Annotated in this window: 110 protein-coding genes and 1 pseudogene (1 of these 111 cut by a window edge); 54 read left to right on the forward strand and 57 right to left on the reverse strand. The window is 71.9% G+C overall.

Translation table 11 applies throughout. The annotated features are described in order from the left end of the window. Positions 1-128 precede the first annotated feature (128 nt). Complete coding sequence (locus tag AB0A95_RS17040; protein ID WP_357556678.1) at positions 129-1697, reverse strand: MFS transporter; 1569 nt, start codon at positions 1695-1697, stop codon at positions 129-131. Positions 1698-1778: 81 nt separating this feature from the next. After that, complete coding sequence (locus AB0A95_RS17045; protein WP_357556679.1) at positions 1779-2450, reverse strand: transcriptional regulator; 672 nt, start codon at positions 2448-2450, stop codon at positions 1779-1781. A gap of 190 nt (positions 2451-2640) precedes the next feature. On the opposite strand from AB0A95_RS17045, the gene AB0A95_RS17050 reads away from it, so the two are divergent. Both AB0A95_RS17050 and AB0A95_RS17055 read left to right on the forward strand, forming a co-directional pair. After that, positions 2641-3498, forward strand: coding sequence for an SPFH domain-containing protein (locus AB0A95_RS17050; protein WP_357556680.1), 858 nt, complete (start codon positions 2641-2643; stop codon positions 3496-3498). A 128-nt stretch (positions 3499-3626) separates the two neighbouring features. Continuing rightward, positions 3627-4133 (forward strand): DUF5980 family protein, encoded by a 507-nt coding sequence (locus AB0A95_RS17055; RefSeq protein ID WP_357556681.1) that lies wholly within the window; start codon positions 3627-3629, stop codon positions 4131-4133. Here AB0A95_RS17055 and AB0A95_RS17060 read toward each other — a convergent pair. After that, a complete protein-coding gene (locus tag AB0A95_RS17060) occupies positions 4087-4359 on the reverse strand; it encodes a hypothetical protein (RefSeq protein ID WP_357556682.1) in 273 nt (90 codons plus the stop codon). The genes AB0A95_RS17055 and AB0A95_RS17060 overlap by 47 nt on opposite strands. A 23-nt stretch (positions 4360-4382) precedes the next feature. Between AB0A95_RS17060 and AB0A95_RS17065 the strand changes: the two genes are divergently transcribed. Next, positions 4383-4670, forward strand: coding sequence for a hypothetical protein (locus AB0A95_RS17065; RefSeq protein ID WP_357556683.1), 288 nt, complete (start codon positions 4383-4385; stop codon positions 4668-4670). A 93-nt stretch (positions 4671-4763) separates the two neighbouring features. On the opposite strand, the gene AB0A95_RS17070 is transcribed toward AB0A95_RS17065, so the two are convergent. From AB0A95_RS17070 to AB0A95_RS17080, 3 genes are all read right to left on the reverse strand, one after another. Then, positions 4764-5930: an alcohol dehydrogenase catalytic domain-containing protein gene (locus AB0A95_RS17070; protein WP_357556684.1), complete on the reverse strand. Its 1167-nt coding sequence runs from the start codon at positions 5928-5930 to the stop codon at positions 4764-4766. Further along, entirely contained in the window at positions 5927-7381 is a 1455-nt protein-coding gene (locus AB0A95_RS17075; RefSeq protein ID WP_357556685.1) for an aldehyde dehydrogenase family protein, read from the reverse strand. The genes AB0A95_RS17070 and AB0A95_RS17075 overlap by 4 nt, the downstream gene beginning before the upstream one ends. A 104-nt stretch (positions 7382-7485) precedes the next feature. Further along, the gene (locus AB0A95_RS17080; protein ID WP_357556686.1) at positions 7486-8142 is read right to left on the reverse strand and encodes a TetR/AcrR family transcriptional regulator C-terminal domain-containing protein; all 657 of its coding nucleotides are present in this window, start codon (positions 8140-8142) and stop codon (positions 7486-7488) included. A gap of 97 nt (positions 8143-8239) precedes the next feature. On the opposite strand from AB0A95_RS17080, the gene AB0A95_RS17085 reads away from it, so the two are divergent. Continuing rightward, on the forward strand, positions 8240-9412 hold the full coding sequence (locus tag AB0A95_RS17085) for an acyl-CoA dehydrogenase family protein (RefSeq protein WP_357556687.1): 1173 nt from the start codon (positions 8240-8242) through the stop codon (positions 9410-9412). Positions 9413-9500: 88 nt separating this feature from the next. After that, positions 9501-10016: a peptidoglycan-binding domain-containing protein gene (locus AB0A95_RS17090; protein WP_357556688.1), complete on the forward strand. Its 516-nt coding sequence runs from the start codon at positions 9501-9503 to the stop codon at positions 10014-10016. Between the two features lie 33 nt (positions 10017-10049). Here the strand turns inward: AB0A95_RS17090 and AB0A95_RS17095 are convergent, their stop codons facing one another. Continuing rightward, positions 10050-11087 (reverse strand): aminotransferase class V-fold PLP-dependent enzyme, encoded by a 1038-nt coding sequence (locus AB0A95_RS17095; RefSeq protein ID WP_357556689.1) that lies wholly within the window; start codon positions 11085-11087, stop codon positions 10050-10052. A gap of 146 nt (positions 11088-11233) precedes the next feature. Between AB0A95_RS17095 and AB0A95_RS17100 the strand changes: the two genes are divergently transcribed. Further along, positions 11234-14500, forward strand: a complete 3267-nt coding sequence (locus AB0A95_RS17100; RefSeq protein WP_357556690.1) for a COR domain-containing protein — start codon at positions 11234-11236, stop codon at positions 14498-14500. A 115-nt stretch (positions 14501-14615) separates the two neighbouring features. After that, entirely contained in the window at positions 14616-15488 is an 873-nt protein-coding gene (locus AB0A95_RS17105) for a DUF4231 domain-containing protein (RefSeq protein WP_357556691.1), read from the forward strand. Positions 15489-15522: 34 nt separating this feature from the next. Here AB0A95_RS17105 and AB0A95_RS17110 read toward each other — a convergent pair whose 3' ends face one another. Next, positions 15523-17349: an alpha-galactosidase gene (locus AB0A95_RS17110; RefSeq protein WP_357556692.1), complete on the reverse strand. Its 1827-nt coding sequence runs from the start codon at positions 17347-17349 to the stop codon at positions 15523-15525. Between the two features lie 81 nt (positions 17350-17430). Here AB0A95_RS17110 and AB0A95_RS17115 point away from each other — a divergent pair, with 81 nt between their 5' ends. Together AB0A95_RS17115 and AB0A95_RS17120 are read left to right on the forward strand one after the other, a co-directional pair. Continuing rightward, complete coding sequence (locus AB0A95_RS17115) at positions 17431-17841, forward strand: hypothetical protein (RefSeq protein ID WP_357556693.1); 411 nt, start codon at positions 17431-17433, stop codon at positions 17839-17841. A 98-nt stretch (positions 17842-17939) separates the two neighbouring features. Next, on the forward strand, positions 17940-21461 hold the full coding sequence (locus tag AB0A95_RS17120) for a WD40 repeat domain-containing protein (protein WP_357556694.1): 3522 nt from the start codon (positions 17940-17942) through the stop codon (positions 21459-21461). Here the strand turns inward: AB0A95_RS17120 and AB0A95_RS17125 are convergent. The 6 genes and pseudogenes from AB0A95_RS17125 to AB0A95_RS17150 form a co-directional block, all read right to left on the reverse strand. Continuing rightward, a complete protein-coding gene (locus AB0A95_RS17125) occupies positions 21456-21755 on the reverse strand; it encodes an NIPSNAP family containing protein (protein WP_357556695.1) in 300 nt (99 codons plus the stop codon). The two genes, AB0A95_RS17120 and AB0A95_RS17125, sit on opposite strands and share 6 nt — an antisense overlap. Before the next feature lie 165 nt (positions 21756-21920). Then, entirely contained in the window at positions 21921-22094 is a 174-nt protein-coding gene (locus AB0A95_RS17130) for a hypothetical protein (protein WP_357556696.1), read from the reverse strand. Further along, positions 22091-22312: a flavin reductase gene (locus AB0A95_RS17135; RefSeq protein ID WP_357556697.1), complete on the reverse strand. Its 222-nt coding sequence runs from the start codon at positions 22310-22312 to the stop codon at positions 22091-22093. Before AB0A95_RS17135 ends, AB0A95_RS17130 begins: the two co-directional genes overlap by 4 nt. 332 nt (positions 22313-22644) lie before the next feature. Then, entirely contained in the window at positions 22645-23856 is a 1212-nt protein-coding gene (locus AB0A95_RS17140) for a transcriptional regulator (RefSeq protein ID WP_357556698.1), read from the reverse strand. Between the two features lie 403 nt (positions 23857-24259). Next, positions 24260-24467: pseudogene (locus AB0A95_RS17145) on the reverse strand (TilS substrate-binding domain-containing protein); the annotation flags it as partial. 9 nt (positions 24468-24476) lie between these two features. After that, positions 24477-25856 carry a cation:dicarboxylase symporter family transporter gene (locus tag AB0A95_RS17150; protein WP_357556699.1) on the reverse strand — a complete coding sequence of 460 codons (1380 nt, stop codon included), beginning with the start codon at positions 25854-25856 and terminating at the stop codon, positions 24477-24479. Positions 25857-25953: 97 nt separating this feature from the next. Here AB0A95_RS17150 and AB0A95_RS17155 point away from each other — a divergent pair, with 97 nt between their 5' ends. From AB0A95_RS17155 to abc-f, 3 genes are all read left to right on the forward strand, one after another. Further along, positions 25954-27537, forward strand: a complete 1584-nt coding sequence (locus AB0A95_RS17155; protein WP_357556700.1) for a sensor histidine kinase — start codon at positions 25954-25956, stop codon at positions 27535-27537. After that, a complete protein-coding gene (locus AB0A95_RS17160) occupies positions 27537-28232 on the forward strand; it encodes a response regulator (protein WP_357556701.1) in 696 nt (231 codons plus the stop codon). The genes AB0A95_RS17155 and AB0A95_RS17160 overlap by 1 nt, the downstream gene beginning before the upstream one ends. 345 nt (positions 28233-28577) lie before the next feature. Beyond that, a complete protein-coding gene (abc-f, locus tag AB0A95_RS17165; protein ID WP_357556702.1) occupies positions 28578-30215 on the forward strand; it encodes a ribosomal protection-like ABC-F family protein in 1638 nt (545 codons plus the stop codon). A gap of 52 nt (positions 30216-30267) precedes the next feature. Here abc-f and dnaE read toward each other — a convergent pair whose 3' ends face one another. Next, a complete protein-coding gene (gene dnaE, locus AB0A95_RS17170) occupies positions 30268-33798 on the reverse strand; it encodes a DNA polymerase III subunit alpha (protein ID WP_357556703.1) in 3531 nt (1176 codons plus the stop codon). 145 nt (positions 33799-33943) lie between these two features. Here dnaE and AB0A95_RS17175 point away from each other — a divergent pair, with 145 nt between their 5' ends. The 3 genes from AB0A95_RS17175 to AB0A95_RS17185 all read left to right on the forward strand — a co-directional run bounded on the left by AB0A95_RS17175 (position 33944) and on the right by AB0A95_RS17185 (position 35778). Beyond that, a complete protein-coding gene (locus AB0A95_RS17175; protein WP_357556704.1) occupies positions 33944-34564 on the forward strand; it encodes an L-threonylcarbamoyladenylate synthase in 621 nt (206 codons plus the stop codon). 90 nt (positions 34565-34654) lie between these two features. Beyond that, complete coding sequence (locus AB0A95_RS17180; RefSeq protein ID WP_357556705.1) at positions 34655-35194, forward strand: RNA polymerase sigma factor; 540 nt, start codon at positions 34655-34657, stop codon at positions 35192-35194. Positions 35195-35214: 20 nt separating this feature from the next. Further along, a complete protein-coding gene (locus AB0A95_RS17185; RefSeq protein WP_357556706.1) occupies positions 35215-35778 on the forward strand; it encodes a hypothetical protein in 564 nt (187 codons plus the stop codon). Positions 35779-35781: 3 nt separating this feature from the next. Here AB0A95_RS17185 and AB0A95_RS17190 read toward each other — a convergent pair whose 3' ends face one another. Continuing rightward, the gene (locus tag AB0A95_RS17190) at positions 35782-37365 is read right to left on the reverse strand and encodes a protein kinase (RefSeq protein ID WP_357556707.1); all 1584 of its coding nucleotides are present in this window, start codon (positions 37363-37365) and stop codon (positions 35782-35784) included. A 110-nt stretch (positions 37366-37475) separates the two neighbouring features. Here AB0A95_RS17190 and AB0A95_RS17195 point away from each other — a divergent pair, with 110 nt between their 5' ends. From AB0A95_RS17195 to AB0A95_RS17225, 7 genes are all read left to right on the forward strand, one after another. After that, positions 37476-38075 carry a hypothetical protein gene (locus AB0A95_RS17195; RefSeq protein ID WP_357556708.1) on the forward strand — a complete coding sequence of 200 codons (600 nt, stop codon included), beginning with the start codon at positions 37476-37478 and terminating at the stop codon, positions 38073-38075. 129 nt (positions 38076-38204) lie between these two features. Then, positions 38205-38546 carry a PadR family transcriptional regulator gene (locus AB0A95_RS17200; protein WP_196922246.1) on the forward strand — a complete coding sequence of 114 codons (342 nt, stop codon included), beginning with the start codon at positions 38205-38207 and terminating at the stop codon, positions 38544-38546. Beyond that, on the forward strand, positions 38543-39490 hold the full coding sequence (locus tag AB0A95_RS17205) for a permease prefix domain 1-containing protein (protein ID WP_357556709.1): 948 nt from the start codon (positions 38543-38545) through the stop codon (positions 39488-39490). The genes AB0A95_RS17200 and AB0A95_RS17205 overlap by 4 nt, the downstream gene beginning before the upstream one ends. Before the next feature lie 121 nt (positions 39491-39611). Next, entirely contained in the window at positions 39612-40946 is a 1335-nt protein-coding gene (locus tag AB0A95_RS17210; protein ID WP_357556710.1) for a sensor histidine kinase, read from the forward strand. Beyond that, positions 40943-41656: a response regulator transcription factor gene (locus tag AB0A95_RS17215; protein ID WP_357556711.1), complete on the forward strand. Its 714-nt coding sequence runs from the start codon at positions 40943-40945 to the stop codon at positions 41654-41656. The genes AB0A95_RS17210 and AB0A95_RS17215 overlap by 4 nt, the downstream gene beginning before the upstream one ends. Before the next feature lie 80 nt (positions 41657-41736). After that, positions 41737-42630, forward strand: a complete 894-nt coding sequence (locus AB0A95_RS17220; protein ID WP_357556712.1) for an ATP-binding cassette domain-containing protein — start codon at positions 41737-41739, stop codon at positions 42628-42630. Continuing rightward, positions 42627-43688 (forward strand): ABC transporter permease, encoded by a 1062-nt coding sequence (locus tag AB0A95_RS17225; RefSeq protein WP_357556713.1) that lies wholly within the window; start codon positions 42627-42629, stop codon positions 43686-43688. The genes AB0A95_RS17220 and AB0A95_RS17225 overlap by 4 nt, the downstream gene beginning before the upstream one ends. 60 nt (positions 43689-43748) lie before the next feature. Here AB0A95_RS17225 and AB0A95_RS17230 read toward each other — a convergent pair whose 3' ends face one another. Next, a complete protein-coding gene (locus AB0A95_RS17230; RefSeq protein ID WP_357556714.1) occupies positions 43749-44369 on the reverse strand; it encodes a DUF402 domain-containing protein in 621 nt (206 codons plus the stop codon). Between the two features lie 642 nt (positions 44370-45011). Next, a complete protein-coding gene (locus AB0A95_RS17235) occupies positions 45012-45788 on the reverse strand; it encodes a GntR family transcriptional regulator (protein WP_357556715.1) in 777 nt (258 codons plus the stop codon). 560 nt (positions 45789-46348) lie between these two features. On the opposite strand from AB0A95_RS17235, the gene AB0A95_RS17240 reads away from it, so the two are divergent. Continuing rightward, complete coding sequence (locus AB0A95_RS17240) at positions 46349-46570, forward strand: hypothetical protein (RefSeq protein WP_357556796.1); 222 nt, start codon at positions 46349-46351, stop codon at positions 46568-46570. 89 nt (positions 46571-46659) lie between these two features. Here AB0A95_RS17240 and AB0A95_RS17245 read toward each other — a convergent pair whose 3' ends face one another. The 7 genes from AB0A95_RS17245 to pgsA form a co-directional block, all read right to left on the reverse strand. After that, a complete protein-coding gene (locus tag AB0A95_RS17245) occupies positions 46660-47412 on the reverse strand; it encodes a YebC/PmpR family DNA-binding transcriptional regulator (RefSeq protein ID WP_357556716.1) in 753 nt (250 codons plus the stop codon). A 265-nt stretch (positions 47413-47677) separates the two neighbouring features. Further along, positions 47678-48280 carry a pyridoxal 5'-phosphate synthase glutaminase subunit PdxT gene (gene pdxT, locus AB0A95_RS17250; protein ID WP_357556717.1) on the reverse strand — a complete coding sequence of 201 codons (603 nt, stop codon included), beginning with the start codon at positions 48278-48280 and terminating at the stop codon, positions 47678-47680. Between the two features lie 2 nt (positions 48281-48282). Next, complete coding sequence (gene pdxS, locus AB0A95_RS17255) at positions 48283-49200, reverse strand: pyridoxal 5'-phosphate synthase lyase subunit PdxS (protein ID WP_357556718.1); 918 nt, start codon at positions 49198-49200, stop codon at positions 48283-48285. 138 nt (positions 49201-49338) lie between these two features. Continuing rightward, entirely contained in the window at positions 49339-49833 is a 495-nt protein-coding gene (locus AB0A95_RS17260; RefSeq protein WP_357556719.1) for a hypothetical protein, read from the reverse strand. A 93-nt stretch (positions 49834-49926) separates the two neighbouring features. Continuing rightward, complete coding sequence (locus AB0A95_RS17265) at positions 49927-51087, reverse strand: glycosyltransferase family 4 protein (RefSeq protein WP_357556720.1); 1161 nt, start codon at positions 51085-51087, stop codon at positions 49927-49929. Between the two features lie 58 nt (positions 51088-51145). After that, positions 51146-52078: a phosphatidylinositol mannoside acyltransferase gene (locus AB0A95_RS17270; protein ID WP_357556721.1), complete on the reverse strand. Its 933-nt coding sequence runs from the start codon at positions 52076-52078 to the stop codon at positions 51146-51148. Between the two features lie 46 nt (positions 52079-52124). After that, entirely contained in the window at positions 52125-52754 is a 630-nt protein-coding gene (pgsA, locus tag AB0A95_RS17275) for a phosphatidylinositol phosphate synthase (protein WP_357556722.1), read from the reverse strand. A gap of 249 nt (positions 52755-53003) precedes the next feature. On the opposite strand from pgsA, the gene AB0A95_RS17280 reads away from it, so the two are divergent. Next, entirely contained in the window at positions 53004-55160 is a 2157-nt protein-coding gene (locus tag AB0A95_RS17280; RefSeq protein ID WP_357556723.1) for an elongation factor G-like protein EF-G2, read from the forward strand. A gap of 348 nt (positions 55161-55508) precedes the next feature. On the opposite strand, the gene AB0A95_RS17285 is transcribed toward AB0A95_RS17280, so the two are convergent. Next, the gene (locus AB0A95_RS17285) at positions 55509-56567 is read right to left on the reverse strand and encodes an aldo/keto reductase (RefSeq protein WP_357556724.1); all 1059 of its coding nucleotides are present in this window, start codon (positions 56565-56567) and stop codon (positions 55509-55511) included. 98 nt (positions 56568-56665) lie between these two features. Here AB0A95_RS17285 and AB0A95_RS17290 point away from each other — a divergent pair, with 98 nt between their 5' ends. Continuing rightward, complete coding sequence (locus AB0A95_RS17290; protein WP_357556725.1) at positions 56666-57148, forward strand: hypothetical protein; 483 nt, start codon at positions 56666-56668, stop codon at positions 57146-57148. Positions 57149-57178: 30 nt separating this feature from the next. Here the strand turns inward: AB0A95_RS17290 and AB0A95_RS17295 are convergent, their stop codons facing one another. After that, positions 57179-57691, reverse strand: a complete 513-nt coding sequence (locus AB0A95_RS17295; protein WP_357556797.1) for an HIT domain-containing protein — start codon at positions 57689-57691, stop codon at positions 57179-57181. A 177-nt stretch (positions 57692-57868) separates the two neighbouring features. On the opposite strand from AB0A95_RS17295, the gene AB0A95_RS17300 reads away from it, so the two are divergent. Continuing rightward, the gene (locus tag AB0A95_RS17300; RefSeq protein WP_357556726.1) at positions 57869-58597 is read left to right on the forward strand and encodes a D-Ala-D-Ala carboxypeptidase family metallohydrolase; all 729 of its coding nucleotides are present in this window, start codon (positions 57869-57871) and stop codon (positions 58595-58597) included. A gap of 65 nt (positions 58598-58662) precedes the next feature. Here AB0A95_RS17300 and thrS read toward each other — a convergent pair whose 3' ends face one another. Further along, positions 58663-60672, reverse strand: coding sequence for a threonine--tRNA ligase (gene thrS, locus AB0A95_RS17305; RefSeq protein ID WP_357556727.1), 2010 nt, complete (start codon positions 60670-60672; stop codon positions 58663-58665). 189 nt (positions 60673-60861) lie between these two features. Between thrS and AB0A95_RS17310 the strand changes: the two genes are divergently transcribed. Next, positions 60862-61785, forward strand: coding sequence for a DUF1775 domain-containing protein (locus AB0A95_RS17310; protein WP_357556728.1), 924 nt, complete (start codon positions 60862-60864; stop codon positions 61783-61785). A gap of 286 nt (positions 61786-62071) precedes the next feature. Here the strand turns inward: AB0A95_RS17310 and AB0A95_RS17315 are convergent, their stop codons facing one another. Continuing rightward, complete coding sequence (locus AB0A95_RS17315) at positions 62072-62992, reverse strand: ADP-ribosylglycohydrolase family protein (protein WP_357556729.1); 921 nt, start codon at positions 62990-62992, stop codon at positions 62072-62074. A gap of 73 nt (positions 62993-63065) precedes the next feature. Between AB0A95_RS17315 and AB0A95_RS17320 the strand changes: the two genes are divergently transcribed. Together AB0A95_RS17320 and AB0A95_RS17325 are read left to right on the forward strand one after the other, a co-directional pair. Beyond that, positions 63066-63755 (forward strand): response regulator transcription factor, encoded by a 690-nt coding sequence (locus tag AB0A95_RS17320; protein ID WP_030489108.1) that lies wholly within the window; start codon positions 63066-63068, stop codon positions 63753-63755. A gap of 29 nt (positions 63756-63784) precedes the next feature. Beyond that, positions 63785-65188, forward strand: coding sequence for a HAMP domain-containing sensor histidine kinase (locus AB0A95_RS17325; protein WP_357556730.1), 1404 nt, complete (start codon positions 63785-63787; stop codon positions 65186-65188). 264 nt (positions 65189-65452) lie between these two features. Here the strand turns inward: AB0A95_RS17325 and AB0A95_RS17330 are convergent, their stop codons facing one another. Both AB0A95_RS17330 and AB0A95_RS17335 read right to left on the reverse strand, forming a co-directional pair. Further along, on the reverse strand, positions 65453-66475 hold the full coding sequence (locus AB0A95_RS17330) for an adenosine deaminase (RefSeq protein WP_357556731.1): 1023 nt from the start codon (positions 66473-66475) through the stop codon (positions 65453-65455). Continuing rightward, positions 66472-67266 carry a trans-aconitate 2-methyltransferase gene (locus AB0A95_RS17335; protein WP_357556732.1) on the reverse strand — a complete coding sequence of 265 codons (795 nt, stop codon included), beginning with the start codon at positions 67264-67266 and terminating at the stop codon, positions 66472-66474. Before AB0A95_RS17335 ends, AB0A95_RS17330 begins: the two co-directional genes overlap by 4 nt. 82 nt (positions 67267-67348) lie before the next feature. On the opposite strand from AB0A95_RS17335, the gene AB0A95_RS17340 reads away from it, so the two are divergent. Together AB0A95_RS17340 and AB0A95_RS17345 are read left to right on the forward strand one after the other, a co-directional pair. After that, on the forward strand, positions 67349-68332 hold the full coding sequence (locus AB0A95_RS17340; RefSeq protein ID WP_357556733.1) for an aldo/keto reductase: 984 nt from the start codon (positions 67349-67351) through the stop codon (positions 68330-68332). Between the two features lie 82 nt (positions 68333-68414). Beyond that, complete coding sequence (locus AB0A95_RS17345) at positions 68415-68609, forward strand: hypothetical protein (RefSeq protein ID WP_357556734.1); 195 nt, start codon at positions 68415-68417, stop codon at positions 68607-68609. Between the two features lie 170 nt (positions 68610-68779). Here AB0A95_RS17345 and AB0A95_RS17350 read toward each other — a convergent pair whose 3' ends face one another. The 7 genes from AB0A95_RS17350 to AB0A95_RS17380 all read right to left on the reverse strand — a co-directional run bounded on the left by AB0A95_RS17350 (position 68780) and on the right by AB0A95_RS17380 (position 73178). Then, entirely contained in the window at positions 68780-68983 is a 204-nt protein-coding gene (locus AB0A95_RS17350) for a cold-shock protein (protein ID WP_030338233.1), read from the reverse strand. 288 nt (positions 68984-69271) lie between these two features. Then, a complete protein-coding gene (locus AB0A95_RS17355; protein ID WP_184184286.1) occupies positions 69272-69544 on the reverse strand; it encodes a DUF4235 domain-containing protein in 273 nt (90 codons plus the stop codon). Further along, positions 69541-69915, reverse strand: a complete 375-nt coding sequence (locus tag AB0A95_RS17360) for a DUF3618 domain-containing protein (protein ID WP_357556735.1) — start codon at positions 69913-69915, stop codon at positions 69541-69543. Before AB0A95_RS17360 ends, AB0A95_RS17355 begins: the two co-directional genes overlap by 4 nt. Beyond that, positions 69912-70346 (reverse strand): phage holin family protein, encoded by a 435-nt coding sequence (locus AB0A95_RS17365; protein WP_357556736.1) that lies wholly within the window; start codon positions 70344-70346, stop codon positions 69912-69914. Before AB0A95_RS17365 ends, AB0A95_RS17360 begins: the two co-directional genes overlap by 4 nt. Before the next feature lie 313 nt (positions 70347-70659). Further along, entirely contained in the window at positions 70660-71847 is a 1188-nt protein-coding gene (locus AB0A95_RS17370; RefSeq protein ID WP_357556737.1) for a mechanosensitive ion channel family protein, read from the reverse strand. An 83-nt stretch (positions 71848-71930) separates the two neighbouring features. Then, positions 71931-72752, reverse strand: coding sequence for a DUF1206 domain-containing protein (locus AB0A95_RS17375; RefSeq protein WP_357556738.1), 822 nt, complete (start codon positions 72750-72752; stop codon positions 71931-71933). Between the two features lie 60 nt (positions 72753-72812). Beyond that, positions 72813-73178 (reverse strand): hypothetical protein, encoded by a 366-nt coding sequence (locus tag AB0A95_RS17380; RefSeq protein ID WP_357556739.1) that lies wholly within the window; start codon positions 73176-73178, stop codon positions 72813-72815. 96 nt (positions 73179-73274) lie between these two features. On the opposite strand from AB0A95_RS17380, the gene AB0A95_RS17385 reads away from it, so the two are divergent. Both AB0A95_RS17385 and AB0A95_RS17390 read left to right on the forward strand, forming a co-directional pair. Continuing rightward, positions 73275-74501 (forward strand): cysteine desulfurase-like protein, encoded by a 1227-nt coding sequence (locus tag AB0A95_RS17385; RefSeq protein WP_357556740.1) that lies wholly within the window; start codon positions 73275-73277, stop codon positions 74499-74501. Next, positions 74498-74785 carry a GNAT family N-acetyltransferase gene (locus tag AB0A95_RS17390; RefSeq protein ID WP_357556741.1) on the forward strand — a complete coding sequence of 96 codons (288 nt, stop codon included), beginning with the start codon at positions 74498-74500 and terminating at the stop codon, positions 74783-74785. The genes AB0A95_RS17385 and AB0A95_RS17390 overlap by 4 nt, the downstream gene beginning before the upstream one ends. A 10-nt stretch (positions 74786-74795) precedes the next feature. Here AB0A95_RS17390 and AB0A95_RS17395 read toward each other — a convergent pair whose 3' ends face one another. Together AB0A95_RS17395 and AB0A95_RS17400 are read right to left on the reverse strand one after the other, a co-directional pair. After that, on the reverse strand, positions 74796-76286 hold the full coding sequence (locus AB0A95_RS17395; protein WP_357556742.1) for a glycoside hydrolase family 3 N-terminal domain-containing protein: 1491 nt from the start codon (positions 76284-76286) through the stop codon (positions 74796-74798). Then, positions 76283-76423, reverse strand: coding sequence for a hypothetical protein (locus AB0A95_RS17400; RefSeq protein WP_357556743.1), 141 nt, complete (start codon positions 76421-76423; stop codon positions 76283-76285). Before AB0A95_RS17400 ends, AB0A95_RS17395 begins: the two co-directional genes overlap by 4 nt. Positions 76424-76503: 80 nt before the next feature. Between AB0A95_RS17400 and AB0A95_RS17405 the strand changes: the two genes are divergently transcribed. The 4 genes from AB0A95_RS17405 to AB0A95_RS17420 all read left to right on the forward strand — a co-directional run bounded on the left by AB0A95_RS17405 (position 76504) and on the right by AB0A95_RS17420 (position 79946). Further along, complete coding sequence (locus AB0A95_RS17405) at positions 76504-76629, forward strand: hypothetical protein (protein WP_255421242.1); 126 nt, start codon at positions 76504-76506, stop codon at positions 76627-76629. A gap of 88 nt (positions 76630-76717) precedes the next feature. Next, positions 76718-77668: a TIGR03557 family F420-dependent LLM class oxidoreductase gene (locus tag AB0A95_RS17410; RefSeq protein WP_357556744.1), complete on the forward strand. Its 951-nt coding sequence runs from the start codon at positions 76718-76720 to the stop codon at positions 77666-77668. A 74-nt stretch (positions 77669-77742) separates the two neighbouring features. Beyond that, on the forward strand, positions 77743-79374 hold the full coding sequence (locus tag AB0A95_RS17415) for a RecQ family ATP-dependent DNA helicase (RefSeq protein ID WP_357556745.1): 1632 nt from the start codon (positions 77743-77745) through the stop codon (positions 79372-79374). Positions 79375-79442: 68 nt separating this feature from the next. Further along, positions 79443-79946, forward strand: coding sequence for a hypothetical protein (locus AB0A95_RS17420; protein ID WP_357556746.1), 504 nt, complete (start codon positions 79443-79445; stop codon positions 79944-79946). 90 nt (positions 79947-80036) lie between these two features. Here AB0A95_RS17420 and AB0A95_RS17425 read toward each other — a convergent pair whose 3' ends face one another. Beyond that, on the reverse strand, positions 80037-81611 hold the full coding sequence (locus tag AB0A95_RS17425; protein ID WP_357556747.1) for an MFS transporter: 1575 nt from the start codon (positions 81609-81611) through the stop codon (positions 80037-80039). An 82-nt stretch (positions 81612-81693) separates the two neighbouring features. Between AB0A95_RS17425 and AB0A95_RS17430 the strand changes: the two genes are divergently transcribed. Beyond that, on the forward strand, positions 81694-82458 hold the full coding sequence (locus AB0A95_RS17430; protein WP_357556748.1) for a TetR/AcrR family transcriptional regulator: 765 nt from the start codon (positions 81694-81696) through the stop codon (positions 82456-82458). Between the two features lie 12 nt (positions 82459-82470). Here AB0A95_RS17430 and AB0A95_RS17435 read toward each other — a convergent pair whose 3' ends face one another. Genes AB0A95_RS17435 through AB0A95_RS17470 form a run of 8 tightly spaced genes read right to left on the reverse strand, consistent with a single transcriptional unit; the run spans position 82471 to position 91041 of the window. Next, on the reverse strand, positions 82471-83454 hold the full coding sequence (locus AB0A95_RS17435; RefSeq protein WP_357556749.1) for a DNA topoisomerase IB: 984 nt from the start codon (positions 83452-83454) through the stop codon (positions 82471-82473). Next, a complete protein-coding gene (locus AB0A95_RS17440) occupies positions 83438-84391 on the reverse strand; it encodes a glycosyltransferase family 9 protein (protein WP_357556750.1) in 954 nt (317 codons plus the stop codon). Before AB0A95_RS17440 ends, AB0A95_RS17435 begins: the two co-directional genes overlap by 17 nt. Next, positions 84388-85089: an SDR family oxidoreductase gene (locus AB0A95_RS17445; RefSeq protein WP_357556751.1), complete on the reverse strand. Its 702-nt coding sequence runs from the start codon at positions 85087-85089 to the stop codon at positions 84388-84390. The genes AB0A95_RS17440 and AB0A95_RS17445 overlap by 4 nt, the downstream gene beginning before the upstream one ends. After that, complete coding sequence (locus AB0A95_RS17450; RefSeq protein ID WP_357556752.1) at positions 85086-86507, reverse strand: PfkB family carbohydrate kinase; 1422 nt, start codon at positions 86505-86507, stop codon at positions 85086-85088. The genes AB0A95_RS17445 and AB0A95_RS17450 overlap by 4 nt, the downstream gene beginning before the upstream one ends. Before the next feature lie 16 nt (positions 86508-86523). Next, positions 86524-87195 carry an SIS domain-containing protein gene (locus AB0A95_RS17455; protein WP_357556798.1) on the reverse strand — a complete coding sequence of 224 codons (672 nt, stop codon included), beginning with the start codon at positions 87193-87195 and terminating at the stop codon, positions 86524-86526. Beyond that, positions 87192-88409, reverse strand: a complete 1218-nt coding sequence (locus AB0A95_RS17460; protein ID WP_357556753.1) for a glycosyltransferase — start codon at positions 88407-88409, stop codon at positions 87192-87194. The genes AB0A95_RS17455 and AB0A95_RS17460 overlap by 4 nt, the downstream gene beginning before the upstream one ends. Then, positions 88394-89368, reverse strand: a complete 975-nt coding sequence (locus tag AB0A95_RS17465; RefSeq protein ID WP_357556754.1) for a glycosyltransferase — start codon at positions 89366-89368, stop codon at positions 88394-88396. The genes AB0A95_RS17460 and AB0A95_RS17465 overlap by 16 nt, the downstream gene beginning before the upstream one ends. Further along, positions 89365-91041, reverse strand: coding sequence for an HAD-IIIA family hydrolase (locus AB0A95_RS17470; RefSeq protein WP_357556755.1), 1677 nt, complete (start codon positions 91039-91041; stop codon positions 89365-89367). Before AB0A95_RS17470 ends, AB0A95_RS17465 begins: the two co-directional genes overlap by 4 nt. Before the next feature lie 172 nt (positions 91042-91213). On the opposite strand from AB0A95_RS17470, the gene AB0A95_RS17475 reads away from it, so the two are divergent. From AB0A95_RS17475 to AB0A95_RS17490, 4 genes are all read left to right on the forward strand, one after another. Continuing rightward, positions 91214-91642, forward strand: a complete 429-nt coding sequence (locus AB0A95_RS17475; RefSeq protein ID WP_357556756.1) for an SRPBCC family protein — start codon at positions 91214-91216, stop codon at positions 91640-91642. Beyond that, a complete protein-coding gene (locus AB0A95_RS17480) occupies positions 91639-91848 on the forward strand; it encodes an SDR family NAD(P)-dependent oxidoreductase (protein ID WP_357556757.1) in 210 nt (69 codons plus the stop codon). The genes AB0A95_RS17475 and AB0A95_RS17480 overlap by 4 nt, the downstream gene beginning before the upstream one ends. A 69-nt stretch (positions 91849-91917) precedes the next feature. Continuing rightward, positions 91918-92160, forward strand: coding sequence for a hypothetical protein (locus tag AB0A95_RS17485; RefSeq protein WP_357556758.1), 243 nt, complete (start codon positions 91918-91920; stop codon positions 92158-92160). Between the two features lie 227 nt (positions 92161-92387). Beyond that, the gene (locus AB0A95_RS17490) at positions 92388-93155 is read left to right on the forward strand and encodes a polyprenol monophosphomannose synthase (RefSeq protein WP_357556759.1); all 768 of its coding nucleotides are present in this window, start codon (positions 92388-92390) and stop codon (positions 93153-93155) included. 119 nt (positions 93156-93274) lie between these two features. On the opposite strand, the gene AB0A95_RS17495 is transcribed toward AB0A95_RS17490, so the two are convergent. Continuing rightward, positions 93275-94882: an NAD(P)/FAD-dependent oxidoreductase gene (locus tag AB0A95_RS17495; protein ID WP_357556760.1), complete on the reverse strand. Its 1608-nt coding sequence runs from the start codon at positions 94880-94882 to the stop codon at positions 93275-93277. A 72-nt stretch (positions 94883-94954) separates the two neighbouring features. Here AB0A95_RS17495 and AB0A95_RS17500 point away from each other — a divergent pair, with 72 nt between their 5' ends. Beyond that, entirely contained in the window at positions 94955-96388 is a 1434-nt protein-coding gene (locus AB0A95_RS17500) for an aldehyde dehydrogenase family protein (RefSeq protein ID WP_357556761.1), read from the forward strand. A 70-nt stretch (positions 96389-96458) separates the two neighbouring features. Here the strand turns inward: AB0A95_RS17500 and AB0A95_RS17505 are convergent, their stop codons facing one another. After that, the gene (locus AB0A95_RS17505; protein ID WP_184184216.1) at positions 96459-96860 is read right to left on the reverse strand and encodes a ChaB family protein; all 402 of its coding nucleotides are present in this window, start codon (positions 96858-96860) and stop codon (positions 96459-96461) included. Between the two features lie 176 nt (positions 96861-97036). Between AB0A95_RS17505 and AB0A95_RS17510 the strand changes: the two genes are divergently transcribed. The 4 genes from AB0A95_RS17510 (at position 97037) to AB0A95_RS17525 (ending at position 99423) form a co-directional block, all read left to right on the forward strand. Further along, positions 97037-98026, forward strand: a complete 990-nt coding sequence (locus tag AB0A95_RS17510) for a YihY/virulence factor BrkB family protein (RefSeq protein WP_357556762.1) — start codon at positions 97037-97039, stop codon at positions 98024-98026. A 101-nt stretch (positions 98027-98127) separates the two neighbouring features. After that, positions 98128-98544 carry a DUF2795 domain-containing protein gene (locus tag AB0A95_RS17515; protein WP_110564927.1) on the forward strand — a complete coding sequence of 139 codons (417 nt, stop codon included), beginning with the start codon at positions 98128-98130 and terminating at the stop codon, positions 98542-98544. Positions 98545-98597: 53 nt separating this feature from the next. After that, positions 98598-99059: an SRPBCC family protein gene (locus tag AB0A95_RS17520; protein WP_357556763.1), complete on the forward strand. Its 462-nt coding sequence runs from the start codon at positions 98598-98600 to the stop codon at positions 99057-99059. A 103-nt stretch (positions 99060-99162) separates the two neighbouring features. Further along, positions 99163-99423: a hypothetical protein gene (locus AB0A95_RS17525; protein WP_357556764.1), complete on the forward strand. Its 261-nt coding sequence runs from the start codon at positions 99163-99165 to the stop codon at positions 99421-99423. Here the strand turns inward: AB0A95_RS17525 and AB0A95_RS17530 are convergent. Continuing rightward, on the reverse strand, positions 99381-100787 hold the full coding sequence (locus AB0A95_RS17530) for an MFS transporter (protein ID WP_357556765.1): 1407 nt from the start codon (positions 100785-100787) through the stop codon (positions 99381-99383). The genes AB0A95_RS17525 and AB0A95_RS17530 overlap by 43 nt on opposite strands. Positions 100788-100945: 158 nt before the next feature. Here AB0A95_RS17530 and AB0A95_RS17535 point away from each other — a divergent pair, with 158 nt between their 5' ends. Next, positions 100946-101155 (forward strand): hypothetical protein, encoded by a 210-nt coding sequence (locus tag AB0A95_RS17535; RefSeq protein WP_357556766.1) that lies wholly within the window; start codon positions 100946-100948, stop codon positions 101153-101155. A 296-nt stretch (positions 101156-101451) separates the two neighbouring features. Continuing rightward, positions 101452-101805 carry a DUF6401 family natural product biosynthesis protein gene (locus AB0A95_RS17540; protein ID WP_357556767.1) on the forward strand — a complete coding sequence of 118 codons (354 nt, stop codon included), beginning with the start codon at positions 101452-101454 and terminating at the stop codon, positions 101803-101805. 71 nt (positions 101806-101876) lie between these two features. Here the strand turns inward: AB0A95_RS17540 and AB0A95_RS17545 are convergent, their stop codons facing one another. Then, on the reverse strand, positions 101877-102689 hold the full coding sequence (locus tag AB0A95_RS17545; RefSeq protein WP_357556768.1) for a hypothetical protein: 813 nt from the start codon (positions 102687-102689) through the stop codon (positions 101877-101879). A 198-nt stretch (positions 102690-102887) separates the two neighbouring features. Between AB0A95_RS17545 and AB0A95_RS17550 the strand changes: the two genes are divergently transcribed. The 3 genes from AB0A95_RS17550 (at position 102888) to AB0A95_RS17560 (ending at position 107132) form a co-directional block, all read left to right on the forward strand. After that, on the forward strand, positions 102888-105026 hold the full coding sequence (locus tag AB0A95_RS17550; RefSeq protein ID WP_357556769.1) for a SpoIIE family protein phosphatase: 2139 nt from the start codon (positions 102888-102890) through the stop codon (positions 105024-105026). Positions 105027-105051: 25 nt separating this feature from the next. Further along, positions 105052-105729, forward strand: coding sequence for an HAD family hydrolase (locus AB0A95_RS17555; protein ID WP_357556770.1), 678 nt, complete (start codon positions 105052-105054; stop codon positions 105727-105729). Between the two features lie 107 nt (positions 105730-105836). Further along, positions 105837-107132 (forward strand): cation:proton antiporter, encoded by a 1296-nt coding sequence (locus AB0A95_RS17560; RefSeq protein ID WP_357556771.1) that lies wholly within the window; start codon positions 105837-105839, stop codon positions 107130-107132. A 157-nt stretch (positions 107133-107289) separates the two neighbouring features. Here the strand turns inward: AB0A95_RS17560 and AB0A95_RS17565 are convergent, their stop codons facing one another. Next, complete coding sequence (locus AB0A95_RS17565; protein ID WP_357556772.1) at positions 107290-108249, reverse strand: FAD-dependent oxidoreductase; 960 nt, start codon at positions 108247-108249, stop codon at positions 107290-107292. Positions 108250-108328: 79 nt separating this feature from the next. On the opposite strand from AB0A95_RS17565, the gene AB0A95_RS17570 reads away from it, so the two are divergent. After that, entirely contained in the window at positions 108329-108553 is a 225-nt protein-coding gene (locus AB0A95_RS17570) for a DUF3072 domain-containing protein (RefSeq protein ID WP_357556773.1), read from the forward strand. Positions 108554-108683: 130 nt separating this feature from the next. On the opposite strand, the gene AB0A95_RS17575 is transcribed toward AB0A95_RS17570, so the two are convergent. Both AB0A95_RS17575 and AB0A95_RS17580 read right to left on the reverse strand, forming a co-directional pair. Further along, entirely contained in the window at positions 108684-109184 is a 501-nt protein-coding gene (locus AB0A95_RS17575; protein WP_357556774.1) for a metallophosphoesterase, read from the reverse strand. An 83-nt stretch (positions 109185-109267) separates the two neighbouring features. Further along, positions 109268-111094, reverse strand: coding sequence for a glycoside hydrolase family 15 protein (locus AB0A95_RS17580; RefSeq protein ID WP_357556775.1), 1827 nt, complete (start codon positions 111092-111094; stop codon positions 109268-109270). Between the two features lie 110 nt (positions 111095-111204). On the opposite strand from AB0A95_RS17580, the gene AB0A95_RS17585 reads away from it, so the two are divergent. Continuing rightward, positions 111205-111789, forward strand: a complete 585-nt coding sequence (locus AB0A95_RS17585) for a general stress protein (RefSeq protein WP_357556776.1) — start codon at positions 111205-111207, stop codon at positions 111787-111789. 51 nt (positions 111790-111840) lie between these two features. On the opposite strand, the gene AB0A95_RS17590 is transcribed toward AB0A95_RS17585, so the two are convergent. Next, positions 111841-112006: the end of a DUF1684 domain-containing protein gene (locus AB0A95_RS17590; RefSeq protein ID WP_357556777.1), read on the reverse strand. The gene runs 422 nt beyond the window's last position; 166 of the gene's 588 nt are visible here — the last part of the coding sequence; its start codon lies beyond the right edge, outside the window — the gene reads right to left on this strand; the stop codon is at positions 111841-111843.

Here is a 112006-nt window from a genome sequence, read left to right on the forward strand (position 1 = left end):
ACCCCCGCGCCCACCCGCCCCCTCCACCCCGCCCTCCCGCCCCGCCTCCCCGCCGCGGCGGCTCCGCGGTCGCCCGGGCGACCGCGGAGCATCGGCAGTGGACGTCATGTCCGCCATTCTTTACGGACCTACACCGTTCCGGCCAGCTCGGGTTCGGCGACCGGAGCCGCCGGGGCGACGCTGGTCTCCTCCCGGCCCGGCATCCAGCGCAGCACCACGATGATCCCGACCGCGGCGATGACCGCGGAGAGCCCGGCCGCCCAGTGCATGGCGGTGACGAAGGCGTCGTTGGCCGCCGAGATCAGCGACGGCGCCGCCGGGCCGAGCTGGCCCGCCGCCGCGTACGCCCCGGAGATCGACTCGTTGGCCGCGTCGCGGGCCTGCGTGGGCAGACCGGTCAGCGCGTCACCGATGTCGCTGCGGTAGACCGCGGAGAGCACCGAGCCGAGGATCGCCACGCCGAGCGCGCCGGCCACCTGCCGGATGGTGTTGCTGACCGCGGAGCCCACACCGGCCTTCTCCCGGGGCAGAGCCGACATGATCGACTCGGTGGCGGGCGGCATGATGTTGGCCATCCCGGCGCCCTGGATGAGGAAGACGAGCAGCACGACCCAGATCGGGGTGGAGGCGCCGATGAGCACGAACGCGGCGAGTGACACCACTGTCAGCGCCAACCCGACGGTGGCGACTGCCCGGCCGCCGTAGCGGCGGACCATCGCGGCGCTGCGCGGTGCGAAGACCAGTTGGGCGCCGGCGAAGGGCAGGAAGAGCAGACCGGTCTGTAGCGGGCTGTAGCCGCGCACCAGTTGCAGGTAGAACGAGCCGAAGAACATCGAGCCCATCGCGGCGAAGAACACCAGGCCGACGATGGCGACCGGTGCGGCGAAGCGGGGCACCTTGAACAGCCGGACGTCCAGCGACGGGTGGTCGCTGCGCCGCTCGTGCTGGACGAACCAGGCCAACACCGCGATGCCGACCAGGATCGAACCCCAGGCCACCGGGCGGTCGAAGCCGTGCTCGCCGCCGTCGATGATGCCGTAGGAGAGGGCGACAAGGCCGACCACGGAGAGCAGCACGCCGAGCACGTCGACGCGGCCCGGCCGCGGGTCACGCGACTCCGGGACCAGCAGCGCCACCAGGACCACGCCGGCGACGACCACCGGCACGTTGATCAGGAAGACCGAACCCCACCAGAAGTGCTCCAGCAGCGCGCCGCCGAGGATCGGGCCGATCGCCACGGCGAGACCGACAGCGCCGGCCCACACACCGATGGCCCGACCGCGCTCACGCGGGTCGAAGACGTTGGAGATGATCGACAGTGTCACCGGCATGATGGCCGCGCCGCCGACCCCCATCAGGGCGCGGGCCGCGATGAGCTGGCCGGGGCTCTGGGCGTACGCGGACAGCAGCGACGCCAGGCCGAACAGCACCAGACCGATCATCAGGAAACGCTTGCGTCCCGCGCGGTCGCCGAGCACCCCGAAGGTGAACAGCAGCCCGGCGAAGACGAGCGTGTAGGAGTTGATGGCCCACTCCAGCTCGCCCTGACTGGCCCCGAGACCGTGTGTCGGGTCGGCCAGGGTGCGCAGTGCGACGTTGAGGATGGTGTTGTCGAGGACGACCACGAGGAGGCTGATCACCAGCACCCCCAGGATCGCCCACCTCCTCGGGTGGCCCGTGTTGTTGTGCAGCTCCATGCCGTGTTTCCCCCCACGCTTTCCCCGCGACGCAATACGATACGGGTCAGACTCGTAACGCGGGCCAGCCTACGACGCTCATTAACGATACGGGACCGATCCGTATCGTAAGTGGTGCGCATCACGCCCTGGTGGGACGGCCAGGACGGCGGCCACCGCGTCCGACAGCGTGCCGAGGTGCGCCGCCCGCGCGGTCAGCGGCTCGATCCAGCCCGGCCCCGCGCCGTACACCCGCAGGCGCGGAAAGTCCCGGGCCAGGCGCACCAGACGGTACGCGCGGCCGGTGACCGGCGTCTGTGACCAGAGCACGACGGTGTGCGGGCGTGCCCGGTACACGGCGCTGGTCAGCGCGGACCAGGGCAGTGCGGGGCCGAGCTGGAGACAGCCACGGCCCTGCTCGCGCAGCGCGGCGGCGAGCGCGTGCAGACCCAGGCAGTGCGTCTCCTGTTCGGCGCCGGCCAGCAGCACCCCGTCGGCGGGCAGTGGCCGGCCCGGCTCCCGGCGGTGTACGTCCAGCCCGACCCGGACCCCCTCGCAGAGGGCGTGCTCGACGATGACCTCGGTGGCGTCGCGCCCCCGCAGCCGGGCCAACAACGGGCGGCAGACCTGCTCCCAGAGCGCCGGTACGCCCCAGGCGTCGGCCAACTCCAGCGCCAGCGTGGCGACACCGGTGCCGTCCAGGTCCTCGGCCGCCAGCGACACCTGCTTGTGCGCGATCTCCACGGCCTCCGCCGGCATCGGATCGGTCAGCACCAGACGTACCCCCCGGTAGACGTTCGCTACCCGGGAGTTCGCCGGAACGAGGCGCGGCGGATGCGCCGTGGCGGGATTTCTCGGCGACGGGCCGCCAGCCGGCGGGTCAGCGCGGCGACACCGCCCCGTCCGACTTGACCGGACCTCCTAGATTGAAGATCCACACAGCCCAGCGGAAGGCCCCCACCCCATGCCCGTCGGCTTCACCATGGCGATCGTCCTCGCCGTCGCCCTGGCGGTCAGCGCCGTCCTGGCACTCGCCGCGCCCGCGCGGCCACTGAAGCGGATGGCCGGCCTCGCGGCACTCGTCTTCCTCGCGCTCACCCTGCTCGTCGGCGTCACCGCCAGCGCCCACTCGGTCCCCATCCGCTCGGTCGGCATCGTCACCAGCTTCGGCAAGCCCACCGGCGAGGTCACCGGCTCGGGGCTGAAGTGGGTCGCGCCCTGGCAGAAGGTCGGCGAGTGGGACGCGGGCCGGCAGAAGTACGACCACATCGGTGGCGACAACTGCGTACGGGTCCGCACCGGCACGCTCGCCGACGCCTGCGTCGAGGTGCTCATCGAGTGGCAGGTCAAACCGGAGAACGCGCCGAAGCAGTTCATGGACTACAAGGGCGAGTTCGACAGCTTCCGGGGCCAGCGGGTGGGTGTGCAGCTCGACAGCGCGACGAACGACGCGTTCGCCGCGTACAACCCGCTGGAGAAGATCGACGCGCGGACCGGTGACCTCAACGTCGACCTGAAACCGTTCGCGGCCAACATCAAGACCAGCGCGGAGGCCCGGCTCGCCACCGACGTGGACATCCTCTCGGTGACCATCACCCGGGTGAACCACGACGACAAGACCGAGGGCAACATCAAGGCGTTCCAGGACAAGCTGGCCCAGACCCGCAACCTGGAGCAGGACCGCAAGAACGCCGAGATCTCCAAGCAGATCACCGAGACCAACGCGACCGTCGACAAGGTGACCCGCTGTCTGGAGATCGCCGAGAAGAACGGCGCCAACCCGGGTCTCTGCATCAACCCCGGCATCGTCACCGGCAAGTAACCGCAGGCGGCCTGGCGTCGGTCGCCGGCCTCTTCTCAGAGCCCTCTGAGATACCTCTGCCAGTCTGGTCGGCGGGCCGCGCTGTTCGCTGACGTCCCGTCGAACGGCGGTTGCGGGATCGTCGTCGCATGTCTCGCGACGTCGTCGTTCGGCCCGCCCGCACCCATGTCAGTCGCAGAGCTTGGGAGTCGATGGTGACGTTCTTCCGCACAGCCCGACAGATCGCCGCCGCCGCGACGGCGACAACGCTGCTCGCCCTCGTCGTCGGCGCGCCAGCCTCCGCGGCGCCCGCCGCGAAGACCACTGCCACCCCGTCGACCTGGACGCTCGTCGACCTGCCGCAGCGGATCTGCGCCACCCCCGACGATCCGCGCACGCTCTACTACTTCGTCGTTCTCGACGGGACCTGGTCGATGCCGATCAGCGTCGGCTACACCGGCATGCCCGACGGCACCGAGGTGTACAGCCCGCTGACCGCCCTTCCCGGTTCCGGGGACGGCCACACCGTCCAGGTCCTGGCCGCGTTCCGCCTGCACGACGCCCCGCTCGGCCGGTACGTGCCGCAACTGCGGGCCACCGGCGGCGTCGTCACGCAGAGTGTCCCGGTCGTCCTGGAGATCCGGTCGTCCTGCTGAGAGCGGCTGTCCGGTTGGGTGTGCTGCCGTACTCGTCGGTGATGCGCCCGGTGATCTCCGGCAGCACCAGCACGTCGATGGCCAACGCACTGACCACGAGCGCGAGTTGGAGTTTGTCGAACGGGCCGGCCGGGGCCAGCCGATCACGGGCCGAGAGCGAGTAGAGCAGCAGCCCCAGCACCACCGAATCGCCGGCACGGGCAGCTTGGGTGCCACGAACGGACACGATCCGGGTTAGCCTTGGCGCATATGGCTACCTTTCGCAGCGCCTCAGTGCTCCTCTCCGCCGACGGCACCAGGACCCCCGGCACCGCCGCGCTCTTCGCCGAGCCGGCCCGCAGAGGCGGGATTCCGCCGTGGGCGGGTGACTTCCGACCCGCCAACAGCGCCGGCAACGGCCCCAAGAACGCGATCGGAAAGACCTTCACCCTGGAGCTGCCCGACGGCAGCACCGGCAAGGTCGTGGTCCAGAGCCTCAAGAGCGGCAAGGGCGGCGTCGTCCTCGCGCTGATGGGCGAGGACGCACCGCCCTTCTGACCGTCCCCTCGTCTCTCCGAAAGTCGGGGTGTCCTGGACGCCCCGACACCCCGACTTCACGGAAGCCGAGTCGATCAAGCAGGCCGGGGCCGCTCAGTCGAGGGTGACCACCCAGCGCGCGCCCTCGCCCCGGGCCAGCCGGTCGAACGCCGTGGGGGCCTCGTCCAACGGGACCGTGCCGCTGACCAGCACGCCCAGATCCAGCGCACCGCCGGCCAGCTCGGCGGCCAGCACTGGCACCTCCCGGTCCGGGTCCGACGAGCCGTACACCGAGGACCGCAGGGTGCGGGCGGAGTGGAAGATGTCCAGTGCGCCGAGGCTGACCATGTCGTCCTTGGCGCCCATGCCGACCACTGTCACCGCTCCCCCGCGCCGGGTCAGTCGCCAGGCCGCCCGGATGGTGGTGGCCCGCCCGACGCACTCGAAGGCGTTGTCGACGCCCCGACCCTCGGTGCGCGCGCGTACCTCCTTGGAGAGCCGGTCGTCGGAGAGCAGGAAGTCGGTGGCCCCGGCGGCGAGCGCCAGGTCCCGTTTGGCCTCGGCCACGTCGATGGCCAGGATCGTCGTGGCGCCGGCCCGGCGGGCCGCGCTGAGCACCGCTAGCCCGACCCCACCGAGCCCGACCACCGCGACCGACTGGCCGGGCGCCACCCGGGCGGTGTTGCGGACCGCGCCGAGGCCGGTGAGCACCGCGCAGCCGAGCAGCGCGGCCTGCTCCGGGGGCAGACCGGCGGGGATCGGGATGACGGCGTGCTCGGGCACCACCACCGCCTCGGCGAGCGCGCCGAGGCCGAGGGTCAGGTGCAGCGGTACGCCGTCGTCGGTCTCGCCGCGCGGCATCGTCGGGGCGGTGGTGTCGGCGCAGAGCCACGGCTCGCCGTTGCGGCACCACCAGCAGGCCCGGCAGGCCGGCGCCCAGTTCAACACCACCTCGGTGCCGACCCGCAGCCGGCTGCCCGGCCCGGCCTCGGCCACCACGCCGGTCGCCTCGTGCCCGAGCACCAGCGGGAACCTCGCGGCGATGGTGCCGTTCACCATGGACAGGTCGGAGTGGCAGACGCCGGCGGCACGGATCGTCACCCGCACCTCGCCGGGGCCGGGCGCGGGCAGGCGTACCCGCTCGATTCGCAACTCGGCGCCGACCCCGCGCGCGACAAGCGCGCGGACGGTGACCGGCGCGGCCACCGGCTCGGCGCCGACCGTCGGCGCCGCCGCAACCGGCTCACTGCCGCCCGCCGGGACCGCCTCGCCGCCGCTCATCGCTGGATCGCCTTCAGCTCGCAGAACTCGGCGAGCCCGTGCACGCCCAACTCCCGGCCCAGGCCGGACTGTTTGTAGCCGCCGAACGGGGCGAGCGGATTGAACGGGGCGCCGTTGATGTCGACAGCGCCGGTGCGCAGGCGCCGGGCCACCGCGAGCGCCGCGTCGGTGTCGGCGGACCAGACCGCGCCGGCCAGCCCGTAGCGCGAGTTGTTGGCGATCGCGACCGCCTCGTCGGCGTCGTCGAACGGGAGGACGGCGAGCACCGGGCCGAAGACCTCCTCCTGGGCGAGCGCGCTGTCGGGATGCACGTCGGCGAAGACGGTCGGGGCGACGAAGTGCCCCCGGGCCGGCACCGGGGCGTCCGGGCCACCGACGACCAGCCGTGCGCCGTCGGCCAGCGCCCGGTCGATGTGGCCGCGTACCCGCTCGACCTGGCCGGCGGAGACCAGCGGGCCGAGCCGGGTGGCCGGGTCGAACGGATCGCCGAGCCGGTAGCCGGCCACCGCGGTGGCGACCAGGTCGAGTGCCTCGTCGTACCGGTCGCGGTGCACAAGCATGCGGGTCCACGCCGTGCAGGTCTGCCCGGAGTTGAGCAGGGCGTTGCCGACGCCCACCTTGACCGCGGTGGCCAGGTCGGCGTCGGGGAGGATCACGTTCGCGGACTTGCCACCCAGCTCCAGCGCCACCCGGGCGATCCGGTCGGCGGCGAGCCGCATGATCCGTGCGCCGGTGGCGGTGGAGCCGGTGAACGAGACCAGGTCGACGTCGGGGTGCCCGACCAGGGCCTCACCCACCACCGGCCCGGTGCCGGGGACCAGGTTGAGCACACCCGGCGGCAGCCCGGCCTCGGCGACCGCGTCGAAGAGCAGGTACGCGGTCAACGGGGTCAGCTCGCTGGGCTTGAGCACCACGGTGCAGCCGGCGGCCAGCGCGGGCGCCAGCTTCGCCAGCACCTGGTGCAGCGGATAGTTCCACGGGGTGATCGCGCCGACCACGCCGATCGGCTCGCGGACGACCAGCGAGTTGCCGATGCTCTCCTCCACCGGTGGGCGGGCGGCCAGCGCGACGTGGTCGCGCAGGACCGTCAACGGCAGCCCGACCTGTACGCGGGTGGCGAGCTTGAGCGGCGAGCCCAACTCCACGGCGATGGTGCGGACCAGGTCGTCGGCGCGGGCGGCGAGCGCGGTGTGCAACCGGTCGAGGTGGGCGGCGCGCTCACCGGGAGCGGTGGCCGCCCAGCCGGGGAAGGCGGCGCGCGCCGCGGCGACGGCGCGGTCCACGTCGGCCGCCGTGCCGGCGGGCACCTGCCCGATCGACGCGCCGGTGCTGGGATTCTCCACGTCGATCACGTCGGTGCCGGCGGGAGAGGTCCACTCGCCGCCGACGTGCAGGTGGTGCCGGAGGCGCAGGGTGTCGGGTAGCTGCGACGGCGGGGCGGCGAGGTCCATGGCGTCCCTTCGGGGGTGGGCGACCGGCGGTGGGGACGGGGTCGCGGCGGGCGATGGCGACGGAGTCGCGGCGGGCGATGAAACTAGCGCTGGGAGTTTGGACGCTACCCGCTGGGCCGGGCGGACTCCACCGGGTCGACGGTGCGGGCGTACTCGGCGGCCAGACCGTGCAGCAGCGCGTCCAGGCCGAGAGCGAAGGCGCCCTCGTCCACGCTCTGCTGGTGCTCGGCGAGCCGGTGCGCCTGCCGCAGGTGCGGGTAGTGCGCCGCGTACAGCTCCGGATCCTCGACGAAGCCGCGGGCGAACGAGCCGAGCGCCGAGCCGGCCACGAAGTAGCGCAGCGCGGCGCCGATGTGGGTGGCGCGGGCCGGTGGCCAGCCGGCGCGGACCAGCCCGCCGTAGACCGCGTCGGCCATGGCCAGTGCGGCCGGTCGACGACCGGGGCCCTGCGCCAGGTACGGCACGATGTTCGGGTGCGCGGTGAGCGCCCGCCGGTACGACCAGGCCCAGTCGTGCAGCGCGGCGGCCCAGTCCCGGCTGGCGAAGCCGCTGGTGTCGACGGCGCCGGTGACCGTGTCGGCGACCGCGTCGAGGATCTCGTCCTTGGTGGCGAAGTGGTTGTAGAGCGACGGCCCGCGCACACCCAACTCGGCCGCGAGCCGCCGGGTGGAGAAGGCGGGCAGGCCCTCGGCGTCGATGAGCGCGGTGGCCGTCTCGACGATCAGCTGCCGGGTCAGCCGGGGCTGGCGGGGTCGGGGCACTGCGCTCCTCACGGGTCTCGGCCATCAGGTCTGGACGTGACAAAACTTGCAGCGCTAGTTTAAGCGTGACCGGCTACGCCGACGCCAGGAGGACCACGTGGACTTTTCGCTGACCGACGAGGAGCGGGCGGTGCGGGACACCGTCCGATCGTTCATCCGCCGTGAGGTGATGCCGTTGGAGGCGGAGGTGCTCCGGCGGGAGCGGGCGCACCAGCCTGGCCTGGACCACTCCGAGGTGCGCGAGCTGCAACTCAAGGCGCGCAAGTTCGGCTTCTGGGGCCTGGCCACCCCCGAAGAGTACGGCGGGATGAACCTGCCCGCGGTGCTCCAGTCGTTGATCTGGACGGAGCTGGGCCACACCTTCGTGCCGTTCCGCTTCGGCGGCGAGGCGGACAACATCCTGTTCCACGCCACCGAGGAGCAGAAGCAGGAGTTCCTCATCCCGACCATCGAGGGCGAGCGGCGCTCCTGTTTCGCGATCACCGAGCCCGGCGCCGGTTCGGACGCCGCGAACATCCGGCTCTCCGCCCGGCGCGACGGCGACGACTGGGTGCTCGACGGCGAGAAGACCTTCATCACCGGCGGCCACGACGCCGACTTCGCCATCGTGGTCGCGGTGACCGACCGGGAGAAGGGCGCCCGCAACGGTGGGGCCACCGCGTTCCTTGTGGACCGGTCGATGGGCTGGCGCTCGGAGTTCATCCAGACCATGGGCGAGGGTGGGCCCGCGTCGCTCATCTTCGACGGCGTCCGCGTGCCGCACCGCAACATCCTCGGCGAGATCGGGCAGGGCTTCACCCTCGGCATGGAGTGGATCGGCAAGGGCCGCTACACCATCCCCTCACACGCCATCGGCATCGCCGAGCGGGTCCTCCAGATGGCCATCGACTACGCCAACACCCGGGAGACCTTCGGCGCGAAGATCGGCACCAACCAGGCCATCCAGTGGATGATCGCCGACTCGGAGACCGAGCTGGAGGCGGCCCGCTGGCTGGTGCTGCGCTCGGCGTGGACCGTCGATCAGGGCCTGGACCCCCGGCACGCGTCGTCGATGGGCAAGCTCTACGGCGGCGGCATGGTCAACCGGGTGGTCGACCGGGTGCTCCAGATCCACGGCGGCATGGGCTACACCCGTGAGCTGCCCATCGAGCGCTGGTACCGGCAGGTCCGGCTCTACCGGATCTTCGAGGGCACCGACGAGATGCAGCGGCTGATCATCTCCCGCGACCTGCTGCGCGGGTACACGAAGATCGGCGGCCACCTGGCCTGAGAAACTGATGTCCGCCCGTCGTGAACAAAGTGGGTCCGCCGACCATCTACCCCTATGACAGCTGCTCATCAGCCACAGGGGGATGCTCATGCACCTACGAATCAAGGCCGTCGCGATGGCGATGGTCGTCGCCACTGTCGGCGCCGCCGCCATCCCGGCCGCGCCGGCGTCGGCCAACGTCAGTCAGGGCTACGTCACGGGCTCGGGCACCTGGACGGACGACTGGGGCGACGAGGGCCCGATCTCCGCGTCGACCCGCTCGTACAGCAATGTGGTCGCCATGTGGCAGAAGATCCTGGTGGCCGACGGCTACCTCGCCGCCTCCGGCGTCGACTGCCGGTTCGGGCCGGCGACGACGGCCGCGACCAAGCGGTGGCAGACCGACCGAGGTCTCGTGAGCGACGGCGTCGTCGGCCCCCGGACCTTCGCCACGGCGGCAACCCGCCTCACCACGTACGAGGGTTGGTTCTACTACGACGGGCTGGGCAGCAACTTCATCTACTTCGGGCGGCTCGCGGACGGCAAGTGGGACATGAGCCTCGGGCCTGACCTGGAGTGGCAGCCTCTCTCGTACACGAACGCCAGCTTCAGCATCTGCTCCTGACCACCGGCCGGCCGCGCCCCGGGCGCGGCCGGCCTATCCGGTCAACGCGGTCAGCGCGGCGTCCACGTCGGCCTCGGTGGAGTAGACGTGGAAGGAGGCACGGACCCGTCCGGCGCGGACCGCCGCGCGGATCCCCGCCGCCGCGAGGCGCTGCTCGGCGCCGGGCACGTCCACGCTGACGATGGCGCTCTCCCCCGCCGGCCGACCCAGCCCGGCCAGGAACCGGTTGGCCAGCGCCACGTTGTGCCGCTGGATCGCCGGCACACCGATCTCGGCGACCACCTCCAGGGCGGGCGCCGCGCCGACCCAGCTGAACCAGGCCGGTGAGATGTCGAACCGGCGGGCGTCGTCGGCCAGCCGCAGCGGCGGGCCGTAGTAGGAGGCGTGCGGGTCGCGGCCCGCGTACCAGCCGGCGGCATCCGGGCGTAGCCGTTCGCGCCGCTCCGGGGCCAGATAGGCGTACGCGGTGCCGCGCGGATTCATCAGCCACTTGTAGCCGCCCACGGCCACCACGTCGGCTCGGCTCCCGTCGAACGGCAGCCAGCCGCACGCCTGGGTCGCGTCCACCACCACCAACGCGTCGTGCGCGCGGGCCGCGGCAACGATCTCGTGGTACGCCGCCACCGCCCCGTCGGCCGACTGCACCAGGCTGAACGCGACCACGTCGGTGTCGGCGTCGATGGCGTCGACCAGGGCGTCCAGCGGCACCGTGCGAACCTTGACGCCGCGTTCCTCCTGCACCAGCCAGGGGAACAGGTTCGAGGTGAACTCGACCTCGGGGACCACCACCGTCGCCCCGTCCGGCAGGGCGGCCGCCACCGGTGCGAGGATCTGCGACACGGCCGCGCCGACCGCGACGTCACCGGCCGGCACCCCGATCAGGTCGGCGAACGCCACACGGGAGCGGTGCACCGACTCGCCCCAGCCCTCCCACGACGTCCGGCCGACCCGCCACGCGTCCAGGGCCTCCTGAAGTGCCGTCCACGCCGGCTCGGGCGGCAACCCGTAGGAGGCGGTGTTCAACCAGCCGGGCTCCGGCTTCCACAACTGCTGTGCCTGCTCGAACTCCATGCCGTCGACGCTAGGCGGGGCGACGTCGAACGGGCACGGCCAATCGGCGATCGGCGGCCTGTCAGATCCGTACGTCGACCCGATCGCGCCGAGAGTCGACCCAGCCGGCAATACTGACTGTGCATGAGGGACTACGCTGCTTCGGCATGAAGGACGGCGCGATTGTCGAGGCCAAGCGGCGCATAGCTGCCGCCAACAGTGGGCATGTCGACCTCAGCGGCCTCGGCCTGACCACTGGCGGCCTTGCCAAGCTTCTACGCGACACCCCGGCTCTCGCTGATGTGACAAGCCTCGGTCTCGCCGAGAACGACCTGGACACCCTGCCGGAGGCAGTCGCTGCCTGGACCGCCCTCACCACCCTGGACCTGAGTAAAAACTGGCTCACCGCCCTACCCGACGCAGTCGCCGCCTGGACCGCCCTCACCACCCTGCGCCTGAGTAACAACCGGCTCACCGCCCTACCCGACGCGGTCGCCGCCTGGAGGGGCCTAACCCAGCTTCACGCGAACCAGAACCGGCTGAGCGCATTACCGGACGCGGTCGCCGCCTGGACCGCCCTGACACGGCTCGATATGGACTACAACCAGCTCACCGCGCTGCCGGACGCAGTCGCCGCCTGGACCGCCCTGACACGGCTCGATATGGACTACAACCAGCTCACCGCGCTACCGGACACGATCGCCGCCTGGGTTCGCCTCGATGTCCTGTACCTCTACGAAAATCAGCTCACCACCCTGCCCGACGCCGTCGCGGCCTGGACGTCCCTCACCGAAGTGCACCTGTCCGGCAACCAGCTCACCACCCTGCCCGACGCCGTCGCGGCCTGGACGTCCCTCACCGAGCTGTACCTGGACGGCAACCAGCTCAGCACCCTGCCCGACGCCGTCGCCGACTGGACGTCCCTCACCGACCTGAATTTGGACGGCAACCAGCTCAGCACCCTGCCCGACGCCGTCGCCGACTGGACGTCCCTCACCGACCTGAATTTGGCCGGCAACCGGCTCACCGCCCTGCCCGACGCCATTGGTCGGCTCGCAGCGCTTCAGGTGCTTGTCGTACAGAACAATCCTCTTCCGCCCGAGGTGCTGGCCGCCGACGTGGAGGGCACAGACGCGCTGCTGTCGTTCCTCAGGGATGTCGCCACCGACGGGATCTCGATCTCGGAGGCGAAGCTGCTGTTCGTGGGCGCCGGCGAGGCGGGGAAGAGCACCCTGCTCGGGGCGTTGCGCGGCGAGCCCTGGCAGGATCGTCACCAGACCCAGGGCATGGAGATCAAGCCGCTGGTGGTGAGCCACGCCGGCCATGAGATCACCCTGAACGGGTGGGACTTCGGCGGCCAGCAGGCCTACCAGCCGGCACACCAGTTGTTCTTCAGTGCGCCGGCCGTCTACGTCGTCGTCTGGAAACCCCGTCCGGGTGTCGCGGCCGGCATGGTGGAGTCGTGGATCGCCATGATCGCCCACCGGGCCCCGGACGCCCGGGTCCTCGTTGTCGCGTCGCACGGCGGGCCGTCCTCGCGGGCGGACGCCATCGACGAAGCTCACCTGAAGCAGCGCTTCGGCAGCCTGATCGTCGGTTTCCACGAGGTCGACAGCGCCGTCCCGGACGACCGGCTGGAGACACTGCGGGAGGCGATCGCCGTGACCGCCGGCACGCTCCCGCACGTGCACCGTAACTACCCGGCCACGTGGCAGCGGACGATCGAGGCGGTCACGGCCGGCGGTCGGCAGGTGATCGACTACCGCGGCTACGAAGCGATGGCCGCGGCGCAGGGACTGAACCCCTTCCAGGCACGGACGCTGGCCAGTAACGCCCACCACCTCGGGAAGTGGATCTACTACGCGGACGACGACGCGCTCGCCGCGTTCGTGATCCTCCAACCGGACTGGCTCAACGTCGCGATCGCCGCCGTCCTCGACAGCCGAGACGCCGTCGACGCCCTCGGTCTCGTCCCGCACCGCATGCTCGGCAGCGTGTGGAGTGCCGCGCAGGCTCCCGACGGCACGCGCTACACGAGGGAACAGCAGCGACTGTTCCTCGCGCTCATGGGGCGTTTCGAGCTGACGTACCAGGTCTCCCTCGACGCCGCACCCGAGCCGGTGAGTCTCATCGCGCAACTCGTCCCCGCCGCCCAGCCGGACCTGCGCGGGGCCTGGGTCGAGTTCCGCCCCGGTGACCGCGAGTACCTGGAGGTGTGCCGGATCTCGGAAGGCCCCGCCGGCCCCGTGGTCATTCCCGCATCCCTGATGTACCGGCTCATCGTCCGCCTCCACCACCAGCGCTACACGGAGCCCGACTCCCTCCAGGGCGTGCACTGGCAGCAGGGCATGGTCCTACAGAGCCGGTACGGCGCCCGCGCGCTGCTCACGGTGCGTACCGGGGTCGGTGTCCAGGTCCAGGTGCGCGGCCCGGACGCCGTCACCTACCTGCGCCAGGTCACCGACGAGATCCGCTACTGCATCGAGCGGTTCTGGCCCGGCCTGAGCACCGTCGCCCTCGTCGCCTGCCGCGACGGGTGCGGCCTGCCCACGCCGGGTGCGGGTTTGTTCGATGTCGACAAGCTCATCAAACTGCGCGACGCACTCGGGCAGAGCATCGCGCAGTGCCCGATCTCCGGCTGCGACGCCCTCCCCGCCATCGACTCGCTGCTGGGCGGTTCGAGTGCGAGCCAGGACGCGCTCGCCACTCTCCAGGACGGCGTGGCGCTGATGGACAGTCATGTCCGCGGGCTGAGCCGGCGGGTGACCGAGCTCACCGACACCGTCAAGGCCAGTCTGGCGGGTGTGAACGCACAGCTCACCGCGTTGATGTGGCAACTCAACGACGAGGCCGCGGACGGACCGCGCCTGTTCACCCTCACCCCCGTCGAGGCGTCCCTTCGCAACCCGCAGTGGACCACCAGGCGGATGCGGCTGACGTTGTACTGCGAGCACTCGCTCCAGCCGGTGCACGTCCTCGAACCCGATCGGCGCGATGCCGGGGTCTACTACACGGACGTCTCCCGAGAATGGTGGACCCGAGCGGTCCCCCTCCTGAAGGCCACCACCATGCTCCTCACGCCTCTGCTGGGCGTGGGTCTGGCCGAGCTGAAACTCGATTTCAGCGAAGAGGAGTGGAAAGCCATCGAGGAGCAGGTCGCCCTGGCGAACGAGACACTGAACGCCGCGGCGGAGGCCGCGAACCACCTCACCGCGGAGGACCACAGCGCCGGGCTCGCGGATCGGGCCCCCCACGCACCGGCGTCTCCCGTCCACGCCGAGGGCGCCGTCCTCCGGACGCTGCACGTCGTGCTCCGCGCCCAGGACGTCACCATCGCCGACCTCCGCAAGGTGGTACGTCCCGACGGCCGCATCCTCTGGGTCCACAGTCAGTTCGAACACCTCTACCACAGCGGTCTGCCCGTCATCCCCTGACCGGGCTGGCTCGCTGTCGCGGCGGGTTTCGCCGTGAATCACCGCCACGAGGGCCGTCACGCTGTAGACACCACCCTCTATGTTTGGTGAAGGTTCTCCTCGGGAGGTCGACGCCATGCTGAATGCCGAGGACTTTCCGCCGTTCCAGCGGGCCGTGTCCACCGAGTCGCTACGCGGGCAGCGGATGTTCGCGTCCCTGATCGCCCTGCGGCTGTCGCTGCTCCTGCTGGCCGCGTTGGCGGGGGTCGGCACCTGGAAACTCGACAACTTCGCGGTGGGCCCGGCAATCGCGGTGGGCGCCTTCGCCGCCACCTCGATCGTGGAGGTCTTCCTCCTCACCAACCGGCCCGACGAGCGGTGGTATGTCGGGAGGGCACTGTCCGAGTCCATCAAGTCGTTGACGTGGCGATTCGCGACGGCAGCCGATCCGTTTCCCCGCTCACGCGCCGACTCCGAGTGTGTCGAGGAATTCACCGGTCGGCTGTTGGGCCTGACCAGGGACATGTCCGGGGCCGGGCTGGCGGCGCCCGCCCTGGCCGGGCAGCAGATCACGGAGGGGATGCGCACCGTACGGGCCACCTCCCTGGCGGAGCGCCGGACGTCGTACGTGAACGGGCGTCTGGAGACCCAGCGGGCCTGGTACGCCGAGCGCTCGTCGTCGAACCGCGCCCGCGCGACACGGTGGTCGGTCGCCATGCTGGTCCTGGAGTTGGTGGGGCTGGCCCTGGCGATGTCGAGGGTCGCCGGTTTCACCGACGTCGACCTGCTCGGCGTGGCCGCCGCGGCGGTCGCGGCCGGTGCGGCCTGGACGCAGACGCGGCAACACTCCGCAGTGGCGACCGCCTACGCCCTGGCGAGCCAGGAGCTCGCCGCCATGGGGTCACTGGCCAGCCGGATCACCTCGGAGGCCCAGTTGTCGCAGTTCGTCAACGACACGGAGACAGCGATCTCCCGGGAGCACACGATGTGGCGGGCACGCCGCCGCTGAAAGCCACACGCCGGCACGCCGCTGCGGGGCGCTGCTACACGCCGGTGCGTCGCCACTGCTGGTTTGTGGCGGTGCCGCAGGTCCACTGCACGGCCTGCGCACCGTCCGCGGTGGCGGCGTTCATCACGTCGAGGCACTTTCCGCTGTGCCGGGCGACGAACCTGACGTAGCCGGTGCCGAGGTCCTCGACCCGCCACTGCTGGTTGGTGCCGCCGTTGCAGGCCCACTGGATGACCCGGACGCCGTCGCCGGTGGCACTCGCACCGCCGTTCACGTCGAGGCACTTGCCGCTGCTGGCGCTTGTCACTGTGGAGTAGCCGCCGCCCGCGTCCTGGATCCGCCACCGCTGGTTGGCCTGCCCGTTCGCGGCCCACTGCACGATGTTGGCACCGTCCGCCGTGGACGCGTTGGAGACGTCGAGAAGCTTGCCGCTGTGCCGGGCAGCCACCGTGTAGGTGGTCGGCGGGGGGACTGTGGTCTGCGGCGCCAGCCGGTACAGGCCGCTCCCGTGGGCGGGGAGGGAGCGGGTGAGCGTGCCGGTGACGGTGCCGAGGCCGGTCCCGGACCACAGGTCGGTGACGGTGGCCGAGCCGATGCCCAGGTCGGCCAGGTTCACCGAGACGTTGGCGGTGGTGCTCTCCCGGTTGAACAGCGCCACGTACCGATCGTCGCTGCCCGGGACGTCGGCGGTCCACACCTGCCGGGTGCCGCCGACGAGCTGGCGGTTGTTGGCGCTGTTCTGGTCGACGGCGAGCACCGCCGCGTTGGTCATCAACGCCAGCTCGGCGGCGCGGTTCTCGACCAGGTTGCCACCCCACATCAGCGGCGCCCGGTTGATCGCCCACAGGGTCATCAGCGTGCGCTGCTCGTCAGCGGTGAGCGCCGAGTAGCGAGGTGAGCCGACCGGGCCGTACTTCGACAGCCGCCCGATCGGGATCATGTCCGGATCAGGCCAGGCACCCGTCGTTCGGTACGGAGTCCAGTTGCGCAACTGGTCGAAGAGCGCGTCGAGCGACGACCAGTTGTCCCACAGGTCGTTGACGATGCGCCACATGTGCGCGTTGTCCCGCACGTGCGCGCCGCTGGCCAGCGGTGTCGCGCCCGGCGACAGGCTCAGCACCATCGGCCGGCCGCTGTGCTGGATCGCGGTCCGGTAACCCTCGACCTCGGCCTGCCGGTACGTCGGGGCGGCGATGTCGTCCACCTTGACGTAGTCGACGCCCCAGCCGGCCAGGAGCTGGAAGACCGAGTCCAGGTACGCCTGCGCGCAGGCGTTGGACATGTTCAGCCCCCACATCAGGTTGAGCCAGGCCGCGGTGGTGCTGTTGTTGATCTGGTTGGCTCGGCAGTTGGTGCCGAGGATCGGCACGTTGTCGGCGACCGCCTGCCGGGGGATGCCGCGCATCAGATGGACGCCGAACTTCAGCCCCTGGGCGTGCACGTAGTCGGCGAGAGGCTTGAACCCGTTGTCGCCCGCCGCCGAGGGGAACCGCGTGGTGTCCGGCAGCAGGCGCCCGTTGGCGTCCATCCGCAGCCGGGGATTCAGGTTGGCGTCCTGGTTGGGGCTGTTGTTGTGCTGGCCGGGGTAGTACCAGGCCCAGTCGATGACGACGTACTGCCAGCCGTGCTGGCGCAGGTTGTCACGCATGTAGTCGGCGTTGGCCCGGACGTCGGACTCGGTGACGCGCCAGTTGAACGAGTCGTAGCTGTTCCACCCCATCGGCGGGGTGTCCGCCGTGCCGTTGTCCCACGCCATGGCCGGCCTCGGGGAGATGACGGTGAGGCCGGCGGCGAGCAGCACGACCAGAGCCGTGAGCCCGGCCATCCGACGTGCGGTGGAACGCGCGAGGACGAGCGTCATCGGACCTCCCGACAGGCAGTGGTGGTTATCGATGTTAACGCACACACCACCTGTCAAGTGCTCCTGGGGTAGACAGAACCCGTGACGTACTTCGCGGACCTGACGCCGTACACGTACCTGGAGCGGCATGAGGACGACGAGCAAGGGGCATCCGACGAACCGCTGCTCAACGTCGGCTGGCTGGACGCCTCGCATCCGTTCCCGACCGGCGCTCCCCCGGACGAGTTGATGCCAGCCCTGACGGAGCTGGCCACGACGCGGGTCCGCCAGACACGCGGGTACCACTACTGCGAGATCTGCATCCGGGACATGGGCGAGGACGCCAGAGAAGCCATTCGACAGGGCGTGATCGCTCGCGAGAGCGCCGAATTCGAGGTACGGGGCAACGGCGTCGTGTACGCCGTACCTCAGCTCCTGCCGCACTACGTTGCCGCCCACGAATACCTGCCACCAGCCGAGTTCTGTGCGGCGGCCCTGAGGGCCACGAGCTGACGAGGGCCGACGCCTCAGGGCGAGGTGCCGGATGCGGACTTTGAGGCGAGCGTAGACCCGCTACCGTGATGCATCGGGGATCATCGCTGGGAGGGCTGGTGCGGCCGAGTAGACGTCCACCTATCGCCCTACAACTGTCGCTACTGATCATCGCCGTCCTGCTGGAGATTGCGGCGAACTTCGTTGCGAACGCCGAGAGCTCGCCGCTGACCGCCCGGATCGGGCAGGTCGCCGGTCCCGCACTGATCATCCTGCTGGTAGTGCTGATCGTCGGTAACGGTCTGGTGTTGTGGTGGCAGGCACCACGTAGCCCGCGCCCCGTGTGGCGGTCAGGACGCAGTCCTTATCCAGGGCTCTCCGCGTTCACCGAGCAGGACGCGTCGGTGTTCTTCGGCAGGGAGGAACAGGTCACTGATCTGGTACGACGCCTGCACGAGCTTGGTTTGGACGGGGCCCATCGATTCGTGTGTGTCACCGGCGCCTCGGGCAGCGGAAAGTCCTCGCTGGTCCACGCCGGCGTCGTTCCCCGGCTGAAAGAGGGGCGGTGGCACGTCTTGCCCGCGGTCACTCCGGCAGGCGAGCCGCTCGGGGTCCTCGCGGACCTCGCGGCAACGCTTGGCGCAGACGACCGCGCCTCGGCGCTGCGGGAACTGCGCTCGCACCCGGACAGCCTTGCCCGCCACCTGGCGAGCTGGCGAGCCCGATCCGGACAGCGGCAGAGACGCGTACTGCTGATTCTCGACCAGCTTGAGGAACTGTCAACTCTATCCAGCACCGCCGAACAGGCGACCTTCCTGGAGCAGGTCGCAAGGGCGCTCGACGCCGACCGCCGTCTGTGGGTTGTCGCAACGCTCCGCGTCGAGTTCCTTGGTGACCTGCTCGCTGGGCCGCGCCCGGACCTCTTCGCCAGGCCGGTGGCGCTGGGGGTCATGGGTCCGGCGGACCTCGTCGCGGTCGTGGAACAGCCCGCCCGGCTCGCCGGGATGCGCTTCGAAGACGGGCTGGTCGACCAGATCGTTGCCGAGACGGCTACACCGGACGCGTTGCCACTGCTGGCATACCTGCTTCAGGAGCTACACCGTGCGGCTGGGCCGGGCCAGATGGCCAGCCGCCAGGCTTACCAGGCGCTCGGCGGCGTCGCCGGAGCACTGGGCCGCCAGGCCGATAACGTCATGGCAGATTTGCGACGCGAAAGCAGCACCGAGGATGTCCTGGTCACTCTGCTCCGGCTGGTGGCAATGGATGGCACCGAGCCGACCCGGCGAAGAGTGCCGCTGCGGGACCTGTCCGACGATCAGCGCAGGGTGATCGCCGTCTTCGTCGATGCCCGTCTGCTCACCACCGACGTGCTCGACGATGAGCCCTATGCGCAGGTCGCGCACGAGGCCTTGTTCCGCCAGTGGGCGCCGCTGCGCCAACATGTCGAGGCGCGGGCGGAGCAACTGCGCCGACGTACCGAGTTGGAGCGGTGGGCGGCGGACTGGGTCCACGCGGGCCGCAGCGCCGACTACCTACTCACCGGGGAACGGCTTCAGTTGGCCGGGCAGTGGCTGGAAGCAATGGAATCGACCGGCCTGGGCAGCGCGGCCGCGCGTAGTCTGGTGAACGCCTCCCGAAGCCGGGACACCGCCTTCCTCCATCGGGTGTCGGAGACGATCGGTCAGTTCGCGCTCGGCAATGTGGACCGATACCCCGAACTCGCGGTGCTACTGACGTCCGCCGCCCTGCAAGAGTGTCCGCCGACACCGATCGCCCGCCGGGCCTTGATGGCGGCGTTGGCCTTCAGCCACACCGAGGCAGTGCTCAGCGGGCACACCGACGCCGTGCGCGGCGTCGCCTGGGCGACGGATGGCGCGCATTTGGCAACCGCCTCCCGAGACGGCACCGCGCGGATCTGGCACGCCGACACCGGCACGGTCGTCCGAGTGCTACGCGGGCATACCGGCATGGTGGACGCTGTCGACTGGTCTCCCGACGCCACCCATGTCGCTACCGCCTCCAGGGACGGCACGGTCCGGGTGTGGGATGCCGCAACGGCGGCGACTGTCGCAGTGCTGACCTGCGCGGACGTGGCACGCGGTGTCGCCTGGTCACCCGACGGGTCCCGCCTCGCCGCCTCAAGCCAGGACCGGACGGTCCAGGTGTGGGACACCACCATCTGGCAACTCGTCGCCCGCTTGGTCGGCCACGAAGGAGACGTATGGGGTCTGCGATTCGCTCCCGACTCTCGCCGACTGGCCTCCGCCTCCCACGACCGGTCGGTGCTCGTCTGGGATCTTGCGACGGCACAACCGGTGCAAAGGCTGACGGGCCACGATGATTTCGTCGAAGCCGTCGCCTGGTCCCCTGATGGCCGTCAGATCGTCACCGGGTCCGGCGATCAGACAGTACGAATCTGGGACGCGACGACAGGCGAAGCCCGTCACGTCATTGGCGGTCAAGGTTCATCCGTCTGGTCGGTCGCCTGGTCCCCTGACGGTCGCAGCGTCGTGTTCGGCAGTGGCGATGGCGGCATCCGCGCCTGGGACGTCCGACGGTGGCGGGAGGTAGCCGAACTTCGCGGACACGCTCAGGTCGTCTGGGCCGTCAGACTGTCCCCGGACGGCCGGAGGCTGCTCAGCGGGTCCGGTGACGGCACCGCCCGCCTCTGGACGATCCAGCCGCGCGGCGGCGAACAACGACTACTGGCTGGACACGACGGACCGGTCGCCGCACTGGCGCTGGACCGGACAGCAAAGATCGTGACCGGTGGCGCTGACGGCACCGTACGGATCTGGCATTCGGACGGCACAGCCAACGTGACGGTTCTGTCTGAGCCGGTTGTGACGGTTGCCTGCTCACCCACGAGCGACGTGATCGCCGTGGCCCTACGCGACGGCTCGGTCCACCTGATCGGCGTCGACGCCGAGGTGCGCTTCGGTGCTGAGGTTGAGTCGCTGGCCTGGTCGCCGGACGGGTCCCGGTTGGCCGCAGGCTGCAAGGACAATTCTGTGCGGGTTTGGGACATCCGTGCTGACGGATCCGCGGGCGTGCTTCGTGGACACTCCGACTGGGTCGGTGCGCTCGCCTGGTCGCCGAGCGGCCGCTACATCGCCTCCGGTTCCGACGACCGAACCGTTCGGGTCTGGGACATCGAACATCCTGGCGACAGCACGGTCCACTCCGGGCACCAGAACTACGTGGACGGGATCAGCTGGGCACCCGACGAGAGTCGGCTCGCCACCTGCTCTGCCGACTGGACCGTCCGCGTCTGGGACCTCGCCGGTGCTGAGCAGCCACGGACACTGACCGGCCACGACAAGCGCGTCCGGGCGGTCGCCTGGGCACCGGACGGCCGACGCGTGGCTTCCTGCTCCGACGACAGCACCTTGCGAGTCTGGAACGACGAGAACGACGTTCAGGGCGAGGTGATCGGCGCGCACCGAGACGGCGCGACCGGCGTTGCCTGGCTGCCAGACGGACAGCAGATCGTCACCGCCTCGGTGGACGGCACGGCTCGCGTGTGGGCGGACCACGTCGACGTGGACGAGTTGACCGCAGTAGCGCGCGCACGGGTGTTCCGCTCGCTCACCGACGACGAACGGCAGGCCCACCTGCTGCCCCGCAACGCCGGCTCATAGTGTCTGCTCAACCTCGCGAGTCTCCTCACCCACCAAGTATTCGTTCGGGTCCAGACCAAGCGTCTTGCGCCGTTCTGAGGCCCAGTAAGCGGCGTTGGCCTCCTCGAACGATCCGGGCCCCTCGTGCGAGATCACCCAAATATGCTGACTCCGCGCGGGGTCCTTCCAGGACCCATGGATTTCGAAGCCAAGATCACGGCGCAGCGGAACGACCAAGCGCTGCCACCTGTCCACCCACTCATCCAGCAGGCCGACCCGGACCGTGTAGATGCGGATCTGCACAGTCCTCGCCACGCCTGCCGCCTTTCCGCGCCGCGTCCGAACCGTTCTGCCATCGACCCTAGCCGAACCACAGCCGAATCGACTCGCGATGTCATCAATGACCAGACGGCCCGCACGACCTCAGCCCCTGCCGGTTCGACGGGGTGATGCCCTGATGCCGCCGCGACACCGTTGACGTCACACGAGGCGCTGGATGCGGACCTTCGGATGCTCGTTGCGCAGGTGAGCCTGCTTGTGCTGGCGAATCTGTTCATCCCAGACCTCCTGGTCGTAGTCGGGGCTGGGCGGGATCCACCTGTGCGACCCGTCGCTGTAGTGGAACTTCTCGTCTCCGGCCCGGACGATGCTCACCGCACCCAGCCAACGAACCGGTGGTGCAGGTGACTGGCGGGGACGTAGGCGAGGTGTTGCGTAGCGACGACGAGTTGTGCGGCCAGATAGACGCTCAGCGACAAGCGACATCCGTCGTACTCGGCCAGCAACTCCCGCCGCCCCGGCTCGCAGGGCCAGTCGGCGCCACAGCACCCGCAGTTCCAGAGCGGCGGGGCCGGCTGATGGGTGCTCGTCACGGCGTGCCCTGGGCTGGCCAGTGGTCCCGGTTTATCGGGAGGCGATGACGGCTTCGGCACGGCAGGTCGGTCCCGCAACGGCAGATGCGTCGCCAGTGCCGCCAGGACCAGACGGGCCGGTGCCTGCCGGCCAGGGGCAGGGCGGCCGCCGCGAGGTATTCGTCGTACGAGACGCGTCGCACGCGTCCTCCCCGTCATCACGAGGGCGGCCAGCCACCCCTGAGGTTGCGGGGGACGCGGCGGCCAGGCGAGTCCGCACCGCCCGCCGCATCCCGTGAGGACGACGTTACGGACGGTTGCGGCACCCCATGGGTAGGGTTCGTACCCCTAGATCAAGAGATGAGGCCGACCTTCATTGCGAGATCTCGGGCGTCCTTACGGGTGGATGGCGGCCCGCTGAGCAGGTCCAGAGTTATCTGTCGGGCGTAACCGTTGAAGCGGACCGTCTCCGGGGCCGATTCGTACGCCTGACGAAGGTTCGCCATGGCGGTTTCCCTGTCGTCCCTGCCGGAGTGGGCGCGAGCGACCTCGATGAGGTGTCGCGCGCGGCGCGGACGCGACGGGATGGCCGCCGCCTCGTGGCGACGAGCCTGCCGCACCGCTTCGCCGGACTTCTGCAACTCGACGGCCACGGTGACGGCGTGGGCACCCATGATGACGCGGGAGAACGACGTCTGCGGTTGGTAGAACCCCTGCGGCAGGCGCTGCGCGACCCTATCGGCGTGATCCCAGTGCCGCCAGGCGCGACCTTCCTCACCGGCTCGGGCGGCGGTGTACGCGGCTTCGAAGTGGAGCGCGCCGACGAGGGCCAGGAGGTTGCTGTTCGCGTCAGCCGCGCCCGACTCCAGCACGGAGAGCACGTCGAGTGTCACCGCCATGGCGGTGTCCCAGTCTCCGGTGTCCCGGTGCACCTGGCACAGGAACCACCCTGCGCAGGCCAATGCCTCGGCATCCCCGGACTCCTGAGCCGCCACCATCGCACGGTCGGCGACCCGCCACAGGACCTCGGCGGCCGGTTGGTAGGCGAGGAACATCTGCGCGAGCCCGAGTGCCTCGGCCAGGAGCGCCTGGGCACGTCGACGCTCGTCGCCCTCGTACGTCAGCGCCGCGCGTTGGACGTCCCGGAGCAGGTCCGGTAGGAGTACGCCCAGCACCGTGCGATGGTCCGGCGCCTGATGGCGTGCTCGCCAGGCCGCAGCGAGGCGGTCTCCAAGCCGACTCAGCGGCTCAGGCGCTTCATCTCCGGGAAACGTGTAGCGGTTGACGGCCTCCCGGACCGAGGCGAGCGCCGGATGTTCCGGCCCGTTCACGATGGCGGAGCGGTCACTCAGCTCCCCGACCAGGACCGACAGCTCGACCTTGAGGGCACGCGCGATCCGGTCCAGCATGTGCACGCGCGGCGGCAGGAGGCGGTCGGTCTCCACCGCCTTGACCCACTCGGCGCTGCGACCGACCAGGCCGCCGAGCACGGCACGTGTCTTGCCCGAACGTTCGCGGTAGACCTTCAGCCGCTGACCGAACGTCAACTCCGGCAGGGAATCCATCCCGAACCTCCTCGTGGCGCGGGACGCCGTACCGGCCCATCCGCCGCCACGGCCAACGCTACCGACCGACCCGCCGCCCGGAAACCCACACACGCCTCGGCCGCGACAACTGCCGGCGCCTCCCGATGGTGACCCCCGCCGGGTCGGCGCCACCCACACAGCTACCGGACCACCTTCCGGGACCGGGCGCACAGCGGCTGAGGCCCTCGGCACCGGCTCGTACCGCTGGATGCCCCGGGCAGGCGGCCGACCGATGCACCACCCGCGCCGCCTTTGCTCTGCACCCGCCCGCGCACCGCGCACGGTCCGTGACTGGCGCATCGGCGGGTGCAGAGCAAAGGGCCCGCAGGGCGATGGGGTGGGTCCTCGGCGGGATGCGTTCGGGGCGTCGACCGGCGGCGGATCAGCCGGGGCTCAGCAGCGACAGTCGGCCGCCGCGGCGGAGCACCAGAAGACCCCGGGCAGATCGGTCGGGCCCTGGCCGTGCCAGTCGGTGAGCAGGGCGTCCAGGGCGTCGACGTGCCGGTGCGACAGCGCTCCCGGCGAGGCTCCAGCTCCCGCGCCCAGGAGCGCAGCACCCGGCCACGCACCGCGGGGGCCAGACCGGCCAGCGTGGACGGTCAGGCAACCACGCCGGCCGGCGTGGTTGCCTCGTCGGGGCGTGCCGCCGACTGGTCGTCGTGCTCGTCCAGCATCGTGGCCTCGTCGAACGGGTCGTCGCCGCGCAGCACGCCGACCGCCCGGTCCCGGTCGAACTCACCGGTCCAGGTGCCCACCAGCACTGTCGCCACGGCGTTGCCGGCGAAGTTGGTCAGCGCGCGGGCCTCCGACATGAACCGGTCGATGCCCACGATCAGGCCGACCCCGTCGACCAGGTCGGGCCGGTGCGACTGGAGGCCGCCGGCCAGCGTCGCGATGCCGGCGCCGGTGACGCCCGCCGCACCCTTCGACGCGATGATCATGAACAGCAGCAGCGAGATCTGCTCGCCGATGGACAGCGGGTTGCCCAGGGCGTCGGCGATGAACAGCGACGCCATGGTCAGGTAGATCGCCGTGCCGTCCAGGTTGAACGAGTATCCGGTCGGCACCGTGATGCCGACGACCGGCTTGCTCACCCCGAAGTGTTCCATCTTCGCGATCAGCCGCGGCAGCGCCGACTCCGACGACGAGGTCGACAGGATCAGCAGGAACTCCCGGCCGAGGTAGCGCAGCAGCGAGAAGATCGAGATCCGGGCCACGAACCAGAGCAGCGCACCGAGGAACACCAGCACGAAGATCAGGCAGGTCGCGTAGAAGCCCAGCATGATCTGGGCGAGACTCTTGAGCGCGTCCACGCCTGTCGCGCCGACCACGGCGGCCATGGCACCGAACGCACCGACCGGCGCCAGCCACATGATCATGGCGAGGACCTTGAACACCACCCGCTGGATCACGGCGATCGCGCCGAGCACCGGCTCGCCGCGCCGGCCCATGGCCTGCACGGCGAAGCCGACGAGCAGGGCCACCAGCAGCGTCTGGAGCACCTCGCCCTCGGTGAGCGCGGAGAGCATCGTGGTCGGGATGATCCCGAGCAGGAACTCCGTCGTACTCGCGGCCTCGTCGCCGGCGGCGGCCTTGCCCGCGCCCGCGAGGTCCGCGCCCAGGTTCAGGCCGGAGCCGGGGTGGATGAGGTTGCCGACAACCAGGCCGATGGCGAGGGCGACCGTCGACATGGTGAGGAAGTAGCCGAGGGCGAGGCCGCCGACCTTGCCGACCTTCGCGGCCTGCCGGACGGACCCGACGCCGAGCACGATGGTGCAGAAGATGACCGGGCTGATCATCATCTTGATCAGGTTGACGAAGCCGGTGCCGATCGGCTTGAGTTCCTTGCCGAAATCGGGGGCCACCAGGCCCACCACGATGCCGGCGAGCACGGCCACGATGACGGCGAGGTACAGGTAACGGGTACGGTCCCGGCGGACCGCCGGTGCCGGTGAGGTGATGGGTGCAGTGGTGTCCATGGCGACAATGTGAACCGTGTCTCACCCGTTGACAGCCTTGCGGTCATTCTGTTCACCGCGAGCCCGACAGCGGCGGCGTGACGAGGAGGTGGTGGAGGTGGCCCGACGTCAGTGGAGCATCGCGGGGCAACTCTTCGCCCTCCAGGCGGTGGTGGTGACGCTGCTCGTGCTGGCCGGCGCGGCCGGCGCCGCCTGGCTGGCCCGCAGCGACTCCCGCCAGGCCGCGCAGGAGGAGGTGCTCGCTGTGGCACAGACCGTGGCCGGCTCCCCCGACGTCCGCGCGGCCCTCACGACCGCCGACCCGGCCAGGATCCTCCAGCCGTACGCCGAATCGACCCGGCAGGCGACGGGCACCGACTTCGTGGTGGTGATGGCCCCCGACCGCACCCGTTTCTCACACCCGACCCGGGAGCGGATCGGCGAGCCGTTCGTCGGTGACATCGGGCCCGCCCTGGCGGGCCGCGCGTTCACCACCACGAACGTCGGCACGCTCGGCGAGTCGGTGCGCGCGGTGGTCCCGGTGTACGACGAGCGGCGGCGCATCATCGGCCTGGTCTCGGTGGGCATCACCACCAGGGCGATCAACCGCAAGCTGCTCGGCCAGTTGCCGGTGCTGTTCGGTGTCGCCGCGCCGGCCCTGGCGCTCGCGGCGACCGGGTCCTGGCTGCTCAGCCGCCGGTTGCGCCGCCAGACGCATGGTCTCGGTCCGGCGCAGATGACCCGGATGTACGAGTACTACGACGCGGTCCTGCACTCGGTGCGCGAGGGTCTCGTGGTGCTGACCACCGACCGGCGGGTGGCGTTGATCAACGACGAGGGTCGCCGGCTGGTGGGGCTCGACGTGGACGCACCGGTGATCGACAGGCCGGTGGCCGGGATCGACCTGCCGCCCGCGGTTGCCGAGTTGCTCGGCTCCGGGCGCGACGCCCGCGACGAACCCGTCCTCGCCGGTGACCGGGTGCTCGTCGCCAACCAGCTGACCACCCGTTTCGAGGGCGTGGTGCTCGGCACCGTGTTGACCCTGCGCGACCAGACCGAGCTGCGCACCCTGGCCAGTGAGCTGGACTCGGTGCGGGCGCTGACCGAGGCGTTGCAGGCGCAGACCCACGAGTCGGCCAACCGGCTGCACACAGTGCTGACGCTCGTGGAGTTGGGCCGCGCCGACGAGGCCGTCCGGCTCGGCACCCGGGACCTGGCCCTCGCCCAGCAGTTGACCGACCGGGTGGTCGGCGCGGTCACCGAACCGGCCCTGGCGGCGCTGCTGCTCGGCAAGTCGGCGCAGGCCAGTGAGCGCGGGGTCGACCTGGTCGTCGAACCGGACTGCCGCCTCGACGACAGCCCACTGCCGACCGCCGACCTGCTCACCGTGGTCGGTAACCTTGTCGACAACGCCCTGGAGGCGGTGGCCGGCACGTCTGCGCCCCGCCGGGTGCGGGTGTTCGTCGGCACTGTCGAGGACGAGTTGGTGATCCGGGTCGCCGACAGTGGCCCTGGGCTGGCCCCGGAACGGGTGGCCGACGCGTTCCGGCGCGGCTGGTCCACAAAGAGCACCGGCCGGGGCCTCGGCCTGGCACTCGTCGGGCAGGTGGTCCGCCGGCACGGCGGCAGCTACGAGGTGGGCCGCTCGGACGACGGCGGCAGCCTGTTCACCGTCCGACTGCCGAACGGAGGTGAGCGCTGATGACCGGCATCCGCGTGCTTGTCGTCGAGGACGAGCCGCTGCTCGCCGAGGCGCACTGCGCGTACACCGAACGGGTTCCCGGTTTTGTGGTGGTCGGGGTGGCGCACACCGCGCGGGCGGCGATGGCGGCGCTGCGCGCGGGTGGCGGCGGCGACGTGGACCTCGTACTCCTGGATTTTCGGCTGCCCGATTTGCACGGCCTGGACGTCTGCCGGGCGCTGCGGGCCGCCGGCAGCGACGTCGACGTGCTGGCGGTGACGAGCGCCCGGGACCTGGCGGTGGTGCGCACCGCGGTGTCCCTCGGGGTGACCCACTACCTGCTCAAACCGTTCACGTTCGCGGCGTTCCGCGACAAGCTGGAACGCTACGCCGACTACCGCGCGCAGGCCCTCGCCGACGGCGAGGTGGCCGCCCAACACGAGGTGGACCAGATGTTCGCCACCCTGCGCGGCACCGCCGGACACAGCCTGCCCAAGGGCCTCGACGCGCAGACCCTCGATCGGGTACGCGTGGCGCTTGCCGACCGGACCGGCCCGCAGGTGGGACTGTCCGCGACCGAGGTGAGCGCGGCGACCGGCATCTCCCGGGTGACCGCCCGCCGCTACCTGGAGTACCTGGTCACCGTCGACCGTGCCACTCGAAGCCCCCGCTACGGCACCCCCGGCCGCCCCGAGGTCGAATACCGCCCCCGCTGAGCCCCCTCGTCATGATCCGCGCAACTTCCCTGTTGTTGCTGCCTCCGGCGCGCGTGAGACAGCAACAACCCTGATGTTGCGCGGATCTTGACGGCAACCCGTCGCAGCGACGGGATTGCGGTGGCGGGGTGGGGATCCGTTGTTAGACTCGGCGAGTTGGGTTGGCGGCACGATCAGGGAGACCAGACATGGCGGGTGACGACGACATCTCCGGGTGAGACCGGACATGTTCGGCCATCGGTTCGGCGCGCGTTCGCGCAGCCGCCGTGGCCATGCCGTCGTTGCACCGGTCCCGTGTCGTCGGGCGGCTGAGGCACGCCCACCCCACCCTCTGAGGTCACTCCCATGTCTGACGCTTTCATCGTCTGCTCGAACCTGTCCTTCTCCTGGCCGGACGACACCCCGGTCTTCTCGGAGCTGTCCTTCACCGTCCCGGGCGGTCGCACCGGCCTGGTCGCGCCCAACGGCGCCGGTAAGAGCACCCTGCTGCGGCTGATCGCCGGGGAGCTGCGGCCCAGCGGCGGCAGCGTCACCGTCGACGGGCTGCTCGGCTACCTCCCGCAGACCCTGCCGCTGGTCGGCGACCTGACCGTGGCGCAGGTGCTGGGCGTCGCGGAGCGGATCGCGGCGCTGCACGCCATCGAGGCCGGCGACGCCGGCGAGGAGCACTTCGCCACGATCGGCGACGACTGGGACATCGAGGAGCGCACCCGCTCCGAGCTGGACCGTCTCGGCCTGGGCGAGTTGGCCCTCGACCGGCGGTTGCACACCCTCAGCGGCGGCCAGGTGGTGTCCCTCGGCCTGGCGGCGCAACTGCTGCGCCGGCCGGATGTGCTGCTGCTCGACGAGCCGACGAACAACCTGGACCTGGCGGCCCGGCACAAGCTGTACGACGTGCTGACCGACTGGTCCGGGTGCCTGCTGCTGGTCAGCCACGACCGGGAACTGCTGGACCGGATGGACCGCATCGCCGAGTTGGAGCAGGGCGAGATCCGCTGGTACGGGGGCAACTTCACCGCGTACACCGAGGCGGTGCGGGCGGCGCGGGAGGTGGCCGAGAGCAACCTGCGCAACGCCGAGCAGGAGGTCAAGCGGGAGAAGCGGGAGATGCAGCAGGCCCGGGAGCGGGCCGACCGGCGGGCCAGCAACGCCTCGAAGAACCTGAAGAACGCCGGCCTGCCGAAGATCTTCGCCGGCACCATGAAGCGCAACGCGCAGGAGTCCGCCGGAAAGTCTCACGAGACGCACTCCAACCGGCTCAGCGAGGCCAAGGCTCGGCTCGACGAGGCCGGCCGGGCGGTCCGCGACGAGGACCGGATCGTCGTGGACCTGCCGGACACCACAGTCCCCGGTGGACGCACCGTCTTCTCCGGCCAGGGCATGCGGGCCCGCTTCGACGACCGGGAGCTGTTCGGCGGCGACGGCGCCGACCTGGTGATCCGGGGACCGGAGCGGATCGCCCTCACCGGCGGCAACGGCGTCGGCAAGTCGACACTGCTGCGCCTGGTCAACGGCGACCTGCCACCGTCCGGCGGCGAGCTGAAGCGCGGCGACGGGCGGATCGCGTACCTGTCGCAGCGGCTGGACCTGCTGGACCTCGACCGCACGGTGGCGGAGAACTTCGCCGCGTACGCGCCGAGCCTGCCCGACGCCAAGCGGATGAACCTGCTCGCCCGGTTCCTGTTCCGGGGCAACCGGGTGAACCTGCCCGTCGGGGTGCTCTCCGGCGGCGAGCGGCTGCGCGCCACCCTGGCGTGTGTGCTCTGTGCCGAACCGGCCCCGCAACTGCTGCTGCTCGACGAGCCGACGAACAACCTGGACCTGGTCAGCGTCGCCCAGTTGGAGAGCGCGCTGTCCGCGTACCAGGGTGCGTTTGTGGTGGTCAGCCACGACGAACGGTTCCTGGCCGAGATCGGCGTGCGGCGCTGGTTGCGGCTGGCCGACGGGCAGCTACGGGAGATCGGGGCACCCGGCCGGGCCTGAGCCCGGCCGTCCGCGGCCCGGCCGGACGCGCGCCGGCCGGGTCGCGGCCCGGTCAGCTCACGTTGGCCGGGCCGAGGACGCTCTTCAGGTCACCCATCAGCGCGGTCGTCGCCGCCACCCGGAACGGGCCCAGCCGCAGGGTGGTGGTGCGCCCGCCGTTTTGCAGCTTGACGTGCACCTCGGTGTCGCCGGGGTGCAGGACCAGGGTCTCCTTGAGGCGCTCCACGAGCGGTGGGGTGCAGCGGTGCACCGGGATGGTGAGGGTGACCGGCTTGTTGGTGGCGCTGGTGCTGACGTCCGGCATGGACATGTCCATCGCCATGATCCGGGGAGTGTCGTCGCGGCGGTCCACCCGGCCCTTGACCACCACGATGGCGTCCTCGGCGATGTACTGGCCGACCACCTCGTAGGTGTTGGGGAAGAACAGCGCCTCCACCCCACCGGCCAGGTCCTCCAGGGTGGCCGAGGCCCAGGCGCGGCCCTGCTTGGTGACCCGGCGCTGCACACCGGACAGGATGCCGGCGAGGGTGACCACCGCCCCGTCGGGCACCGCGCCGTCCTCGGCCAGGGACGCGATAGTGGTGTCGGCCGCCGCGCCGAGGATGTGCTCCAGGCCGAACAGCGGGTGGTCGGAGACGTACAGGCCGAGCATCTCGCGCTCGAACGCCAGCTTGTCGCGCTTGTCCCACTCGCTGTCGCCGATCGTCGGCATCACCGTCGTGCTGCCGGTGTCGGCGTCACCGAAGCCGGCACCGAAGAGGTCGTACTGGCCGACGGCCTCCTTGCGCTTCACGTCGGCGTACGCGTCGATGGCGTCGGCGTGCACCGCGAGCAGGCCCTTGCGCGGGTGCTCCAGGGAGTCGAACGCGCCGGCCTTGATCAGTGATTCGATCGTCTTCTTGTTGCAGACCACCGCGTCCACCTTGGACAGGAAGTCGTAGAAGTCGGTGTAGTCGCCCTTCTCCTGGCGGCAGCGCATGATCGAGGCGACCACGTTCGCGCCCACGTTGCGCACCGCGGCCAGGCCGAAGCGGATGTCCTTGCCGACCGGGGTGAACGGCCCGGCCGACGTGTTCACGTCCGGTGGCAGCACCTGGATGCGCATGCGGCGACACTCGGACAGGTACAGCGCCATCTTGTCCTTGTCGTCACCGACGGACGTGAGCAGCCCGGCCATGTACTCCGCCGGGTAGTGCGCCTTCAGGTACGCGGTCCAGTAGGAGACCAGGCCGTACGCGGCGGAGTGCGCCTTGTTGAAGGCGTACCCGGCGAACGGCACCAGGACGTCCCACACCGCCTGGATGGCCTCGTCGGAGTAGCCGCGCTCGCGGCAGCCGTCCCGGAACGGGATGAACTCCTTGTCGAGGATCTCCTTCTTCTTCTTACCCATCGCCCGGCGCAGCAGGTCCGCCTGACCGAGGGTGTAGCCGGCGAGGATCTGCGCGGCGCGCTGCACCTGCTCCTGGTAGACGATCAGGCCGTGGGTGGGCGCCAGGATCTCCCGTAGCGGCTCCTCCAGCTCCGGGTGGATCGGGGTGATCTCCTGGAGGCCGTTCTTGCGCAGCGCGTAGTTGGTGTGCGAGTCGACGCCCATCGGGCCGGGCCGGTAGAGCGCCAGGACGGCGGAGATGTCCTCGAAGTTGTCCGGCTTCATCAACCGCAGCAGGGACCGCATCGGCCCGCCGTCGAGCTGGAACACGCCAAGCGTGTCACCGCGGGCCAGCAGCTCGTACGCGGGCTTGTCGTCCAGCGGCAGGGCCAGCAGGTCGAGCTTGAGGCCGTGGTTGAGCTCGATGTTCTTGACCGCGTCGTCGATGATCGTCAGGTTGCGCAGGCCGAGGAAGTCCATCTTCAGCAGCCCGAGCGACTCGCAGGTCGGGTAGTCGAACTGCGTGATGATCGCCCCGTCGGCGTCGCGACGCATCAACGGGATGTGCTCGATGATCGGCTCGGCGGACATGATGACGCCGGCGGCGTGCACACCGGTCTGCCGGATCAGCCCCTCGATGCCCTTGGCGGTGTCGATCACCTTGCGGACGTCCGGGTCGGAGTCGTACAGGCCGCGGATCTCGCCGGCCTCGGCGTAGCGCGGGTGCTTCGGGTCGAAGATGCCGGTGAGCGGGATGTCCTTGCCCATCACGGCCGGCGGCATCGCCTTGGTGATCCGGTCGCCGACAGCGTACGGGAAGCCCAGCACCCGGGCCGAGTCCTTGATCGCGGCCTTCGCCTTGATCGTGCCGAACGTGGCGATCTGGGCGACCTTGTCCTCACCCCACTTGTCGGTGACATACTTGATCACCTCACCGCGCCGACGCTCGTCGAAGTCGATGTCGACATCCGGCATCGAGACCCGCTCGGGGTTGAGGAACCGCTCGAAGATCAGCCCGTGCTGGATCGGGTCCAGGTCGGTGATGCCCAGCGCGTACGCGACGAGCGAGCCGGCGGCCGAACCACGACCCGGACCCACCGAGATGCCCTGACTCTTGGCCCACTGGATGAAGTCGGCGACCACGAGGAAGTACGACGGGAAACCCATCTGGTTGATGACGCCCAGCTCGTACTCGGCCTGGACGACGTGCCCCTCCGGGATGCCGTTCGGATAGCGGCGGCCCAGGCCGGCGAACGTCTCCTTGCGGAACCAGGACTCCTCGGTCTCGCCGTCGGGCACCGGGAAGCGCGGCATCAGGTTGTGGAACTCGAACATCCCGGTCGGGTCGACCTTCTCGGCCACCAGCAGCGTGTTGCGGCACCCCTGCTGCCACAGCTCGGAGGAGTCGACAGCGCGCATCTGGTCGGCGCTCTTGATGAAGTAGCCACCGCCCTCAAGGCGGAACCGGTTGGGGTCGTCGATGTTGCTTGCCGTCTGCACGCAGAGCAGCACGTCGTGCGCGGTGGCCTGCTCCTCGACCGTGTAGTGCGAGTCGTTGGTGACCACCGGCGGGATGTTCAGCTTGCGGGAGATCTCGGTGAGACCCTCGCGGACCCGGCTCTCGATGGAGAGGCCGTGGTCCATGATCTCGACGAAGTAGTTGTCCTTGCCGAAGATGTCCTGGTAGGTGGCGGCGACCTTGAGGGCCTCGTCGAACTGGCCGAGCCGCAGGCGGGTCTGCACCGCGCCGGACGGGCAGCCGGTGGTGGCCATGATGCCCTCGGCGTGCTCGGCGATCAGCTCCATGTCCATCCGGGGCCACTTGATGTAGTGCCCCTCCATGGACGCCCGCGAGTTGAGGGTGAACAGGTTCTTCAGGCCCTGCGCGTTCTTCGCCCACATGGTCTTGTGGGTGATCGCGCCGTTACCGGAGACGTCGTCGCTCTTCTGCTCCGGCCGCCCCCACTTGACGCGCGCCTTGTGGTAGCGCGACTCCGGCGCCACGTACGCCTCGACGCCCAGGATCGGGGTGATCCCGGCGGCCATCGCCTGCTTGTAGAAGTCGTTCGCGCCGTGCATGTTGCCGTGGTCGGTGATCGCCACCGCCGACATGCCGAGCCGGTTGGCCTCGGTGAACAGGTCCTTGAGTCGGGCCGCTCCGTCGAGCATCGAGTATTCGGTGTGCACGTGCAGATGCGCGAACGAATCGGCCATGCCTGGCGCCCCCCGGCGGTGTGGATCTTGGTGGTCGGAGTCGACCGGGACCTACCCTACCGAGGTGATCTCGACGGCTCCACCGTCCGCGCCGAGGGTGGCCCGCGTCTCCTCGCCGCCCGTGGGTGAGCCTAGGCTCACCAGCATGGCGAGGTACTACGACGTGCACCCGGAGAACCCGCAGCCCCGGATCATCGGCCAGGTCGCCGACCTGATCCGCGGCGGTGGGCTGGTCGCCTACCCGACGGACTCCTGCTACGCGCTCGGCGTCCAGCTGGGCAACGCGGACGGGCTGGACCGGATCCGCCAGATCCGCCACCTCGACGATCGGCACCACTTCACGCTCGTCTGCCGGGACTTCGCACAGCTCGGCCAGTTCGTCCAGATCAGCAACTCGGTCTTCCGCCTGGTGAAGGCGTCCACCCCGGGCAGCTACACCTTCATCCTGCCGGCCACCAGGGAGGTGCCCCGCCGGATGCAGCACCCGAAGAAGCGCACCGTCGGCGTGCGGGTGCCCCGGCACACCGTCACCCAGGCGCTGCTGGCCGAGCTGGCCGAGCCGCTGGTGTCGAGCACCCTGGTCCTGCCCGGCGACGACGAGCCGATGACCCAGGGGTGGGAGATCAAGGAGCGGCTCGACCACCAGCTCGACGCGGTGCTCGACGCGGGCGACTGCGGCAGGGAATCGACGACGGTGATCGACCTGTCCGGGCCCGAGCCGGAGATCCTGCGCCGGGGCGCCGGGGACGTGTCCCGCTTCGAGTAGGGCGGGTCGGGTGGCGGACCGGAGCGGTGTCAAACGGCGTCGACGGTCGTACGCTCGGGGATCGGCACCGGCGAGCATTGGACACCCGGCATGCCCGACGCGGACGACGTCGACGCCCTGGCCCGGTCCGCCGCACACGGCGACCCGGCGGCACTGGACGCCCTGCTGGTCGCGGTGCGCCCGGAGGTGCTGCGGCTGTGCGCCCGGTTCCTGCCCAACCGGGAGGACGCCGAGGAGGCCTGCCAGGACACACTGCTGGCGCTGGCCGGCGGCATCACCCGGTTCGAGGGACGCTCCTCGTTCCGCACCTGGCTGCACCGGCTGACCGCCAACCGGGCCCGCTCGACCTACCGCACACTGCGCCGCCGCTGGCGGCTGGAGGCCGGCGGCGTACCCGTGCCCGAGCCGGCCGACCCGCGACGGACCAGCGTGGTCGCGGGCACCCGCCTCGACCTGCTCGACGCCTTCGACGCGGTCCGCCCCGACCTGGCCGAGGTGGTGGCCCTGCGCGACGTCCTCGGGCTGAGCTACCCCGAGATCGCGGCGCTGCTCGACGTGCCGGTGGGCACCGTGAAGTCCCGGTTGCACCTGGCCCGCCGGCAGGTCCGGCAACGACTCGGCGCCGAATGAGCCGGGCGTCGGTGCGCCGAATGAGCCGGGCGTCGGTGCGCCGGCTCGTCGTCGCCCTCGCGGCCACCGCGGGGGTCGCCGCCTGCGGCACCGACGCCGTCTCACCATTGCCCGTCCAACCGCCCGGCCCGAGCCCGTCGACACCGACGCCCGCCACGACCGCCGTGCCCGCCACGACCGCCACGACCCCCGCGATCCCCGCGCCCGCCGGGTCGCCGACGCGCCCGCCGCCGGCCGGTGCGCGCCCGGTCGCGCCACCGCCCACACCCACCAGGACCAGGGGTACGCCCCGAACGACTCCCCCGCCGACCGACGCGACACCGGCCTGCCAGGGCGCGGTCCGCTACGACCTACCGCTCGCCGAGACCGAGATCGAGCTGCTGAAATCGCTCTGCTTCGCCACCGGTGCGGTGCTGCGGATCCAGGGCATCGGGCCCGGTCTCGTCACGGTGGACCGCCCGGAGTTGGTCTCCCAGCAGTACGAGGCGGGCGTGGTGGACGTCCGCTTCGTCCGCCCCGGCACCGTCGCCGTGACGATCCCCAAGGACGGCCGGGAGCACACCCTCACCGTGGTGGTCCGCTAGCGCCTACCGCAGGCGTACGCCGGCGAGCAGGGTGTCCACGAACTCGGGTCCGCTGTCCGCGGGCGGGGCTATCTGCACGTACACCAGGGCGGGTCGGCCGGGGTGCGCGGCGGCCGACTCGACGATCCGTGGCCGACCGCGGTCGCAGCGGTACGCCACCACCGTCCACTCGGCGCCCGCCTGCCGGGTGAGCCGGGCCGGCGCGGGCGTGCAGTCACCGTGGGTGCGTTCGGCCAGGAACCCGGCCGGCGTGGTGCGTGCCGCAGTGGTGGCGGAGAGGCCCACGAACGCGCCGGGCAGGCGAGGGTCGGCGGCCCATCGGCGGGGTTGCGGTGACATCACCAGCGCTGGTTCGGGTTCGCCGTCGGCACCGTACTGACCGGCCCAGGTCGCCCCCGTGGCGGACCAGCCGGCCGGCAACACCACGGTCAACGGCCCGGTCGTGTACGTGCCGCCGACCGGCCGGGCCGACCCGGCGCCACCCGGCTCGGCGCCCACCGCACCGACGGCGGCGACGGCCACGACAGCCGCCCCGGCCATCCGCAACCGGTACGGGCGGCGGCCCCTGCGCCGAGGTGCCGGCCGCTGTCGCACGGGCCCGCTCGCCGCAGCCATCCCCACCTGGCCGCTCGCGCGGGCCAGCGCGACGGGCCGCCCCACCGGGCCGCTCGCGCGGGTCGGCGCGACGGGCCGCACCGTCGGGCCGCTCACGGGCCGCCCCACCCGGCCGCTCGCGCGGGCCAGCGCGGCGTGCAGGGTCGCGGCGTCGGGATAGCGGTCGGCCGGGTGGTGGGCGGTGGCCTGGGCGAGCACCGCCGCGACCGCCGGCGGCACGCCCGCCCGCAGCCGGATCTCCGGGGCGTGCCGCGGCGGGTCGGCTCTGGCCGCGTACCCCGGCGGGTCTGGCGCTCGCCCCTGCGGGCCGGGTCCGGTCGGGTGCGCGCCCGGCGGGTCGGCGCCCAGCAGCCGGATGCCGAGCCGGCCGAGCCCGTACACGTCGGCGCGGGTGTCGACCACCGCCCCCGGGTCGTCCTGCTCGGGGGCCATGTAGCCCGGGGTACCCGCTCGGGCGGTCAGCCCGGAGGCGGCGGCGAGCGCCTTGGCGAGACCGAGGTCGGCGATCAGCACCCGTTCGGCGTCCGGGTCGTCCGGGCCGGCGGAGTGGAACAGGATGTTGCCCGGGGTGAGATCACGGTGCACGACGCCGTGCCGGTGCAGGACGGCGACCCCGGCGCAGATCTCGCCGAGCAGCCGCAGCGCCGCCGGCGCGGGGATCTCACCGGTGGCCAGGCGGTCCCGCAGGCTCCCCCCGTCCGCCCAGGCCAGGACCGCGTACGGTCGGCCGTCGGGCAGCTCACCGACGGTGTGCACCCGCACCAACCGCTCGTGCTCCAGCCGCCGCAGCAGCCGGGCCTCGTCGCGGAAGCGTTCCCGGACCCGCAGGTCGTGGCTCCAGTTCTCGGCCAGCACCTTGATCGCCACGTGCGCGTCGAGCGCCGGGTCGTAGCCCAGCCAGACTGTCGCGAACGACCCGACGCCGAGCAGGCGCTCGATGGCGTACGGGCCGATCCGCTGCGGAGCCGTCACCGCGTCACCGTTTCTTTGGAGCGTAGACCGGGTCGGTCGGAAACCCGACGAACCGTTGGCCCCGGCGCGGTGACTAACAGGGCAGGAGACCCATCACCGAAGGAGCCACCATGAACCGTCCCACGATCCTGCTCACCACCGCCGCGTTGGCGTTCGGCACGCTGGCCCCGGTGGCCGTCGCCGGCCCAGCGGCGGCAGCGCCCCGGACCGGCGGCACCGCACCTGCCTCGGCGCGCGGCCCGCTCGCCGCCGCTGTCGGGCACAGCCACCCGCAGGTGCTCAGCGTCGCCGGCGCCGGCGTGTACCGGATCGGCGCCAGCCTGCGCACGCTCACCGCGAACGGGCACATCGGCTGGACCGCGCCGGGCTGTGCCGGGGTGGTGCACGCGGGCGTGACCGGTTCCTGGGCCGGCGTGCTCCTGCTGGCCTTCCGCGACGGGCGACTGGTGGAGGTCGGTACGGCCACCGCACCGCCGCGGTCCCCCGCCGGTGCCACTGTCGGCATGTCGTTCGACGAGTTGGAGGCGATCTACGGCCGGCGGGGTTCGTTGATCCGCAACGACGCGGGGGACGCCGAGGCGTACCTCGTGCGGGTCGGCTCGCGGGTCGAGCTGTTCACCGGGCACCCGATCCGTCCCGGCGCGGGCTACTTCCAGGTCGGGCCGGCCGACTTCGTCGAGCGGAACTTCCGCCAGGGTTCGGCCTGCTGAGCGGTGTCAGGCATGCGGGGCGTCCGGTTCGTGCCGGGCGCCCCGCATGCTGCCCGACGCACGGGTCTGTGAGTGGCACGATGATGTTGTCGTAGACAATGCTGTGTGGCACACACTATGGTGTGACACATGGTTAGCGAGGACGTTCTACGGACGCACCTACAGGAGTTGCGTCGAGGCACCGTCGTGGTGGCCAGCCTGGTCGCGCTGCGTCGACCGGACTACGGCTACGCACTGCTGCAACGGCTCACCGACCACGGCTTTCCGGTGGACGCCAACACGCTCTACCCGCTGCTGCGCCGCCTGGAGGACCAGGGGCTGCTGATCAGCGAGTGGAACACCGAGGAGAGCCGGCCGCGCAAGTTCTACCGGACCAGCGACGAGGGCGAGTCGATGCTGAGCCGGCTTCTCGACGACCTCGCCGCCGTGCAGACCTCCATCACCGGGCTGATCCAAGGAGTGGACCGATGAACACCCTCACCAACCGCTACCTCGCCGCCACCCTGCGCTCGGTGCCCGCCCAGCGTCGTGACGAGATCGCCTCCGAGCTGCGGGCCTCCATCGACGACATGATCGAGGGCCGGACCGACGGTGGCGCGGACCCCGCCGCCGCCGAGCGGGAGGTGCTCACCGAGCTGGGCAACCCGGACCTGCTGGCCGCCCGGTACGCCGACCGCCAGCTACAGCTCATCGGGCCGACCTACTACCTGCTCTGGCTGCGGCTGTTGAAGCTGCTGCTCAGCTTCATCCCGGCGCTCGCCGGCACGATCGTCACAGTCGTCGAAGCCGCAGGCGGCAAGGGTTTCGGCGCCATCGGGCCCGGCCTCGTCGTCGCCCTGCACGTGAGCGTGCACATCTGCTTCTGGCTCACCCTGGTCTTCGTCCTCATCGAGCGCTCCCAGTCGGGTGTGGACGTGCCGGAGTGGAGCCTCGACGATCTGCCCGACGCGCCGATGCACCGGGACATCCCGCTCGCCGACACCATCGCGTCGGTGGTCATGTCGGTGGCGACCATCGCGTACCTGCCGTTCCAGCACTTCCAGTCCTGGGTGCACACCACCGACGGCGACAACATTCCGATCCTCGACCCGGCGCTGTGGAGTTTCTGGCTGCCGGCGCTGATCGTCGTGCTGGTCGCCAGCGTGGTCTTCGAGGTCGTCAAGTACCGGATCGGGCGCTGGACCCGGGCCTTGTTCGGCACCAAGGCGCTACTCAACCTGGCGTTCGCGCTGCCGCTGGTGTGGCTGGCGCTCTCCGACCGGCTGCTCAACCCGGCCCTGGGCGTGCGCCTGAGCTGGCTGGCCGAGTCGGACAACCGCGACGCCCTCGGCCTGGCCATCGCGCTGGGCGCCATCGTGGTCGTCGTCTGGGACCTGATCGACACCGCGATCAAAACCCGCCGTCAGACGGCGTGAGCGAGAACCCACCCGGCGGCCCGGCGCGTACCCCGCGTCGGGCCGCCGCCCGTGGGTCGGGCCCGGCCGGCACCTGTCGCCCGCCCGACGGCCGCGCCGGGTGGCGTGGCATCGTTCCAGGATGACAGTGGGACAGCCGCAGGAGTGGCGTCGTCCGGGTCCGACCGCCCAGCAGCGCCGCAACGACCTGTGTATCGGCCTGGGGGTGACCGGGCTGGCGCTGGTGAGCCTCACCCTGGCCCGCAGCGCCGGGGCGTTCCTGCTGGGTCCCCCGCCGTCCGGGCCGGAGCAGCTGTTCTGGACCGTCGCGGTGACGCTGCCGCTGATCTGGCGGCGGAGCTGGCCGGCCGCGACCCTGCTGGTCGTCTCGGTGGTGTTCGTCGCCGCGCAGGCACGATCGGCCCCGGAGACCGCGTTCTCCGCCTGGGCGTTGTTCTGCGTCCTCTACACCGCCGGCGCCTGGGGGCAGGACCATCGGCTGGCCCGACGGCTACGGATCGGCGTGATCGTCACGATGTTCGCCTGGCTGGGGGTCTACTACGCCGTGATGATCGACCACATTCCACCCGAGACCTTCGACGACGCGGTCGGTCCGGTGCCGCCCGTGCTCGCCGCGATGGTCAACGGCGTGCTGATCAACGTGCTGACGCTCGGCTTCGCCTACTTCTTCGGTGAGACCGCCTGGGTGGCCGCACGCCGCGAACACGAGTTGCGTACCCAGGCCGAGGACCTGCGTCGGTCGCAGGCCGAGTCCCGGGAACGGGCGGTGCTCGGCGAACGGGTCCGGATCGCCCGGGAGCTGCACGACGTCGTCGCCCACCACGTGTCGGTGATGGGGGTGCAGGCGTCGGCCTGCCGCCGGGTGTTCGACCGCGACCCGGGCAAGGCCCGCACCGCGCTCACCGCCATCGAGCAGAGCGCCCGCACCGCCGTCGACGAGCTACGCCGGATGCTGGGCGTGCTGCGGACCTCCGGCGCGGCCGACGCCGCGCCGCCGGCCGCCGGCGACGTCGACCGGATCGGCGAGCTGGTCGAGCGGGCCCGGGCCGCAGGTCTGACGGCGACCCTCGGGGTGTACGGGGACCCGGTCGCGCTGCCCGAATCGGTCTCGCAGGCGGCCTACCGGGTGACCCAGGAGGCGGTGACGAACACGTTGAAGCACGCCGGGGCCGACCTGCTGGACGTGCGGGTCCGCTACCTGGCCCGGGAGGTGGAGGTCGACGTGACAGACGACGGACGCACCGGCGGCCGGGCCGACCCCGTCGGGCTGGGCCTGATCGGGATGCGCGAACGGGTCACCGCGCACGACGGCGACCTGGAGGCCGGGCCCCGTGCCGGCGGCGGATGGCGGGTCCGCGCCCGCTTCCCACTGGCCGCGGCCGACCCGCCGGTCCGGGCGCAACGGCAGCCGAGCGACGAGCGGCAGCCGGCCGCCGACGCGAAGGGCCCGGCATGAGCGCCCCGCCAGCCCACGAGACGTCGGGTCGGCCCGTCCGCGTGCTGCTCGCCGACGACCAGCACCTCGTCCGCACCGGCTTCCGGGTCATCCTGGAGGTGGAGGACGACATCGAGGTGGTCGGCGAGGCGGCCGACGGCGAACGGGCCGTCAGCATGACCCGCGCCACCCGCCCCGACGTCGTACTCATGGATGTGGAGATGCCCGGGATGGACGGCCTGGAGGCCACCCGACAGATCACCGCCGACGGGCCCGGTGGGCCGGCGGTGCTGATCCTCACGACCTTCGACCGCGACGACTACCTGTTCGCCGCGCTGCGGGCCGGGGCCAGCGGTTTCCTGCTGAAGAACGGCACACCTGAGGAACTGATCGAGGCGATCCGGGTGCTGGCCAGGGGCGACGGCCTGCTCGCCCCGGAGATCACCCGGCGGGTGATCTCCACGTTCGCCCGCCCCGGCGACCCGGCGGGCACCGCCCACCGGGGGCCGGAGGCGGACGTCGCACTGGCCGGGCTGACCCCACGGGAACGGGAGGTGCTGGTGCTGCTCGCCGCCGGATCGAGCAACGCGGAGATCGCCGCGAGCATCCACCTGGGCGAGGCGACGGTGAAGACCCACGTGAGCCGGGTGCTGGCCAAACTCGGCCTGCGTGACCGGGTGCAGGCGGTGGTGTTCGCGTACGAGAACGGGGTGGTCCGGCCGGGCGGCTGACCGCCATCCGCCGCGCGACGGACCGCCCGCTCACCCACCGGGCGGACGGCGGGACACGCCGTTCGATCTAGCGTGGACGGGTGACCAGAACGCTTCGCCTCGACGGCGTCGACCGTAGCTTCGGCGACCGGCAGGTGCTCAAGAACGTGTCCTTCGAGGTGGCGGCCGGTCGGATGACCGGTTTCGTGGGCGCCAACGGCGCCGGCAAGACCACCACCATGCGCATCATCCTGGGTGTGCTCGCCCCGGACGCCGGCGAGGTGAGTTGGGGCGGCACCACGCTGACCCGGCAGGACCGGCGGCGCTTCGGGTACATGCCGGAGGAGCGCGGCCTCTACCCGAAGATGACCACCCGGGAGCAGGTGACCTACCTGGGCCGGCTGCACGGCCTGGACGCCCCCGCCGCCCGGCGGGCCACCGACGCGCTGCTGGACCGCGTCGGGCTCGGTGAACGCGGGGACGACCTGTTGGAGACGCTGTCGCTGGGCAACCAGCAACGCGCCCAGATCGCCGCCGCGCTGGTGCACGACCCCGAGGTGCTGGTGCTCGACGAGCCGTTCTCCGGCCTCGACCCCCTCGCCGTCGACACCGTCGTCACCGTGCTGCGGGAACGCGCCGCGGCCGGAGCACCGGTGCTCTTCTCCAGCCACCAACTCGACGTCGTGGAGCGCCTCTGCGACGACCTGGTGATCATCGCGGACGGGGAGATCCGGGCCGCCGGCAGCCGCCAGCAGCTCCGCGACTCGTACACGGTGCCCCGCTACGAGTTGGTGGTGGCGACCGACGCCGGCTGGGTACGCGACGAACCCGGGGTGACACTCGTCGAGCTGGACGGGTCGCGCGTGGTCTTCGACCTACCGGCCGGCGCCGACGAACAACAAGTGCTGCGGGCGGCCCTCGCGCGGGGTCCGGTCCGCGCGTTCCGCCCGGTCAGCCCCTCGCTCACCGAGATCTTCCGAGAGGTCACCCAGTGAACATCACCCAGGCCACGAGGCTGGTCGCCGAACGGGAGATCCGGGTCAAGCTGCGCGACCGCACCTTCCTGTTCGGCACCCTCTTCTTCCTGCTGATCGCCGCGGCGGGCACCATCCTGCCGCCGCTGCTCTCCGGCGGGCCGTCCACCGTGGCGGTGACCGAGAGTGCGGCCGGTCCGCTGCGCGCCGCCGGCCTGGAGGTCCGGGTGGTCCGCGACGACCGGGCCGCCGAGCAGGCCGTCCGCGACGACGACGTGGACGCCGCGGTGGTCGCCGGCCCGAAGGTGCTCGCCATGGACGACGCCCCGGACGACGTGGTACGGGCGTTGAGCAGCGCGCCTGAAGTGCAACTGCTCGACCCGGACGCGGTCGACCCCGTGGTGGCGTTCCTGGTGCCGTTCGTCTTCGCGTTCGTCTTCTTCATCACCTCGCAGACGTTCGGTGTGCAGATCGCGCAGAGCGTCATCGAGGAGAAGCAGACCCGGATCGTGGAGATCCTGGTGGCGGCCGTGCCGGTGCGGGCGCTGTTGGCCGGCAAGGTGGTGGCCGGCGCCATCCTGGCGTTCGGGCAGATCGCGTTGCTCGCGGTGGTGGCGGTCATCGGGCTCCAGCTCGGCGACAGTGGCGGCCTGCTCAGCCTGCTCGCCCCCGCGATCGGCTGGTTCGTGCCGTTCTTCCTGCTCGGTTTCATCCTGCTCGCGGCGATGTGGGCGGCGGCCGGCGCCCTGGCCAACCGGCAGGAGGACATCGCCGCCGTGTCGACGCCGGTGCAGCTCGCCGTGATGCTGCCGTTCTTCGCGGTGATCTTCCTGAACGACAACGACACCGCGATGCGGGTGCTGTCCTACCTGCCGTTCTCGTCGCCCACGGCCATGCCACTGCGGCTGTTCACCGGGGACGCGGCCGGTTGGGAACCGTTCGTCTCGCTCGTCATCCTGCTGCTCGCCGCCGGTGCGTTCCTGCTCGCCGGATCCCGGGTGTACGAGGGGTCGCTGCTGCGCACCAACGGCCGGACCTCGCTGCGGACCGCGTGGCGGGAGCGGGAGACGATCGGCTGAGCCGGTGGTTCGCCACCACGGGCGTCGGTGTCCTGATCGGACGCCGACGCCCGCTCGGGCTCACTGGGCGAGCGGCACCCGGTCCCAGCCGGCGGGCAGCGGGGGCGTCGACCAGGCCGGGTCGGGCTCCCACTTCGCCCACGCCGGGTCCCACCAGCGCTCCCCCGCGTCGAGTAGCGCCGCGATCCGGTCACCCTCGGCCTGGATGGCATCCCCCATGCCCGGGTAGCGGCCCTCGACGAGGCGCTCGGCGAAGATCTCCACGTCCTTCCAGACGTAGGTGTCGGCGTCCGCGCCCCACCACAGGTCCAGTTCGTGGTCCAGCGTGTCCACCCCGATCGGCGTACGCCGGAACGGGTCCTGGAGGTTGAAGTACCAGCCGGCGAAGTCGCGCCCCGGGCCGGTCCAGAACACGTCGACCGAGTGCGCCTCGCCGGGGCGTTGCAGCATCAGCTTGCCGTGCCCCGACCACGAGCGGTGCCCCGCGGTCTCCCACGGGTGACGGCCACACGGGAAGACCCCGGTCGTCGGGAAGCCGAACTCCGCCCCCGGCGGGAGGTAGAGGGCGAGCAGGTCGGGCGAGTCCTCGACGCAGATCGTCGGACAGCCGAACCACACCTCGCCACGCAGAATCTCGCGCCGGACAACCACGTCACCCGGTGCGAACCGGTCTGCCGCCACTTTCCCACCTCCACGTTCGACGCCATCGCCTGGTCAACTCGGCCGTGCGGAAATCGGGGCATCCCCGCGCGGGACACCCCGATCTCGGTGCTGCCGAGTCGGCCGCCCTCAGGCGTCGACCGCGGCCATCACGTCGTCGCTCATGTCGAAGGATGAGCTTTCACAAACCCCCTCGATGCCTCCAGGAGCTTACAGCTACCCCGGAGAGCCCTCATGAGCAGCGAAGACATCGAGTACGACGGGCACCACGAAGAAATTTTGACGCCGATCTGGCTGTGGAGACCTGGATGCGGTTAGCCCACAGCACCGAGCTTCAGCGCGTCACTCGGGTAGGGGGTCTCTTTGCGTCTGGAGTCGTTAGCGGGAGCGCCTTAGTAGGTTGTCCTCTCCACGCCGTTGCGCTAGGGCTGTGGCCGACGGGTCAACTGCTGCTGACTAACGGGGCTTGTAGATCAAGACGCGCAGAGCAGAAGAGTCGCGCCGATCTTGCACTTTCTGTCGCCGATCTCAGCGGGAATGCCCCCAAACGTCGGGGCAGAAAGTGCAAGATCGCGATGCAGGCTCGGCGAGGCAGTGCCCGTTGACGAACAGTCATTCCGCCTAACGCAAGGGCGTTGTTGTCCTCTCCGGAGCGCGTTCGGCTCAAGTGAGATCAATCCAGTAGTCCAGGTCGACCAGGTCGGCACGCCGCACAATGTGTGCCACCTCCACCACCCGCTCACCGACGTACGTCTGTCGAGTGATCACTACTACGTGAACCCCGGCAGGAATGCGTAGGGCTTCCGCCTCATCAGGCGAAGGCGGCCTCCATCGTGGACGTTCACGGACGCCAGTGATGGTGTGCCCGAGGCTGTAGAGCTGCGACGTGTTGCCGCCCGGCCATGGCTCGTTATCAGGATCGGCAACCGGAGTGCCAGCGACCATGTCGAGCAGTAGGCATGAGACGGACATCTGTTGCGGCGCACCATGAGTGCGGAAGAGGAGGTGACGTTCGAGAAGCATCGTGCCTGGCTCTATGCCGAACAGCTCTGCTACCGCCTCAGTAGCCGGCACCTCGCGGAAGTCCTTGTCCAGGCTGTACGCAGCCCAGTCGACCTGCTGATCAGCGGTGAAAGACGTACCAAGCTCACCACTACGAACCTGCTCAAGCTCCTTGCGATACCGCTCAGAAGCGAGTCTCCGCACAGGCATCACCGGCCTGGCGTAGGTTCCGCGTCCCACTTCGGTCAGGACCAAGCCCTCAGACCGCAGCAGCGCCAGGGCTTCACGAACGGTTCCCCGTGCGACTGAGAACTCAGCCATCAGGGTCGATTCACTGGGCAGCAAAGCGCCAGGTGGGATCACGCCAGCCTCGATGCGGCGGCGCAGTTCGTCGGCAACCAGCCGGTATCGGCGCGGTGGCACGTGCGGGGTAGGCACGCCCGTCACCGTACTCCCGATCTTCTTGGGCGCTCACTTGCCACGACACGAACAATACCCGTCTAGACAGGTTGTATAGACAGGCTTACGGTTGCGGGTGTGGCCGGCACGCAGAGTGATCTAGGGGTAGGCACTCCGTGCCGGCCACCCAAGGACTCTCGGGAGGCAGCTTGATGCGCCGTTGGAAGTGGTTTCAGAGACCTGATGAGCCGATCGATGTTGTTGAGCGCTCTGCCTATCAGCCCGTAGCGTGCGTTTCTCCCGTGCCACCGAAGAAGCCGGATGAGGTCAGCACCAGACGGCAGGTGCTCAAGCGTCGCAACCAGCGAGACGGGCGGCACGATGCTTGAGGAGTATCGGCCCGAACCGCCTTTCACCGTGGTCATGGCGGGGTTCGTCGTCGACCTTCACAACCGCGGACGTTGCCCGAGCTGCACGCCCGTCGGCTTCTGCCCCAGGCTGAGCGAAGCAGGCAGGACGTTGAAGCTCTGGCGGGCAAGGAAGGTCGGACGAAGGCCGGTGACCTGCTACGGCTCGACCGGGCTGCAAGCGTTCAGTTCATGATCCCCATTACCGTCCGAGTCATCAGGAAACTCGACTGGATCACCTATGACGGTTGGTGCTGGCTCGACTGCTACCAGCTCGACGACAAGGGCGACGCGATAGCCCGACGCGCCCTGTTCCTGATGCCCGAGCACGTGACATACGTGCCACCCCCACCACCGAGGCCAACCCCCGCCGGGCGCAAGCCTCCAGCCAGAAAACCGCTCCAGGTTGGCTAGACGCAGGGGAGCCCCAGCCTCGGTGTGAGGCTGGGGCTCGCTGCTGCATCTCCCGGAACTCAGCCGTACCGTGCTCGTCTCGACCGCCCTCAGGCGTCGACCGCGGCCATCACGTCGTCGCTGACGTCGAAGTTGGCGTAGACGTTCTGCACGTCGTCGCAGTCTTCGAGGACGTCGATCAGCTTGAAGATCTTGCGGGCGCCCTCCTCGTCCAGCGGGATGTTCATGCTGGGGACGAGGGAGGACTCGGCCGACTCGTACTCGATGCCGGCGTCCTGCAACGCGGTCCGCACTCCGATCAGGTCGGTCGGCTCGGAGACCACCTCGTACGCCTCACCGAGGTCGTTGACCTCCTCGGCGCCGGCGTCGAGGACGGCAAGCATCACGTCGTCCTCGCTGGTGCCCTCCTTGGGGACGATCACCACGCCCTTGCGGGAGAACATGTACGACACCGAGCCGGCGTCGGCGAGCGAGCCGCCGTTGCGGGTCAGCGCGGTGCGCACCTCGGTCGCCGCCCGGTTGCGGTTGTCGGTGAGGCACTCGATGAGCATGGCCACGCCGTTCGGGCCGTACCCCTCATACATGATCGTCTGCCAGTCGGCGCCGCCGGCCTCCAGGCCGGAGCCGCGCTTGACGGCACGGTCGATGTTGTCGTTCGGCACCGAGCTCTTCTTCGCCTTCTGGATGGCGTCGTAGAGCGTCGGGTTGCCGGTGGGGTCACCGCCGCCGATCCGCGCGGCCACCTCGACGTTCTTGATCAGCTTGGCGAACATCTTGCCGCGCTTGGCGTCGATGACGGCCTTCTTGTGCTTGGTCGTCGCCCACTTTGAGTGGCCGGACATCTTCTACCTCCGTCTGTCATTCCACGCCTGCATCGACTGCCGCACCGAATTACGCGCCACATCCGGCGGGTCGGCGGCCGGTCGGCTCCGCGGGAATTGCCGCGCCGGGCGACGGCCCTGCCGAACCGCGGCAATCTTACCGAGGTCACACCCGGGCGTGTCACATCCGGCACCGCCTCGGGGTGCCGCCGGGTCACCCGGCTCACCCGAAGGACAACCAGGCGGGGGCGGAGAACATGCCCGGGCGGCCGCCTGGCCGGGCCGCTCAGGCGGCGCGGACCAGATCCACGAAGTACGCGTGCACGCGCAGGTCACCGGTCAGCTCCGGGTGGAACGAGGTGGCCAGCAGGTTGCCCTGCCGGACCGCCACGATCCGGTCGGCCGCCGGCCCGCCGGCCACCGAGCCGATCACCTGGACGCCGTCGCCGACCCGCTCTACCCACGGTGCGCGGATGAAGACCGCGTGGAACGGCCCACCGGGCACCCCGGTGATGGTCACCGGCGCCTCGAACGAGTCGACCTGCCGGCCGAACGCGTTGCGGCGGACGGTCATGTCGATGCCGGCGAAGCCCCGCTGGTCGGATCGACCGTCGAGCACCTCGGTCGCCAGCATGATCATGCCGGCGCAGGAGCCGTAGACCGGCATGCCGTCGGCGATCCGCTTGTCGATCGGCTCGCGCATCTCGAAGATGTCGGCGAGTTTGCTGATGGTGGTGGACTCGCCGCCGGGGACGACCAGGCCGTCCACCGCGTCCAGCTCCGCCGGTCGGCGGACCGGGCGGGCGTCCGCGCCCGCCGCCGCCAACGCCGCCACGTGCTCGCGGACATCCCCCTGGAGCGCGAGCACACCGATGGTGGGCGCGCCCATGCCTACCAGCCCCGCTCGGCCAGGCGGTGCGGCTGCGGGATCTCGTCGACGTTGATGCCGACCATGGCCTCGCCGAGGCCACGGGAGACCTTCGCCAGCACGTCCGGGTCGTCGTGGAAGGTGGTGGCCTTGACGATCGCCGCGGCCCGCTGTGCCGGGTTGCCCGCCTTGAAGATGCCGGAACCGACGAACACGCCCTCCGCGCCGAGCTGCATCATCATCGCCGCGTCGGCCGGGGTGGCGATCCCGCCGGCGGTGAACAGCACGACCGGCAGCTTGCCGCTCTCGGCGACCTCCTTGACCAGCTCGTACGGGGCCTGCAACTCCTTGGCCGCCACGTACAGCTCGTCGGCCGGCAGCGACGACAGCCGGGCGATCTCCTGGCGGATCCTCCGCATGTGGGTGGTGGCGTTGGAGACGTCACCGGTGCCCGCCTCGCCCTTGGAACGGATCATGGCCGCGCCCTCGGTGATCCGCCGCAGCGCCTCGCCCAGGTTCGTCGCGCCACACACGAAGGGCACCGTGAACGCCCACTTGTCGATGTGGTTGGCGTAGTCGGCCGGGGTCAGCACCTCGGACTCGTCGACGTAGTCCACGCCCAACGACTGGAGGATCCGCGCCTCCACGAAGTGACCGATGCGGGCCTTGGCCATCACCGGGATGGAGACCGCCGCGATGATCCCGTCGATCATGTCGGGGTCGCTCATCCGGGACACCCCGCCCTGCGCGCGGATGTCGGCGGGCACCCGCTCCAGGGCCATCACCGCGACCGCGCCGGCGTCCTCAGCGATCTTGGCCTGCTCGGCGTTGACCACATCCATGATCACGCCGCCCTTGAGCATCTCGGCCATGCCGCGCTTCACGCGGGCGGTGCCGACGACGGGGGCCGTACCGGGGTTCGAGACGGTGTTTTCGGGCACGGGTCATCGCTCCTTGGACGTGCTCTGGGGGGTGGCAGCGAAAATGCTACGCGCGGAGCAACGCCGTACCGACAGCCAATCAGACCCCCGGTGGCCTGCATTGTGGCCCGGGTCACCGGCTCCCGGCGACCGCGCGGGTCAGCTCGCGGGGACGTCCGTCGGCACCGTGAGGGTCGGGTCGTCGATGTCGAAGTAGCGCGGCCACTCCCGACCCCGTCCCATCCGCAACACCCGCACCAACGGACGGCTACGCGCCGAGCGGGCGTCCCGCACCAGGTCGGTGTGCACCTGCCGGGACAGCGCGAGCCGGCGACTGGCGGCGATGACCGCCCCACAGTCCGGATCGCCCGGATCCAACTGGACCACCCGCAACTGCCGGGTCAGGTCGTTCTCCGCCGCCTCCCGCTCGTCCGGGCTGGCGTCCAGGGCGATGCGGGCCGCCGCGTACAGCTCGACACCGAAGCGCCGCTCCGCCAGCACCGCCGCCGCCGCGGCGCGGCGCAGCAGGTGGGCGTCGAGGGCCCGGGCCGCCAGCTCCGCGCGGCCCTGCAACCGCTGCACCCGGCCGGCGGTCCAGACGAGGTACGCCCCGACCAGCCCCACGGCCACGATCGCGGCCACCACCCACCACATGTGCGGCATCGTAGTGCTGCTCCGTTCCGCCTCCGATTGGGCGCGGCCCCACCGGTCACTCCGGTCGTCGTCCGCGCCATGCGTCACACCGGCTCAGCCCAGCCCCACCCACTCCTGGTCGATGACCCGCCCGTCGGTTGCCTCGATCGCCGCTGCGTATACCTCCAGAACGCGGCGAGCAACCACCGGCCAGTCGAAATTCGCCACCACCTGATCGCCGCACGCGCTCAACGTGGCCCGCCCGGGCGGGTCGTCCAGCAGCTCCGTCACCGCGTCGCGCAGCCCCACCGGGTCACCGGTGGGGAAGAGCCGACCGGCGCGCCCGCCGTCGAGCACCCGCCGGAACGCGTCCAGGTCGCTGGCGATCACCGTGGTACCGGCGGCCAACGCCTCGGTGAGGATCATGCCGAACGACTCGCCACCGGTGTTCGGTGCCACGTAGAGGTGCACACTGCGCAGCATCCGCGCCTTGTCCGGTTCGGTGACCAGCCCGAGGAACGTGACCCGCTCGTGCAGCTCGGCCGGGAACTGGTCGTACAGGTCGTCGGGGTCCCCCGGGCCGGCGACGAGCAACCGCAGCCCGGGCCGGGTGGCGGCCAACGCCACGAACGCGTCGCGCAGCACCGGGAAGCCCTTGCGCGCCTCGGTGAACCGGCCCAGGAAGCCCAGGGTGCCGCCGGTGCCCGGGGCGCACTCCCCCGGCCAGCCCGGCAACGGCTCGGCGTCGGCGAACTTGGCCACCGCCACCCCGTTGGGGATCTCCACCGCCCCGCCGTCCATGTGCTCGACCTGCACCTTGCGGGCCAGCGCACTGACCGCGATCCGGGCGGTGATCCGCTCCAACACGATCTGGAGGACACCCTGCGCCGCGGCGAGAACCCGGGACCGGGTCATCGCGGTGTGGAACGTGGCCACCACCGGCCCGCGCGCGGAGAGCACGGCCAGCAGCGACAGGCTCAGCGTGAGCGGCTCGTGCACGTGCAGCACGTCGAAGTCGCCGTTGATGATCCAACGCCGCACCCGGGCGGTGGAGACCGGCCCGAACGCGATCCGGGCCACCGAGCCGTTGTACGGCAGCGGCACGGCACGACCGGCGGACACCACGTACTCCGGCAGCGGCGAGTCCTCGTCGGCCGGTGCGAGCACGCTGACCTCGTGGCCGAGCGCGATCAGCGCCTCGGCCAGGTCCATCACGTGGTTCTGCACCCCGCCGGGAACATCGAAGGAGTACGGGCACACGATGCCGATCCGCATGGGTCAGCGCCTCCCGCCCACGACCGCGGAACACCGTCCCACAGTGCTCCCCACCTCCTCAGGCCCGATCGGGAGCCGACGAGGGCAGCGCCGAGCCGTCCCCCGCCCCCCGCTGGTCCAGCCACATCCGCTGCAACATGTGCCAGTCTTCCGGATGCCGGGCGATGCCCGCCGCCAGACCGTCGGCGATCAGCTGGGTCAGCGAACGGACCCGCTGGTCAAGTGGCCCCGCCTCAGGCCCCGGCACCGGCAGCGGGCCGGCGAGCGACGCGCACGCCGCATCCGATTCGTACCACATGGAGGCCACGTAGAGCGGCGCACCGGTGTGCAGGGCGAGCAGCGCCGGCCCGGCCGGCATCCGGGTCTTCCCGCCGAAGAAGTCCACCTCCACCCCCCGGGCGGAGAGGTCCCGGTCGGCGAGCAACGGCACCACCGCACCGGCACGTAGACGCTCCAGCAGCACGTCGAACGCCGGACGCGGCCCGCCGTGGGTCGGCAGGATCTCCATCCCCAGACCCGCCCGGAAGGCCATGAAACGCTTGTACACGCCGTCCGGTTTGAGCCGTTCCATGACAGTGGTGAGCGGCCAGCCGTTGGTCGCCACCCAGGCGCCGGCGGCGTCCCAGTTACCGGCGTGCGGCAGCGCCACCACGGCGCCCCGGCCGGCGGCCACGTCGGCGGCGAGCAACTCCGCCCCGTCGAGTCGGAAGCCGGCCGCGATCTGCGCCCGGCTCAACGCGGGCAGCCGGAACGCCTCCATCCAGTACCTGGCGTACGAGCGGAGTCCACGCTTGACGAGATCGTCCAGCTCGGCCTCGGGCAGCTCCGGGCCGACCACCCGGCGCAGGTTCGCGCGCAGTCGGGCCGTACCCCCGCCGGGGCGGCGGTGGGCGCGGTCCGCGCCCGCCTGGAACGCCGCCGCCGCCAGCGGCCGGGGCAGCGCGCGGACCACCCGCCAGCCGGCGACGTAGCCCAGCTCGGTGAGGTTCACGCGGCCCGGCCGCCGGTCGTCCGGTGCCGGGCCGTCGACGCGCCGCTCACGCCTGGCCGTCCGGCTGGAGCTGCTGGGCCTGGCGGTAGACGTGCGCCATCCGCTGCCCCACCGTGAAGATCGACACCGCGGCGAGCAGCCAGAGCGCGATCTCCAACGCCGGCTTCACGTTCAGGCCGGTGAGGATCCCGCCGACCCCGACGATCAGCAGCCGCTCGGTGCGTTCGGCGATGCCCACGTTGCAGGTCATGCCGAGCCCTTCGGCGCGGGCCTTGACGTAGGAGACGAGACCGCCGGCGGCCAGGCAGACCAACGCGGCGGCCACCCCGGAGTGGTTGCCCTGGGTGGCCAGCCAGTACGCGACAGCTCCGAAGACGGCGCTGTCGGCGACCCGGTCCATGCTTGAGTCGAGGAACGCGCCGAACTTGGTGGAGCCGCCGCTCATCCGGGCCATCGTCCCGTCGAGCAGGTCGGTGAGCGCGAAAAGGGTAACGATCAACGCGCCCGCGACCAGATGGCCGCGGGCACCGAAGCCGAGCGCACCGACGAGCACACCAACGGTGCCCGCGACGGTGACGGCATTGGGGGTTACGCCCGCGCGCAGCAGGGCACGGGCGATCGGCTCGACGACGCGGGTCATCCCCGCGCGGACCGACACTTGGAAGATCTTCGCCATGGCGGTCCCCACGATAACGGTCCGCCCAGGTCCGCCGATACGGCCGCCCCTCCGACCCGCCCGGGAGAGGCTTGTGCCTACCCGACAACGGGTGTGAGATCGAGCCGGAGGGTGAGCCAGCTCACCCGTCCGCCCGTCCCGTTCCCGTTGTGCAGCAGACCACCGGAGGATACTGCCGCGCACTCGCCCCGGGCCGCTTCCCGTCGCGCGGCAGTCGCCACCCACCACCGGCCGAGGGAGGTGCGCCCCATGGCGCAGAAAAGTCAGGAGAAGGGTTCCACCGGCGGCGTGCCGGTGGTGACCGAGCCCGAGCGGGTTCGCAACGTGGTGCTCGTCGGGCACTCCGGAGCGGGCAAGACGACACTTGTCGAGGCCCTGCTCGCGGCCACCGGCACGATCGGCCGGGCCGGCGCCGTGGTCGACGGCACCACTGTCGGCGACCACGACCCGGCGGCGGTACGCCAGCAGCGCTCGGTGAGCCTGTCCTGCGCACCGCTGCTGCACAACGGCATCAAGGTCAACCTGCTGGACACCCCCGGGTACGCCGACTTCGTCGGTGAGCTGCGCGCCGGGCTGCGGGCCGCCGACGCCGCGCTCTTCGTCGTCTCCGCGGCGGGCGGCATGGACGCGGCCACCGTCGCCCTGTGGGAGGAGTGCGCGGCTGTCGACCTGCCCCGCGCGGTCGCGGTGTCCCGCCTGGATCAGCCCCGCGCCGACGTCGACGAGACGGTGGCGCTCTGCCAGCGGCTCTTCGGCGACAACGTGATGCCCCTCTACCTGCCGATGCTCGGCGACGACGGGGTGTCCACCGAGGGTCTGCTCGGTCTGATCACCCGCCGGGTCTTCGACTACTCCGCCGGGCTGCCCGCCGACGTGCGCGCCCCGGACCCGGAGCACCAGCGGGCCATCGACGAGTCGCGCGACGAGCTGATCGAGGGGATCATCGCCGAGAGCGAGGACGAGACCCTCATGGACCGCTACCTCGACGGCGAGGAGATCGGCGACGAGGTGCTCATCGACGACCTGGAGAAGGCCGTCGCCCGGGGGCACTTCTACCCGGTGGTGCCGGTCTGCGCCGAGACCGGGGTGGGGCTGGACGTGCTGCTGGAGGTGCTGACCGCCGCGTTCCCGTCGCCGCTGGAGCACGAGCTGCCGGCGGTCACCGGCGTGGACGGCTCGCCCCGCCCGCCGCTGACCTGCGACCCGGACGGGCCGCTCGTCGCCGAGGTCGTCAAGACCACAGTCGATCGGCACGTCGGGCGGGTCTCCCTGGTCCGGGTCTTCTCCGGCACGTTGCGCCCCGAGCAGACAGTGCACATCTGCGGGCACGGGATGGCCGACCGCGGCCACCCCGACCACGACGCCGACGAGCGGGTGGGGCACATCTACACCCCGCTGGGCGCCACAGTGCGGGAGGTGCCGTTCTGTGTGGCCGGCGACATCTGCGCGATCACCAAGTCGGGCACCGCCGAGACCGGCGACACCATCGCGGCCACTGACGACCCGCTGCTGATCGCCCCCTGGGAGATGCCGGAGCCGCTGCTGCCGGTGGCGGTCGTCGCCCGCAGCCGCGCCGACGAGGACGCCCTGGCCCGCAACCTGGCCCGGCTGGTCGCCGGCGACCCCACCCTGCGGCTGGAACGCAACCCGGAGACCCACCAGTTGGTGCTCTGGTGCATGGGCGAGGCGCACGCCGACGTGGTACTCGACCGGCTGCGCGCCGGCGGCGTCGAGCTGGACACCGAGCCGGTCCGGGTGTCGCTGCGCGAGACGCTGACGGTGCCCGCGAAGGGGCACGGCCGGCACGTCAAGCAGTCCGGCGGGCACGGCCAGTACGCGGTCTGCGACATCGAGGTCGAGCCCCTGCCGCAGGGCAGCGGCTTCGAGTTCGTCGACCGGGTCGTCGGCGGCGCGGTGCCGCACAACTACATCCCGTCGGTGGAGAAGGGCGTCCGCGCCCAACTGGAGCGCGGCCTGGTCGCCGGCCACCCGGTGGTGGACCTGCGGGTGACACTTGTCGACGGCAAGGCGCACAGCGTCGACTCCTCCGACGCGGCCTTCCAGACCGCCGGAGCGCTGGCACTGCGCGACGCCGCCGACCGTGGTCAGCCGGCGCTGCTGGAGCCAATCGACGAGGTCACCATCCGGGTGTCGGACGGCTCGGTGGGCACGGTGCTGGGCGACCTGTCCGGCCGACGCGGCCGGGTGCTCGGCACCGAACCGGACCCGGACACCGAGGGTCGCACCCTCGTCCGGGCCGAGGTGCCGGCCACCGAGTTGCTGCGCTACGCCGTCGAGCTGCGCTCGATGACTGCCGGCACCGGCACCTTCCGTCGCCACTTCGTGCGCCACGACACCATGCCCGCGCACCTGGCCGACCAGATCCGCAAGGAACACACCCCGTAACCCCGGCCGTCCCGGGCCCTTTGCTCTGCTTCACTCGACGCGACGAGAACAGCGTCATGGGTTGTCGCACTCGTCGAAGCAGAGCAAAGGGCGAACAACTACCCCGGCCAACCCAACTCCCCAGCGCACCTGATCCACGACCCCGACCCTGAGCGCTCGGCTCAGCGCGGCTCGGCTCGGCTCGGCTCGCGCGTCGATCATGGAGTTGTGGTGGGCAGAAGATGCTAGTTATGCCTGATTCAAGGGGAACCACAACTGCATGATCGACACTGACTAGCGGCGCGGCGCGGCGCGGTGCGGGCATGGGCGGGCACGGCGCGGTCGGGCAGCGTGGGGTGGGTGGTTTGGTCAGGGGTGGATGGTGGGGTGCGTGAGAGGGGGCCAGTGGGGGCGGTCGGCGTCGCGGAGGGCTGCGGTGCGAAGGGCTGCCAATTGGCGCTCCACCTCGACGAACTGGTCCGCCGGCAACGGGCCTCGGTGCAGCGCGGCGGCGTTCTCCTCGACCTGGGCCACCGTACGGCAGCCGGGGATCGGGATGGTGCGACCACTGCGGGCCCAGATCCAGCCCAGCGCGCCCTGGGCGAGGGTGCGCCCGTCGGCGGTGAGCGCCGCGCGAACCGCGCCGACCCGGCGCAGCCACTCCGGCGCCGGCCGGCCACCACGGAACCATTCCAGCCAGCCGGGGGCCAACCCGCGTACGTCGTCGTGGGGCAGCACCGACCCGGCCGAGTACTTGCCGGTGAGCAGCCCCATCCCCAGCGGGCCTCGGTTGACGCTGGCCAGGTCGTACTTGTCGCAGACGGCGAGCAGCTCCGGGGCGTCCCGCAGCACCGACAGGGTGTGCCGCACCGCGGTGGCGCCGGCCGCGGCGTGACCGAACACGGTGGCCCGGTCGGGGCGGTCGGTGCTCCATCCGTACGCCCGGATCAGGCCCTCGGCGACCAGATCCTCGCAGGTCCCGATCAGTGCCTGCGCCCGCGGCACCGACAGGTCGGCCAGGTGCAGCTGGTAGAGGTCGATCCGGTCGGTGCCGAGCCGGCGCAGGGAAGCCGTCACGGCCCGCCGGAGGTACGCGGGCGACGCGTCCTCCCCGGTGGCCTGCCGGCTGGCCTCGTCGAAGGTGTAACCCCACTTGGTGGCGATCACGGCGTCGTCGCGGCGGCCGGCGAGCGCCCGGCCGAGCACCCGCTCACTGTGCCCGGCACCGTACGTGTCGGCGGTGTCGAAGAGGGTGATGCCCAGATCGAGCGCCCGGCGTACCGCCCGCACCGACTCCTCGTCGTCGACCGCGCCCCAGCCCAGCGGCTGGGCACCCTCCGCCCAGGGGCCGCCGATCGCCCAGCACCCCATGCCGAGGGCGCTGACCTCGATGCCACTGCGCCCCAACGCCCGTGTCGTGACTGCCATCGGCCGATCGTGCCACCTGGGGAGGGCCCCGGCGTAGCAGATCCGGAGGCGGACACGCGGGTGCACGGCAACGGTCAGGGTGCGGCATGATCGGCGCCATGCGACGGCTGGGTGTGGATATCGGCGGCGTGCTCATCGAGCCGGCCGACGACGACGCGGACACGTCGTTCTTCGGCGCGCACTACCTGCGTACCCCCGCCGTCGCCGGGGCGTTCGACGCGCTCGCGGCGCTCAATCCGGCGTTCGACGAGGTGCACCTGGTGTCCAAGTGCGGTGAGTCCACCGAGCGGCGCACCCGGGAGTGGCTGGCCCACCACGACTTTCCGGCGCGCACCGGCATCGGCCTGCGGCGGGTGCACTTCTGCCGCACCCGACCGGACAAGGCACCGATCGCGCGGCGGCTCGGGCTGACCCACTTCGTGGACGACAAGCTGGAGGTGCTCGGCTATCTCGACTCGGTGCCGCACCGCTTCCTGTTCCGGCCCCGCCCGGCGGAGGTCGCCGCGCACGCCGCGCTGCTGCCCCGCGTACATCGGGTGGAGACCTGGCCGGAGCTGACCGCGCTGCTGCGCGCCGACTAGGGTCCGGCGCGGACGCCGCGCGACCGGTGGTCAGGACGGCCAGGCGCGGGCGAGCAGGTCGCGGGTGTCGCCGAGCAGTTGCGGCAGAACCTTCGTGCGGCCGATCACCGGCATGAAGTTGGCGTCGCCGCCCCACCGGGGCACCACGTGTTGGTGCAGGTGCGCGGCGATGCCGGCGCCGGCCACCCCGCCCTGGTTCATGCCCAGGTTGAAGCCGTGCGCGTTGCTCACCTTGCGGATCACCCGCATGGCGGTCTGGGTGTACGACGCCAGCTCGGTCGTCTCCGGCACGTCGAGGTCGGTGTAGTCGGCGACGTGCCGGTAGGGGCAGACCAGCAGGTGCCCGGGGTTGTATGGATAGAGGTTGAGCACCACGAAGACGTGCTCGCCACGGGCCACCACCAGACTCTCCTCCGGAGGCAGCTTGGGGGCCCGGCAGAAGGGACAGCCGGTGGGCTTCTCGTAGCCCTCGGCCGGGCGGTCCTCGCCGGAGATGTAGGTCATCCGGTGCGGCGTCCAGAGCCGCTCCAGGCCGTCCGTCATGCCGCCGGTGTCCGTGTGCCGTTCCGCCCCTGTCACGAGCCGATCCTACGGAGCCACCCGGTCGGGCCGCGACACCCGCCGTCGGTAAAACTCGTCGCCGCAAATTCTTGACGGATGAACACCGAGACCTGAAGATTCCATGCATCCACAATCGTGTATGTATCGATGGAGGGCCTCATGATCCGACGGCTCGGCAGGCTCCTCGCGGCACTTGCGCTGACGGCCGCCACCACAGTGACCGGCGTCACCCTCACCGCCGGTGCGGCTCAGGCGGACGGTTGCTACACGTGGGGTCGAGCCCTGTCCCAGGGAGCGTCCGGCGAAGACGTCCGACAGCTCCAGATCCGGGTTGCCGGCTACCCCGGCTACGGTGCCGTGCTCACCATCGACGGCGCGTTCGGCCCGGCCACCCGTTCGGCGGTGATCCGCTTCCAGCAGGCGTACGGCCTGTCCGCGGACGGCATCGCCGGCGCGCAGACGTTCAACCGGCTCTACGCCCTACAGGACGACGACTGCACGCCGGCCAACTTCAGCTACGCCGAGTTGAACAGGTGTAACAGCGACTGGTCCGGTGGGGCGGTCGCGGCGAGCACCGCACGGGCCAACGCACTCGTCTCGATGTGGAAGCTCCAGGCCCTGCGGCACGCCCTCGGTGACGTGGCCATCTCGATCAGCAGCAGCTTCCGCAGCTACGCCTGCAACAGCGCGGTCGGTGGGGCGTCGAACAGCCGGCACCTGTACGGAGACGCGGTGGACCTGGTCGGGTCACCGTCGTTCTGCCGACTGGCGCAGCAGGCCCGCTACCACGGCTTCGCACAGATCCTCGGCCCTGGCTACCCGGACCACAACGACCACACCCACGTGGCAGCCGTCGGGGGCTGGTCGGCACCGAGCTGCGGCATCTGACCCGTAGGCGCCCCCCAAGCGCTGACCGCCGGCGAAGATCGCGGCGGACGGGGCGCCCCCGCGTGTTACTCCGCGGCGGCCGACGGGCCGACGTTGCTGCGGGAGCTGACCACGTCCAGGACGTGGGTCACCGCCTCGGCGATCGGCACCCCGTTGCGCTGGGAGCCGTCGCGGTAGCGGAACGAGACAGTGCCGGCGGCCACGTCGTCGTCACCGGCGATCACCATGAACGGGATCTTCTGCTGCTGCGCCGTACGGATCTTCTTCTGCATCCGGTCGTCGCCCGCGTCCACCTGGGCCCGGATCCCCTCGGCGCGCAGCGCCGCGACGAAGCCGTGCAGGTAGTCGGTGTGGTCCTCGCGGATCGGGATGCCGACCACCTGCACCGGGGCCAGCCAGGCCGGGAACGCGCCCGCGTAGTGCTCGGTGAGCACCCCGAAGAACCGCTCGATCGACCCGAAGAGCGCCCGGTGGATCATCACGGGCCGTTGCCGGGTGCCGTCGGCGGCCTGGTATTCCAGGCCGAACCGCTCCGGCTGGTTGAAGTCGACCTGAAGGGTGGACAACTGCCACGTCCGGCCGATGGCGTCGCGGGCCTGCACGGAGATCTTCGGCCCGTAGAACGCCGCGCCGCCCGGGTCGGGCACCAGGTCCAGGCCGGAGGTCTCGGCGGCGGTGCGCAGCGCCTCGGTCGCCTCCGCCCAGTCCTCGTCCGCGCCGATGAACTTGGGTGAGTCGTCGCGGGTCGACAGCTCCAGGTAGAAGTCGTCAAGGCCGTAGTCGCGCAGCAGGTCGAGCACGAAGCTGAGCAGCGTGGTCAGCTCACCGGCCATCTGCTCACGGGTGCAGTAGATGTGCGAGTCGTCCTGGGTCAGGCCACGCACCCGGGTGAGGCCGTGCACGACGCCGGACTTCTCGTACCGGTAGACCGTGCCGAACTCGAACATCCGCAGCGGCAGCTCCCGGTACGACCGCCCGCGCGCCCTGAAGATCAGGTTGTGCATCGGGCAGTTCATGGCCTTGAGGTAGTAGTCCGCGCCCTCCAGCTGCATGGGCGGGAACATGGTGTCCGCGTAGTACGGCAGGTGACCGGAGGTCTGGAACAGCTGCGCCTTGGTGATGTGCGGGCTGTTGACGAACTCGTACCCCGCCTCCTCGTGCCGCCGCCGCGAGTAGTGCTCCATCTCGCGGCGGATGATGCCGCCCTTGGGGTGGAAGACCGCCAGGCCCGAGCCGATCTCGTCGGGGAAGCTGAACAGGTCCAGGTCCGCGCCGAGCTTGCGGTGGTCGCGCCGGGCGGCCTCCTCCAACAGCTTCAGGTACGCCTTCAGCTCGTCGCGGGTCGGCCACGCGGTGCCGTACACCCGCTGGAGTTGGGGGTTCTTCTCCGACCCGCGCCAGTACGCGGCGGCCGAGCGCATCAGCTTGAACGCGCCGATCAGGCGGGTGGTCGGCAGGTGTGGGCCCCGGCACAGGTCCGACCAGCAGACCTTGTCCTCCTTGGCGTCGAGGTTGTCGTAGATGGTCAGCTCGCCGCCGCCCACCTCCATCACCTCGTCGGTGTCCAGGCCCTCGCCCTTGACCTCGATCAGCTCCAGCTTGAACGGCTCGTCGGCCAGCTCGGCGCGCGCCTCGTCCAGGCTGCCGAAGCGGCGGCGACGGAACCGCTGCCCGGACTTGATGATCTCCTGCATGCGCTTTTCGATCTTGCTGAGGTCATCGGGCTGGAACGGCTTGGCGACGTCGAAGTCGTAGTAGAAGCCGTTCTCGATGGGCGGGCCGATGCCCAGCTTGGCCTCGGGGAAGATGTCCTGCACCGCCTGGGCGAGCACGTGCGCGGTGGAGTGGCGCAGCACGGTGAGCCCGTCGGGCGAGTCCAGGCTGACCGGCTCGACCACGGTCTCCTCGGTCGGCGCCCAGTCCAGGTCGCGCAGTTGGCCCTGCGGGTCGCGGACCACGACGATCGCCTTGGGGCCGTTCGCGGGCAGTCCGGCCGCGGCCACCGCGTCGGCCGCCGTCGTCCCGGCGGCGACGACGACGGGGTCGGCCACGGCGGGGGTACGGGGTGCGGACACGGTGACTCCTCCAAGTGGTACGAAACGGTGCCGGTCCTCGGCTCTTGGCCGATGCTATCGGTCCACCCACCCGCAGTCGGGAACGGCACCTTCCTGTCGGTCGGCGTTGAACCTTTCGTGCCCGGGAGCCGAACTACAGGTGTGGTCGGAAACCGGTGCCGGTCGCGTCGACAGGGATGGGGGCACAAGATGGCGAGCACGCACGACGGTGGACGTCGGCGGCGGATCGGGGCGGTGACCGCGCTGGCCGCGGCCGGGGTGCTGCTCTGGCCCGGTACGGCGCAGGCCGTGGACGTGACGACCACCCCGGCCGAGGCACGGCAGGGCGACGCCGTCCGTCTGGAGTTCGCGGTGCCGCAGGAGCGGGCCGGCACGAAGACCAACAAGATCGAGGTGCGGTTGCCCGCCGACGCGCCGATCGCCGAGGTCTACCCGATGTCGGTGGACGGCTGGGCACCCACGATCAGTTCCCGCACGCTGGACAAGCCGGTGGCCGGCATCCACTCCTCCGGGGTGAGCACTGTGACCACGGCGGTGACCTGGGTCCGGGTCGGCGAGAGCGCTCCGGGGCCGGCCCGGCTGGCGCTGTCCATGGGCCCGATGCCGCAGGCGGAGCGGCTCACCTTCGAGGTCGTCCAGACGTACGCCGATGGCACGGTGGTCAGGTGGGCGGACGCCGCCGGTCCGCACCGGGCCCCGGCGCTGCGCCTGCTGCCGCCGGCACCCGGCGCGGCAGGTCCGGCCGCCCACGGCGGGCACGGCGGCCCGGCCGCCGGCGTGCCAGCCGCCGAGGACAGCGGTGTCGACGCCCCGGCCGCCGCCGCAGGCGGTGCCGACGAGGAGTCCGGCAACGCCGACGGGATGCTGGCCGCCGGCCTGCTGGCCGGACTGGGCGGCGGTGCCGCGATCGGCTGGCTGGTCAGCCGGTGGCGCCGACGCGACCCGGCCGAGGCCACCGCGCTCGCCGAGGTCACCGGCGGCCCAGCCGAGGACGAGACCGCCACCCTCGCCGAGATCACCGACCACGCGAACGAGGACGAGACGCCAGACCCGACGCCCGCCAACCCGCGGTTCGCCGAGCCGCAGCCCGCTGTTCCCACAGCATCGCGGTGATCGACTCGGGTTACAGAAAACCGCGCCGTCCCCGCCGTGGTGATGCCCCCGAGTTACAGGAAGCCGAGTTGACCATGGGCAGGGCGGCCAGCGACGCGCGGTAACAAGCCCACGCACGCGCAGCACACCCGACGCAGACAGGACGGACCGCGCACAGGGCAGGCGCACCGCGGTCAGCGCGGACCCGGCGCGGCACGCGCAGGCGCAGGACGGACCGCGCAGGCGCAGGACGGACCGCGCAGGCGCAGGACGGACCGCGCAGGCGCAGGGACGGCCCGCGCAGCGGTCAGGCCGCCCAGGTGGGTAGCGGTTCGCGGGCGGACAGCCACGACTCGGGTACGCCGCCGGGGGTGCCGACACCCGTGTACGCCGCCACTATCGCTCCGGCGATGGCCGCGGTGGTGTCCAGGTCACCGCCGGCCTGGACGCACCTCTGGATCGTCGCCGGATAGTCGTCGAGGTGGGTGGCGGCCACCCAGAGGGTGAAGCCGACGGTGTCCTGGGCGGTCACCCGGGAGCCGTTGCCGAGTTCCGCCACCACCCGATCCAGTGGCCGGCCGAGCAGCCCCGCCGCCCGGCTCACGCTCCGGTGTACCTCGGTGCCCGGCTCCAGCGCGGCGGCGATCCCGGCGAGCAGCCGCTCCGGGGCCGGCCGATGGCCGTCGAGGCGGGCGCGAGCGGCCAGCGCGGCGGCGACGGCCACCGCGACGGCACCGGCGATTCCCTCCGGGTGCGCGTGCGTCACCTCGGCCGAGACGCGGGCCTGCGCCGCGGCACGCGCGGTCGAGTCGGCGAAGTACGCGCCCAGCGGGCCGACCCGCATCGCCGCGCCGTTGCCGCAGGAGCCCTGGCCGTCGAAGGCGGAGGCGGCGGCCAGCGGCCACGGTGTGCCGGCGCGGATCAGCCGCAGGATCGTCATCGCGCCGGCGCCGTAGCCCCGCAGTGGAGAACACCGCCCGGCGAAGGCCAGGGCCAGCCGGTCGGGGTTGATGCCGCCGGAGTGGGTCAGCTCGGCGAGGACCGAGCAGGCCATCTCGGTGTCGTCGGTCCACTCCCAGGGGGCCGGCGGCAGCGCGCCCCCGGCGAGATCCGTGGGCGCGGCCCTCGGCAGGAAGAACTGTGCCCCGAGCGCGTCGCCGGTGGAGAGACCGGCGAGGCTGTCCCGGGCGAGAGCCAGGCGGGCATCGACGAACAGGGTGAACGACATCGTCGTACCAGCTTGCCCCCTCGCCAGGCACGTCGCAACGCGATCAACTTGCCAGGCCAAGTACGGTCTTGTCGTGGCCTCCGTGCTCCTGGTCGAAGACGATCACGTCGTACGCGGCGCGATGCTGCGGTCCCTCACCGACCGGGGACACGCCGTGCACGCCGTGGGTACCGCGTTGGACGCGCTGCGCCGGGTCGCGGCGGAGACACCCGACCTGGTGGTGCTCGACCTGGGCCTGCCGGACCTGGACGGCTCGGACGCGCTGCGGATGCTGCGCGGCATCACCGACGTCCCGATCATCATCGCGACGGCCCGGGACGACGAGCAGTCGGTGGTCAAGCTGCTGCGTGCCGGCGCGGACGACTACATGGTCAAGCCGTTCACCGGGGCGCACCTGGACGCGCGGATCACCACGGTGCTGCGCCGGGCCGGACGGGCCAGTCGGACCGTGCAGCCGGCGGTGCACAGCGTCGGCGGGCTGCGGGTGGACGTGGGCGAGCGCAGCGCCCAACTCGACGGGGAGCCGCTGGCGCTGACCCGTAAGGAATTCGACCTGCTGGCGTATCTCGCCGCACGACCCGGGCGGGTAGTGTCCCGCCGGGAACTCTTGGAGGAGGTATGGCGGCAGCCATCGGTCGGCGAGGATCAGACCATCGACGTTCACCTGTACTGGCTCCGCAGAAAGATGGGCGAGTCCGCGGCGAAGCCGCGCTACCTGCGCACCGTGCGGGGGGTCGGGTTCCGGCTGGTGGCACCGGACTGAGGACGGCGCTGGCCCTGCTCACGGCCGGCATGTGCAGCCTCGTCGCGCTCGCGTTCCTGATCCCTCTCGGGCTCAGTCTGCGGGAGCAGAGCCGGGACAAGGCGATCGCCGAGGCGGCTCGGCGCAGCGCCCTGGTGACCGGCGCGTTGGCGGTGAGCACCGACCCGGCGGTGGTCGAGCGGGCCGTGGTGGCGAGCGCAGAGGGCGCATCGACCCGGCCCGTCGTCCACGGCCTGGGGCTGGACGAGTCCGCTGGTCGGGCCAGCGGCGGCGACCTGGACCGGGCCCGTGCCGACCGGCGGTCGCTGGTCGTCGACGTGGACGGGGGCGTGGTCCGGCTCGACCCGGTCGTTCTCGGTGACCGCACGGCAGTGGTCGAGGTGTTCCTCCCGGACTCGACGCTGGGCGAGGGCGCCGGCGGCACCTGGCTGCTGCTGTTCGCGGTCGGCGCGGCGATGGCCGGCGCGGCGGTGCTGGTGGTCGACCGGGTCGCCGCCCGCGCGGTGGACTCGACCCGAGGTCTGGTCCAGGCCGCGCTGTCCATCGGCGACGGCGACCTCGGCGTACGCGTCGAGCCGACCGGTCCGCGCGAGCTGGCCGAGGCCGGGTACGCGTTCAACAGGATGGCCGACCGACTGGACGCGGCCCGCACCGACGAGCGGGAGTTGGTGGCCGACCTGTCACACCGTCTGCGTACCCCGTTGACGGTGCTGCGCTTGGACGCGGAGGCGTTGGAGTCCGACGACACGAGCGTGGGTTCGTTCAGCCCGGCGGAGCTGGACCGGCTTCGCGGCATCCGGCGGATCCGGCAGGCGATCGTCACCCTGGAGGGTGAGATCGACGTGTTGATCAAGACGACCCGCAAGTCGGTGGCGCACGAGGCCGGGCCGGCGATGTGCGACGTCAGCGAGGTGGTCCGGGACCGGATGGTGTTCTGGGCGGCCCTCGCTGGCGACCAGAACCGGCCGCACCGGGTCAACGGCGCGCAACTGCGTATTCCCGCGCCGGTGCCCCGGGCCGAGCTGGCCGCCGCGCTGGACGCGGTGATCGGCAACGTCTTCCGCTACACCCCGCAGGGCACCGCGTTCGAGGTGGCCGTGTCCCGGCGCGACGGTTACGTGGCGATCCGGATCGACGACGCCGGCCCCGGCATCGCCAACCCGGACCGGGCGCTGCGCCGGGGCGCCAGTGACCAGGGCTCGACAGGTCTCGGCCTGGACATCGCCAAGCGGGTGGCGTTGCAGGCCAACGGGTCGGTGAGCATCGACCGCGCCCGGCTGGGCGGGGCCAGCGTGGTGATGCTGCTCGCCGACCCGGAGGCGACGCCGCGGCAGGTCAGCCGCTTCGGTCTGGTCGGCCGGATGGCCCGCGACGCCCGGGACACGAAGGCCACCGGACGTCGGTGGCCGCGCCAGCGCCCCACCGACGACTGACCGGGTTGTGGGCCGTCGCAAGTCTTCCTTAGATCGCGGTTAACGATCGGGCTGGGCCGGTCACGGGCTGACAGGATCAGAGCACGAACCCACCAGTTTCACCGGCCGAGCGGACACGCGCCCACGGCCGGTGAAGCCGCGCGCGCGGCGGGAGTCACAGGTCCCCCCACACCCACACTCCCGCCGCGCGCCCTGCTCCCCCGCCCTCGCACCACGGCCGCCCCGACCCGACCGCGCCGGCCAGCGGCGGTGAGCCCGGCGGGCTCAGCCGGCGCTGGTGAGGTACGCGTCGATCTCGGCCACGATCCGCTGCTTGCCGGCGGGGTCGAGGAAGGACACGGCCACCGCGTTGCGGGCCAGCCCGGCCAGCCCTTCGGCGCCGACCCCGAGCAGACGGGCCGCCACCGCGTACTCGTCGTTGAGGGTCGTGCCGAACATCGGCGGGTCGTCGGAGTTGATGGTGACCAGGAGCCCGGCCTCGACCAGCCGGGGCAGTGGGTGCTCGTCGAGGTTGGCCACCGCCCGGGTTCGGACGTTGGACGTCGGGCAGATCTCCATCCCGATCTGCCGCTCGGCCAGGTAGGCGAGCAGCTCCGGGTCCTGGGCGGCGGAGATGCCGTGCCCGATCCGCTCGGCGCCCAACTCACGCAGCGCGTCCCAGATCGTCTGCGGGCCGGTGGTCTCCCCCGCGTGCGGCACCGAGCGCAGCCCGGCGGCGCGGGCCTGGTCGAAGTAGGGCCGGAACTGCGGCCGGGGTACGCCGACCTCCGGGCCACCCAGACCGAAGCTGACCAGCCCCTCCGGGCGCTCCTCCAGGGCGATGCGCAGTGTCTCCTCGGCCGCGGGCAGGCCCGCCTCGCCGGGGATGTCGAAGCACCACCGCAGGTCGAGGCCGAAGTCGGCAAGGGCGCGCTTGCGGGCGTCCTCGATCGCCTCGCAGAAGGCCGGCGCGGGGATGCCCCGGCGCACGTGCGAGTACGGGGTGATGGTCAGCTCGGCGTACCGGACCTGTTGGCGGGCCAACTCCCGGGCCACCTCGTGGGTGAGGAGCCAGACGTCCTCCGGGTCGCGGATGAGGTCCACCACGCTGAGGTACACCTCGACGAAGTGCGCGAAGTCGCGGAACTCGAAGTAGCTGGCGAGCGCCTGCGGGTCGGCCGGCACGGGGGTGCGTCCCTCGTGGCGGGCGGCCAGCTCGGCGACGATCCGGGGCGAGGCGGAGCCGACGTGGTGCACGTGCAGCTCCACCTTCGGCAGGCCGGCGATGAAGGCGGGCAGGTCGGTCACGGGTTCTCCTCTGCACGGTCGCCGGTGCGGGCGACGACGAAGACGCGGCGGAACGGGAAGTACACCTGACCCTGCCGCACCGGGTAGGCGGCGCTGAGGCGTACCCCCAGCTCGGCCCGGAAGGCCGACCAGCCGGCGTCGTCCAGTGCGGCCCGGACCGGGCGCAGCGCGGTGCCCTCCATCCAGGCCAGCATCGGGTGTTCCGCGCCGGGGCGGGCGGGCAGCAGGTGCACGTAGGTAGTCTCCCAGGCGTCCACCGCGCAGCCGGCGGCGGTCAGCAGCGCCGCGTAGTCGGCCGGGTCGTCGACCGGGTCGGCGCGCAGCAGCGGGGCGACGTCGGCCCGCCAGGTCGGCTGGCCGGCGACCGCGCGCAGCGCGCGATGCGATTCGGCGGCGAAGTTGCCAGGGACCTGCACGGCGAGCCACGCCCCGGCGGGCAGCTGGGCGGCCCAGCGGCGCAACAGCTCCTGGTGCCCGGGCACCCACTGGAGTGCGGCGTTGCTGACCACCACGTCCTCGTCGCCGGCCGGTTGCCAGGCGCGCAGGTCGGCGACGGCGAAGTCGACGGGTACGCCGAGAGCGGCGGCCCGGTCGATCATCTCGGGCGAGGAGTCCAGGCCGCGCACCCGGCTCGTCGGCCAGCGCTCGGCGAGGGTGGCGGTGAGCTGGCCGGGGCCGCAGCCGAGGTCGACCACCGCCCGGGGGCGCTCGGCCGGGATCCGGGCGACCAGGTCGTGAAACGGCCGGGATCGCTGGTCGCCGTAGCGTAGGTAGGTCGTCGGGTCCCACATCACTGCCTCCCAAACCGTACGTCCGTCTTGTAAACGTACGGCTCGCCTGGCAAGGTGGCAACCCGATCACTAGGCTCGGGGCATGGAACAGCGCAGCTTCAACCGGCTCGGCCGGACCGTCGGTGCGGTCGGCCTGGGCGCCTGGCAACTCGGTGCGGACTGGGGCACCGTCAGCGAGGACGACGCGATGGCGGTGCTCACCGCCGCCGTGGACTCCGGGGTCACCTTCCTCGACACCGCCGACGTGTACGGCGACGGTCGCAGCGAGCAGCTGATCGGCCGCTTCCTGCGGTCCCGCCCGGACGCCGGCCTGACCGTCGCCACCAAGATGGGTCGCCGCGTCGAGCAGCGGCCGGAGGCGTACACCCTGGACAACTTCCGACAGTGGACCGACCGGTCCCGGGCCAACCTCGGCATGGACACCCTGGACCTGGTCCAGCTGCACTGCCCGCCCACCGAGGTGTTCTCCTCCGACGAGGTCTTCGACGGCCTGGACACCCTCGTCGTCGAGAAGGCCATCGCCGGTTACGGGGTCAGCGTCGAGACCTGCGACCAGGCCCTCACCGCCATCGCCCGACCGGGGGTGGCCAGCGTGCAGATCATCCTCAACGCGGTCCGGCACAAGCCCCTCGAGCGTGTCCTGCCGGCGGCCGCCGCGGCCGGAGTGGGCATCATCGCCCGGGTGCCACTGGCCAGTGGCCTGCTCTCCGGCCGCTACGACGAGCACACCGAGTTCCCCGCCGACGACCACCGCAACTACAACAGGCACGGCGCGGCCTTCGACGTCGGGGAGACGTTCTCCGGCGTCGACTACGAGCGGGGCCTGGCCGCCGTACGCCGACTGGCTCCCCTTGTCGACGCGGACCGCACGATGGCGCAGTTCGCGCTGCGCTGGGTGCTGGACCAGGCGGGCGTCACCGTCGTCATCCCCGGGGCCCGCGACGCCGACCAGGCCCGGCGCAACGCCGCGACGGCGGCCCTCTCGCCACTGACCGACGGCCAGTTGACGGCCGTACGCGAGATCTACGACGAGCTGATCCGCCCGCAGGTACACGACCGGTGGTGACTCGCGCGCCCGGGGCGTTCGCGTCGCGTCGCCCGACCGGCGATGCTGGAGGGCGACGCGCGGGCGGTGGAGAGGGGACGCGATGAGGGGCTGGCTTCCGCTCACCCTCGGCCTGCTGGCCGTCGTGATCGGTGCGGTGTGGACGGTGCAGGGCCTCGGCTACGTCAGCGGCAGCGTCATGACCGACGAGAAGATCTGGGCGGTGATCGGCCCGCTCGTGGCGCTTGTCGGGCTGGTCGTGCTGTGGCTCGGCCTGCGCTCACGCCGCCGCAACTGACCCGCCGGTCCACACTGGCGCCGGGCTTGCCGCGCGGCTGCGCGCCGGGCCGGCCCCGCCGGGCCGGCCCCACCTCGCCATGAGCGAAGCCCCGCATCCCGTCCGGGATGCGGGGCTTCGCAACGACCCTGGCCGGGTCATCCCACTGGCCGGCGGGCCGGCCGTCTCACTCAGATGGGACGGACCTGCTCGGCCTGCGGGCCCTTCTGACCCTGTGCAATCTCGAACTCCACCCGCTGGTTCTCCTCCAGCGAGCGGTAGCCGCTGGTCTGGATGGCCGAGAAGTGGACGAACACGTCAGCACCCCCACCATCGACGGTGATGAAGCCGAAGCCCTTGTCAGCGTTGAACCACTTCACGGTTCCCTGAGCCATGTGTTTCTCCTTCTAACAACTGGTGGCCGTGCACGCCGTGCGGCCGATTGGCCGTTTTCGAGCAGCGGCGTCTGAGGCGGCCCCACGAAGGAGACTTCTCTCAACCCACGCCATCTCGCAACAGCGTGGACCAGCAAATCACGTACGCAAAAAGTCTGTCACGACCCCTGGAACGAATTTCTCCGACATGTGACCTGACGGATGCCTGAGATCCGCTGGGCGGCGTCCGATGTCATGCGAAAGCCCCCTTCCCATCGATGCGCGGGGAGGGGGCTGAAGTCGCACTGATCAGTCTGGCCAACTGCCGGTCATCCGTCGGACGCCGACCGCGCCACCGCGGTCCACAGCAGCCCGGACCACGGCGAAGATGGCGCCCTGCAACGCCGCGGCGGCCAGCACCTCGCCCCAGCCGCGATCCTCGTCCGTCGCGTTGGGCGCCTCACCGTCGCCAGCGGTGACCTTCCAGACCTGCCGGAAGATCGCACCCGCCACCGCGCCCGCGGCGATACCCAACAACACGCCGACCGGCCGGTACGCGACCCTGCCGATGCTCTTGCTCACCTACGCCTCCCCCGCACGATCATCAGCACCACCACGGTGGCCACCGCACCGGCCGCGATGGCCGCCCACGGCACCGGGTTGCGGCGCACCAACTCACCCTTGTCATACGCCTGCGCGCGCACCAACCCACCCTTTTCGTAGGCCTGTGCCCGCGCCATCCCGACGCCCCGCACGGCCTGCCCGCGAACCCGGGCGACAGCCTGCGCCGCCTGCTCGCGCATCCGCTCCTTGGCCTGCTCGGCGGACTCCTTCAGACGAGCCTTGACGTCGGCCTTGGCGGCCAACGCCTCCATCGTCTCGCCCAACTCGACCCGGGTGCGACGGATCTCCTCGCGGAGGGCCTCCGTGTCGCCGGTCCCGTTGCCGGTCATTGCCGCCCCCTGTCCTTCACCGCGGCGGTGACGGTGTCCACGTCGGCCCGGAGGCTGCGGACCGTGGCCGCCGGCACCGGCGGGACGGCCCGGCTGACCTGCTTCTTGCCCACCAGGGCGAGAACGCCGGCCACCAGGAAGCAGGCCACCGCCACGATCAGCGCGGCGGCCCAGGCGGGCAGCACCAGGTCGAGCAGCAGGATCGCCGTGGCGACCAGGGCGCCCAGGCCGAAGAACGCCAGCGCGCCGCCGCCGCCGAACAGGCCGATCCCGATGCCCGCGTGCTTGCCCTTCTCGGTCAACTCCGCCCGGGCCAGCGTCAGTTCGTCCCGAATGAGGCGGGAGACCTGCTCGGTGGCCCGCTGCACCAACTCGGCGGTGGAGGGCTCGCTCCCGTTGTGGGATGTGCGGGCGTTCGCCACGTCAGCCATGCTGTCCTCCTCTCCCTATCACCGCGCTGTATGCCCGGAGTTGCCGCTCGTCAATCCTAAAACGCGGCGAGCGGCGCACCGTTCCTGTTGTCCGAACGCCGCGCCGACAAGCCGGCGACAGACCACTCCGCTGACGCAGAGATGACCGGCAGCACATCCCCCACCCAAGCCCAACCAAACCTCCCACCCCCCACCAGTGCCCCACCCCCACCCGCGTCCCCGTTGATCATGGAGTTAGCGGCACGACACGCCGATGGCGGTGGCAATAACCTCATGATCACCGCGGGTTACCAGGGGGCGGGGGCGGGGGCTGTTAGGTGCGGGATTCTTCGGGGCCTACGAAGGCTTCGCTGCGGGCGTCGCCGTCGTCGCTGCCGCCGAAGACGCGGGCGTCGTCGGGTGCCTCGGTGTCGGACAGGCGGCGGGCCGGCCGCCTCGGCTGCACCCACTGCCAGGGCAGGTTGCTGTTGGCGTCGCCCAGTTCGGTACGCATCCGGGGCATCACCGTCGGGCGGTTGTCCCGGACCCAGGCCACCAGGTGCTCACGGACGAGGCAGCGCAGGTCCCACAGACTGCCCGCGTCGCCGGCGCTGACCAGGGCACGCATCCGCACCATCCCGCCGGTGGCGTCGGTGACCTGCAAGACGCAGACCCGTCCGTCCCACAGCTCGGTGCCCTCGACCAGGCGGCGCAGCTCCTCCCGCATGGTCTGCACCGGCACCGACCAGTCCACGTCGAACTCGGCGGTGCCGAGCACCGCCGACTCGGTCCGGGTCCAGTTCTGGAACGGCTTGCTGGTGAAGTACGAGGTGGGCAGGATCAGCCGCCGGTCGTCCCAGATCTGGACCACGACGTAGCTGAGGGTCAGCTCCTCGATCCGACCCCACTCCCCCTCGACGACGACCACGTCGTCGAGCCGGACGGCGTCGCTGAAGGCGAGCTGAAGGCCGGCGAAGACGTTGCCGAGCAGGCTCTGCGCGGCGAGCGCGGCCACCACACCGACCACACCGGCCGAGGTCAGCACACCGGCACCGATGCCCCGCACGCTCGGGAAGGTCATCAGCATCACGCCGACGGTCAGGATGACGATCACCGCGATGGTCAGGCGGCGCAGCATCACCACCTGGGTCCGGACGCGGCGGGCGTGCCGGTTGTCGGGCACGTCGACCCGGAACCGGGCCAGCGCGGTGTCCTCGACGACGATCAGCAGGGCGGCGACCAGCCAGGCGGCGGTGGCGATGACGGCGAGGACGAGCAGGTGCAGGAGCTGCCGGCGCCAGGGCTGGCCAACCGCGTACCCGGTGCTGAACCGGACGGCGAACTGCACGGCGAGGACCGTCCCGGCCACCTGGAACGGGCGGTGCGCGTGGTCGGTCAACTCGGTCAACAGCTGGGATCGGCGGCCGAACCGCCGGGTCAGCCGGTGGACGATCTCGACCAGGAACAGGGCGACCGCCGCCGCGACGAACGCGGCGACGGCCGTTTCGAGATAACTCTGCACGGTTTCGGTGCTTCCCTTCGACAGAGCGTCGGGCACTTCGGGCAAAAGCCCAAGAGTGCCCGACGTTCCTGGAATCGACCAGCTCAGACCTTGCGGTACCGGGACTGGAGGAAGCAGTAGACACCGAAGGCGGCGATGCCCAGGGCGACAAGGGTCAGCAGGAACACACCGTACGACTGCTCGCGCAGCAGGTGCAGGGCGGCGTCCAGACCACGGGCCTTCTCCGGGTCGTAGTTCACCGCCGCCACGATGACCAGCAGACCGGCGATGCCGTACGCGACGCCCTTGGCGATGTAACCGGCCATGCCCAGCCGGCGGGCGAGCTGGCGGGTCTTCGGGCTCATCTCACCGGTCTTGAGGTGCTTCTCGAACCGCTTGACGGCCCCGTAGATGACCAGGCCGACACCGATCGCGGCGAGCACCAGCCCGGCCAGGCCGACCAGCCAGCGACCGCCGCTGGAGGTCATCAGCTTGCCGGTGAGGGCCTCCTGCTGGTCGGCGCTGTTCGAGCCGACATCCTTGAAGACCTTGAAAGCGGTCCAGGCGAAGTAGAGGTAGACGATGGTCCGGCCGGCCGAGGCGAGTCGCTCGGTGACCCGCTCCTTGCCGCGCTCGGCGCGGTGCCCCACCGCCGCCTCCAGCGCCTGCCAGATCGCCATGGCGAGCAGGCCGACCGCGGTGGCGATGACCAGGAACTTGCCCAGCGGCTGCTCGGAGAGGGTACGCAGCGCGCCGGACTGGTCGCCGTCGTCGGACGACGTGCCGAACGCGATCTGCAACGCCAACCAGGCGAAGAGGAGGTGGACGATGCCGTAGCCGATGAAGCCGGCCCGGGCGAGAACTTCCAGCCACCGGCTGTCCGCCGTTCGGGAGGCGGTGGCTTCGGCGCTACGGGTGAGTGACATGCCGCCACAATCTCCGATTCTGGAGATCCCCAAACGTCTTCCCGCCACCGCCCGCCCAGGTCAGCTGCCCGGGTTGCGCGCCACGCGGATCTTGACCTGCTGGTCGGTGACGCTGTCCAGGGTGACGGCGAAGCCGCCGGCCTCGGCGGCCTGCTGCCCGGTGGTGAGGCTGAGCTGCTCCCCGGCGACCTCGACTGTCACCTGGTCGCCCTCGGCGCCGACCAGCTTGGCCTCGACGCCCAGGATGGTGGTGCTCGCCTCGACACCCCGCTCGAAGGTGACGGTGCAGGCGTCCAGCCCGCAGTCGGTGGAGGCGCCCTGCGAGCTGCACCCGGCGAGCACGGCGAGGCCGAGCGCCAGACCGGCGAACAGACCGGCGGCGCGGCGGGCGGGGGGCAGGGAGATGGTGGCGGCTCGGTTCGTCACCCCGCCAAGAGTACGAGACGTCCGCGACGCCCTCACCCGATGGTGATCACCAGGCGGCTGGCCAGGGCCCCGGAGGCACCGGCTAGGGTCCGGGACATGCCCTTCGACATCGCCCGCACCCGGGCCGCCTACCCCGCCCTGACCGAGGGTTTCGTGCACTTCGACGGGGCCGGTGGCACCCAGACCGCAGTGGGCGTGATCGACGCGGTCAGCGACGCCATGCGGACGGCGGTCGGCAACCGCAGCGCCGCTTTCGTTCCGGGTCGCCGGTCGTTGGAGTTGGTGGCCGAGGCTCGCGCGGCGGTGGCCGACCTGCTCGGCGCCGACCCGGCCGGGGTGGTGTTGGGCCCGAGTGCCACAGCGCTGACGTACACCCTGGCCCGCACGCTCGGCGCGACCTGGCGCCCGGGTGACGAGGTGGTGGTGTCCCGGCTCGACCACGACGCGAACGTCCGCCCGTGGGTGCAGGCCGCCGAGGCGGCCGGCGCGACAGTGCGCTGGGCCGAGGTCGACCGGCAGACCGGCGAGCTGCCCGCGGCCCAGTACGCGGACCTGGTCGGCGAGCGGACCCGACTTGTGGCGGTGACCGCCGGCAGCAACGCCATCGGCACCGTGCCGGACGTGCCGGCGATCGCCAGGATCGCCCATGCGGTCGGTGCGCTGGTCTGCGTCGACGGGGTGCACTCGGTGCCGCACGGGCCGACCGACCTGAGCGCGCTCGGTGCCGACGTGCTGGTCACCAGCGCGTACAAGTGGTCCGGGCCGCACCTGGCGGCGATGGTGGCCGACCCGGCCCGCTGGGCGGCGCTGCGTCCGGCGAAGCTGGTGCCGTCCTCCGACGCGGTGCCGGACCGGTTCGAGTACGGCACCCCGAGTTTTCCGCTGCTGGCCGGCGTGACCGCCGCGGTGGACCACCTGGCGGGGCTGGACCCGGACGCGGTCGGCGACCGGCGTACGCGGCTGCGGGCCGGGCTGGCCGCCGCCCAGGCGCACGAGAAGGCACTGCTGGACCGGCTGCTCGCCGGGCTGGCGCAGCGGCCGGGGATCACCGTGTACGGCTCGCCGGCCCGGCGCTGCCCGACCGTCTCGTTCCGGGTCGCCGGGATGTCGCCGGCGGCCACCCAGGAGGCGTTGGGCGCCTCCGGTTTCTGCCTGTCCGTCGGCGACTACTACGCCTACGAGTACTTCCAGGTGATGGGTCTGCGCGACAGCGGCGGCGCGGTGCGGGCCAGCATCTACCACTACAACACCGCCGACGAGGTGGACCGGTTGCTCGGCGAACTGGACGCGCTGGCCGACGGGGCGGGGAGAATGGCCGGATGAGCACCCTGGTCGAGGACAACCCGGCGAAGCACCGCTTCGAGATCCTGGTGGACGACGCGCTGGCCGGCTTCACCGCGTACCTGATGCGGGGGGAGGTCCTGGTCTTCACGCACACGGAGGTGGACCGGGGCTTTCAGGGCAAGGGGGTGGGCGGGGCGTTGATCCGGGGCACCCTGGACGAGGTCCGGGCCCGGGGCGCGACTGTGGTGCCACAGTGCCCGTTCATGGCCGCGTTCATCGACAAGCATCCCGAGTACGCCGACCTGGTCGCCGACCTCGGGTAGGGCCGGCCGGTCAGCGGGCGCCGGTCAGCACCTCGGCGGCGGCCCAACCACTGGCCCGGGTGGCACCGTGGGTGGCCAGGTGCACCGCGCCGGTGACCACCTCGGGCACGCCCAACTCGACCACCACCGCGTCCGGTCGGGCGGCCAGAGCCCGTCGCACGGCGGCGCGCATCCAGTCGTGCCGGTGCAGGTCCCGGACCACCAGGACCAGCGGGCGGGCCCCCGCCCCGGCACCCGGGTCGGCCGGCACGTCGGGTTCGGCGTAGCGGACGGTGCTCGTGCCGGGCAGCAGCTCGCCCAGCGGTGCGCCGATGCCCCACGGGGTCTCCGCACCGATGGCGATGTTGCGCAGCGGCTCGAACTCGACGACGTACGCCGGACGGGTCAACGGCAGCGCCGCCATCGCGGTCTGGGCGGCGGTGACCCGGACGGCCCGACGGGCGGCGACGAGCCCGACGTCGGCGGCACCACGCGCTCCGGCCGATCCGGCGGTGCGCGCCGCCATCGTCCAGGCGGCGAGTTGACCGACGCGCTTGGCGGCCTCGGCGAGGCGTTCCTCGGGTAGTTCCCCAGAGACGACGGCGGCCACTATGGCGTCGCGCAAGCCGCGGGCCGCCTGCTCGTCGGCCCGTTCGCCGCCGATGCAGATCGCGTCGGCGCCGGCGGCGAGGGCACGGACCGTCGCACCGGCGAAGCCGTACCGGTCGGCGACCGCGCGCATCTCCACCGCGTCGGTCACCACCACTCCCGAGAAGCCCATCTCGTCGCGGAGCAGCCCACCCAGGATGCGCTGACTGAGCGTGGCCGGCAGCCGCGGATCGAGCGCGGGCACCAGCAGGTGGCCGGTCATCACCGCCTGCACCCCGGCCGCGACGGCGGCCCGGAACGGGACCAGCTCGCAGGTTTCCAGCCGGTCCCGGTCGGCGGTGATCCGGGGCAGGTCGTGGTGGGAGTCGACGCGGGTGTCGCCGTGCCCGGGGAAGTGCTTGGCGCAGGCCGCCACGCCCCCGGCCTGGAGCCCGCGCACCCAGGCGGCGGTGTGCCGGGCGACAAGCGCCGGGTCGGCGCCGAACGAGCGGACGCCGATCACCGGGTTCGCCGGGTTGGAGTTGACGTCGGCGTCCGGTGCGTAGTTGAGGGTGACTCCCGCCGCGGCCAGCTCGACGCCGAGGTCCCGGGCGACGGCCTCGGTCAGCTCGGGGTCGTCGACCACGCCGAGGGCGAAGTTGCCGGGCCGGGAGCTGCCCTGGACCGACTCCAGTCGGGTGACGTCGCCGGCCTCCTCGTCGATCGCCACGATGACGTCCGGACGCTCGGCGCGCAGTGTCGCGGTGAGAGCCGCCACCTGCTCCGGGTCGACGACGTTGCGGGCGAAGAGCACCACCGAGCCGAGGCCCGCACCGAGCCAGCGGCACACCCACTGTGGCGGGGTGGTGCCGACGAACCCGGGCTGGAGGACGGCGGCGGCGAGGGCCGGAAGGTGCCCGGTGGGTGTGGTCACGCCACCCCCTCCTGGCACTCGGCCTCGATCACCGGCGTCGGTGCACCCCCGTCGACCCGCTGGTTGCGCTCGCTCATGCGGCCCCCGTACCCCATCTCTCGCGCGCCCTCGGCGCACCGCCACCGGCAGGCGGTCATGCCATGGTCACATTGAGCGATTCAATAGTCAATAAACCTTACAGTTGCCCGACGGCCCGCTTCGGCGGGAGAGTGCGGGGATGGACCCCGCACTGCTGGCCGACGCGACGAGCCCGGCCGACATCCCCGGCGTACGCCTGCTCGGCCTGGTGGTCGGCGCCCTGCTGCTGCTCGCCGCGATCCGGGCGATGTTCGGTCGACGCTGAGCGCTTTCGGCTCTTCCAGCCGGGTGTGACCGACCCCGACCGGGGTACGGCTTTCCCATCAGCAGGTCCACGCGCCGAAGGGAAAGCCATGAAGATCGGATATTTTCTGTCCAGTGAGGAGTACACGCCGGCCGAGCTGCTGGAGCAGGCACGTGGTGCCGAACGGGCCGGCTTCGAGGCGCTGTGGATCTCCGACCACTACCACCCCTGGGTGGACGCACAGGGGCAGAGCCCCTTCGTCTGGTCGATGATCGGCGCGCTCAGCCAGGTCTGTTCGCTGCCGGTGACCACGGCGGTGACCTGCCCGACAGTGCGGATCCACCCGGCCGTGATCGCCCAGGCGGCGGCCACCAGCGCGGTGCTGCACGGCGGGCGTTTCGTGCTCGGCGTCGGCACCGGCGAGGCCCTCAACGAGCACATCTTCGGCGATGCCTGGCCGCAGGCCGACGTCCGGCTGGAGATGCTGGAGGAGGCCGTCGAGGTGCTGCGCGAGCTGTGGGGCGGCGGCTTCGTCAACCACCGTGGCAAGCACTACACAGTGGAGAACGCCCGGATCTACACGCTGCCCGACACGCCCCCGTCGATCTACGTCTCCGGCTTCGGCCCGAAGGCCATCGACCTGGCCGCCCGGATCGGCGACGGCTACGTGAGCACCATGCCCGACGGCGACATGGTCCGGCGCTTCCGCGAGAACGGCGGCGGCGACAAGCCGTGCCAGGCCGGGTTCAAGGCGGCGTACGCCGACAGCGAGGACGAGGGCATGCGCATCGCGTACGAGCGTTGGCCCAACGCCGGGGTGCCGGGCGAGCTGTCCCAGGTGCTCCCCTCACCGCGCCACTTCGAGCAGGCCGCCGAGCTGGTCGAGCCGGAGATGGTGAAGAAGGCGTTCGTCTGCGGCAACAGCGCCGACGCCCACCTGGAGATGATCGACAAGTACGCCAAGGCCGGCTTCGACGAGGTCTACGTCGCCAACACCGGCCCGCACTACCAGGGGCTGTTCGACCTCTACCAGCGCGAGGTCCTGCCCCGGCTTCGCTGACCCGCGGATCGACGAGCCCATGATCGTCCGGGATGCGTTTCGGCGGTCATGGGCCCGGGTACCTCCGGCCCTCGATGAAACTGTCCACGCACTCGATGACGTTGCGCCGCGCGGCCCGCAGTCTTTTCGGCTGGAAGGCGCTGCGGCCCAACCAACTGGCCGCCATGCGCGCGGTGATGAAGCGACGTGACGCCCTGGTGGTGTTGCCCACCGGTGCCGGCAAGTCGGCCATCTACCAGATCCCGGCCAGCCTGATCCCCGGCCCGACCGTGGTGATCTCCCCGCTGCTGGCCCTGCAACAGGACCAGATCGCCTCGCTCAACGAGCGGCAACGCCCGGAGTTGCGGGCGGTGCGGATCAGCTCGAACGAGTCGCCCACCCAGCAGGCCCAGGCGATCACCGAGATCCGCGAGGGTCGGGCGGAGTTCCTGTTCATCACGCCGGAGCAGCTGAGCAACCCGGAACGGATGGCCGAGGTCGCCGCGCTGAAGCCGGCGCTGGTGGCGATCGACGAGGCACACTGCATCTCGGCCTGGGGGCACGACTTCCGGCCGGACTACCTGGCGCTCGGCCACCTGATCGAGGGCATCGGCAGGCCGCCGGTGGTCGCGCTGACCGCCACCGCCTCCCCACCGGTACGCGACGACATCATCGCCCGGCTGCGGCTGCGCGAGCCGGAGGTGGTCGTCTCCGGGCTGGATCGGCCCAACCTCTTCGTCGAGGTGGCGCACTGCCCCGACGAGGACTACCGGTGGCGGCGCCTGATGACGATGCTGCGCGACGAGGGGCGGCCGGGAATCATCTACGTGCCGACCCGCCGCGCCGCCGAGGAGCTGGCCACCCGGTTGACCGACACGGGCTTCCCGGCGCAGTTCTACCACGGGGGAATGCCCGCCGGAGCCCGCGCGGAGCTGCACGAGGCGTTCCTCGCCGACGAGGTCCCGATCATGGTGGCGACCTCGGCGTTCGGCATGGGCATCGACAAGCCGAACATCGCCTGGGTGGTGCACATGGCACTGCCGGACTCACCGGACAGCTACTTCCAGGAGATCGGCCGGGCCGGGCGCGACGGGCAACCGGCCCGGGTGCTGCTGCTCTGGCGGGCCGAGGACGTGGGCCTGCAACGCTTCTTCAGCGGCGGCCTGCCGGACACCGAGGAGCTACGCGACCTGGCCGCGCTGCTGCGGCGCAAGCCGGCCACCAAGACCGAACTGCGCGAGACCACCGGGCTCGGGCCGCGCAAGCTGGGCCAGTATCTCTCCCTGCTGGAGCAGATCGGCGCGGCCGAGCCGCGGGCCCGGCAGCGCGTCGGCGCCCCCCGCTACTCCCCCAACCCGACCGAGGCCGCCACGGCGGCGCTGGCGGAGGCGGAGCGCCAGCAGACGGTGACCCGGTCCCGCACCGACATGATGCGGGCCTTCGCCGAGACCAGCGCCTGCCGGGGGCAGACCCTGCTTGCCTACTTCGGTGAGCAGATGGCCGAGGTCTGCGGGCACTGCGACAACTGCCACGCCGGCACCAGCGTCGCCGACCAGGGCGCGGTCGGGCCGTTCCCGGTGCACAGCCAGGTGCGTCACCCGGAGTGGGGGCGCGGCATGGTGCTCTCCTACGAGGACGACAAGATGACGGTTCTCTTCGACGAGGTCGGTTACAAGACGTTGTCGGTGCGCGTGGTGTCCGAACAGGGCCTGCTGACCCTGGACTAGCCTGACCCGGGCACCGGTCACGGGGCCCGTTGATTGACCACACTGAGCAGGGCGGAAGGGGCGTTGCCGTGATCGAGCAGCCGGCGTACACCGGGTTCGGTTTCTCCGACGGGGAGTGGGGGCTGCTGGTCGGCCTGCCGCAGTCGGTGCTGACCGCGGCGAGCGCCGCCGAGTCCGACGGCACCCGCCGGACCATGGCGGAGACCGCGGCCGGGCTGGAGACCATCTCCGCTGGTCGGGAGTCGGCCAGTCCGCTGGTCGCCGCCGTGGCCGGCGAGATCGTCACCCGGGTCGGTGACCCGGACACCGGCGAGGAGTTGCCGGCCATCGCGCCCGCCGACCCCGCGGCGTACATCGACGACGTGCTGGTGCGGGCCGGCGAGGCCGCCGCGCTGCTGGCCGGCCGCGTCGACGAGGGTGAGGCCGGCGCGTACAAGCACTGGCTCGTGAAGATCGCCGAGCAGGTGATGGGCGCCGCGTCCAGCGGTGGGCTGCTGGGCATCGGGGGCGAGACCGTCAGCGATTCCGAGCGGCGATTCCGCGACCGACTGGCACACGTGCTCACCGACTGACCGACTGGACCGCCCGGCCGGCCTCGTGGCGCTTGATCGACTCGGTTTCCTGAAAACCCCGGCTTCCCCACGTCTGGGACGGCCCGCTTTTCAGGAAACCGAGTCGATCATGTCGGTCGGCGTCGGGTCGGTCGCCGGCAGGTCGGCCGGTCGGACGCCGCGCAGCGCGGTCAGCGCGGCCACAGCGCCCAGCAGCATCGCCAGCATCGCGGCGATCGCGGCCAGGTGCAGACCGTCGGTGAACGCCACCCGGGCCGCGTGCAGTACGGCGTCGCCCAGGTCGGCGGGCAGCCCGTCGGCCACCGCCAGCGCACCGCCCAGCGTTTCCCGGGCCGCCTCGCGGGCGTCTTCCGGCAGCCCGGCGGGCAGCCCGTCGAGCACCTCACGCCGGTAGACCGCCGCGCCCACGCTGCCGAGGAGGGCCATCCCCAGCGCGCCGCCCAACTCGCTGCTGGACTCGGTGAGCGCCGACGCGACGCCGGCCTGCTCGGGTGGCGCCGCGCCGAGGACCAGCTCGGTGACGAGCGACATCACCAGCACCAGGCCGCCCGCGTAGATGCTGGCGCCGACCAGCAGCACCCACAGCGCCGAGTCCGGCGTGACCTGGGTCAGCACCACGAAACCGAGCACGGCGATCGCGAACCCCGCGCCGATCAGGTACGCCCGTTCGACGCGCTGGGCGAGCGCGGCGGCGGCCGGCGCGACTCCGCCCACCGCGAGGGACGGCACCAGGCTCCACAGTGCCGCCCGCAGCGGGCTCAGACCGAGCACCAACTGGAGGTGTTGGGTGGTGAAGATGGCGAAGCCGACGATGGCGAACATCGCCAGCACGTTGACCGCGAGCGACCCGGCGAAGCCGCGGCGGCGGAACAACGCGAGGTCGACCATCGGGTACGCCAGGGTCCGCTGCCGGTGCAGGAACAACGCGCCCACCAGCAGGCCGGCGACGATAACGAGCACCCGTGGCGCGCTGACCCCGTCGCGGGCCATCTCCTTGATGCCGTAGATCACCGGCAGCAGTGCGCCGAGCGACAGCACGGCGCTGAGCCTGTCGAACCGCCCGGTCGCCGGGCTGCGGAACTCGGGCACCAGGAAGGGGACGAGCAGGAGCAGCATCAGCATCGCCGGGATGTTGATCAGGAAGATCGAGCCCCACCAGAAGTGCTCCAGCAGGATGCCGCTGAGCACCGGCCCGATGGCGATGCCGCCGGTGAGGGTGGCGGTCCAGATGCCGATCGCGGTGCCGCGCTGCTTCGCGTCGTGGAACATGTTGCGGACCAGGGCGAGCGTGGAGGGCATCAGGGTGGCCCCACCGATGCCGAGGACGGCGCGCGCGGCGATGAGCGTCGCGGCGCTGTCGGCGTACGCGGCGAGCAGCGACGCCGCCCCGAACGCTGTCGCGCCGAGGAGCAGGAGTCGGCGGCGGCCGATCCGGTCGCCCAGCGCGCCCATCGTGATGAGCAGCCCGGCCAGCACGAAGCCGTACGTGTCGAAGATCCATAGCTGCTGGGTGGCGGTGGGACGCAGTTCCTCGCTGATGAACGGGACGGCGAAGTAGAGCACCGAGACGTCCATCGAGACCAGGAGCAGCGGCAGCATCAGCACCGCGAACCCGATCCACTCCCGCCGGCCCGCCCGCGGTGCCGGTGTGGTCATCGTCGTCATGATCCATCCCCCTTCTGCGTATGGCATACGCTGTTATGCGTAGACCATACGCAGAACTAGGATGGCGAGGCAAGGAGGAAATGTGGCGGCGAAGACAGACGACAGCGGGCCGGTTCTACCGCCGGCCATCGAGTACGCCTGGGGGCTGCGGGACCGGCCACCCAAGGGCCCCCGGCCGGGCATGAGCGTGCCCGCCATCGTGGACGCCGCCGTGGGGGTGGCCGACGCCGACGGGCTGGCCGCCGTCTCGATGAGCCGGGTGGCCAAGGAGTTGGGCGCCGCCACCATGGCCCTCTACCGCTACGTCGGCTCGAAGGACGAGCTGCTGGCCCTCATGGTGGACGCCGGGTACGGCCCGTCGCCCGGCCCGCCCCCGCCGGGGACCGACTGGCGCGCCGGGCTGACCCGGTGGGCCTGGGCCGAGCACGACGTGCTGCGGCAGCGGTTCTGGCTGCTGCACGTGCCCATCACCGGCCCGCCGATCACCCCGCAGCAGCTCGGCTGGATGGAGGACGGGCTGCGCTGCCTCGACGGCACCGCGCTCACCGAGGGCGAGAAGATGTCGACGCTGCTGTTGCTCACCGGGTACGTGCGCAACGAGGCCACCCTCGCGTCCCAGATCGCCGAGGGCAGCCGGGCCACCGGCGCCAAGCCGAGTGAGATGATGCCGGCGTACGGCCGACTGTTGGCCCAACTCATCGACCCGGCCCGTTTTCCGGCACTGCAACGGGTGCTGGCCGCCGGGGTGCTCAGCCAGGACGACGACCCCGACGACGAGTTCACCTTCGGCCTGGACCGGATCCTCGACGGCGTCGACGCCCTGATCGGGCGGCGGGCGGCGACCTGAGCCCGCGACCGGTCAGGCCTTCTCCAGCAACTCCAGGACGACCCGCTCGGCCTCCTCGCGGGGCGCCCGCGGGTCCACCGACGCCACCACCCCGTCGTGGTAGAGGTCGACCACCCGCGGATCCACGTACGACGCACGGGCCACCGTCGGGGTGTTGCCCAGCAACTCGGCCACCTCGCGCATCACGGCGACCACCGCCTTGCGCCGGGCGGTCACCGAGCGGGCCGGGCCGACGGTGGCCAACTCGGTGGCGGCGAGCACCGTGGCGTGCCAGGTGCGGAAGTCCTTGGCGGTCATCTCGCCGCCGCTGGCGTCGCGCAGGTAGCCGTTGACCTCGTCGCTGCGCACGTCGCGCCACTCCCGGCCGTCCCAGTAGCCGAACAGCCGGTCGGCCCGTCGCCGGCGGCGGCGCAGATTGAGCAACACCTGGCACAGCTCCGGGTCCTCGATCCGGCGCACCTGCTCGATGCCACCCTTCGCGGGAAACACGAAGACCACGCAGCCACCCCGGGACCGGGCGTGCTCGGGGCGCAGGGTGGACACCCCGTACGTCGGGTCGTCGCCGGCCGCGTACTGGTCGCTGCCGACCCGGAACATCCCCATGTCCAACAGACGGGCCACAGTGGCCAGCACCCGGTCCCGGCCCAGCCCCCGGCCGTCCAGGTCACGCCCCACCCGCTCGCGCAGCGCCGGCAGTCGCCGGGCCACCTCCAGCATGTGGTCGAACTTCGCCTCGTCCTGCTTCTCCCGCCACCGCGGGTGGTAGACGTACTGCCTGCGCCCGGCCGCGTCGATTCCGATCGCCTGGATGTGCCCGTTCGCGTGCGGCGCGATCCAGACGCTCTGCCAGGCCGGCGGGATGACCAGCTCCCGCAGCCTCGCCAGCACCTCCGGATCCCGGACCGGCTCGCCGGCCGGGTCGACGAAGAGCCAGCCCCGTCCGCGCCGGCGCCGTCCGTACCCCGGTCGACCCGGGTCACTACGCCGCAACCGCACCGGAGACCCGCACCACCCTCTCCACCTCCGCCACGGCGGCCAGCACCTCGTCGATGCGCAGAGCCGCCATCGTCGGGTGGCTTCCTACCCCGTCCCACCCCGGCCAATCGCCCTCGCCGGCCCAGAGCACCCGGTGCCGGGGGCGGTCCACCGGCGGCCCCCAGTGCGCCGGCGGCACCGGCCCGAACAGCACGACCGACGGCGTACCGAACCCGGTGGCCAGGTGGGCCACCCCGGTGTCCGCGCTGACCACCAGGCGGGCACCGGCCACCAGCGCGGCGAGCGCGCCGAGGTCGGTCCGCCCGGCCAGCACCTGCTCGGACCCCAGGCCGGCCGCGTCGGCCACCCGGGCCGCCAGCGCCAGTTCGTCGGCCGAGCCGGTGAGCACCACCCGGTGGCCCTGCTCGGTGAGCGCCCGGGCCAGCCCGGCGAACCGCCGCGCGGGCCACCGCTTGGCGGGGATCTTGCTGCCGGGATGCAGCACTGTGACACCGGTGGGCAGCCCTGTCGACCCGGGCCGACGCAGATTGAGGTCGGTGCGGTCGGCCGCGATGTCGTACCAGGACAGCAGCCGACACCACCGGTCCACCTCGTGCTCGTCGACGGACCACCGCGGACCGTCGACGTGGCCGGCGTCGGCGTTGGCGAAGGCCAGCAACCGACCGGGTCGGGTGCTCGCCAGCAACCGGTGCGACAGCGGGCCGCGCCCGTGCAGGTTGACCGCGACCGACGGGGCCGACCCGACCCGCACCTGTCGGTCCAACCCGGCGGTGTCCACCAGCCGGTCGACACCGCCGACCAGGTCGACGAGCGGGGCCAGCCAGGCGGGCGCGGCGAGCGCCACCTCCCGACCGGGGTACGCGGCCCGCAGCGCCCGCAGCGCGGGCACCGCTGTCACCAGGTCGCCGACGCCGAGGGCGCGCAGCACGAGGATCACGGGTACGAGGTCTCCTGCTCGGCGCAGACCACCATCTCCCGGACCGCGCAGCCGGGCGGCTGGTTGAGCGCGAACATGATCGCGGCGGCGGTGTCGGCGGGATCGTTGAGGATCGCGTCCGGCCCCGGCTTGTACTGCGGGTCGCGCTCGTCGAAGAACGACGTGCGCATCCCGCCGGGGATGAGCAGCGTGACGCCGACCTGACCGGCGAGCTCGGCGGCGAGGGCGCGGGTGAAGCCGACCACGCCGAACTTCGCCGCGCAGTAGGCGGTGGCGTCGCTGACCGCCTTGACGCCCAGGGTGGAGGCGACAGTGACGATGCGGCCCCGGGACGTCAGCAGGAACGGCAGGGCGGCCCGGATCACCGCCGCGGTGGCCAGCAGATCCACGGCGACGATCCGGTCCCAGGTCTCCCCCGGCACGTCGGCGAGTCGACCCGGGACGTCCGTTCCCGCGGCGGTGACCACCGCGTCCAGGCCGCCGGCCTGCTCGGCGAGGTGCTGGGTGGCCACCTCGGCGGCCCGGGTGTCGGCCAGGTCGCACTCGGTCCAGGACACCCCGTCGGCGGGCGGTTGCCGGTCCAGGACGACAGGCCGGCCACCGGAGGCGGCCACCGCGGCGACCACCGCGGCACCGAGCCCACTGGCACCACCGGTGACCAGGACGGTGGGCCCGGCGCCCGACCGCGTGGCGCTCATCGGGTCCGCTCCGCGAGCGTCCGAACGATCATGTCGGTGGTGGAGCGACCGTCCAGGTAGGGCACCACCACGGTGTTCCCGCCCCACCGTCTCAGGACCTCCGCCTCGGGCAGTGTGGCGGCGGCGTCGCCGCCGGTGGCGTAGTCGCCCCCCTTGACCCAGATATCCGGTCGCACCCAGGACAGGGCCGCGTCCGGGGTCGGCTCGTCGAAGATGAGGACCGCGTCGACACAGCTCAGGGCGGCCAGCAGCCGAGCACGGTCGCCCTCGGACATCACCGGTCGGTCCGGCCCCTTGAGCCCGGCCACGCTGGCGTCCGAGTTCACGCAGACGATCAGACAGTCGCCGAGTTGTCGGGCGGCCTGAAGGGTGGACACGTGCCCGGCGTGCAGTAGGTCGAAGCAGCCGCCGGTGGCCACCACAGTGCCGCCGGTGGCCCGTACCTCGGCAAGCAGCGTGGCGACCGGCGCGACGCCCACCCGATCACCTCCCGGGCCGACGACGCTCGTCGGCATGGGCCGTGCCGGCGGCGGCGGTGCCGCCGCCACTCCCCCACCGGCGACGTACGCGGACGCCTCGGCGACCGCCGCCTGCACCGCCTCGGAGACCAGCGCGCCCTGGGCCAACGCGAGACTGGCCGCCGCCGCGAACCGGTCGCCGGCCCCGCAGGTGTCCCCCTCGGCGCTGCCCGGGGTCGGCACCACGAGCGGTGTCGACCCGGCATGGCAGAGCAGCGCGCCGTCCCCGCCCAGCGTCACCGCCACCGCACCGGCGCGCCAGCGTCGGCGCAGCCCCTGCGCGCCACGCGAGGCGGTGGCCAGCCGGGAGGCGCCGGGCAGTGCGGGGACCAGGTCGCGCACCTCTGACTCGTTCGGGGTGGCCAGATGGACGCCGGGGATCGCCGCCGGGCCACGGGGGTGCGGGTCCCACACCACCGGCGCGCGGGTGGCGGACAACGCGTCGCGCAGCGCGGGCTGCCGGGCCACCCCCCGCCCGTAGTCGCTGACCAGCACCGCGGACGCCGCGCCGATCACCCGCAGCACCTCGTCGGAGGGCTGACCCGGCTCCCCGGACGCGCCGCCACGGTCGTGGCGCAGCAGCACCCGACCCCGGGCCCGCAGCCGGATCTTCTCCGGCGTCGCACCGGACAGGGCCAGCGGATACACCTGCACGCCGGCCGCGGCGAGCAGCGCGCTCAGTCGGGCCCCGCCGGCGTCGTCGGCCAGCGCGGTCACCAGCACCACCTCGGCGCCCTGCGCGGCGGCGAACACCGCCGCCAGACCGGCGCCACCCGGTCGGTCGCTGGCGGCGGTCTCGTCCAGGACCGGCACCGGGGAGTCCGGGCAGAGCCGGTTCACCACCCCCTCCACGTCCCGGTCGAGCAGGGTGTCCCCGAGCACCACCACCGGTCCCCTCACGCTTGCCTCCCCGTCCTCACGCGTCGACCTGCTGTCCGGGCCCACCGTCGAGCACCACTTCGACCCCGGTGCGCACCGGTGCCGGCGCGTCGTGGCCGAGCGCTGGGTCGGTGGTCGCGGCCAGTTCCTGTTCGAGGTACTCGCAGAGCAGATGACTTGTCACCAGGTGCAGCTCCTGGACGACCTGGGTGTCCGGAGAGGCGACGGCCAGCACCTCGTCGCAGGCGTCGGCGAGGGGACTGGGAGCCGCGCCGGTGAGGGCCCAGGTCGTCACGCCGACCTCGCGGGCGGCCTCGGCGGCACTGACCAGATTGGGGCTGGTGCCGCTCGTGCTCAGCAGCAGCAGGACGTCGCCCGGGCGGCCGTGCGCGCGCACCTGACGGGCGTACACGTCGGTGTAGCCGTAGTCGTTGGCGATGGCGGTGAGCGCGCTCGTCTCGGCGTGCAGCGCGATCGCCGACAGCGGCTGACGGTCGTGGTGGAGCTTGCCGACCAACTCGGCGGTGAGGTGCTGGGCCTCCGCCGCGCTGCCGCCGTTGCCGGCCACCAGCAGGCGTCCCCCGGCGACCAGCCGGTGGGCCAGGTCCGCACCCCAACGCGCCAGCTGCGACTCACACCGCCGGTACGGCACCAGCGCCGCCGCGAGGTTCGTCAGGTGGGTGTCGAGCAGGCTGCCCGCCGGCATCAGGCCACCGCCCGGGCCGGCCGACGGACGGCGGCCACCTCGCTGTAGACCTCGACCAGCCGCTCGGCGGTGGCCGCCCACGAGTACCGCGCCCGAGCCCGCTCACGCGCCGCCGTCGCGTACGCGAAGCGCCTGATCCGGTCGTCGAGCAGGCCCTGGATCGCGGCGGCCAGCGCCTGCGGGTCCCGGGCCGGCACGAGGTCACCTGTCGTCCCGTCGACAACGGTGTCCCGGATGCCGCCCACGGCGGTGCCGACGACCGGCACCCCACAGGCCATCGCCTCCAGCGGGGTCAACCCGAACGGCTCGTACCAGGGTGCGGCGACCAGCAGGTCCGCGGAGCGGTACCAGCGGCCCATCTCCTCCCGGGGGACCGCACCGACCAGGTGCACCCGGTCGGCCACCCCACACGACTCAGCCAGGGCCCGCAGCCGCCGGGCGTACGGGTCGGTCTCCAGCAGCCCCTCGGGTGGCCCGCCGACGACCACGCACTCGGCGTCCGGCACCAGAGCCATCGCACGGATCACGGTCTGGAAGCCCTTGCGTTCGACGAGCCGGCCCACGGTGAGGATCCGGGCGCGTCCCGGCTCGCGCTCGGCGGCCGGACCGAGCGGGGCGAACGTGGCGAGGTTGACCCCGGAGGGCACCACCGTCATCCGGGACCGGGGCACCCCCATCCGGACCAACTCGCCCACCTCGTCGCGGCACTGCGCCACGATCCGGTCCACCGAGCGACCCAACTCGCGCTCGTAGGACACCCGCCGGGCCGGGCTGGTGTCCTGTACGCCCTGGTAGCGGCGCTTCACCGTGCCCAAGGCGTGGTACGTCTGCACCACCGGCACCCCGGTCTGCCGACCGGCCGTCAATGCCGCCAGACCACTCATCCAGAAGTGCGCGTGGATCACCTCGGGCACCCAGTCCCCGCCCCGCCAGCGCTCGATCAGCCACCGACTGAACTCCCGCATGTGCGGCAACAACGCGTCCTTGGCCACCGGCTCGGCCGGGCCGGCCGGCACGTGCACCACGTCGTACCCGTCCGGGCTGCGGACGGTCACCGGCAGGTCGAGCGCGTCCCGGCGGGTGTAGACCCGCACCTCGTGCCCGGCGGCGGCGAGCGCGGCGGACAGCTCCGCGACATGCGTGTTCTGACCGCCGGCGTCCTCCCCTCCGAGGACGGCGAGCGGGCTGGCGTGCTCCGAGATCATCGCGATCCGCATACTTCCTCCTCCAGCAGCCGGTCCCAGTCAGCGAGGAAACGGTCGAGGCCGTACCTGTCCCGCGCGGCGGTTCGCGCCGCCGCGCCCGCCTGGCGCGCGGTCGCCGGTTCGGCGATGAACCGGCGGGCGGCGTCGAGCAGGGTGTCGGTCCGGGTGGCGAGGGCCCCCGCCTCCGGGGGCACCGCCGTCACCGCCTCGGTGGTGGCGAGCGCGACGACAGGCATGCCGATCGTCATCGCCTCGATGAGGCTGAGCCCGAGCGAGGTCCACCGGCACAGGTGCAGGTACGCGCGCCGCCGGGCCAGCTCGGCGTGCATCCGGTCCTGGGGCACGTCGTCGTGGCTGGTGAGCCGGTCGGCGGGCAACCCGAGGTGGTCGGCCAGACCGGCGACGCCCATCCCGAACACGTCCAGCGGCGCGATCTCGGCGAACTGGGGCAGCAGGTCGGTGCCGGTGACCCGACCTCGTCGTACCGGCTCGTTGATCACCACGGCGAGCCGGTCCAGCTCGCCGGTGTAGGTCGCGGAGGGAGCGACGATGCCGTGGTCGACAACTGTGGTGCGGGTGGCGCCGGTGTCCCAGAAGATCTGGTTGAACCCGGTGACGTGGGCGATGAGCAGGTCGTCGCGGTCGGCCATCGGGTGCCGGGTGTTCGGCACGTCGCCCTTCGGGGTGTTGTGCTCGACGTAGATCGCGGGCAGGTCGCGGCCGGGGCGGCGGCGCAACCACTCCTGCGCCCTGTCGATCTCCTCGGGACGTTGCAGGATGACCAGGTCGACGTCGGTGTCCGGCAGTTCCTCCGGTGTCACCTCGACCGCGCTGTCCGGCCACGGGTAGGTGCGGGCCCGGCCGAGGCCGTACGGGCCGCGGTCGGGTGTGGTCGGGATCAGGTAGCGGTGACCGCCGTGCACGAACGACGTGGTCCAGGAACCGTGCACGTGCCAGAGCAGGATGTTCATCGTCGGCCACCACCGCTGACGGTGAGCGTCCGCACCGCGTCGACAACGTGGTCCGGGTCGACACCACTGAGGCAGGGGTGCCCGGGGACCGGGCAGTTGGCCGCCCGGGTGTCCCGGCAGGGCGCGGCGGCGTCGCCGAGCCGGACGGTGGGCACCCGGTAGGGCCCCCACTGGCCGAACGGCACCGTCGGGGCGAACAGACTCACCACCGGCACGCCGCTCGCGGCGGCCAGGTGCGCGGGCCCGGTGTTGCCGACAACGACAGCGCTGGCGTCCGCGACGATCGCGGCCAGCCCGGCCAGATCGGTCCGACCCCCCAGGTCGGTGCCGCCGGCCGCCGCCACCCGGGCGGTGATCCCCCGCTCGTCGGAGCTGCCGGTGACCAACACCCGGTGCCCGGCGGCGGTCAGCGCCCCGGCGATCCGGGTCGCCACGTCGGGCGGGCAGGCCCGGCTCGACGCGGCCGAGCCCGGGTGCAGCACCACGTACCCGGACTCGCCGAGCTCGGCCGGGCGCGGCGCCACGGCGTCGCGGCGCAGTCGGAGCACTGGTTCGTCGCCGTCGGGCAGTCGATGGCCGGCGGCGGCGGCGAGGGAGAGGGCCCGTTCGGGTTCGGGGACGCCCACCGGCACCCGGTGCCGGATGTCCAGCAGCGAGCCCGGGTAGTCGTCGCTGATCGCCGCGATCCGGCCGATCCCCGCCATCCGCAACAGCAGCGCCAGCGGCAGCGCGGACTGGTGGAACGAGGTGAACACCACCGCCTGGTCCGCGCCGACCGCGCTGAGGTGGGCCGTGAGGCCGCGCACCGACTCCGGGTCGACAGGCCCCGGCGTGCTGTCGATCCACGGCAGCGGGTACTCGATGATCTCGTCGACGCCGGGCAGCAGGTCGGCGGCGGCACGGCCGCGTGGCCCGCACAACAGCACCACCCGCTGCGCCCCGGCCGCGACGGCGCGGATGGCCGGCCCGGTGACCAGCACGTCCCCCGCCGAATCCGACCGGACCACCAACGCGGTCCGCACCGGGTCACCCGGCGCGGTCACCGGTTGCACGGCCTGTTGGCGGCGCAGGATCTCGTCCACCGCCGCCGGCAGATCGCTGGCCACCCAGCCGGCGGCGGCGATCTCCTCCGGCCGGGTCACCGGGGTGGGCACCAGCACCCCGGCGGCGCCCGCGGCCAGCGCGGCGGCGACGTCCCGGCCGATGTCGCCCACCATCGCGCACCGGGACGCGGTAGTACCCAACTCCCGGGCGGCGGCGTACACCAGGCCGGGTGCCGGCTTGCGGCAGGCACAGCCGTCGGCGTCGTCGTGCGGGCAGATCAGCCACGCGTCGAACCGACCCAACAGCTCCTCGACGCGGGCGTGCACCGCCCGCATCTGCTCGGCGCTGAAGTAGCCGCGGGCCAGGCCCGACTGGTTCGTCACGACCGCCAGGCGCAGCCCGGCCGCCCGCAGCCGGTCCAACGCCGCCCGCGCCCCCGGCACCGGCCGCACCTTCTCCGGGTCGCCGTTGTACGGCACGTCCTCGATCAGGGTGCCGTCACGGTCCAGCAACACCGCGTCGTACAGGACTCCCGCCAGGCTGTCGACGGACCTGGAACCGGCGCGGTCAGCAGCGGCGTACGCCCGGGCTGACCTGCGCTGATACGGATCCTCCTGGTCCTGTCGCACAGCCGGCGGGTTCCCTGCGCCCCGAGGAGTAAACGTCGCCGTCGGGGCGCCGGGCCGCCGCCGCCAGCAGTGCCAGTGTCGGCCTTACCCGCCGTGCCGGAGAAGCTAACCCGCCAGCCGTTAGCCCCTGCCGCGCTCCGGGTATGGGAGCCCAGTGGCGATTGTGGAGAAAGTGATCGACGCTCCCCCGCAGCAGGTGTTCGACGTGCTCGCCGACGGGTGGACGTACAGCGACTGGGTGGTCGGGACGGCACACGTACGCGACGTGGACGACGCCTGGCCCCGGGTGGGCAGCCAACTGCACCACCGCGCCGGACCGTGGCCGTTCTCCCTGGAGGACGCGTCGACGGTGCTGGTCTGCGAGCCGCCGCACCGGCTCGTGCTGAAGGCCGGTCTCTGGCCGGCCGGCGAGGCGATCGTGGCGTTCACGCTGCAACCTGTCGACGGGGGCCGCACCCGGGTCCGCCTCGGGGAGGACTTCGCCGCCGGTCCGCTGCGGTGGGTCCGCAACAAGGTCAACGATCTGGTGCTGCACCTGCGCAACCGGGAGACACTGGACCGGCTCGCCGACATCGCCGCCCGGCAGAAGGGGGCAGCGTGACGCAGACCGTGGTGGTGACCGGGGCGAGCGCCGGCGTCGGGCAGGCCGTCGCACACACGTACGCGGCTCGGGGCGCCCGGCTGGCGCTGCTGGCCCGGGGCGAGGCGGGTCTGGCCGCCGCGGAGCGGGAGTGTCGCCTGCGCGGCGCCGGAGTTGGCCGCCCGGGCCATCGTCTGGGCCGCCGACCGGGGGCACCCGGGAGCTGAACGTGGGCCGCCCGACGTGGCAGGCCCGACTGGGGGACATCCTGTTTCCCCGGCCTGCTCGACCGGAAGTTGGCCCGCGACGGCTACGAGAGTCAGCAGACCGGCGAAAAGATCGATCCCCGCACCTGGCGGGACAATCTCGACAAGCCCGGCGACGACGACACGGACCGGGGCACCGAGGGCGTGTTCCAGGACCGGGCGCGTAACCGGTCGGCGGCGCTCTGGGTCGGCACCCACAGGCCCGCGCTGTCCGGTGTCGCGCTCGCCGCCGCGGCGCTCGCCCTCACCGCCGTGGCCCGTCGCCGACGCTGACCGTCGAGGGCCGGTGGACCGCGCCCGAGGTCGACGGTAACCGGGTCGGTCGACGGTGGCCGGGCCTCGCGGCCGTTGGTACGCAACGGCTGCGACCAGCGGATCGATGCCCACACCCGGTACGGCAACGCCGTGCGCAACGCCCGGTAGGGGTGCCTCTTCAACCCGAATGTGACAACTGGATACCCTTTCCGGGAGTCCCCCGTCCGCAAACCGAGGATGTCCGCATGATCGTGCCTGTGCAGCTGCCGTCGCCGTGGCGGGACGCACGCCTGACCGTCGTCGTGCCCACCTACAACGAAGCGGGCAACCTGCCCACGCTTGTGGAGCGGCTGCTCGCCCTGCCACTGCCCGGCCTGCGCATCCTCGTCGCCGACGACAACTCCCCCGACGGCACCGGTGACGTGGCCGACAAGCTGGCCATCGAACATCCGGACCGGGTGGAGGTCGTGCACCGGGCCGGCAAGGAGGGCCTCGGCCGGGCGTACGTCGACGGGATGACCCGGGCGATCGAGGGCGGCGCCGAGTACGTGGCGCAGATGGACGCGGACCTGTCGCACCCGCCGGAGGCGCTGCCGGGGATGCTGGGCGCGCTGCTGTCCACCCAGGCGAGCGTGGTGATCGGTTCCCGCTACGTGCCCGGTGGCGAGCTGGACGAGAACTGGCCGCTGTACCGTCGGGCCCTCAGCGGCTGGGCGAACCTCTACGTGCACACCCTGCTGCGGGTACGCATCCGCGACCTGACCGCCGGCTTCAAGATCTGGCGGGGCGACGCGCTGCGCGACATCGGTCTGAACCGGGTGCAGTCCAACGGCTACAGCTTCCAGGTGGAGATGCACTACCTCGCCACCAAGCTCGGGCACACCATCCTGGAGGTGCCGATCCGCTTCGAGGAGCGCCGCGACGGCATCTCCAAGATGACCACCGCGACAAAGGTCGAGAGCGCCCTGATGCCGTTCCGCCTCCGCAGCAAACACCGCAACATAACCAGCTAACCCCACCCCCCTGCCCTCACCCCCACCGAGCCTGTTGATCATGGCGTTATAGCCACTCGCATCGGCGTGTCGCCGCTATAACCTCACTCAACGGGCTCGGTGGGGGATGGGGGGTGGGGTTAGGTGGGGTAGATCGTTTGGTGGGCTTTGGCGATGGCTGCGGCGTAGGCGCGGCCGGTGAGGGCGCGGTCGCGGGCCAGCGCCGCGCGGGCCGCGTTCGCGCCCGGTGCGCCGTGCACCCCGCCGCCGGGGTGCGCTGAGGCGCTGGCCAGGAAGAGCCGGTCCACCGGGGTGTCCGCCCGGCCCAGGCCGGGGATCGGGCGCAGGAAGAGCTGCTGGTACGCGGCGGCGGTTCCGCCGCCCAGCGCGCCGCCGACCAGGCTCGGGTTGTCGCTCTCCAGGTCGGCGGGCCCGGCCACGTGCCGGCCGACGACCAGTTGCCGGAACCCCGGGGCCGCCGCCTCCAGCACCTCCTCCATCCGCTGCACGTGCCCGGCGACGTCCTCGGCACGCCAGTCCCGGCGAAACGGCAGGTGGGTGTACGCCCACAGCGACTCGGTGCCCGGCGGAGAGTGGCTGGGCTCGGCCACCGACATCTGCCCGACCAGCAGGAACGGGTCGCGGGGCAGCTCGCCACGGGCCAGCTCGCCCGCGTAGTAGGTCAACCCGTCGAGGTCCGCGCCGAGGTGCACGGTGCCGGCGCCGGCCAGCTCCCGGTTGACCCAGGGCACCGGCGCGGAGAGTGCCCAGTCCACCTTCAGCGTCGACCCGTCCCACCGGAAGTGCGCCAGGTCCTCCACCAGGCGGGACGGCAGGGCCGCCGCACCGACCAGGTCGAGGAACAGCGCTGGCGCGGGCACGTCGGCGAGCACGGCACGGCGGGCTCGCCAGAGCGCGCCGCCCTGCGTGCGTACCCCCATCGCCCGACCCCGGGCGGTGAGCACCCGGTCGACGCGGGCGCCGTAGAGGATCGTTCCGCCACGTTCCTGTAGCCGGGCCACCAGCGCGTTGGTGATCTGCTGTGCGCCGCCTTCGGGCACCGGCCAGCCGATCTGTTGGCCGAGCATGGCCAGTAGCCAGCCGTACACCCCGGAGCCGGCCTCCTCCGGGGACAGGTCGGTGTGCAGGGCGCAGCCGGCCAGCAGGGCGGGCCCGCCGGCGCCGTCGAAGAGTTCGTCGCCGAGCTTGCGGACCGGCACCACCAGGCGTCGCGCCAGTCGCAACGCGCCGGCGACGCGCAGCCGACGCAGCAGACCCAGCCCGCCGCGGACCGGCGGGAACGGCGAGGTGATGGCCGCCAGCATCGGCTCGGCCACCTCCACCCAGTCGGTGTACGCGTTGAGCCAGCGCTTGCCGTCGCCGGGCGCGAACTGCTCCAGCGAGGCGGCGGTGACGTCCGGGTCCCGGTTGATCACGGCGGCCCGCCCGTCCGGCAGCAGGTGCGCCAACACGTCCGGCGCGTGCCGCCAGGACAGGCCGTGGCGACCCAGGTCGAGGTCGCGCAGCACCGGTGAGGCGTAGCCGAGGGGGTAGAACGAGCTGTACAGGTCGCTCAGGTAGCCGGGTGCCGTCACCTCGGCGGAGCGGACCGCGCCGCCGGGCACCGCTGTCGCCTCCAGCACCACCACCTCCCAGCCGGCGTCGGCCAGCAGGTTGGCCGCCACGAGGCCGTTGTGACCGGCCCCGACGATGACGGCGTCCACGCTCGACCCGGCGGTGGTAGTCATCCGATCCGCCTACCCGGGGCGCGACCGGGCGAAACGCGTTTGCCACGCCGAGGCCGGGGCATCCAGCGCCGCATGTACACGGTTGCGCAGTTGGTGGGCGGGGTGTGGGGCGCGGGCGGCGACGGCGGTGAACTTGTCGTGCGTGATCCGGCGGACGACTCGCCGGTCAGCACGGTGCCGGTGGCCACCGCCGACGAGGTCGGCAAGGCGGCGCAGGCGGCCCGCAACGCGGCCGCGCAGTGGGCGGCGACAGCCCCGGCCGAGCGGGCCGCGACGCTGCACCGGGCCGCGGACGCGGTGGCGGAGGCCGCCGAGGAGTTGGCGGCGGCGGTCACCGCCGAGATGGGCAAACCGCTGGCGGACGCCCGTGGCGGCGTCGAGACGGGCATCGGCACCCTGCGACAGTACGCGGAGCTGGCCCCGCTGCGCGGTGGGCGGACGCTGCACGGCGCAACGGACGCGCTGGACTTCATGACCCCGCAGCCGCGCGGTGTGGTGGCCGCGATCACGCCCTGGAACGACCCGGTGGCGATCTCCTGTGGGCTGCTCGGCGCTGCCCTGGTGACCGGCAACGTGGTGCTCTACAAGCCGAGCGAGCGGACCCCCGCGACGGGTTGGCTGCTGACCCGGGCCCTGGACCAGGCGTTGCCGGCCGGCGTGTTGTCGCTGCTCACCGGTGGCGGTGCGGTCGGTGCGGCGCTGGCCGCCCAGGACGTCGACGTGGTGGCGCACGTGGGATCCACGGCGACCGGCCGGGCGATCGCCGCCGCCGCGGCCCGCACCGGGGCGAAGGTGCTGCTGGAGAACGGGGGCAGCGACCCGATGATCGTGGACGCGGGCGTCGATCCGGAGTGGGCGGCTGGTCAGGCCGCGCTCGGCGCGTTCGCCAACGCGGGGCAGATCTGCGTGGCGGTGGAGCGGATCTACGTACACCGGGAGGTGGCCGACGACTTCGTGGCCGCGCTGGTACGGCGCGCTGAGGGTCTGCGGGTCGGGCCGGGCCGGGCCCCGGACACCGAACTGGGCCCGCTCGTTGACAGGCGGCACCGCGATCAGGTGCACGGGCAGGTGGCGGCGGCGGTGGCGGCCGGCGCGCGGGTGCGGACCGGCGGCGAGGTGCCGGACGGGCCGGGGGCGTTCTACCCGGCCACAGTGGTCACCGACTGCCGGCACGACATGCCGTTGGTGCGGGAGGAGACGTTCGGGCCGGTCGCCCCGGTGGTGGTCGTCGACTCGTTCGACGAGGCGCTGCGCTGTGCCGCGGACTCCCCGTACGGCCTGGCCGCCACGGTGTTGACCACGTCGATGAGTCACGCGCAGCGGGCCTGGCGGGAGCTGCCGGTGGGCACCGTGAAGGTCAACGCGGTGTTCGGCGGCGCGCCGGGGGGCGCCGCGCACCCACGCCGGGCCAGTGGGCAGGGCTTCGGGTACGGCCCGGAGTTGCTGGACGAGTTCACCGCCACGAAGGCGGTGCACATCGAGGCGCCGGGCGGCGGCCACTGGTGAACAGCACGGGCGGACGCAGGGGTGGCGCGTCCGCCCGTACCGCGTCGGTGGTGCTCCCCTGGGGCGGCGGTCAGCCGCCGCGAGCCTTGCGGGTGGCCCGGTCGTTGGCCTTCTCGATCGCCTTGACCAGGTCGGGTTTGGTCATGCTGGACCGACCGGGAACGTCGAGTTTGCGGGCCACCGACATGAGGTGGTCCTTGGTGGCGTTGGCGTCCACGCCACCGGCGGTGGGTGCGCGCCGTTCCGGCCCGCCGCCGGCGGCCTGCTGATCGCTCGGGCCCTTGCGGCCCTTCGGCTCCCAGTGGTCGCCCACCTTCTCGAACTGGTGCTTCACGGCGGCGAAGGCGGTGCGGTGCGACCGCTCTCCCTCGCCGTAGGTCTCCACCGCCGAGTCGTGCGTCTTCTCCCAGGTGCGCTGCGCCTTCTCCGGGGAGCGTCGCAGCGTGCTGGGCAGGTCCTCGCGCCCGGGCATCTCGTCCTCCTCCGTGTCGACTGGCGTCACAGTGACCGTTCCCCGTCGACGCGGCGGCAAACCATACGCGCGGCGAGCGCGACGCCGCCGAGTTTCTCGGTTTCCCGATCCGGGTATCGGTGGCCAGGCCCGACCGGACGACCGGTCATCCGGTGGCCGGGGCGCAGGGAGCGGGCATGACGACCACGGAGCCCGACACGACGCGGGACGGCGAACCCGGCACCCACGTGCCCCGGCGGATGCGGCAGTTGAGCCTGCGGACCTGGCGTGGCGTGCTGGTCCGCAGCGTGCGGAACTTCGTCAACGACAACTGCTCCGACTGGGCCGCGGCGCTCACCTACTACGGGGTCCTGGCGCTCTTTCCGTCCGCCATCGTGGTGGTCGCCCTTGTCGGTCTGGTCTCCGACGGCGAGCGGACCCTGGACACCGTGGTCGACCTGGCCAACCAGGTGGGTGCCGGGTCGGTGGTGACCGGCGACGACGACAACGGCGTCGTCGGGGTGATCCGGACAGTGGTGCTCGACCAGAGCAACCCCGAGCTGCTGCTCAGCTTCGGCCTGCTCGGCGCGCTGTGGTCCGCGTCGGGTTTCATCGGCGCGTTCACCCGGGCGTCCAACGCCATCTACGGGGTGACCGAGGGCCGGCCGGTCTGGAAGTTGCGACCCATCCAGATCGGCCTGGCCGCGGTGACGCTGGTGCTGCTCGCGGTGGTCGCCCTCGCGCTGATCGTCAGCGGCCCGGTCACCGACGCGGTCGGTGATCTGATCAACGCCGGCGGCCTGGCCCGCACTGTGTGGAGCGTGGCGAAGTGGCCGGTGCTCGCCCTGGTCATGATGGTGCTGCTGTCGCTGCTGTTCTGGATCGCCCCGAACGTGCGCCAACCCCGCTTCCGCTGGCTCACCCCCGGCGGCGCGGTGGCCCTGGTCTCCTGGACGGCGGTCTCCTTCGGCTTCGGCCTCTACGTGGCCACCTTCGCCTCGTACAAGACGACCTACGGCAGCCTGGGCGCGGCCATCGCGTTCCTGGTCTGGCTCTACCTGTCCAACTCCGCGCTGATGCTGGGCGTCCAGATCAACGCCGAGGTGCAGCGCGGACGACAGTTGCAGGCCGGCGACCCCGACCCGGAGGAGCCGGTGCTGCCGCCACGGAAGGCCGCGAACTCCTGACCGACGGTTCGTCACCGGATGTCCGGTGCCGGGCCCGACCGAGGGCCGGTTCGTGGTCCGGTGCCGGTTTAGCGGGCGGGGTGCCGGGTAGCGCAGAAGGCATGGAGCGTGGCAACAGCAAGCACGGACCGAGGATCGACGAACAGATGAGTCAGGAGGTCAGCGGCCTCGTGCAGGGGCCGGGGACCGGCGGCTCTCGGGTCGACGAGTCGCGGGTGCCGGAGCCGGCTGGCGAGGACCAGCCGGAGACGACCACCGCCCCGGCCGGCGACCTGCGTACCGGCACCCCTCAGGGGATGAGTTCCACGGACGTCGAGCAGCGCAGCCGGCTGGGCCGGTTCATCTCGATGAGCGCGCTGCCGGGCGACCGCCTGGTGCTCATCGCCAGCGCCCGCGAGAACGAGGCGCCGGACGACATCGTGGCGGCGCTGGAACGACTGCCCGAGGGCACCCTCTACCAGACGGTTTCCGAGGTGTGGGCCGCGCTCGGCAACAAGAACGAGACAACTCGCTGGTGAGAAGGATCGCCCCCGATCCGACAGCCACCGGCGACTGAAGGAGGTTCTGACCGATGAGTGGCGTTACCGAACACGTCGACGTTTCCGTGCCCGTACGCACCGCGTACGACCAGTGGACGCAGTTCGAGGAGTTCCCCGAGTTCATGGAGGGCGTGTCGGAGGTCAAGCAGCTCTCCGACACGATGACCCACTGGACCGTGGACATCGCCGGGGTGAAGCGTGAGTTCGACGCCGAGATCACCGAACAGCTCCCCGACGAGCGGGTCGCCTGGCGCTCGACCGACGGCACCCAGCAGGCCGGCGTCGTGACCTTCCACCGGCTCGACGCCGACAAGACGCGCGTCACCCTCCAGCTCGAGTTCGAGCCGCACGGGGTGGTCGAGCAGGCCGGCGACAAGCTCGGCATCGTCGACCGGCGGGCCAAGGGTGACCTGGAGCGGTTCAAGACCTACATCGAGCGGCGCGGTCAGGAGACCGGTGCCTGGCGCGGCTCGGTGGACCGTCCGCAACCGTAAGCATGAGCAGTGACGCCGATGGCCGCCAGAGTCCTGGCGGCCATCGCCGTGTCCGCGCCCTGTCGCCCGTTTGCGATCATCGCGCCCGGGTACCGCTGAAGACATGACCGACGACAACATCAGGGTGTGGCGGGACGAGGAACGGCTTCCGCTGGAAGAGCTGGAACAGGCCGTGTCCGGCTCCAGCCTCGACGGGCAGGCCGACGACGTGACGGCCAACGACGCCGGCGAGGAAGCCGCGTTCGGGCACGGGCCGGCCGCCTCGGACCGCGACGGGGAGGCTCAGGGCACGGCTCGGGAGGCGACCGACCCGCAGCGCGCCTACCGCCCGTCCACCACCGGCCGGACCGGGCCGGACGTCTGAGCAACTCCGCCGGGCTGAGCCGACCCACCGCCGGGCTGAGCCGGCACCGTTGGCACGGGCCGCCCGGCGGTGGGTCGACGGGCACCCCACTCGTACAGCGCGATCAGCGCCAGCGAGAGCACCAGCAGGGCCGAGCCCAGCACCTGCACCGACGTGTTGCCGATCAGCACACCCAGCCCGCCCGGGACGAGCGCCGCACCGATGCCGGAGGCGCCGATCTGCAACCCGATAGCCCGGTCGGCGTGCGCCGCGCCGACCCGTTCGGCGGTGGTGAGGGTGAGCAGTGGGAACACCGGCGCGGCGGCGAAGCCCACCACGACCAGGCCGAGCACCGCCAGCGCGGCCGGCCCGGGTACGGCGATCAGGGCCGCGCCCACTGCCATTCCGGCAAGGCTGGCGCGCAGCACCTGCGTGGCGCCCAGACGCTCGGCCACCACGCCCTGCACCACCCGACCCACGAAGAGACTCCCCCAGTACGCGGACACGCAGCCGCCGGCCACCGCCGCGCTCACGCCGCGCCCCTCGGTCAGCAGCAGGAACGCCCACAGTCCGGCGGACACCTCGATGGCGACGTACAGCGCGAAGGCGAGCGTCCCGGTCCACACCGCCGGCAGCCGCAGTGTCGCCCCGACCGGCAGCGGCACGGCCGCAGAGGTCCCAGCACCCGCGGCCTCGGCGACCTCGGCGGAAGCGGTCCCGACAGCGGCGGCCTCGGTGGGCGTCGGCCCGCCGGCGGACGCCGTCGCCGCGGCCTCGGGTGGCAGCGGGCCGCCGGCGGTGGCCCCGGTCGGCACCGGTTCGCGGTGCCAGGCCCGCACGGTGAGCACGAACGCCACCGCCAGGGCGAGCTGGGCGGCGGCCACGATGCCGTAACCCCAGCGCCAGGCCAGCCCGGCGCTCAACACCCCGGTCATGATCAGCGGACCGATCGCCACGCCCAGGCCGAAGAACGCGTGCAACCAGTTCATGTGGCGCGGCCCGAACGCCCCGGCGGCGTACGCGTTGAGCCCGGAGTCGACAGCGCCGGACCCGAGGCCGAGCAGCAGCGCACAGCCCACCAGCACGGCCAGCACCGGGCTCAGCGAATAGCCGGTCAGCGCCAGGCTGGCCAGCACTGTGCTACCGGCGAGCAACGCGCCCACGCCGATGCGGGCCAGCGTGAACCCGGCCAGGACGCTGGAGGCCAGATAGCCGACGGTGCCCGCGGTGAGCACCAGACCCACCGCCTCGGTCGGTACGTCGAGGTCGCCCCGAACGGAGGGCCAGGCGACACCGAGCAGGCCGTCGGGCAGGCCGAGACTGACGAACGCGAGGTAGGCCAGCAGGAGCAGCGAGGCGCGGGGGCGTACGGGCGTGGTGGACACGAGACATCATCCTGCCGCAGGGGCACCCTACTGCCGTAGGCCCCCGATCGCGCGTCGCGCGAAGAAGTCGTGTCCGGACGGTCGAGAAAACGGACAGCTCATCCAGAATCGGCCGATCGGAGGACGGCAAGCGGGCGGGTTCGCGTAAGAATTTCGGGATGCATCAAGGCTCCGGAATCCTCTCGACGCGTCAGCGCCGGCTCGCCTGGCTCGGCTTCCTGCTCGCCGCCCTACAGGCGCCCGTGTCCGCCCGGCTGGTCGCCGACGAGTCCTGGCTGTTCAGCCTCTGCGTCGCGCTGATGGTGGCGACCGTGATCATCGCCGACGACGCGGCACGGCGCCGCCCCGCCGACGCGACGACCGACTAGAGCGTGCTGCCGGGCCGGGCTTCGTGCCCGGGTCGGCCGTGGCTGCGGCGGCGTTCCTTCATCTCCGCCTCGTAGAGGTGGCGTCGCCCGCCCACCAACTCGTCGCGGGCCTGCTGGTCCAGCTCCCGAAACAGCGCATGGTAACCGTCCGTGTGCCGCGAAACGCTCCTGGTTCTCCTGCTGCCCCGTCTGTGGCGGATCAACCCTCGCGGTCAGCACCTGTCGCCAGTGGCGCAGCCGACATCCGCCGAGCGGACGACGTCGACACCGTCACCTGTCGGTTAGCCTCGGTCACCATGCGTGTGCCGTTGAACCGGGTCGCCTCCCGTACCGCCGTCGACTCGGCGCGGTCCACCCTGGCCGCCCTCACCGTCTCCCTCGGCACCGTCGGGCTCGCTGCCGCCGCCGCGCGACCGGGGCTGCTGGCCCTCGTCGACCAGCACGCGGCCGCCGTGCGGGACAGCCTCGACGGTGACCGTCAGCCGCTGACCGCCGCGGCACTCGCCGGCTACGCCGAGGGGGTGCGGGCCGCCGCCCTGGAGCACGGGTGGACGGCACCGGACGGGCCGGTGGACTGGAGTCGCCCGGAGTGGCTGCTCACCCGCCTGCTCGCGGTCTGCGCGCTGGCCCGCTCGCTCGACCGGGCCTGACCGCGCGGGGAGGGCGCCCCGCGCATCGTCGCGCGGACCACCCTCCCCACCTGCCGTGCCGTTCCGCCTCGTCAGGCGCGGTACTGCGGAGCTTCCTCGTCCACCCGAGGCATCGCCTGGGTACGATCGCCGCCGCGGTCGGCCATCTGCCGTTCCACGTCGCTCCGCCCGGCCGCGTTGGCCTGACGCTGCTGCTGCACCGCCCGAGCTTCCCGGGCGGCCCGGTCCAGCCAGCCGTCCCAGCGGTTCTGCATCGGCTTCACGAGGCCGCCACCGACGCCGACGATCAGGATGCCGGCCACCGTGGCGAGCACCGCGATCAGCACCGGGGTCGTCACCGTGGTGGCGATGCCCACCTGGTTCAGTGCGGCGATCACACCGAGCGCGATGATGAAGATCGCCGTCAGGTCGGCAAGCACCTTGCCGTACGAGAGCCCGCCCAGCGCCCCGGTGACCAAATCCCGGACCGCGTTGGCGATCGCGGCCGCCACCACCACGATGACGATCGCGACGAACGCACGCGGCAGCCAGGACACCACGCCGCTGATCAGGTCACTGATCGCGTTGGGCCCCCAGACTCCGAACGCGAACTGCAACGTGAACAGCAGTACGGCGTAGTACGCCAATCTGGCCAGAATGTCGGAAGCGTCGTACTTCGTTCTCTCCAGGGCCCGTTTGATACCGCCACGTTCGACCGCCTGGTCGAAGTGCACCCGTTCCAGCACCGTATCCACGATCTTGAGGACGGCTCTGGCGATGAGCCAGCCGACCACCAGGATGACGATGAAGGCCACTGCCTTCGGGATGAAGAGCAGCACCGACCTCCAGGTGTCGGCGATGGCATCGCCGATGTCGGCCTGCCGGACCGCGAGGGTCTTCAGCATGATGTCCCTCCTGTCGCATGGACTGCGCCGGGCGCATACCCGGCTACCGGTCGGGCAGTCCGCGCAACGCGCCGCGTTTTTCCCGGCAGGCCGACGATCAGGGGTCCTGAACTGCCCAAACGGGCACCGCGGCGAGGATGGCAGCGGGCCACGGCCATGATCGGATGCCTTTTTCGGTGGGCCGACTAGGCTGCGAACATGCCAGGAACGGTCGGGCGAGTCCCCACGCCAGCAACTCCGGCCCCGGGTGCGTCCACCGGCGCCGGAGTGGCCGCTGCCGTGCTCGCCCACGACTGGGCCGGCACCCCGCTGGGCCCACCGGACAGTTGGGACGTGGCGGTCCGGGCCGTGATCGAGCTGATCCTCGCCTCGCCGATGCCGATGGCCCTGGCGTACGGCGACGACCTGGTTCTGCTCTACAACGCGGGGTACGCCGAGCTGCTGGGCACCAAGCACCCGCGCGCCCTCGGCCGCCCGGCCGCCGAGGTGTTCGCCGAGATCTGGGCGCTGCCCGGTGTCGGTCAGGTGTTCGAGCGCACCTACCGGGAGGGGGTGCCGTTCCTGGAGAAGGAGTCGACACTGCCGCTGGTGCGTGGGCACTCCGCGACGGTGGAGCAGGCGGTCTTCACCCGGGGCTACTCGCCCGTGCGGGACAGCACCGGCACGATCGTCGGCACGTTGACGGTCGCGGCCGAGACCACCCACGTCACCGAGCAGTTGCAGAGCCTCAGCGAGGTGGCCGCGGCGCTGGCCGGCACGCTCACCCTCGACGACGTGGCCCGGGTGGCGCTGCGGTACGCGATCACCACGTTCGACCCGGACCAGGCCTCGTTCGCGGTCGACGAGGGGGGCGGCGGTTGGCGCATGGTGCGCCGGGTTCGCGGCGAGTTGCTGGACGAGGCCGACGAGCGGCTGCCCCCACTCTGGCGGCGTGCGCCGGCGGACTGGTCGGCGCCTGTGGTGCAGGCGGCCGGCTCCGGCCGCCCGTCCTTCGTCCGCGACGGGCAGCCGCTGCGGGAGATCGCGGTGGACCGCCATGACCAGAAGATCCACTCGATGGCGGCCCTGCCCCTGGGCGCCTCGGTGGTACGCGGCGGGCTGGCGGTCGGCTACCAGGTGCCGCACACCTGGTCGCCTGCCGAGCGGGCGCTGCTGGCCGCCTCGGCCGAGCTGATCGGCCAGGCCGCGGAGCGGGCCCGCCGGTTCGAGACCCAGCACGGCACCGCCCAGTTGTTGCAGCGCAGCATGTTGCCGGAGCACCTGCCGGACCTGCCCCGGTTGCGGGTCGCGGCCCGCTACGACCCGGGGGTGGACGGCAACGCCGCCGGCGGTGACTTCTACGACGCGTTCCTCCTGCCCGGCGGCGCGCTCGGCGTGGTGCTGGGCGACGTCGCGGGTCACGACGTGCAGGCCGCCGCGCGGATGGGCCAGGTTCGGGCCGCGCTGCGCGCGCTGGCACTGGCCGATCCGGCGCCCGACGCGGTGCTGGCCGGGTTGGACCGGCTGGTGACCAGCCTGGGCGCGGAGGCCAGCACCCACGAGCTGTTCGTCACCGTGGTGTTCGGGGTCATCGACGCGGAACGTCGAGAGCTGACCCTGGCCAGCGCCGGTCACCCCGCGCCGCTGATCCGTCGCGGCGACCCGGCGGGCCGGTCCTTCGCCGAGTACGTCGACGTGCCGGCTGGCCCTCCGCTGGGCCTGGGCGGTCGGCCGGGCACCAGCACTGTCGCGTTCCGTCCCGGTGACACCCTGCTGCTGTTCAGCGACGGGGTGGTGGAGCGTCGACGGCAGAGCCTCACCGCCGGGCTGGCCACCCTCGGCGACGCCGTCGCCAAGGCCGGCAGTGCCGACCCCCGCGCGCTGTGCGCCGTGGCCACCGCGGCGGTGCCGGGCAGCACCGAGGACGACGTGGCGGTGCTGGCGGTCGAGCACGCGCTCAAGCCGAGCCGCTCGGCCAGCATGGAGGTGCCCGCCGAACCCACCGCACCCAGCCGGGTTCGGCACTGGATGACCGGCCAGCTCACCGAGTGGCAGGTGGCCGAGTCGGTGATCGGGGCAGCGGTGCTGTGCACCAGCGAGTTGACCACCAACGCGTTGCTGCACGCCGGCACCGCCGCCCGGGTGGAGATCGATCTCAGCCCCGAGCGACTCCTGGTCTCGGTCGCCGATTCCGGCACCCGGGGCACCGTGACCCGGACCCGCACCGACACGTTGAGCAGTCGTGGGCGCGGCCTCGGCCTGATCGAGGAGCTCAGCGACGCCTGGGGCACCGATCCGTCGGTCCGCGGCTCCACTGTCTGGTTCGAGATTCTCACGCCACCGCCCGCGCATCCCTGAGACGCCCGACGGGTAGGAGGACGCCATGCGTACCGACGAACCCGCCGGGGTCCTCTTCGACGTCGATGGCACCCTTGTCGACACCACCTACCTGCACACGGTGAGCTGGTGGGAGGCGCTGCGCCAGACCGACCAGCCGGTGCCGATGGCGACGGTGCACCGGTCGATCGGCATGGGTTCGGACAAGCTCCTCGACCACCTGCTCGGCCCCGAGCGGGACCGGGACGCCGATCCGAAGCTGCGCGACGCGCACGACACCCTGTACGCCGAGTACTGGGAACGCCTCACGCCGCTGCCCCGGGCCGCCGACCTGCTGCGGGCCTGCGCCGAGCGGGGGCTGCGGGTGGTGCTCGCCACCTCCGCCTCGGGCCCGGAGGTGGACGCGTTGCGCCGGGCTCTTGCCGCCGACGACGTGATCGACACTGTCACCTCCTCCGAGGACGCCCAGCAGAGCAAGCCCGCGCCGGACATCCTGGTCGCCGCGCTGGAGCAGTCCGGGTTGACCGCCGAGCGGGTGGTCTTCGTCGGTGACTCGGTGTGGGACGTCGTCGCGGCCGGCAAGCTGAGCATTCCGTGCGTGGGGCTGACCTGCGGCGGCACCAGCCGCGGCGAGCTTGCCGGCGCGGGCGCGGTGGCGGTGTACGACGACCCGGCCGCACTGCTGGACGAGCTGGCCGACTCGCCGTTGACCCGACCAAGATGAGGTTCACTCCGGTTCACCGGCCCGCGCGCGCATAGCCGGGGCCGCGCCGGGGCATGGTCTGTCACCACCTGCCCCGCGCCCCGCGGGTGCGGCGGAAGGGTGGTGCCGTGGAGCCGGTAGACGTGGCGTTCGCGCTGGTGGGAGTGGGCGCCCTGCTCGCGGGCATCCTGCCCCGGGTGCTGGAGCAGCGCCCGCTGTCCATGCCGATCGCCTTCCTCGCCCTCGGCATGCTGGTGTTCCTGCTGCCGGTCGGGCTGCCGACACCCGACCCGCTGGCCCACCCGGAGCTGACCACCCACCTCACCGAGATCGGCGTCATCGTCGCGCTGATGGGCGCCGGACTCAAGATCGACCGACCGTTGAGTTGGCGGCGGTGGTCGTCCACCTGGCGGCTGCTGGCGATCGCCATGCCGCTGTGTATCGCGGCGGTGGCCCTGCTCGGCTGGTGGTGGGCGGGGCTGGTGCCGGCCGCCGCCCTGTTGTTGGGCGCCGCGCTGGCCCCGACCGATCCGGTGCTCGCCGCCGACGTGCAGGTCGGCGAACCGACGGACGTGGAGGACTCCGAGGACGAGGTCCGCTTCGCGTTGACCTCGGAAGCCGGCCTCAACGACGGGCTGGCGTTCCCGTTCGTCTACGCCGCCATCGCCATCGCCTCGACAAGCCTCGCCCCGGGCGACTGGCTGGCCGAGTGGTTCACCGTGGACGTGCTCTGGAAGGTGGGCGTCGGGGTCGGCGGCGGGCTGCTGATCGGCTGGCTGCTCGGCAAGCTGTTCTTCCGCGCGCCCAGTGAGCTGCGGCTGGCCCGGCACGCCGAGGGCTTCCTGGCGCTGGCCGCCACGTTCCTGGCGTACGGGTTGGTGGAGGTGGTCGGCGGGTACGGCTTCCTGGCGGTGTTCGTGGCCGCCCGGGCCATCCGGGCCGCCGAGCGGACCCACGAGTTCCACTCGGTGCTGCACGACTTCGCCGAACAGGTCGAACGGCTGCTCACCCTGGTGCTGTTGCTGCTGCTCGGCGGCGCGATAGTGGGCGGCCTGCTGGCCCCGCTGACCTGGCCCGCGGTCGCCGTCGGGCTGGCCCTGGTGTTCCTGATCCGGCCGCTGTTCGGCTGGTTGTCGCTGCGGGGCGCACCCGGCCGACCGGCCGAGCACTGGGTCATCTCGTTGTTCGGCATCCGCGGTGTCGGCTCGTTCTACTACCTCGCGTACGCCACCACGAAGGGCGACTTCCCGCAGGCCGAGTTGCTCTGGGCGACCGTCGGGCTGGTGGTGCTCGTGTCCGTGGTGGTGCACGGCATCACGGCAACGCCGGTCATGCAACTGCTCGACCGGGAGGGCGAACGCACCTCCGACCCGGCCGAGCGGGACGCCGACGCCCGGCCGGTAGCCGCCGCCGGCCACCCCTGAACGCGCAGGTCAGCGGCCACCTGAACGAACGCCGACCCCCGCCGGGCGCACACGCCAAGACGACCACCCGACCGCACCGGCCCGGCGGGCCGCCCGACCTGCGGCCCCGGCGGGCCGCCGACCGCACCGGCCCAGGCCGGCACTGTCCCGCGCGGGGTCAGGCCAGGCGTGCGGCGATGGCGCGGCCGAGGTCCCGACCGGAGCGCCAGGCGCTCTGCACCCGGGGTTTGCCGAACGCGTCGCCGGCCAGGCCGATCCCGTCGGCATCCAGGTGGTAAGTGTCACCGGTGGGGCCCCCGGTCGGCTTCGCGTACGTCCAGCGGTGCACGCGCACGTCGACGGCCTGGTCCGGCAACCCCAGCAGGTCCCGGACGGCCTGCTCGACCGCCGGACCAGCAGCGCTGGGCTGGGCCAGGTGACCGGCGGCGAACTCCGGCACCGTGTGCGCGACGAGCACCGCGGCGCCGTCACCGCGCCGGTCGCCGTCGTCGCAGACGAGACTGACGATCGGGTGGCCGTTGACGAACGCGCCACGGAAGTCCGGCCAGCGCCGCGTCGGAAAGCGCAGCACCACGGCCAGGGACGGTGACCAGCGTTGTGCCTGCACGGCCCGGGTGGCCTCGGTCAGCGCCGGGTCGAGCAGCAGGGCGGCCTGCGGGCCGGGCATGGCCAGCGCGACCGCCGCACACGCGTCGCCGTCCACGGCCGGTCCGGGCTCCACGCTGAGCACCAGCCGATCGACGGTCACCGGCACCGTGCTGGCCAGGTGTTCGACGAGCGAGCGCAGCCCACGCGGGGCGGCGAAGCGCATCGGGCCGGGCACGTCGCGGCGTCCGTTCTCGTCGTACGCCTGGAAGGTGTCGGTCCACTCCCGGACCAGGCCGGCGGCGCGCCACTGCTCGACGACGGCGACGAAGTCCGGGTCGGTGGCGGTGAAGTACGCGGCACCGATGTCCGCGGGCCGACCGTCGAAGCGTTTGCTGGCCATCCGGCCACCGCAGACGTGCCCGCGCTCCCGGACCCGCACCGGCACCCCGGCCCGGGTCAACTCCACCGCACAGGCCACCCCGGCGATGCCCGCCCCGACCACCACGACCCCCGACCGGTCCACATCCATTCGGTGATCGTAGGTGGCGACAGGCGGACAGGTATGAACCGTGGAGATCAGGGTACTGGCACACCTGTTCGAAGAAAGGATGACGACGATGACTGACCGAGCCAATGAGCAGGCCGACCAGAGTGCCGCGATCAAGGACCCGGACGAGTGGGTCACCGGTGACGAACCGCCCACCGCGGCCCAGGAGTCCTATCTGGGCACCCTGGCCCGGGAGGCCAACGCGGAACTGCCCAGCAACCTGACCAAGGCCGAGGCGTCCAAGCGCATCGACGAGCTGCAAGCCGAAACCGGCAGAGGCCAGTAACCCCACCCACCCGCCCCTCAGTCCGCGCGCGTCTTGCACTTCCTGTCGCGACAAGAGCCTGCATAAGCCGCAGAGCAGGGACAGAGAGTGCAAGATCGCGGGGACGGGGCGGGACGGCCGCGGGGCGGGGCTAGGGGCGGGGTAGGTGGTGGAGCGTGACGTTGGTCAGGCGACCCTCGTCGATCTCCGCCGTCAGGTAGGTGGCGTGCGGCTGGGAGCGGCGGTCGGTGGGTGAGCCGGGGTTTAGCAGACGCAGCCCACCGGGCGCCTCGGTGTCCCAGGGGATGTGCGAGTGCCCGAAGACCAGCAGGTCGACGTCGGGGAAACGGGCCGCGCACCGCTGCTCCCGACCGGTCCGTGGCCCGGTCTCGTGCACCACGGCGACCCGCAGGCCGTCGAGGTCCAGCCGCGCCACCTCCGGCAGCCGGGCGCGCAGCGCCGGGCCGTCGTTGTTGCCGTACACGCCGACGAGCCGGCGCGAGCGCGCGGTCATCGCGTCGAGCAACGACTCGTCGACCCAGTCGCCGGCGTGCACCACCACGTCCGACTCCTCGATGGCCGCCCAGAGCGGGCCGGGCAGGTCGCGGGCCCGCTTGGGTACGTGGGTGTCCGCCGTGAGCAGCAACCGCATCCCGCCATTCTCCCCGGCTCCCGACTGCCCCGTGCGCGCGGCCCGCCGCCGCCACTGCCCAGTGCGCGCGTGGCGCACAGCCGCTACCGGATCGGGGAGAAGTACGACGGCGGCATGCCCTGAGCGCGCAGTGTCGGGTCCTTCTCCACGTCGGTGAGCACACCGGCGGCGTTGATCAGGCCGATGTGGGAGAACGCCTGCGGAAAGTTGCCCAGTTGCTCCCCGGTCAGCGGGTCGATCTGCTCCGCGAACAGGCCGAGGTCGTTGACCCGCTCCGCCAACCCCCGGAACAGCTCGTGTGCCCGGTCCCGCTCACCGCCCAGCGCCAGGCAACACACCAGCCAGAACGAGCAGATGAGGAACCCCGCCGGGTCGCCGTCCCAGCGCCGCAGCAGGCCGTCGTGTGACAGCCGCTGCTCCACGGCGCGGATCGTCGACCGCATCCGCGGATCGTCGGCCGGGAGGAACCCCACAAGCGGCATCACCAGCACCGACGCGTCCAGGTCGTCGGATTCGAAACTCCCGGTGTACGACTGGAGCCGCTCGCTCCACCCCCGCTCAAGCACCTGGGCGCGTACCTTGTCGCGGACAGCCGCCCAGCGTGCCACGTCCTGCGGCTCGCCGAGCCGGTCAGCGAAGCGGACCGCCCGGTCCAGGGCGACCCAGCACTGCACCTTCGAGGACACGTGGTGGTGTTCGACGCCGCGTTCCTCCCACATTCCCGCGTCGGGCAGCTCCCAGTCGCGCGCGGCCTGGTCGGCGAGCAACCGGAGGACGTGGCGCACCTCCTCGTCCATCGGCTCCAGCTTGTCGCGCATCAACCAGGCGGCGTCGAGCGTCTCACCGAAGATGTCGGTCTGCCGCTGCTGCCAGGCGTCGTTGCCGATCACCACCGGCGGGCTGTCGCGGTAACCGCCGAGCTGTTCCAGGCGGTGCTCGGTGAGGTCCCGTTCCCCCAGCACCCCGTACATGATGGGCACCGGCTTGTCGTCGACCCGGCCCATCGCCCGTCCCAACCAGGCGAACTGCCGCTGCACCTCGTCGAAGCACGCCGTTCGCCACAGCGCTCGCAGGGTGAGGCTGAAGTCGCGCACCCAGACGTAGCGGTAGTCGTAGTTGCGCTCCCCGCCCAGTTCCTCGGGTAGGGACGTGGTCACCGAGGCCACCACCGCGCCGCTCGGTCGGTACGTCATGCCCTGCACCACCAGCCGGCTGCGCCGCACCTGCTCGGCGTAGAGCCCGTCGTATCCATGCTCATCCGACCAGGACCGCCAGCCGGCGACGGTGTCGGCGATGGTCTGGTCGGCGTCCGGCACCTCGGGCAGTGGGGCGTCGTAGGTCGGGGCGTACCCGAGGGAGAAGTTGTGTCTGGTGCCGGCGCGGACGGTGAACGTCGCGGCGGCCTCACCGTCGCTGGAGGTCAACCGCACGCTGCCGCGCAGGGTGAGCCGGGCGGCCCCGGCGATCGCCTCCAGCATGTCCTCCCGCTCGATCAGGTACGCGACGGTGCGGCCGTACTCGAAGCGCGGTCGGTAGTGCACGCGCATCGGCACCGCACCGGACAGCCCTTCCACCGAGCGGACCAGCACCTGCGGCGAGTGCAGGCCGATGTCGTGACCGCGGGAGCCGGGCTCGAAGGCGAGCGCGTCGGTGAGTGCGACCTCGCCCTGCGCGGTCCGGAAGACGGTCCGCAGCACCAGGGTGTCCTCGAGGTAGCCGCGGTGCACGCGGTAGTCGCCCTCGGGCCGGATCGACCAGTGCCCGGCGCCGTCGTCGAGCAGCCGCCCGAACACCGACGGGGCGTCGAACCGGCCCGGGCACCACCAGTTGACCGAGCCCGTGGCGTCCACCAGCGCCGCGCTGCGGCCGTCGGCGAGGAAACCGTAGTCGCTGATCTGTCCGCTCTCCACCTGACTGCCTACCCGGGCAGTCCGCGCCCATTCCCCTCGTACCCCCGGCGGACACCGCGTTACCGGTCGGCCTGGCGGGGAAGCCGGGGAGCTGACGAGGGAGGATGCTCATGACGTCAGCTTCGGGGCCGACCGCCGCGTGGCGGCCCGGCACACAGGATGGCGACCTGCTTCCGTCCGGGCCGGCCGGCCGCCTGTCGACGGCGGGCGGTGACGGCCACGGGCCGGAGACCGGCTCGCCGACAGTGACGATCGGTTCGTACCCGGACTATCCGGCCGCACAGCGGGTCGTCGACTATCTGGCCGACAATCGCTTCCCGGTGGAGCACACCGCCATCGTCGGCACCAACCTCACACTTGTGGAGACGGTGCTCGGGCGGATGACAACGGGTCGAGCCGGGCTGCTCGGTGCCGGTACCGGTGCCTGGTTCGGGCTCTTCATCGGCCTGCTGTTCGGCATCTTCACCGTCGGCAACTGGCTGGCGGTGATCCTGGTCGGGCTGGTCATCGGTGCGATCTGGGGTGCCGTGTTCGGCGCGGTCGCGCACGCCATGACCGGCGGGCAGCGGGACTTCACCTCGGCCAGCTCATTGCGCGCCGGCCAGTACGCGGTGACGGTGGACGCGCAGCTCGCCGACCAGGCGCGACAGCTGATGGGTCGGATGCAGATGCCCGGCTCCGTCCCCAACCGCTGAGCGACGATCGACCGGCCGTCCGTCCCGGCAGCACTCGGGGCGGGCGGCCGTTCAGTCGTGGTACGTCAGCTCACCGGCACGGATGTCGACCTCGACCCGGTTCTCCGGCGGCGCCAGGGGGCATGCCCAGCGGTCGTCGTACGCGCAGCTCGCGTTGTAGAGGTAGTTGCCGTCCAGTCGGACCCGGTCGCCGGGCAGCAGCTCGACGCCCCGGCCG

The organism is Micromonospora sp. NPDC049230 (assembly GCF_040647875.1).
Classification (GTDB): Bacteria; Actinomycetota; Actinomycetes; order Mycobacteriales; family Micromonosporaceae; genus Micromonospora.

Excerpts from the sequence above, each read along its gene's own strand:
- AB0A95_RS17040 (WP_357556678.1), bottom strand. The coding sequence starts at position 1,697 with ATGGAGCTGCACAACAACACGGGCCACCCGAGGAGGTGGGCGATCCTG.
- AB0A95_RS17050 (WP_357556680.1), top strand. The coding sequence starts at position 2,641 with ATGCCCGTCGGCTTCACCATGGCGATCGTCCTCGCCGTCGCCCTGGCG.
- AB0A95_RS17055 (WP_357556681.1), top strand. The coding sequence starts at position 3,627 with ATGTCTCGCGACGTCGTCGTTCGGCCCGCCCGCACCCATGTCAGTCGC.
- AB0A95_RS17065 (WP_357556683.1), top strand. The coding sequence starts at position 4,383 with ATGGCTACCTTTCGCAGCGCCTCAGTGCTCCTCTCCGCCGACGGCACC.
- AB0A95_RS17070 (WP_357556684.1), bottom strand. The coding sequence starts at position 5,930 with ATGAGCGGCGGCGAGGCGGTCCCGGCGGGCGGCAGTGAGCCGGTTGCG.
- AB0A95_RS17075 (WP_357556685.1), bottom strand. The coding sequence starts at position 7,381 with ATGGACCTCGCCGCCCCGCCGTCGCAGCTACCCGACACCCTGCGCCTC.
- AB0A95_RS17090 (WP_357556688.1), top strand. The coding sequence starts at position 9,501 with ATGCACCTACGAATCAAGGCCGTCGCGATGGCGATGGTCGTCGCCACT.
- AB0A95_RS17095 (WP_357556689.1), bottom strand. The coding sequence starts at position 11,087 with ATGGAGTTCGAGCAGGCACAGCAGTTGTGGAAGCCGGAGCCCGGCTGG.
- AB0A95_RS17100 (WP_357556690.1), top strand. The coding sequence starts at position 11,234 with ATGAAGGACGGCGCGATTGTCGAGGCCAAGCGGCGCATAGCTGCCGCC.
- AB0A95_RS17105 (WP_357556691.1), top strand. The coding sequence starts at position 14,616 with ATGCTGAATGCCGAGGACTTTCCGCCGTTCCAGCGGGCCGTGTCCACC.
- AB0A95_RS17110 (WP_357556692.1), bottom strand. The coding sequence starts at position 17,349 with ATGACGCTCGTCCTCGCGCGTTCCACCGCACGTCGGATGGCCGGGCTC.
- AB0A95_RS17140 (WP_357556698.1), bottom strand. The coding sequence starts at position 23,856 with ATGGATTCCCTGCCGGAGTTGACGTTCGGTCAGCGGCTGAAGGTCTAC.
- AB0A95_RS17150 (WP_357556699.1), bottom strand. The coding sequence starts at position 25,856 with ATGGACACCACTGCACCCATCACCTCACCGGCACCGGCGGTCCGCCGG.
- AB0A95_RS17160 (WP_357556701.1), top strand. The coding sequence starts at position 27,537 with ATGACCGGCATCCGCGTGCTTGTCGTCGAGGACGAGCCGCTGCTCGCC.
- abc-f (WP_357556702.1), top strand. The coding sequence starts at position 28,578 with ATGTCTGACGCTTTCATCGTCTGCTCGAACCTGTCCTTCTCCTGGCCG.
- dnaE (WP_357556703.1), bottom strand. The coding sequence starts at position 33,798 with ATGGCCGATTCGTTCGCGCATCTGCACGTGCACACCGAATACTCGATG.
- AB0A95_RS17175 (WP_357556704.1), top strand. The coding sequence starts at position 33,944 with ATGGCGAGGTACTACGACGTGCACCCGGAGAACCCGCAGCCCCGGATC.
- AB0A95_RS17180 (WP_357556705.1), top strand. The coding sequence starts at position 34,655 with ATGCCCGACGCGGACGACGTCGACGCCCTGGCCCGGTCCGCCGCACAC.
- AB0A95_RS17185 (WP_357556706.1), top strand. The coding sequence starts at position 35,215 with ATGAGCCGGGCGTCGGTGCGCCGGCTCGTCGTCGCCCTCGCGGCCACC.
- AB0A95_RS17195 (WP_357556708.1), top strand. The coding sequence starts at position 37,476 with ATGAACCGTCCCACGATCCTGCTCACCACCGCCGCGTTGGCGTTCGGC.
- AB0A95_RS17200 (WP_196922246.1), top strand. The coding sequence starts at position 38,205 with ATGGTTAGCGAGGACGTTCTACGGACGCACCTACAGGAGTTGCGTCGA.
- AB0A95_RS17205 (WP_357556709.1), top strand. The coding sequence starts at position 38,543 with ATGAACACCCTCACCAACCGCTACCTCGCCGCCACCCTGCGCTCGGTG.
- AB0A95_RS17210 (WP_357556710.1), top strand. The coding sequence starts at position 39,612 with ATGACAGTGGGACAGCCGCAGGAGTGGCGTCGTCCGGGTCCGACCGCC.
- AB0A95_RS17215 (WP_357556711.1), top strand. The coding sequence starts at position 40,943 with ATGAGCGCCCCGCCAGCCCACGAGACGTCGGGTCGGCCCGTCCGCGTG.
- AB0A95_RS17240 (WP_357556796.1), top strand. The coding sequence starts at position 46,349 with ATGATCCCCATTACCGTCCGAGTCATCAGGAAACTCGACTGGATCACC.
- AB0A95_RS17245 (WP_357556716.1), bottom strand. The coding sequence starts at position 47,412 with ATGTCCGGCCACTCAAAGTGGGCGACGACCAAGCACAAGAAGGCCGTC.
- pdxT (WP_357556717.1), bottom strand. The coding sequence starts at position 48,280 with ATGGGCGCGCCCACCATCGGTGTGCTCGCGCTCCAGGGGGATGTCCGC.
- AB0A95_RS17260 (WP_357556719.1), bottom strand. The coding sequence starts at position 49,833 with ATGTGGTGGGTGGTGGCCGCGATCGTGGCCGTGGGGCTGGTCGGGGCG.
- AB0A95_RS17265 (WP_357556720.1), bottom strand. The coding sequence starts at position 51,087 with ATGCGGATCGGCATCGTGTGCCCGTACTCCTTCGATGTTCCCGGCGGG.
- pgsA (WP_357556722.1), bottom strand. The coding sequence starts at position 52,754 with ATGGCGAAGATCTTCCAAGTGTCGGTCCGCGCGGGGATGACCCGCGTC.
- AB0A95_RS17280 (WP_357556723.1), top strand. The coding sequence starts at position 53,004 with ATGGCGCAGAAAAGTCAGGAGAAGGGTTCCACCGGCGGCGTGCCGGTG.
- AB0A95_RS17285 (WP_357556724.1), bottom strand. The coding sequence starts at position 56,567 with ATGGCAGTCACGACACGGGCGTTGGGGCGCAGTGGCATCGAGGTCAGC.
- AB0A95_RS17290 (WP_357556725.1), top strand. The coding sequence starts at position 56,666 with ATGCGACGGCTGGGTGTGGATATCGGCGGCGTGCTCATCGAGCCGGCC.
- AB0A95_RS17295 (WP_357556797.1), bottom strand. The coding sequence starts at position 57,691 with ATGACGGACGGCCTGGAGCGGCTCTGGACGCCGCACCGGATGACCTAC.
- AB0A95_RS17300 (WP_357556726.1), top strand. The coding sequence starts at position 57,869 with ATGATCCGACGGCTCGGCAGGCTCCTCGCGGCACTTGCGCTGACGGCC.
- AB0A95_RS17310 (WP_357556728.1), top strand. The coding sequence starts at position 60,862 with ATGGCGAGCACGCACGACGGTGGACGTCGGCGGCGGATCGGGGCGGTG.
- AB0A95_RS17315 (WP_357556729.1), bottom strand. The coding sequence starts at position 62,992 with ATGTCGTTCACCCTGTTCGTCGATGCCCGCCTGGCTCTCGCCCGGGAC.
- AB0A95_RS17325 (WP_357556730.1), top strand. The coding sequence starts at position 63,785 with ATGTGCAGCCTCGTCGCGCTCGCGTTCCTGATCCCTCTCGGGCTCAGT.
- AB0A95_RS17335 (WP_357556732.1), bottom strand. The coding sequence starts at position 67,266 with ATGTGGGACCCGACGACCTACCTACGCTACGGCGACCAGCGATCCCGG.
- AB0A95_RS17340 (WP_357556733.1), top strand. The coding sequence starts at position 67,349 with ATGGAACAGCGCAGCTTCAACCGGCTCGGCCGGACCGTCGGTGCGGTC.
- AB0A95_RS17345 (WP_357556734.1), top strand. The coding sequence starts at position 68,415 with ATGAGGGGCTGGCTTCCGCTCACCCTCGGCCTGCTGGCCGTCGTGATC.
- AB0A95_RS17350 (WP_030338233.1), bottom strand. The coding sequence starts at position 68,983 with ATGGCTCAGGGAACCGTGAAGTGGTTCAACGCTGACAAGGGCTTCGGC.
- AB0A95_RS17360 (WP_357556735.1), bottom strand. The coding sequence starts at position 69,915 with ATGACCGGCAACGGGACCGGCGACACGGAGGCCCTCCGCGAGGAGATC.
- AB0A95_RS17365 (WP_357556736.1), bottom strand. The coding sequence starts at position 70,346 with ATGGCTGACGTGGCGAACGCCCGCACATCCCACAACGGGAGCGAGCCC.
- AB0A95_RS17375 (WP_357556738.1), bottom strand. The coding sequence starts at position 72,752 with ATGTCACTCACCCGTAGCGCCGAAGCCACCGCCTCCCGAACGGCGGAC.
- AB0A95_RS17385 (WP_357556740.1), top strand. The coding sequence starts at position 73,275 with ATGCCCTTCGACATCGCCCGCACCCGGGCCGCCTACCCCGCCCTGACC.
- AB0A95_RS17390 (WP_357556741.1), top strand. The coding sequence starts at position 74,498 with ATGAGCACCCTGGTCGAGGACAACCCGGCGAAGCACCGCTTCGAGATC.
- AB0A95_RS17400 (WP_357556743.1), bottom strand. The coding sequence starts at position 76,423 with ATGACCGCCTGCCGGTGGCGGTGCGCCGAGGGCGCGCGAGAGATGGGG.
- AB0A95_RS17405 (WP_255421242.1), top strand. The coding sequence starts at position 76,504 with ATGGACCCCGCACTGCTGGCCGACGCGACGAGCCCGGCCGACATCCCC.
- AB0A95_RS17410 (WP_357556744.1), top strand. The coding sequence starts at position 76,718 with ATGAAGATCGGATATTTTCTGTCCAGTGAGGAGTACACGCCGGCCGAG.
- AB0A95_RS17415 (WP_357556745.1), top strand. The coding sequence starts at position 77,743 with ATGAAACTGTCCACGCACTCGATGACGTTGCGCCGCGCGGCCCGCAGT.
- AB0A95_RS17425 (WP_357556747.1), bottom strand. The coding sequence starts at position 81,611 with ATGACGACGATGACCACACCGGCACCGCGGGCGGGCCGGCGGGAGTGG.
- AB0A95_RS17445 (WP_357556751.1), bottom strand. The coding sequence starts at position 85,089 with ATGAGCGCCACGCGGTCGGGCGCCGGGCCCACCGTCCTGGTCACCGGT.
- AB0A95_RS17460 (WP_357556753.1), bottom strand. The coding sequence starts at position 88,409 with ATGCGGATCGCGATGATCTCGGAGCACGCCAGCCCGCTCGCCGTCCTC.
- AB0A95_RS17465 (WP_357556754.1), bottom strand. The coding sequence starts at position 89,368 with ATGAACATCCTGCTCTGGCACGTGCACGGTTCCTGGACCACGTCGTTC.
- AB0A95_RS17490 (WP_357556759.1), top strand. The coding sequence starts at position 92,388 with ATGATCGTGCCTGTGCAGCTGCCGTCGCCGTGGCGGGACGCACGCCTG.
- AB0A95_RS17495 (WP_357556760.1), bottom strand. The coding sequence starts at position 94,882 with ATGACTACCACCGCCGGGTCGAGCGTGGACGCCGTCATCGTCGGGGCC.
- AB0A95_RS17500 (WP_357556761.1), top strand. The coding sequence starts at position 94,955 with ATGTACACGGTTGCGCAGTTGGTGGGCGGGGTGTGGGGCGCGGGCGGC.
- AB0A95_RS17505 (WP_184184216.1), bottom strand. The coding sequence starts at position 96,860 with ATGCCCGGGCGCGAGGACCTGCCCAGCACGCTGCGACGCTCCCCGGAG.
- AB0A95_RS17510 (WP_357556762.1), top strand. The coding sequence starts at position 97,037 with ATGACGACCACGGAGCCCGACACGACGCGGGACGGCGAACCCGGCACC.
- AB0A95_RS17515 (WP_110564927.1), top strand. The coding sequence starts at position 98,128 with ATGGAGCGTGGCAACAGCAAGCACGGACCGAGGATCGACGAACAGATG.
- AB0A95_RS17520 (WP_357556763.1), top strand. The coding sequence starts at position 98,598 with ATGAGTGGCGTTACCGAACACGTCGACGTTTCCGTGCCCGTACGCACC.
- AB0A95_RS17525 (WP_357556764.1), top strand. The coding sequence starts at position 99,163 with ATGACCGACGACAACATCAGGGTGTGGCGGGACGAGGAACGGCTTCCG.
- AB0A95_RS17535 (WP_357556766.1), top strand. The coding sequence starts at position 100,946 with ATGCATCAAGGCTCCGGAATCCTCTCGACGCGTCAGCGCCGGCTCGCC.
- AB0A95_RS17540 (WP_357556767.1), top strand. The coding sequence starts at position 101,452 with ATGCGTGTGCCGTTGAACCGGGTCGCCTCCCGTACCGCCGTCGACTCG.
- AB0A95_RS17545 (WP_357556768.1), bottom strand. The coding sequence starts at position 102,689 with ATGCTGAAGACCCTCGCGGTCCGGCAGGCCGACATCGGCGATGCCATC.
- AB0A95_RS17550 (WP_357556769.1), top strand. The coding sequence starts at position 102,888 with ATGCCAGGAACGGTCGGGCGAGTCCCCACGCCAGCAACTCCGGCCCCG.
- AB0A95_RS17555 (WP_357556770.1), top strand. The coding sequence starts at position 105,052 with ATGCGTACCGACGAACCCGCCGGGGTCCTCTTCGACGTCGATGGCACC.
- AB0A95_RS17565 (WP_357556772.1), bottom strand. The coding sequence starts at position 108,249 with ATGGATGTGGACCGGTCGGGGGTCGTGGTGGTCGGGGCGGGCATCGCC.
- AB0A95_RS17570 (WP_357556773.1), top strand. The coding sequence starts at position 108,329 with ATGACGACGATGACTGACCGAGCCAATGAGCAGGCCGACCAGAGTGCC.
- AB0A95_RS17575 (WP_357556774.1), bottom strand. The coding sequence starts at position 109,184 with ATGCGGTTGCTGCTCACGGCGGACACCCACGTACCCAAGCGGGCCCGC.
- AB0A95_RS17585 (WP_357556776.1), top strand. The coding sequence starts at position 111,205 with ATGACGTCAGCTTCGGGGCCGACCGCCGCGTGGCGGCCCGGCACACAG.